The organism is Novosphingobium oxfordense (assembly GCF_044029435.1).
Taxonomy (GTDB): domain Bacteria; phylum Pseudomonadota; class Alphaproteobacteria; order Sphingomonadales; family Sphingomonadaceae; genus Novosphingobium.
Genome location: NZ_CP147008.1, coordinates 403,700 through 490,000 on the forward strand (window position 1 = coordinate 403,700; position 86,301 = coordinate 490,000).

Consider the following 86,301-nt stretch of genomic DNA (forward strand, 5'->3'; position numbering starts at 1 on the left):
CTCGCGCAGCAGCTGATCGCAGGAAAGCACGGAGAGCAACCGGGTTCCATCGTCCATTCGGCAAATCGCCTGGATCTGCGCTTCACCGCCGCGCTTTAGGGCTTGGGGAACAAGATCGATCCGCGATTCCGACACCCGCTCGATGGCCTTCATGCCTTCGACCACAAGGCCGACGCGGTGAGTGCCCACATGCACCACGACGACCCGTGCTGCCGAGGTCCTCTCTCCTTCGCGAAGGCCCAGCAGTGCGGTGAGCGACAGCAAGGGCAGCACTTCGCGTCGCAGAGCCATCGTTCCCACTACGGCAGCGTCCGCGTGCGGCATGACGGTAATGTCGACCGGCACGCGGACCACTTCCTCCACCGAGTCGAGAGGAAGAGCGAAGTCCTGTCCCCCCGCCAGGAACGCGACAAGCGCGTGCGTGCCCCCCTCCACCGCCCGATCCGCAACCTTATCCTCCCCCATCCGGGCAAGACCGTGCGCGGCCGCAGGCGCGCGGCGTTCGGGAACGGCGCGTTTCAACAACGCGGCGATATCCAATCTGGACAGGTCCTGCACAGCTTCATCCCCCGTCAGCCGCGCAACCGCGCTGACGGCAAGCCCGATCGGCCCGTCCAGATCTGCCACGATGATGCGGCCGGTCTCCACATCCGGCTCGCCCAGCAGGCGCGCTACCGAAAGAACCGGAACCACGATGCCGCGCAAATTGGCGAGCCCCAGCAGCGCGTCAGGCCCGTGCGGGACCCGCGAGAGGCGGGCCGGCGGCGCGATTTCCCGCACCAGAGTGGCCGGCAAGCCCAGTTGCCGTTCGCCAACGCTGAACGCCAGCATCCGTTCTGCCAAGGCAGAGGCCTTCGCCACCGCGCTCAGGCTGCCCCGGCGGCCAGTGCGCCGGCGATAGAGGCAATGTCTTCGATGGAGGCTGCCAGCGACTCCGCGCTTTGCGCCTGCTGGCGCGCGGCAGAGCTGGCTTCCCGCGCCGCAGTCGCAGCCAGATCCGCAGCCTGCGCGATCTGGTCCGTGCCGCCCTTGACCTCGCGCACGGATCGCAACATGTCTTCGGTCCCGGTCAGGATGGCGCCATTCACGGCCCGAACCGCGTCCAGATCCTGAATCACCAACCCGAAGCGATCGATCATCGCCCGGTTGCGCCGCACTTCCGTTTCGGCCGCACCCACCACTTGTTCGAGATCGCGGCGAACGGATGCAATCTGATCCTGGATCTCCCGCGCGGAATCCTTGGTGCGTTCCGCACTCTCTGCAGCCTCTCGCGAAAGCTTGCGGATATCGGCCGCCACGGTGGCGAACCCCCGCCCCGCTTCGCCGGCCCGCGTCGCTTCGACCGCGCCGCTGACGGCCAGCATGCTCGTCTGAACGGCGATCAGTGCCAGATTGTCCGCCATCCGCTCGATCCGGCGACTTGTCTCGCCCAGCACGGCATAGAGGCCCAGCACGCCGTTCACTTCGCCAAGCGCGGTGCCCACGCCCTCTGCCAACCGCTGAACCAGTTGCCGGCTTTCCTGCACCGAGCCGACGATGCCGTCGATGGCGCCGTCCGCCAATTGCGCGCGCGATTGCGCGATTTCCGCAGCCCGCTCGATCTGGGACATTGCCGCATTGGCCTGAATCGTCGCCGAAGCCTGGATATGCGTGCCGCGGCTGACCTGTTCCAGCGCGACCAGAATCTGCCCCGAGGCGCCAGACAGTTCCTGGATGGTCGCGGAAAGCTGCTCGGCCGCGGCCGCCACTCCGACCGCAGCCCTCTCGACATCGCCGTCCTGCAGCCGCTCGGCAAGTTCGCCCAGCGCCTCCGCCGTCTGCTGGCTCTCATCCAGCGAAATGGTCTGTTGCTCCACGGCCTGCTGCGCTTCGGCGGCGGCTGCAGACTGTTCCTCCGCCGTGCGGGCGATCTGTTCTGCGCCCCGCTCGGCTTCCCGCATCGCGCGTTCCGCCTCGATGGCGTTCTCCAGAATCTCCTGCGCCCCGCGTGCAAGCGACTGCAGATCCTCCGACGCCGATCGCAGGCGAATGACGACCTGGTGCCCGGACTGGGTTTCACTGGTCGCCGCGTTGGAGGCCGCCCGCACCCGCTCCGCAATCCGCACGACTTCCTCGCCGATCCCGGCCGCCAGTTCCCGCACCTCGTTTGCCCGCGCTTCGGAGTTTTCCGCCAGCAGGCGAACTTCGTCAGCCACGACCGAGAAGCCCGCGCCGCTATCTCCCGCGCGGGCGGCCTCGATCGCAGCGTTGAGCGCCAGCAGGCTGGTCTGATCGGAAACGTCAACCACGTTCGCGCCAATTCCGACGATCCGGGTAGCAGCCTCCTCCAACGTCATCATCAGCCCGGCCGCTGCCAACTGGCGCTGTGCGCTCAGCTCTATGGCGGAAACGGAGGCGACGATCTCCGCACTGATGTCGGTGAAACTGCCCTGCACCGCTTCCGCCTGACGCTTGGAGCTTTCTGCACGGACCCGGGCCTCGCGGAAACTGGTACCCAGCGCGGCGATAAGGCCCAGCGATTCCTGCACGGCACCGGCGGCTTCCTCCGCTCCGCTGGAAATCTGGTCCATCGCTCTTTGCAGCTGCGCTGCTGCCGCCGATGCTTCGCCCAGGCTGCTCGCCAGATCCTGCGTGGTCTCATTGACCCGGTCGACCGCCGAGATCGGCGCCTTGGCCCGGCTGCGACGGCGCGACTGCACCGGCGCCTTGGCAGAAGCATGCGCGGTTGACGCGGCCGAAGGCGTCTCCGGAGATTTGGCGCGGGATCCGAGGGTCGATTTCTTTACCAGCGCCATTGTTTCCCTCGATTCTGTGACAACGCCTGTTGGCTTACGCCATGGAAAGAGGCGCCGCTAGTGGCCCCTCAATTGCCGGGTTCCAAAATCAGACCTCGGCCTCAACCGATAGTAACCCGGTTGTCGAGCCAGGCAAACACCCGGGCGTCTGAGCCCCATCGCATCATCACCATCGCAAAGGCGCGGGAACCACTGATCGCACGGTCCGTTTTGCAGTCATACGTTATCGAACAGATGGAGAGGAATCATGGGAAAAGGCATCTTGCTTTGGCTGCTCGGCATTCCACTTCCGATCATCCTTATCCTTTTGCTCCTGTGGCACTGAGAATGGCGATGACCCCATACAGCAACGTCGATCCGGCGCTCTATCCCAACGGCGCACCAGCAGGTTCGGATGGCTCCGCCATGTCCTGGTCCGCGATTTTCGGAGGGACCGTGGGCGCCATCGCCATCACCCTGAGCTTGCTCGCGCTAGGTTCCGCCCTTGGGCTGGCGACAATCTCGCCATGGCCCGGGCTCGGAGCAAAAGCGTCCACCTTCGCGATCGGGACGGGAATATGGCTGATCGTAACCCAATGGCTTTCGGCCCTGACGGGTGGCTATCTCTCGGGCCGGTTGCGCACGCGCTGGACCGGGCTCCACACCGACGAAGTCTTCTTTCGGGATACGGCGCACGGCTTTCTTGCCTGGGCAACCGCAACCGTCATCCTGGCGCTTGTGGCAGTGATGGCCGGGGCCTTGATGAGCACCGCCGCCGCTCCTGACACCACCGTCGTCGTTACGCGGGAAGCAGCAGACGCCGCGCGCAAGGCGGGCGCCGCCTTCGCCGGGTTTACCGCGCTCTCGCTGCTGGTCGGCGCGTTCATTGCAAGCGCGGCCGGCGCAATAGGCGGGCGCCTGCGCGATCTGCACCCCTGATTTTGCCGAATAGCAGCAGAGTTGGGCAAGCGGTGTGGGCGCCGGTGGAACCCGGTTGCCCACGCCGCTTATAACGGAAGCCATCATGCGAAAAACCAGAATCGCCTTCGCCCTACTCGGTGCAACACTGATAGTCTGCGCCTGGATCGCGACCCCGAGACTGGGTCCCGTCAGCAACAAATCGGTTCCACAGCCGGATAAGTCAGTCGACATCGCGCGGTATATGGGACGCTGGTATGAGCAATACCGATACGAAGCCTCCTTCCAGAAGGACATGGACGGCGTCACGGCGGACTATTCGCTCAATAACGACGGCACCGTGCAGGTCGTCAACCGCGGCCGAAGAGGCAGCAATTGGAAGCAGTCGAACGGGAAAGCCAAAACCGTTGACACGGCCACGAACGCAAAGCTCAAGGTTTCGTTCTTCGGCCCGTTCTACGGCAACTACTGGGTGCTCGACCACGGCGACGATTACGAATGGTCGATCGTGGGCGAACCCTCCGGCCGTTATCTCTGGGTGCTCACGCGGGAAGCGCGACCCGGCGTCCAACTGCTTTCCGAACTGGAAGCGCGGGCCAAGGCGCTGGGTTACGACTGGTCGCTTGTGCGCAAGACCCAGCAATAAAGCACGCCGCACAAGGCCGAACGATGCGGCCGCTCCCGCCCGGCTGGAAAAGACTGCAAGACCTGTCGGAACCAATCCGCCTTGACGACATTATCCCTGTAATGCGCACACTTGATCATCGTGAGGGCTGACCATGGCCGAAAAATTGTTCAGCCTCCTTCGCGCCGAGCAGGAACGCCTGAAACGAGTGATTGCGGAACTGGAAGCCGGCGGCGCGGCCTCGCCGGCTGAAATCCAGCGACTGGAAGCCTTGCACGGCGCGATCACCGATCAGATTGGCAGCTGGATGCGCGACCTTGATGGCGATGGCGCTAAACCTTTGCGATGTGCCGCATAGGGGGAACTGAAGGACCTGCCCCCCACCCGCAGCGATGATGCGTGATCGATGCCGAACATGTCGACTTTCCGGTTTTGACCTTGGCGGAATACCCGGCATCGTTGTCTGGTCTGATGGTGCTTTAACGGCATTCCTCCTTGCGGTCCTGCCTCGCCTTCGACGATCGATCTGCCCACAAAAAGGATTTCTGCGGAATTCCAGCTTCGGAGGGTAAGATTGGACAGGATCGCGCGGCTTGAGGCAATCGCGGAAATCCGCAATCTCAAAGCGAAGTATTTCCGGTGCATGGACTGCAAGCTCTGGGATGAGCTTCCCTCGGTATTCACCGAAGGGATGCGGGTCATGACACCCGACGGGGCAATCTATTCCGAAGGCGGCGCCCATTATGCAGCAAGCCTGAGGCATAGCCTGGAAACGTCAATCTCGTGCCAACAAGGCCTGACCAGCGAGATCGAGATCATCGACGAGAACACCGCCTCGGCCATCTGGGCCATGCAGGACGTGATCACGTGGCAGGATCGGCACCCCAAGCAGGGATGGAAGAGCATTCTCGGCCGCGGGCACTACCATGAGACATATCGGCGCGAAGGCGGTTTCTGGCGCATCGATACGCTTACGCTGACCCGCCTCAGCATGGATATCGAGTGGCCGATCGACGATCCGCTGACCGGAGATGCCCATGACTGAGCTGCACCGGGCAGATCGTTTCGCCGCCGACCGCACCGACAATCCTTATTGGAACGAAAACGTCTGGTTTTCGCTATCGATTCCGGAGAAGCGGTTGCACGGGATCATTCAATATTGCTTCCGCCACAACATGGGCCTGCAGATCGGTGGCCCGATCCTCTGGGACCCTTCCGGGCGCTATCAATGGAATTGCCTCCATTACGGCTGGAGCCACCTCCAGGCGATACCCGCGGACGCAAGCAAATACGACGTAACCCTGCGCAATTCCCTGTCCGTGAAGGTGCTGGTGCCGATGCAGAGCTATCGGATCAGATACGACAAGGATGGGACGGAAATGGATTTGCTGTGGCAAGCCGTCTCCCCCGCTCACCTGATGGAAAGCGACGACCCTACCCAGCAAGCCGCTGCTGCATTTCACTTTGAGCAGCCCGGACGCATGACAGGAACCATTCGCTGCAATGATGAGACGTTCAACGTCGATTGCTGGTCGATGCGTGACGGTTCATCCGGCCCCTACGATACGGAAATCTGGCCTACGGGCGGGTATTTCTGGGGAATTGGCAAGGGAGCGAGCTTTCTGGCGCTTTGCATGGGCGATGCCCGCGAAACGGCTACGGTCGGCGGCTTCCTTATGTTCGACGACATTCCGAGTTCGATAGCTTCGGGAAAACGCACCGTGCTCGAATACGGCGAGCATGGTCCTTCACTGGTATCGTTCGAGGCGACAGACAGGGCTGGCCGCTCGATCGCGGCAACGGGGCGGATCGATCCCGGCCTGATCTTTACAGGCTACACCGATCACACCGTCATCTGGTCACTCCTCGAATGGGATGTCGCGGGCGAGCGGTTCTGGGGCGATAATCAGGAGTTCTATTCCGCGCAAAACTTTCGCCACATTGCACGCGGCGAAGTCAGGCTGGGCGCAGCTTGACGGGGCGATCCCACGGCACTCGCCGAATTCCGCTCAAGCCGGCAATCTAATCCGGCTCACGATTGAACGCGGCGTGGGCTATCCAGCTATGGCGTTTCCCTTCATTCTCGGCGATGTCGAAGGAAAGATAGTCCTTCCCCCCGCGAAAGCAGAATCGTGCCAGAAATCCGTCCGAAAGCGTTCCTCGATTTCGAAGCATCGTCGCTGGCCCAGCGAAGCCATCCGATCGAGGTCGCCTGGGTGTTCGAGGACGGCAGCTTTGAAACGTTTCTCATCCGCCCCGCCCCGAACTGGACGGATTGGGCTGCCGAGGCGGAAGCGATCCATGGCATTCCCCACGAAACCCTGATCAGCGACGGCACGGCGCTGGAAGAGGTCGCCGCCCGCATGATGGCACGCCTGGCAGGCCATGACCTGCTTGCCAGCGCGCCTAGCTGGGACGGCAAATGGCTCAGCACACTGCTGCGCGCTGCCGGGCAGCCTCGCCACGCGCTGAGGCTGCGCGACAGTGACGATGCCTTTCGCGAAGCGGCAGAGGCAATCCTGCAGGATGTCGTCACCGGCGCGGAACTCTCCGCATTGGTCGCCGATATCCTTGCCCGTACCGAAGTTCCGGCCGGCATGCCTCGTGCGCACCGCGCCTTGCCCGATGCCCAGGCGGAATGGCGGCGCTGGCTGGACGTAAAGGCAATGGCCACAAAAATGGCGGCCGAAGCCGGCAATTAGGTGCGTTCAGCACTCCGGGAGCCGGACGCAAGGCTGCGGAATGTGATCGACCATCTGGGGCCATCGAGTTCGGCGATGCTATGTTCCCAACAATGGCGAACTTCGCCGGAGAGGAGGTAGAGGCTGCGCGGCAAGGCTTCGTGGGTGAAGCGCGAAAACCCATGCTCCGTTCGGCGTCGGAAACGCAGCGGTGCCGATCTGCCGAGCGAAAGGCCCGCCACATCCCCGAACATCGGCCGGTCCTTGTGCCAGCCGATCGTGGCTCCGGGATCGTAGCGGATCAGCAAGGCCTGCTCCAGAACCTCAGGCACAAGGCCCAAACGGCCAGCCACCAGGTTCCGTGCCGGAACCAGCCAATCGGGAATGGGCTCCCCTCGCTCGGCCCGTCCTGAATCAAAGTCGTACGTCCACCCGAATGAGCACGTCAGGCGTTTGCCCAACCAGCCCTGGAAGCGGAATGGCTTCAGGGCACTGGCATCGATCCGCGCGATCAGTTCGCGTTCCTCTGCCGGGGAAACGACCTCCTCCCAGCTTTCGAGGCCGGTGGGTTTCCCTTCAGACGTGGCCGGAGGCGCCCCAAACAGATCGAGTTGCCTTGGCGATTGGCCTTGCACCATGTCCACGCCCGCGTTCGAACGGCTCACCGTAGCTGGCTGTCCTTGCTGCCCCGGCGGTTTATCGCCGAATAGACAGGCCGTTGCTCGCGCCTGGACTGGCAGGCCACGCAAGTGCGCACACCTGGCACGGCCTTGCGCCGCCCTTCAGGGATAGGCTCTCCGCAAACCTCGCATTCGTCCAGCCCCTCGCCCTTGGGCATGGACGCCCTCGCCGCCGCGACCGCATCGTTGAGACTGTCTTCGATCTGATCCTGAACGGCGCCATCGGGCGCCCAACCATTCGCCATGGGCTTGCTCCTCGATACAGGAGATAGGAAGCCCCGGCCGGATTTCATCCAGGGCCGCGTTCGCCGCAAAAGCGTCGCGGAGACGGGTTTGAGCATCCGGACATTATCCGCTCACCGAAGGCTCCGCCCTCTCCGGCGCCCTTCATGGAACGCGTTCGCCCGGTCCGGGCTTATATCGGCAAAGGAGAGGTCCCATGCCCGAATACGAACCCGAAGACGCGCGCGATATCACCGGCACCGCTTCCACCCCGGACGGTCGGTGGACCAACCGCGACGGCAAGCCACCCAAGGGCGTGCCCAATCACAATTCCGATCGCGCCCGGGAAGCCGAACTCCATCCGGACAAGGAGGATGAGCGGCTCAATCCGGGTCAGAACACGCAGACCACCGGCGGTGCCGGCTGATCCACCGGGCGCGGCGAAAGCCGCCGATGAAAGGTCCCCACGATGGAGAGAAACGACTTGATCGACGTGAACGGTGCGACTGCGGAGGAACTGGACACGGTCGCCTGCCTCAAGGGGCATGGCTTCGAAATCGTGCGCTATCGCGAGGAGCGCGGCCGCTTCACCGAACTGCGACAGCTTGAGGAAGTGCCCGGGCTGGCCGGCAAAGTCGATTACGACGATGCACTGACGGTCGGAGAGCACTGAGCCTGCGGCGATGATGCCGATGCCCGATGCTTCCCTTCCGTCAGGCGATCTCCGGCAACGCGTGGAGGTACTTGTCGAGCGTAATCGGATAGTCCCGCACCCGCACGCCGGTGGCATTGTAGACCGCATTGGCCACGGCCGCGCCCACACCGCAGAGGCCGAGTTCGCCCACGCCCTTCGCCTTCATCGGTGAAACCTTGTCGTCCGCCTCATCGATGAACACGACTTCCTGATGCGGAATGTCGGCGTGGACCGGCACTTCGTATCCGGCAAGGTCATGATTGACGAAGAAGCCGAAGCGCTTGTCGACGGCCAGTTCCTCCATCAGCGCGCCGCCGACGCCCATGGTCATCGCGCCGATCACCTGGCTGCGCGCGGTCTTGGGATTGAGAATGCGCCCGGCTGCGCAGACCGCCAGCATGCGCCGCACCCGTGCCTCGCCGGTATAGGAATCCACCGCCACTTCGGCAAAATGCGCACCGAAGGTCGATTGCTGAAACCTCTTGCCAAGATCGCCCCACTGCATCGTCTCTTCGGCCACGAGTTCGCCGTCCGTGACCGCTTCAGCCAGCGCCGCCGAGCGATTGCCCGCGCGAACCTCGCCATCGGCGAACTGCGCACTCTGCGGGTCCATGCCCAGCCGCTGCGCCGCCATTTCACGCAGCTTCGCACAGGCCGCATAGACGCCCGAGGTCGAACTGTTCGCGCCCCACTGGCCGCCGGAACCTGCCGAAGCCGGGAACGAGGAGTCCCCCAACTTCACGCGCACCCTCTCCACCGGCAGGCCCATCATTTCCGCCGCGGTCTGGGCGATGATCGTGTAGGAGCCGGTGCCGATATCGGTCATGTCGGTCTCGACAGTGACCATGCCGTCGCTCGCCAACCGCACCCGCGCGGCCGAGGTCATGTTGATGTTGTTGCGGAATGCCGCCGCGACCCCCATGCCGATCAGCCACCGCCCCTCGCGCACTTGCGCGGGCCTGGCATTGCGCCGGTTCCAGCCGAAACGCGCGGCGCCATCTTCCAGGCAGCGCACCAGATTGCGCTGGGAGAAGGGACGCTGCGGATGCTCGGGATCGACCTGGGTGTCGTTGAGTACGCGAAATTTCACCGGGTCCATGGCCAGTTTCTCGGCCATCTCGTCGATGGCGATCTCCAGCGCCATCAACCCCGGCGCCTCGCCCGGCGCGCGCATGGCATTGGCTTCGGGCAAGTCGAGTTCGGCCAGCCGCAGGGCGGTCAGGCGATTGGCACCGGCATAGAGCAACCTGGTCTGCTGGGTCGCCGATTCCGGGCCGCCGCCGGGCAAGTCGCCCGACCAGCTTTCGTGACCGATGGCCGTAAGCTTGCCGTCCTTCGTTGCGCCCAGGCGAATGCGCTGGATCGTCGCCGGGCGGTGCGTCGCATTATTGAGCATGAGAGGGCGCGGCATCGCGATCTTGACCGGCCTGCCGCAGGCCTTGGCCCCCAAAGCGGCCATCACCGCATCGGCGCGCAGGAACAGCTTGCCCCCGAAACCGCCGCCGATGAAGGGGGAACGGACATGGATTTTCTCCGGCGGCATCTGGAAGGTCGCGGCCAGTTCGCGCTTGTTCCATGCGATCATCTGGTTCGATGTCCATAGCGACAGCGCATCCCCCTCCCACCAGGCGATAGTGGCGAAAGGCTCCATCATCGCGTGGTTCTGGTCGGGCGTCGTATATGTCTGGTCCAGTTGCACCGGCGCCGCGGCGAAGGCCCCGGCAAAGTCGCCGACATGGGTATCGGCATCGTTACCGGTCAACGGCTGCGCGCCCGGCTTCTCCTTGACGAGGTCAAAGCGTCCCTGTCCACGGTCGTAAGTGATCCGCACGGCATTCGCGGCGCTGCGCGCCTGTTCGAAGCTCTCTGCAACCACCACGGCCAAGGCCTGATGATAGTGATCGACATCCGGGCCACCGAGCAACTTGGCAGTGTTCATGTTGCCCTTGCCAAGCGGCTGCGCATTCTCGGCCGAGACGATCGCCAGCACGCCCGGCATCCGCCGCGCCTCTTCGGCATTGAACGAGGCGATCCGCCCCTTGGCGATCCCGGCACCGATTACGTAGCCATAGGCGGGCCTGGCCGGAACGTCTCCGTGCTCGTAGGCGTAGGGCGCTTTCCCGGTGGTCTTGAGCTTGCCGTCCACGCGGTCGACCGCCTGGCCGATGACCTTCATGGCGTCGATCGGATTGGTGCCCGCAGGCGTGTCGAACTTCATGCCCGGTTCTCCGCGATAAGGGCCGCCAGCGTGCGTTCGGCCAGCGTGACCTTGAAGGCGTTTTCATGCGTGGGCCGCGCTTCGGCAAAGGCCGTTTTCACCACCGCCCCGGCACCGTTTCCGAGTTGCCCGTCGGCCGCCTCCACCCGCCATGGCTTCGGGGCCACGCCACCGAAAGCGACCCGGCCGCTGCCGTCCTCGTTCAGCACCGCCGCCACCGAAACGAGCGCGAAGGCATAGGAAGCCCGGTCCCGCACCTTGTGGTAGAAGTGCCGCCCGCCCAGCGGCTTGGGCAGCGTGACCGCGGTGATCAGTTCGCCGGGCTGGAGCCCATTTTCGACATGCGGGGTATCACCAGGCAGGCGGTGGAATTCGCCGATCGGCACGCTGCGGGCTTTGCCGGCCGCGTCGACCGTCTCGACCTGGGCATCCAACACACGCAGCGCGATCGCCATGTCGCTGGGGTGGGTGGCGATGCAGGCGTCGCTGGTGCCGATCACGCCCAACTGGCGGCTGAAACCGCCGATCGCCGCGCAGCCCGAACCCGGCTTGCGCTTGTTGCAGGCCTGGTTGGTGTCATAGAAATAGGGGCAGCGGGTGCGCTGGAGCAGATTGCCACCGGTCGTCGCCTTGTTGCGCAACTGGCCGGATGCGCCGGCGACGATGGCGCGGGTAAGCACGCCATAGTCCTTGCGCACCCGCCGGTCGGCCGCCAACGTAGTGTTGCTGACCAACGTGCCGATCCGCAGGCCGCCATCCTTCGTCTCCTCGATCCGATCGAGGCCGAGGTCCTGCACGTCGACAAGGTGCGTCGGCGTCTCGATCTCCAGCTTCATCAGGTCCAGCAGGTTGGTACCGCCAGCGATGAACTTGGCACCCTTGTGCGCGGCTACGGCAGCGGCGGCCGCCGCCGGCGTCTTCGCGCGCTCGTATGTGAAGGCCTTCATGCTTCGGCCTCCGCACCATGGGTTTCCGCAATCCGGACGCCGGCGACTTCCGCCATGGCCTCCGCAATGTTCGAATAGGCCCCGCAGCGGCAGATATTGCCGCTCATCCGCTCGCGCATTTCGAGCACGGTCATTTCGGGTGCACTGCCGACATCGCCCTGAACGTGGCTGGGAATACCCGCCCGGATCTCTTCCAGCACCGCCACGGCGGAGCAGATCTGCCCCGGCGTGCAATAGCCGCACTGGAATCCGTCATGCTTGATGAAAGCCGCTTGCATCGGATGCAGTTCCTCCGGCGTGCCCAGCCCCTCGATCGTCGTCACGGCATCGCCTTCGTGCATGACCGCAAGGCTGAGGCAGGAATTTATCCGCGTGCCGTTCACCAGCACCGTGCAGGCGCCGCACTGCCCATGGTCGCACCCCTTTTTGGTTCCCATCAGGCCGATATGGTCGCGCAGCGCGTCCAGCAGCGTGGTGCGCGTATCCACCTTGAGCGCCTGTGACTGACCGTTGACCTTGAAGGAAACCGCCATCGTCGGTGGTTGCTGTGCCATGGGTGTCGCTCCTTCCGCGACGGATGGGATGGCGGAAATCCCGACGCTTGCCGCGCCGCCCGCCAGAACCGCGCGCCTTGATACCTCGAAAAGCGCAGCTTCACCCGAAGTTTCGTTCATTGCCCGTCCTTATCCCACCAGGAAGTGTCGCACCGGGATGCCAAAGCCCGTCCATCATCACGATAACGCATCGCGCTGAATTTCGGCATCGCTTGAAATGGTATGCCGTCTTGAAATCCGTTCATCAATCCGATGAGCACCATCCGCGTTGGCCAATCGCGGCGGTAAGATCGACAACCCCATCCCAAGTCTTCTTCCAAGCCCATTTGGATCGCCTGCTGGAAGCCGCGGTAGGACGTACATTTGGGCCGCAACCGTCCATTGTCCGCCCGTCGCTCCGAATGACGGGTTGTAGAGCGGGGTGCGCTGCCCCCGCTCTACAAAAACCTTAAACTCACAACAACTTGCACAGTCGCCTCACCCCGAAGGGGCGAAGCAGGAGCGGCATTGGCGAGAAGTCCTAGAGGTTTACCGCCGTCATCTGCGGCGCCGCATAGCGCAGGCCAGCCGCCGCGCCCGGAGGCAGTACCTCGTCGATGCGCGCGAGGTCCGCCTCGCTCAACGATACCGCCAGCGCTCCAAGGTTGTCCTCCAGATAGGTCCGGCGCTTCGTGCCGGGGATCGGCACGATGTCCTCGCCCTGCGCCAGAACCCACGCCAGCGCGAGTTGCGCCGGCGTGCACCCCTTGGCCTTAGCCATCCGCTCAATCTCGGCAACGAGTTCTAGGTTCTTGCCGAAGGCATCACCCTGAAAGCGCGGGGCATTGCGGCGATAGTCGTCCTCGGGAAGGTCCGCCGGACTTTTGAACTGGCCGGTCAAGAACCCTCGGCCAAGCGGGCTGTAAGGCACGAAGCCGATCCCGAGTTCGCGCAGCGTCGGCAGAATTTCCTCTTCCGGCTCGCGGCTGAACAGCGAGTATTCGGTCTGCAACGCCGAAATCGGATGGACCGCGTGCGCGCGGCGGATCGTCGCCGGTGCCGCTTCGGACAGGCCGAGATACCGGACCTTGCCCGCCGCGACGAGTTCCGCCATCGCGCCCACCGTTTCCTCGATCGGAACGTTGGGGTCGACCCGGTGCTGATAGTAGAGATCTATCACATCGATCCCAAGCCGCTTCAGGCTATCGTCGCAGCATTGGCGGACGTATTCGGGCCGGCCGCTCACGCCCTGGAAGCTGCCATCCTGGCCCCGCACATTGCCGAACTTGGTGGCGACCACGATCCATTCGCGCCGTTCGCGCACGACCCGGCCGACCAGTTCCTCGTTCGCGCCGACACCGTACATGTCCGCGGTGTCGAGAAAGGTGACGCCCAGATCGAGCGCGCGGTTGATCGTGGCGATCGATTCAGCCTCGTCGCGCCCGGCGTAGAATTCCGACATGCCCATGCAGCCGAGGCCGAGAGCGGAGACTTCGAGGCCTTGCGAGCCAAGCTTGCGCATTTCCATTTTCGAATTCCCTTTGGTTCGTTGCATTCGGCCGTCCCCCAAGTGTGTATGCCTTTGCGGGTGTCACGTGGAAGGCGGTTCAAAAGGTGGTGGGATGGCCGCCAGCGGCGCCTATCCGAAGGCGGCGCTCAGAATCGCTCTCCGACCAGTTCCTCACTCTTCGTCCAAAGCGCCTTGGCACGCTCGGGATCGAGCGCGTAGGGCCGTACGCCCGGGCGCACGCCCTCGCCTTCGACGATCTCGGCCACGGCACAATCCTCGCCGTAGCGCCCGCCGATCGCGTCGGCGTCGGCCACGATCGCCGCCCAGACGGAAGTAGCCGCCCCTTGCGGGATCGTTTTCCAGGCGAATTCCGGAACACCCTCTTCCTGCGCATCCTTGATCGATGCGACCAGCGCGTCCATTTCCTCCTGCGTCATGTGGCGGCCCAGTTCGGTTTCCTCGATGCCGCCGGGATGAACCGCCGTCGCACGAATGCCGCGCGCCCGATGACGACGGTCGAACTCGACCGCGAAAAGGATGTTCACCGTCTTCGATCGGCCATAGCCCACCCAGGGATCATACGGTGTCTGCTCGAAATTCGGATCGTCGAGGTCTACATCCGCCAGCCGGTGGCCTGACGAAGAAAGGTTCACCACGCGCCCGCCATCGGCGATCAGCGGCGCCAGACGATTGATCAACACGAAGTGGCCGAGGTGATTGACGCCGAACTGCGTTTCGAAGCCATCGGCGGTATGGCCGAAAGGCGGCGCCATCACGCCGGCATTGGCGATGATGACATCGAAGGGCCTACCATCCGCCAGCAGCCGATCGGCGCAGGCGCGCACGCTCTCCAGCGAAGCGAGGTCCAGCTCGACCAGTTCAAGATCGCCGGCGATGGCCTGCGTCGCGGCCCTGGCCTTGCCAAGATCGCGCGCCGCGCCGACCACGGAAGCGCCATGTTCGGCCAACGCGCGGGCGGTCTCAACGCCGAGCCCGGCCGAAACGCCGGTCACCAGAATGCGGCGGCCAGTCAGATCGATGCCGTCCAGCACCTCGTCCGTGGTAGTTTGCGCACCGAATGTATTGGGCATGCTCATCTCCTGGAACTCATCTGCCTCTCCCAATGAACCGGAAGCGGTGAGCGCCATCTGGCGACGATCACATGGGGAGCCGCGCCCATTCCGCGCTGTTTCTTGCCTGATCCGATCAAATCGCCCTGCCCCGGTCTTGCAACCGACCCCGGCAACAACAAGATCGGGCTCATGCAGGACCGACTTACAACGCTGTGCGCCCTCGCCACCCGCCACGCGGATACTCCCGGTGCGGCCTCCATTCCCCGGATCGGATTCCATATCGCCAAGGAGGCCGCGGCCACAGCAAGCCCGGTGCTCTACCGCCCCATGATCGTCATGGTGCTCCAGGGTGCGAAGCGCGTCCTGATCGGAGAGCGCGAGCTTTGCTACGACACGGCCAGCTACTTCGTCGGCTCAGTCGACCTGCCGGCGTCGAGTTGCATCATCGAAGCATCGCCCGGAAAGCCCTATGTCGCGGTCAGCCTGGCCCTGGACCAGCAGTGCCTTGCCGATCTGATGACCGGCAACCCCGGGCCCGTCGCGGGTGAAACGGTGGGCTTTGCCGTCAGCGCGGTAACGCCGCAGCTGCTCGACGCGTGGTCGCGGCTGATCGGATTGCTCGATACGCCGGGCGACATCCCGGTACTGGCCCCGCTCGCCGAGCGCGAAATTCTCTACCGCGTACTGCAAGGGCCGCAGGGCGATCTCATACGCCAGGCCGCGCGCGTGGAGGGTCGCCTGGCGCAAGTCCGCCAGGCGATCGAGTGGATCAGGAAGAACTTCGATCGGACGCTACGCACCGAGGCCCTGGCGGAAGTGGCGGGCATGAGCGTTGCATCGCTGCATCGCCATTTCCGCAAGGCGACGGCCATGAGCCCGCTCCAGTATCAGAAGGCTCTGCGGCTTCAGGAGGCGCGCCGCCTGATGATCGCGGAGAGCGACGCGGCCCGCGCCGGCTATGCCGTCGGCTACGAAAGCGCTTCGCAATTCAGCCGGGAGTACACACGCATGTTCGGTGCGCCACCGGCCCGCGACGCGGTACGCTTGCGCCAGGCCGAGGCTCTTGCGACCGAGATCGCCTGACCGCAACTGGCGCATTGACTTTGCTCTTGGCCCACCGCGTGTTGCCTCATGCGCAAGATGGCGTATGGCCACCCCAGCAAATCACAAAGGCGGGTAAAATGGCAGCATCTTCAATCGACGAGCAACGTGAGCACTTCGCTTATTGCGTTCAACTTTTCGGCGGGACCACCGCATTCTCGCGGCGCCTCAACATAGACGAGCGGGCTATCCGGCGGTTTATCAATGGGGAGCGGCCGCTTAGCGCCGGTCTTCTGGGCGACACCGCGAAAGCATTGCGTCAGCTCGTGGTTGAAGCGACCGCAGCCGAAAAGGAGATCGCAGCGGCATTGAACTCTGGGCCGAACGTCGCAGAATAAGAGGCTCAGAATACAGTACCTTCCCAGGGGCAGGCGTTGCGCGCCGCCCTTTGGGCGGCTGATTTTAGCGACAGTCGGGCCCCAATTGGCTCCTCGCCTTGAAGCGGAGGCCTCTGAAAGTCGTCTCGCAAACCGTCGATCTTTCATCCGGTTGCTTGTGGCCAATTCCTGCATGTTAAAACACGGATCTGGCACTCGCTGCCAGGCCGCCGGTTCGCATCGTGAAACGCGTTTTCGATGGCCGCGCGCGCCTCTCCAGCCCCGGCCACCTCTACAACGGCGCTTCTCGTATTTCCGGGCAGCGACGCCAGCACATGGGAGGGGATCGACTAGGCGGAACACGACTGCCAGCGCGGGTCGAAAGGATCGTTCATCACAAGAAACTCGCGCATAATAGGATGTCGCCACAAGCACATCAGTCAGTCAATTTAACGAGTTGCTTAATGTTGCATATGCAAATCATTCGCATTAAGGGGCTCCCCACATAACAGCGCCGGTTCGCCCGGTGCGGCGAATCAGGGGCTCCAAATGAACTTCACAACCAGAAACCGCAGTCGCTATTGCGTCTCATCTGCACTGGCTATCGGCCTGCTGAGCGTCGGCAGCGCCCACGCCGAAACTGCGCCTGTGGATCCGGATGACGACTCGATCGTGGTGACAGGCGCGGCCGAGACCACCGGCCTCAGCCTCTCCTCGCGCGAAACTCCGCAGTCGGTCACCGTGGTCGACAGCGTCCGCATGCAGGAACAGGGCCTCTACGATATCTCGTCGGTGATGGAACAGATCGTCGGCATTCAATCGAACCGCTCCAGCGCGCTCGGCACTGACGGCACCAACTATACCGCGCGCGGTTTCGCCGTGCAGAACTACCTCGTCGACGGGGTGGCCCGTCCGACCAATCTCTACGGTTTCACCGAAGATACCGCCGACATGATCGCCTATGACCGGATCGAGGTGATCCGTGGCTCGGCCGGCCTGATGACGGGCACCGGCCAACCTTCGGCCGCGATCAACATGATCCGCAAGCGCCCCGGCACGGACTTCACGGCCACCGCAGCCGCAACCGTCGGTTCGTGGGACATGTACCGCATCGAAGGCGACGTGGGCGGGAAGGTGACCTCGGACGGCCGCCTTCGTGCACGCGTTGCCGGGGCCTGGCAGGACAATGACACCTTCATCGATCGCGAGCATGCCAAGCGCCAGGCGCTTTACGGCGTCATCGAGGCAGACCTCACGCCCACCACGCTGCTCACCGTCGGTGTCGAGTACCAGAATTTCACCAACACCGGCGCCTCGCGCGGCGGCGTACCGCTCTTCTACACAGACGGCACCAAGACCGACTTTGCCCGCTCGACCAACGGCGGTGCCGAGTGGTCGGACTTCAACCGCAAGAGCGTGAACATCTTCGCCTCGATCGCGCACGATTTCGACAAGAACTGGCATCTGCAGGTCGACGCCGAGCACAAGTCCGGCTCTTACGACGAGACGATCGGCTACTTCTTCGGCACTGCCATCGACAAGGACACCGGCCTTGGCGGCACGCTCTATTCCACCCGCTGGGCGTCCGACCTCACACTCAACGCCGTCTACGCCAACTTGCGCGGCAGCTTCGAAGCGCTGGGTCAGGAACAGCACATCGCACTCTCGCTGAGCCATGCCCAGTTCGATGACGACCAGACGCCTTATCCGGGCTGGTGGTCGGGCGGCGACTACATGAAGTCGGTCAATGCCTTCGAATTCTTCGCGACCGGCGAGACTACCAAGCCCGACCTTTCGCCAAGCGGAGGCTATGCCGGCAACCGCGTCCGCACCACGGCCGCATCCGGCGTGGCGCGGCTCAAGCCGATCTCGCCATTATCGGTGATCATCGGCGGACGGCTTACCTGGTGGAAGCAGGACAGCTACTCCCAGGACGTATCCGGCCCGCGCACCTGGACGCCGGGATCCAACGAAAAGGCAGTGCTGACGCCCTACGGCGGCCTCGTGCTGGATCTCACCAAGACCGTCTCGGCCTACGTCAGCTATGCAAGCGTCTTCGAACCGCAGACGCAGCGGACCATCGATGGCGACATGATCGCACCGCTCGAAGGCAATACTTACGAGGCGGGCCTGAAGGCCGACTTCCTCGACGGCAAGCTGAGCGCCAGCGCCGCCGTCTTCCGCATGCAACAGGACAACTACGCGCTGGCAGACGGCCCCGGCATCTTCGCGCCGGACGGCAGTTCGGCCTATCACGCGGTGTCGGGCATGAAGTCGTCGGGCTTCGAACTCGAAGTCAATGGTGAGATCCTGCCCGGCTGGCGCGTGGCCGGCGGCTTCGCCAATGCCCGTGCCGAGGACCGCGACGGGGTTCGCCAGCTTCCGCAGATCCCCAAGAACACCTTCAAGATGTTCACCGCCTACAGGCTGCCCGGCATGCTGGAGGCGCTGATGGTGGGCGGGAACCTCAAGTGGCAGAGCAAGACAACCGCCGACGGCACCGGCCCCAATGGCGAGATCTACACGCAGGGCAGCCTTGCAACGCTGGACCTGCTGGCGAACTACCGCGTCTCGGACCACTTCTCGCTTACCGCGCATCTCGATAACGTGTTCGACAAGAAGTACTATTCGGGCCTCTATATCGGCAGCGCGCGCTACGCGACGCCCCGCGCCTTTACGCTGACGCTTCGCGGCACTCTGTGAGAACCGGGCGGTAACACCCCTCTCCCTCCACCGCGCGTGATCCCGCCGCCCTTCCTATGCCGCTTGCGCCGTTCCAACCCAACGGGTGGAAACGGCGCATCGGTACGCGTGGCCGCCCTTGCCATTACGGCCGGGGTTCACGTGGCGGCGGCCGCCGTTGCCGCCATCACCTTCGGCTGGCTGCAAGCGGGTCCCCCGGATCACGCGGCGCCTCCCACTCTCGTGACGTTCGACGTGCATTCGCCCGCCCCGGCTCGCGCAAAGCCGAGTGCGAATGCAGTCCGCCCCCGGCCTGTCCCGGCAGCGGCCCGGACCAATATCGCCTTGCCCCTTCCCGTCCGCACCGTGGCGGTGCTTCAGACCAACGCCTTCGAAGAGCCCGCCGCTGCGGCCACCGGCGGCCTGTCGGACAATCTGCCCGACATCGCCCTGCCCTATCGCCGTGCACTGATCGCGCGGCTGGAAAGCCAGCGCCGCTATCCCGCTGGATCGCTTCGACAGCACGCGCAAGGGACAGGCTCCCTACTTTTCCGCATCGACCGCGAAGGGCATTTGATCGATGCCGAGATCGTGTCCGGCACAGGGCACGCCGCCCTTGACCAAGCCGCGCTGGCCATCGTCTCGCGCGCGGCGCCGTTCCCGCCGATCCCGACCGGGCTTCCGGACGAATTGGCCATAACCCTGCCGATCGCGTTCCTCATCGATGATACGCCAGCCTCGCCGGTCCTGCCGTGACCGGGGGCGATGCGGCCATCGTCGGCTGCCATCAGGCCGCGCTGTCCGCCTATGTTCGCTCACTCGTGGATTCGCCGCCGGTTGCCGCCGATATCGTGCAGGAAACCTGGGTGCGGGCCATTCCGTCGCTCCGCTCGGGCCGGGTGGAGAACCCCCGCGCCTTTCTCTACCGCGTGGCCCGCAATCTGGTGAACGACCGGGCGCGGGACAGCGGCAAGTGGCGTCCCTGGCTGGCGGACGAAGAGGCGGGCATAGCCGTCGCCGACGACAGCCCGGACGCCGAGCGTCACGTCCTTGCGGCGGACCGCCTGCGCATGGTGCGCGAACTGGTGGAAGACCTGCCCCCGCGATGCCGGGAAATCTTCACCATGCGCAAGTTCGACGGTTTCGATCAGGCCGATATTGCCGACCGTCTCGGCATCACGCGGGGCGCGGTAGAGAAGCAGTTGCGGATCGCCCTGCTGACGCTGGCCAGCCGCCTCGGCGAAATAGAGGGGGAGACGTGATGTCCAGCGCGCTCCGAAACAATTGCCCTTTCTCGTCCGGCCGCGTCGTGTTTGGCGGCACAATTCCGTCATGGTTGATGACGAAACCGACCGAAGGGACGGAACCGTGACCGAAAACGCACCGCGCGCGCCAATTCCGGCCGCCATTGCCGAAACCGCCGCCGACTGGATCGTCCGCCGGGACGGGGGAGAATTATCGGCCGAAAATCAGCGATCCTTCGAGGACTGGCTGTCCGAGCCGGCCCATCGCCGCGCCTTCGAACGACTGGAAGACCTTTGGGGGCTGATCGATAACGATCCGATGCCCGTAACGGCACCGCCCATATCTTTGCCGCCAATCCCGGCCAAACGCCGGATCTTGTCTCGCCGCAAACGCAGTTCCGCAACCGCTCCCGCGCGCCAGCGGCAACGCTGGACCGGTGGTGCTGTCGCCGCATCGATGGCGCTCGTGGCATTCGCCTCGTTCGGCGACTGGTCGATCCGGTTGCAGGCAGACTACGCCACCGGAGTGGGCGAACGCCGTGTGCTGACGCTGGAAGATGGATCACGCGTGACGCTGGGCAGCAGTTCGGCCATCGTTCACGACTTTTCCGGTGCCCGCCGCAAGGTCCGCCTGCTTGAAGGCCGCGCATTGTTCGAAGTGGCGCCGGACCGCAGCCGTCCCTTCACCGTCGAAGCAGCAGGCGGAAGTGCCACCGCTCTGGGCACGGCGTTCACCGTGCGCGAACGGGACGGGATCGCCGAACTCGTGGTGACCGAGCATCGGGTGCGGGTTGTCGGAGGCGGCCGCTCCAAAGTCGTCGATGAAGGCCAGCGCGTCGATTTCGATGCGCAGACGCTGGGCGCTGTCGAAGCGGCCGGCAATGGCGCCACCGCCTGGACCCAGGGCCAACTCGTCGTGGTGAACCGCCCCCTGCGGGAGGTAGTCGCCGAAATCGCACGCTATCGGCATGGCTACCTTTCCGTCGCGGGAACAGCGGCGGAGATGAAAGTCAGCGGCGTCTACGATCTCGACTACCCGCTCGCCGCCGTGGACAGCATCGAGCGCAGTCTGAAGCTCAGGTCCTTCCGGCTTTCGGATCGCCTGATCGTGCTCCATCGCTAAGCCGCGAAAAAACTTTGCAGCCCTTAGTCGTCTTTTCCCGCCCCACCCCGTCTCCATTATTGAGAATGCGTCGCAACATCGTGATTGCGCCGTCTCGCAACCATGTGGGGGTCAATTCGATGTACGAGAAAATGGGTCATGGCAGCGCGCGCCTGTTGGTAGCCGCCCTGCTGGCCGGCACCACCCTGACCGGGGGCATGACCGGGTTCGCTTCCAGCGCGATGGCGCAGGAGAACGGCGGCGTGAACGCCTATGCCATTCCCGCCGGATCGCTGAGCGACGCGCTGAACAGCTTTGCGCAGCAGAGCGGATTGCAGCTGAACTACGACGCATCGCTGACGCTGGGACGCCATTCCCAGGGCCTTAACGCGAAGCTGCCATGGCGCGACGCGCTGGTGCGGCTGCTGTCCGGTACCGGCCTTGTTGCCCGAGCCAACGGCCCGGCGGCCGTGACCATCGCCCGCGCCACCACCGGGGCAATGACGCTCGATACTCTGCTCGTCTCGGCCAGTGCAGAGGCCCCTGTGGCCGCCATGCCCAGCGAGGAAGACACCTTCGACGCAGCGGACGAAGCACGCCGGGGCGACGCCATCGTGGTGCTTGGCCATGATGACAAGATCGATACCCGATCCGCGTCCGGCCCCTGGGGCGATAAGCTCGTCATCGATACGCCCTATGCGATCAGCGTGCTCTCGCAGGATCTGATCGAAAGCGTCGTCGCCGGTGACATGGACCAGATGTTCAAGATGAACCCGGTCGTCCAGAACTCCGCGCCCTCGACCGTCTACGGCACGCCCTACGTCACCATTCGCGGCTTCGATTCCCAGAAGGGTGTCGTCGACGGCGTCCGGCTGTCCTCGACTTTGACCGGCATTTCCATGGAGGAACTTGCCAATGTCGAGATCATGAACGGCCTGTCGGGCTTCCTGTACGGCGTGGGCAATCCGGGCGGCGTGACCAATTACGTGCTCAAGCGGCCGACCTACACGCCCACGCGCGACATCACCGTGGGTGACTATGGCAACAAGCAGTTCTTCGTCCATGCAGATCTTGGCGGCAAGATCGACCGGGACGGAATGTTCGCCTACCGGCTGAATGTGTCCTATCAGGACGGCGAAACCGCGAAGAAGAACCAGAACATCGCGCGCAGCCTGTTCAGCGGCGCGGTGGACTGGAACGTGACGCCGGACCTGCTGCTGCAAGTGGAAGCGGCGCATACCTATTACCGTATCGACGGCATCGATTCCCGCTTCTACGCCTATGCCGATACCAGTTATGCGGCGATCGACCACTGGATCGAACCGCTTGACGCCAGCAAGACCTGGACGCCGGACTGGACCTATCTCCAGATCAAGACGGACCGCATCGGCACCAATGCCAAGTGGAAACTGAACGATACTTTCAGCCTTCGCGCCGCCTATCTCTACAAGCGCGATGCGCAGGAATCGATCAACGTCTATCCCGCCTATTTCGAGGATGTAGGCTGGAAAGTCGGCTGGGCCTCGCGCAGCGCGCCGTCCTACAACATTGCACAAGGCGCCTATGCCTATCTCGACAGCGAGTTCGAGACACTGGGCATCAAGCACCGCCTGACGTTGGGCGCTTCGGGCGACATCCTGCGTGTGAAGCGGCACGTCACCAACTCGGTCAGCGCCGGTTTCTCTCCGGCCTTTACCGACCCGAACGACATGAACACCTGGGCCATGCCCGATACGCTGAACACCTATTCCTGGGGCGCCCTCTACAAGTCCAGCCAGTCGCAGAATACAAACGTGATCCTGGGCGACGATATCCAGTTCACCGAACAGCTCAGCGCCATGGTGGGCGTGAACCGCAGCACCGTGCAGGCCCGCAACTTCGGGGCGACCGGCACGCGCACGTCCAGCTACAACGAAAGCGCCTATACGCCCACGATCTCGCTGGTGTTCAAGCCGGCGGCGCGCGTGACGACTTACGCGACCTACATGGAAGGTCTGGAACAGGGCTCGACAGTTCCGGACGATGCCACGCTCTACAACAATCCGGGCGAAATCATGAAGCCCTACGTCTCCAAGCAGTATGAAGTCGGCGCCAAGTACGCCCCGATCGATGCACTGCTGATCACCGGCGCGCTCTACCGGATCGAAAAGGCCAATTCCTTCGACGAGACGGTGAACGGCAAGATCACTCGCACGCAGGACGGTGTGGAAGTCCATCAGGGCGTGGAACTGACGGTCACCGGGCATGTCACCCCCCGGCTCAACGTGATGCTGGGCGGCACCGTAATGGACCTGAAAGTCACCAAGACCAGCACGGCCTCGCTCCTGGGCAAGAAGCCGACCGGCGTCAGCGACATGCTGGCGAAGATCTTCGCCGATTACGAGATTCCGGGGCTGGACGGCTTCTCCATCAGCGGCGGCGTCTATCACGCCGGCAAGATGTTCAAGGAGAGCGCCAATCTTCAGAAGATCGACGGCTACACGATCGTCGACCTCGGCATGCACTACAAGACCGAGATCGACGGCCATCCGATCCGCTTCGACCTTAATGTCGCGAACCTGGGCGGGCTCGATTACTGGGCGACCTCGTCTCAGCTCGGCAGCCCCCGCAACGTGGCCTTCGCGGTCAAGTACGGGTTCTGAGCGATGACGGACCGGGAGCGGCGCGTGAGGACCGCATCATGAAACAAAGCCTGCGCCAGTCGATGGCATGGCTCCACACCTGGGCCGGACTGGTACCGGGCTGGGTGCTCTACGTCATCTTCGTGTTCGGAACGGCGGCGTTCTTCCAGCACGAGATCGATGCCTGGATGCGGCCCGAGCTGCCTTCCGAAACGCGCGTGTCCCCACGCGCCTTCGCCTCTGCCGACGCGCTGCTGCGTACCCGCGCGGCGGGGGCGGAGAGCTGGTCCGTCTCGCTGCCCGCCGCGCGCGGCGGCAGCGGGCTGGACGTATCGTGGCAGATGCCCGGCCAGGGCCGGCGCGAGGGGACGCGGATCACCCTCGATCCCGCGACCGGCGCCGAAATCCCGGTGCGGGCAACGAAGGGCGGCTTCTTCCTCTACCGCTTCCACTTCGACCTGCATTTCATCTCGGTCATGTGGGCGCGCTATCTGGTCTGCGTGGCGGCGCTGGCGATGCTCGTCGCGATCCTGTCGGGCGTGGTGACGCACAAGAAGATCTTCACCGACTTCTTCATGATGCGCTTTCGCAAGGGCCAGCGCAGCTGGCTGGATGCGCACAACGCCACCGCCGTGCTCGCGCTGCCGTTCCACCTGATGATCACCTACACCGGCCTTGCGACGCTACTGTTCACGCTGATGCCCTGGGCGATCTCCGCGAACTTCCCGGACCGGCAGGCCTTCTACGCCACCACGTACCCGCAAGGACCCGAGCGCGAGGCCAGCGGAGAGCCTGCCCCGGTCGCCCGGATTGGCCAGATGATCGCCACCGCGCAAGGCCAATGGGGCGGCGCGATACCGACCTACCTTTCGGTCGAGAACCCCGGCGACAAGGCCGCCGTGGCCACGCTCTATACCGCCAAGTCCGAATGGGGGAACGGCCGCCCCGATACCGTCTACCTCGACGCGGCGACCGGAAAGGTCCTGCCTTCCACACCCGCAAATCCCGGCGGCGCCACCGCGACGCACCGGGTGATGGTGGACCTGCACACGGCATGGTTCGCAGGCTACGGACTGCGCTGGCTCTACTTCCTTTCCGGCCTTGGCGGCGTAGCCATGGCGGCAACCGGACTTTGCCTCTGGTGCGTGAAACGGCGCCTCAAGCTGCCCGATCCCAGTCGCCCGCATTTCGGCTTCCGTCTGGTCGAGCGGCTCAATATCGGCTTCATCAGCGGCGCGCCGATCGGGATCGCGACGTATTTCCTAGCCAACCGCCTGCTGCCCGTTGCCATGGCAGACCATGCGGACTGGGAGATCAACGCGCTGTTCATCGCCTGGGGCGGCACGCTGGTCTGGGCGTTCCTGCGCCCGGCCCGGCGCGCATGGCTTGAAACGCTGGCAGTGGCGACGGCACTCTTCACCGCGATCCCACTGGTCAACGCCCTGACCACCGGACGCGGCCTTGCCCCCAGCGTGATGGCGGGCGACTGGACATTCGTTGGGTTCGACCTGGTGATGATGGCGCTGGCTGCCGGTTTTGCCTTTACAGGCTGGACCCTTGCCCGGCACAAACCCCGCCAGATGCCCGCGCGCAAACAGCGCAAGGGCGAGGAGGCGACTGCATGATCCATACTCCCGTCGCTCTCCTGACGCTTGCCGGCTTTGCGCTGCTGCTCATGGCGATGGCGCGCCACCAGCAGGACTGGCTGCGCCGCAAGCTGGCCCCTCGCACCAGCCGCCTGCTGCGCATCGGCGGCTTCGGCCTGCTCGGCGCCGCGTTCATAGCCGCAGGCACCGGTTTAGGCTGGGCCTACGGCACGGTCGCCTGGTTCGGCTGGCTGTCGTTCGGCGCCGCCCTCACACTCACCGCCCAGACCAATCGCGAGCGTATTCTCGCCCGTCTCCGCCGATGAAAGCTCCCGGAAATCCGCGCATGATCAAGCCCCTCACTGCCCTTTTCGCCGCCCGCCACCGCTGGTCGGTCGCCTCGCGGACATTGGCCGGCACGCTTGGCGCTTATGGGGTGACTGCGCTTGGCACCGTGGCGCTGTCGCTCGTCCTCGCCGCGCTCGGCATGGCCCGCGCCGAAGCCGTTACCGCCGCGACTCTGGCCAGTTATGCCGTGTTCGCCCTGGTGGCGATGGCTGTGTTCCATGCCGCCAGTCCCGCCCGGGCCTGGGCCTGGCTGATCGGGGCGGCCGTGCCGCTTGCCCTGCTGACCTGGCTGCTGACGGCAACGCGATGAACCCGTTTTCCCTGCTCGTTGCCGGCGCTGCAGCCATGGCCTCCGGCGCCCCCGGCGAAGAGCCGCAGGCCGGCGATCCCGCGCCGACCAGCACCGCGCATGCAGCCACCCCCAGCGGCCCTGATCCGGTCTATCCTGCCGAGTTCTACAAGCCCTTCCAGCCGCAGACCGCGCTGGACATGCTGGAACGCACCCCGGGCTTCATCCTCAGCGAAGGCTCATCGGTACGCGGTTTCGGCGGCGCGGCGGGCAATGTCCTGATCGACGGACAGCGGCCCACCGTGAAAGGCGGCGGCATCACCGAAGTGCTGCGCCGGATCGGCGCCTCCCGCGTGGAGCGCGTGGTCCTGCTGCGCGGCAGCGACGCGGCCGAGGCGCAAGGCCAGACGCTTGTCGCCAACCTGATCCTGCGCGCCGATGCCGGTGGCTCCGGCAATGCCTCGCTGGCGTTGGCGCATACTTCCGACGGCCATATCTCGCCCGACGCGCGCGTCAGCTACGCGCGGCGGATCGCGGGCTGGCAGACGAATGTCGAGCTTTCCGCCCAGACCGTCCGTTACCCTACCCACGCCGTCTATCTGGAGCGCGACGCCGGCGGCACCCTCACCCGCACGCGCAACGAGCGGATATCGGCGAACGCACCGCAATATGGCGTTGCCCTTTCCACGTCGGGCGGCGTGGCAGGCGGCACGCTGACGGTGAACCTGCGGCTCGGCAAGGACGGCTATTCCTCGCGCACCGGCTACGACATCTTCCAAGGCGCGGATGATGGCCAGCCCGATTCCAACCGCACCATCGCCTACCGAGAGAACGGCCGCAACGGCGAACTGGGCGCGGACTGGACCCGCCGCCTCGGCAACGACTGGAGCACCAAACTGGTCGCGCTGGGCACCATCGAACACTACGTCACGTCGGACGATCTTGTCGAACCGGGCTATCGCAGCGTCTCCGAACAGCGCGAGAAACCGACCGAACTGGTCGGCCGCGTCACCGTCACGCGCGAGGGCGAGCATCGGATCCGCGCCGAATTCGGCGCGGAAGTGGCCTACAATCGCCTCACCAGCACGCTTTACTATGCCGAAGATACCGGCGCAGGCCTTGTTCCCATCCCGCTCAGCAACGCAGACACACGCGTATCCGAACAGCGCGCAGAGGCTTTCGCGAACGCCACCGTGCGGCTGGCCCGGCGTTTCTCGCTGGAAGCGGGCATGGCAATCGAACTGTCGAAGATCACCGTCCGCGGCGAAGCCGACAGCGAGCAGAGCCTGTCCTATCTCAAACCGTCGGCCGCCCTCGTCTGGTCCCCTTCGGCCGAAACGCAAGTGCGCCTCGCCATGCGGCGAACGGTCGATCAGCTGGACTTCAGCGACTTCGCCGCTTCGGTCAACCAGACCGATGGGCGGCCCCTCGGCGGCAATTCCGGGCTGCGTCCGGCCCGCATCACCCGCGCGCTCGCTCGGCTGGATCATCGCTGGGGCAAGGGCGGTGCGCTGGCCCTGGAAGCCTGGCACCAATGGCACACCGGCCTGCTCGGCTATGTCCTGCTGCCCAGCGGCGACGAGGCGCTGGGCACCATCGGCAATGCCCGCCAATGGGGCGTGACGGCGCAAGGCACGCTGCCGCTGGAAGCCGTGCTGCGCGGCGCGCGGCTGACCGTGGACGCCAGCCTGCGCGGCTCCCGCATGCGCGATCAGGTGACGGGCCAGGATCGCCGCATGGACGATGTGCTGCCCCGCAGCCTGACGGCCGAGTTCCGCCACGATCTTCCCGCACTCAAATCCTCCTGGGGCGTGACTTACACGGCCGCCGAATATGCCGACGTGTTCTACACCGCGGAAAAGCTGCACTGGCGCGATGGCCAGAGCTGGGGCGGCTATGTGGAGACGACTGCCCTTCCCGGTTTCAAGACTACACTGGCCGTCTCGGCACTCGGCGGGCAGGATTTCTATCGGATGCGTCGCTTCTATTCGCCGAGCCGCGCCGCCCAATTCACCGGCAGCGAGGAAAGACGGCGCCGGCAAGGCGCAACCGCAACGCTGACGCTGGCAAAGGCGCTCTGAGAGTCCGTCTGGTGAATCAGGGACAAGTGTTCCGACGCACGGGATTTCCGCCTGTCACGACAAGGATTATCGCCCGAGAACGTAGAGGATTCGAAGACCTCCCGGCGTGACGGTCAGAGCGGATCTCGGGCACCAGCTGAGTTCTTCACCCGCAGCGGGAGGGCCGTTGTCAAAGTCCCAAATCTTCCATCTCTGGATGCCCCTGCGGTCGCGGACCCAGCGGCCAGTGGAATAGCCGCTCGTCTTCCGCAATCGCCACATCGTTGATGCTCGCGATCCGGCGCGCCATCAGGCCATCGGCGGCGAACTCCCAATTCTCGTTTCCGTAGGAGCGGAACCAGTTCCCGCCATCATCATGCCATTCGTAAGCAAAGCGCACCGCGATCCGGTTGCCGTCATGCACCCAGAGGCCTTTTACGAGGCGATACTCGTGCTCACGCAGCCATTTGGCGGTGAGGAAAGCGACGATCGCGTCGCGCCCTTGCAGGAATTCCGAGCGGTTTCGCCATAGACTGTCCGGCGTGTAGGCTAGCGCCACCCGCGCCGGGTCGCGGGAATTCCAGCCGTCTTCGGCGGCGCGGACTTTCTGGAGGGCGGTTTCGCGGGTGAAGGGCGGCAGCTGCGGTCGAGACATCGGGCTTGTCCTTTCGGCTTCACGCAAAGGGTGTGGCCAATTCCAGGCGGACGCCACCGGGAATGAATATGAGGGAGTGACGTGTCGGCAACCCCGGGCCAATCGGACCGGGCGCGACATCGACGATGACTTCGGGGTGGGCGGTCATCTGATTGGAAGCGAGCCAGCGTGTCCGCAGCAGCGCAATAGAGCGCCAAAGACCACGGCTTTGGCTTTGGCGCCCAGTGCTTAACCGGTTGTCTTGGCGGCTTGCTGCGCCCGCACATAGCTTTCCACCACCGCGGCATAGTTCGGTGCGACGAGGCCATAGAGATGTACCAAGTCCGCCGCCTCCGGACGTGCCCAGGTGCGGTGAAGCTCCGAAAGCAGCGCGTTTGTCGATGTCGGCTTGACGCCGCCCTGGACGAACCGGGCGAGCGATGTTCGCGATGCCATTTCACTGGGATCGCCCGAAGCGTCCAGAACAGCATAAACGTCGTAGCCGGCGGCGACGGCGTCCAGCGCCGGGAACATCACGCAGACGCTGGTCCAGACCCCGGCCATGACGAGAGTTTTGCGGCCAGTGGACTTCACCTCTGCCACGAAATCGTCGTTATCCCAGGCGTTGACCTCGCCCTTGCGGGGCACATAGACCGCGTGCGGCGCGTGGTGGTGGATCTCCGGCATGAGCGGCCCGTTGCTACCCGCAGGTTCGGACGCCGTGGTGATCACCGGGATATGCAGCAGTGTTGCCAGCCTGGCGATCATCTCCACGTTGCGCCGCAGGTCGGCAACCGGAATGTCTTTGACGGTCTGGAACAGCCCGGACTGATGATCGAGCAGCAGGATCAGCGTATCGGACGGATCCATGAGCGCGGCGCCGCCGCCGGAGGGAAGAATGCTCGACTTGGCACGCATTGGGGTCTCCATGGTCATGCTCCTTCTTTGGCATCGGCAGATGTTGGCGCGCTGGCGACAAGCTGGCGGCCCAGAAAATCGCGGATCAGCGGCACCATTTCGTCCGCCTTGTCTTCAAGTGCGAAGTGCCCGGTGTCGAGCAGATGAACTTCGGCTTGCGGCAGGTCCCGTAGGAATGCCTCCGAGCCTTCAACGGAAAAGATCGGATCGTTCCGTCCCCACAAAATCAGGGTAGGAGGCTGGGAAGCGCGAAAGTAGGCATGGATCGCCGGATAGAGCGCAACATTGGTGCGATAGTCGTAGATGATTGCAAATTGGATCGCATGGTTTCCCGGGCGATCGAGAAAGAGCTGATCGTGCAACCATGCTGCCGGGTCGATCCGGGTTTCATCCCTTACCCCGGCCACGTACTGAAACCGCGTGCTCTCTTGCGTGAAAAAGGGGAGCATGGCGGCCCGGTTGGCTTCGCTGTTATCGGCCCAAAGCGCGCGTGTCGGCGCCCAGAAATCCTGCATGCCTTCTTCGTAGGCGTTGCCGTTCTGGACGATCAGAGCGGTGACCCGATCGGGGTGCTTGAGCGCCAGTCGAAAGCCCGTCGGCGCGCCATAGTCCATCACATAGAGGGCATATCGGTCGACGCCCAACGCCGCGAGCAGGCCGTCCACCACCTCGGCAAATGCAGCAAAGCTGTATTCATAGCTGCCGGGGGGCGGTGCGGCCGACAGTCCGAAGCCGGGAAGGTCCGGCGCGATGACGCGGTAGGTGTCCGCGAGCGCCGGAATGAGGTTGCGGTACATGTGCGAAGAGCTGGGAAAGCCGTGCAGCAGGACCAGAACCGGCGCGTCGGCTGGCCCGGCCTCGCGGTAGAAGATTTCAAGGCCGCCGATCGTGGCTGTGCGGTGATGGGTCCCAGGGCGAGGCGCCGATGCGGATACCATGTCAGGCAACTGTCTGCGCGGCTGCGGAAATGAAGGCGGCGACCTCATCCGGGTGGGAGAGCATCGCGGCATGGCTGCTGTCGATTTCGGACAATCGGGCGCCGGCTCTCTCCGCCATGTGGCGCTGGGCGCTGGGGGGGACCATGCGGTCTGCGCTGGCAAGGAGATAGAAAGTCGGGCGAACCTTCCACCCCACCCGAGTGACGGGTGCGGTGGCAGCGCCGAGCCACCAGGGCACCTGCGCCGCCGCCAGGAAACGGGTGATGTCGGGATCGACGTCGGCGGCGAACGCTTCGGCAAAGTGCGCGGGATCGACGACGAGGTAGCCATTCTCGGGCGGCAGAACCGGCGCTTTTGCCTCGCCTGCCTCTGCTGGAGCTTCGTTCAACGCCGCAACCGATTCCCCGGCATCGGGTACGAAAGCCGCGATGTAGGCGATGGCTTTGACCTTGGGGTTGTCACCCGCCTCGGTGACGACGGCGCCGCCATAGCTGTGGCCGACAAGGACCACCGGGTGGCGCGCCTCGGCAATCGCCCGCTCCGTCGCGGCCACGTCGCCCTCCAGTGTGATGGCGGGGTTCTGCACGACCAGCACTTCATACCCTTCCGCCGACAGCAGCGTGTACACCGCCTGCCAGCCGGAGCCATCGACGAACGCGCCGTGCACGAGCACGACCGATAGGTTCTTGGACATATCTGGTCCTTTCGGGAGAACGCGCGCGGTAGCGCCGCGCGCGCTCCGGTTGCTATTTGCAGATCTTGCGATCGAGGAAGTTCCGGATCAGCGGCGCCATGACGTCCAGCCGATCCTCAAGCGCGAAATGGCCGGAATCGAGGATATGGATTTCGGCATCGGGAAGATCGCGCAGATATGGGTGCGCGCCAGCTTCGGGGAAGATCTTGTCGTTCTTGCCCCAAACGATCAGCGTCGGCGGCTTGCGCTCGCGGAAGAACGCCTGGAATTGCGGATAGAGCGGCACGTTGGCGCCATAGTCTCCCAGCATATCGAGCTGGACGTCGCGGTTGCCCGGCCGGTCGAGAAGCGCCTGATCGTGGACCCAGTTATCCGGGCTGATGCGCTCTACGTCGCCCATGCCATCGGTATATTGAAACTTGGTGATGTCCAGCGTGACCAGGCCATTCAGCGCATCGCGATTTTTCTGCGAGCGGTCACGCCAATAGACTTTGATCGGATCCCAGAAAGGAGACTGAAGGCCCTCCACATAGGCATTGCCGTTCTGGACGATCAGACCGCTGACGCGTTCGGGATGCTTCAGCGCCAGACGATAGCCGATCGGGGCTCCGTAATCCATGACGTACATCGCGTAACGGCTGGCGCCGATCTGGGTCACCAGCTTGTCGACGATGTCTGCCTGATGCGCGAAAGTATAGGCGAACTGCGTGTGGTCTGGCGCGTCGCTCTGCCCGTATCCCGGATAGTCCGGCGCTATGACGTGGTAGCGATCGGCCAAAAGCGGAATGAGGTTGCGGTACATGTGAGACGAAGTCGGAAAACCGTGCAGCAACAGCAGCACCGGCGCCCCGACCGGCCCCGCTTCGCGATAGAAGACTTTCACCCCGTCGATCTGCTTGGACTTGTAGTGGATGACCGGGACGGGGCGCGCGGCGGATTGCTGCGCGGCCGCCGGGCAGCCCGTTTGCGCGGCAGCCGGTACGGCCAGCATCGCGCCGGCCAGTACTATGGGGATCAGTCGTTTCATGCGTCGTTCCTCCGTCGGGGCAGATTTGCCGGGACAGTGTCACCGCCTCGCCATGACATTGTGGCGCCGGAGTATCACCGCGCCGCCAGCCGATGGAGTAAAGCGCGGTAAGATGTTGTAGTCGTTCGCGCTTCGCGCACGGGGGAAGGGTTGCTAGTGCGCGCAGGCGCGGGCAAAGTTCTGGATGGGCGTAGGGGGCGCAATGTGCAGGACGACGGGTGCAGCGCCCCCGCGCCTGGTCCAAGTACGGTCGATTAGGGGGTAAGCATGCAAGCGGAGTTTGACCGTGTCCGCACATCTATCGCGATCCTGCGGCAGTGGCTCTGCGCCTTGCTACTGCCCGTGGCCATGCTGCTCGCCGGCACGGCATGTCTGGCGCGCGATGGGCAGTTCGGACTGGCCCAGTTCAAACATACGCGCTGGACAGTCGATGACGGCGCCCCGACCGGCGTCACCGCGATTGCACAAACCCCGGACGGTTGGCTTTGGCTCGCCGCGTCGGAGGGTTTGTTCCGCTTCGACGGCGTCACGTTCGAGCGTGTGCCGCTGCCCGCCGGGTCACGGATGGAGCGCTCCTCCCCGTCCGCGCTCCTGGTTTCGCGGGCCGGCGAATTGTGGGTAGGCTTCGCGCAGAACGGCGGTGTTGCGGTCTACCGCAGAGGCATGCTGCATGCGGTATCGATGGGTGAGCCGCCTTCCCGAATACTGGGCTTCTCCCAGACATCCGACAAGGCGATTTGGGCTGTGGCGGGCGTGTCCTATCGTGACAATCGCCTGTATCGTTTGGCCCACGACCGGTTGGAACCGGTGGATGAGCGTCTTGGTCTGCCGGCGGGTTTTCCGGGCCCGCCGTGCGTAACCGCCGACGGAACCTTGTGGATCAGCCTGGAGGCGGAGCACAAGAACCTACTGGTTTCCTTGCCTCCAGACGCGGCGCGCTTTCGGATCAGCCCCGTCCGTGCAGAGATGACTGCCGCCTGCTCGGTCGATCGGGCGGGCCGGCTGTGGATTTCCGATAAGGGCGGCACGAGAATGGCGGTCGGTTCCGACGGCCAGAGCATCGCCCAACCCATCGCCCGGCCCATCGCCTACCCCGCAGTTCCCAACTCCGAACGCACCGCCTTGGCATTCGACCCTGTCGGCGGGCTATGGGGAAGCACCAATTCGGTCGGGATCTTCTACGTTGCAGATGCGGGCACAGTGCATCGCACGGCCGCTTCGCCGCTTGAGCGATTTATGGCTGCCGACGGCCTTACGTCGGACGTGGTCCGCAAACCGTTCGTCGATCGGGAAGGCAATATCTGGTTCGGGAGCGAGCTGGGCCTCGACCGGTTTCGTGTGGCGAGCGCTGTGCGGGAATCGCGCATGAAAGGCGACCCTGGCTTGGGTTTCGCCATGAGCGCCTCGGAAGATGAGATCTTCGTGTCGACCGATCACGCGGTCTACCAGATCACGCCCGCAGGTCCTCGAAAAGTCCTTGATGGCGGGCTCCTGGGCATATGCCCGGCGAATGGCGGCGGGTTCTGGGGCGTGCTGGATTCCAGGATCACCCATTGGCGCAGCGGCGTGCGGTCGGTCTTGACTTCGCCGCCAGGGGAAGCGCTGATCGGAACCTGTGCTCAGGACCGTTCCGGCCGCCTCTGGGTCGGGATCATGCCCGGCGACGCGATGTGGCATGATGCCAGCGGGTGGCACCGCCTCAGCAAGTCCGGACCGGTAATGCAGGAGCCGGATCTCGTCGTCACCCCGGCCGGCGACGTCGCTTATGTGGCGTCCAAAGCCCTTGTCCGGCTGAACAGCGACGGTGCGACGACGACCGACCTGACCCGCTACGACCTTGGAACCATAAGCAAGATTGCCGTCGGCCGTAGCGACATCTTTATCAGCGGTAACAACGGCCTTTTGCGAATTCGGGGGAACCGCATCACGCGCATCGATGCACGGCGTTTTCCCTGGGTCGCCCGGCTGAGGGGACTTGTCCAGACATCGCGCGGCGAAACCTGGATGCGGAGCAATCATTCCATTTCCCAGGTTGCCACTGCCGCCCTGGATCGCGCATTCGAGGATCCGCGCGCGCCACTTCCCCGCAGATACTATGATTTGCGCGATGGGCTCAGCCCTTCCCAGAACGCGGCGTACCCCGGCCCGCAACTCGGCGTTGGCAGCGATGGAAGGCTCGTGCTGCTAGAGCGTCCCGGCGTGTCTTACATCGATGCTTCCAAGCTCGGGAATGACGTATCGCCCCCGCCAGTCGTGATCCGTTCGCTCTCAAGCGGGGGGAAGGTCTACCGCGATCCCGCAAGGCTGACCCTGCCCGCCGGCACCCACTCCCTGGACATCGGTTATGCGGGCCTGAGCCTGGCGGCGCCACATCGCATCCAGTTCCGCTACCGCCTCGAAGGCGTTGACGACGACTGGGTTCTGCCTGGCACGCGAAGACTGGCTTCCTATGCCAATCTTGGTCCCGGCGTGTATCGCTTCATCGTGAGCGCGGCGGGCAGCGACGGCCTGTGGAATGCCCATGGGGCGACGCTCGACATAGAAATTCCGCCAACTTTTGTGCAAAGCTGGCCTTTCAAAGTCATCTGCGGGCTGATCGTACTTGGCTTCCTCTGGCTGGCTTATGCGCTGCGGTTGCGCGCTGTCGCCAGGCGCATCCGCATGCGCATGGCCGAGCGGGTCGAGGAGCGCGAGAGGATTGCCCGCGATCTTCACGATACGCTGCTTCAATCGGTGCAGGCGTTGACGCTACGGTTTCAACTGGTGGTCGACGAACTTCCGATCGAGGAACGCGCTCGCCCCGCACTGGAAGCAGCGATCGATCGCGCGGATCAGGTCATTGCCGAGGGTCGCGATAGGGTCAAGGAACTGCGGCTAGCCAGGGACGGTAACGATATCGAGGAAATTATGACCGATCTGGTCCTGCAGCAGGGCTTCGATCCACAGACCGCCCCGTCGATCGAGACGGTAGGAACACCGCGCGCCCTGGATCCGTTGGCGCTTGACGAAATCGCGCGCATCGCCGGGGAGGCAATATTCAACATCCGGCGCCATGCCCAGGCTACGCGTATCGCCATAGAAGTCCGCCATCAATTCAACTTCGCCATCTCGTTTGCCGACAACGGCGTGGGGATCGACCCAGACGTCATCGAAGCAGGCGCTAGAGACGGCCATTTCGGCCTGCCCGGCATGCGTGAACGCGCGCGGAAGCTGGACGGCGATCTTGTCATTCGCCGCATCGCCGAGGGCGGCACCCAGGTGCTGCTCGCCATACCCGGCAGGATCGCGTATAAAACTCAGGGGCCCAACTGGTTTTCGCGCTGGTGGAAGTCATTGACGCGGCCGTCCGGGGACCTGGCGACATGATCCAAGTGCTGATCGTCGATGACCATCCGATCGTCCGGGAGGGCATTACGGCGCTGATCGAGCGCCAACCCGATATGATCGCCGTGGGCGAGGCAGCGAATGGCGAGGAGGCAGTCGAGCGCTTTACCGCGCTGCTGCCCAATGTAGTCCTGATGGACGTCCAGATGCCTGGCATGGACGGCATCGCCGCCGTGGAGGCCATTCGACGTGTATCGGCGGGGGCGGCAATCCTGATGCTCACCACCTACCCCGGCGACGCGCAAGCCGTCCGCGCGATACGGGCCGGAGCGGCGGGCTATCTGCTGAAGAACAGTATCCGAAAGGAATTGCTGGACGCGATCCGCTCTGTGCATGCGGGCCGCCGGACGATTAGCCCGGACATCGCTCATGCCCTTGCCGTCCATGCACTGGATGAACAACTGAGCGAGCGTGAGCTGGCGATCCTGCGGCGGTTGGCCGAAGGCCAATCCAACAAACAGATCGCCTGGCACCTTGGCGTCTCGACGGACACGATCAAAGCCAACCTGAAGCAACTCTTCGCCAAGCTAGGGGTAGACGATCGCACGCATGCCGTCACGGTAGCGGCACGGCGTGGTTTCATCGAGCGCTAGCTCCTCGGGGAGAGGCATTCTCAAGCTACCCGCCCACTCCTCTGGTGATGCAAGCCGCGATCCGGCCCTGATATGCTGCAACTCCAGCCGGATGGCTTCGACGGTATCAATCAAACCCGCTATTCGTTCTGCCATGACCGTGGCACCGTCGCCGCCTTCGGCCAGGCAAGTCGAGGGCCGTACCGGCGCGATGAAGCGGTAGCCCCGGCCCACAACTGTTGCGATGTATCGCGGCGTAGCATGACTTTCCCCAAGCGCGCGGCGCAGGCTCGCCATAGTGACTTTGAGGTTGGCGGCATCGACGAAGGTCGTTGGCCAGACGCAGGAAACGAGTGCATCCTTGTCGACCAGCTCGCCGGCTCGTTCCACCAACGCCGTGAGAAGGTCGAGCGCCCGACCGCCGATCCGCACGGGCTTCCCATGGCTGAGCAGCAATTGCCGCTCCGGCTCTAAGACGAAGTGCCCGAAAGCGAAGGAGCGGGAGGTGGAAAGGTCGCCCTCGCCCATGAGCGTGGCCGAAATCCGGACAGCGGCGATCGACATCGATTGACCTTCCTGCTGTGCCTCGCGAGGCATCCATCCCGCGCCCGCCTCCGCGCAGTGCAAGCGTGGGTGACGGCCGATACCCGGTTTTAGCGCGATGAATGCCGCGGCGCGCGCCCCGTCTGGGCCGTGCTTGATACCCAATCGGGTAATTGCTTCATTTTGCCGGGGCGGGAGGTTAAAACGTTAGCAACGGTCATATCAAACCATCACGTTGGAAAGCAGACCCTTGCTCCATTGGTTGCTGCGCAAATTGTGCTGCACTGCGCAGCGCGCACAGCGAAGGTTATCGTTCCACAAGTCCCCCGACATTTGCGAGTTCAAAGGGTTAGCTGAAGGGCAGATTCGTAAAATCTCCGGTGATTATCTGCCGTTTCGGAAACGCCAACAATGCAGCCGTCAGCGGAAGGCTTAGGAGAAACATCCGAGGGCCAAATCAGAACATGCCCGCGTAAACCGGATATGCCGATTTAACCTTAACTTGGTTGTCAGCACGAACCAAAAGGAACGCGAAATATAAATCCGTGGTAGAATTCAACCTATATAATGCAAATTGATTGCCGTGGCGACGATCCACTCCCACAAGAGAAAGATTGCCGGGATAAAAACGCTGGTCAGTCAATGCGGCGCACTTTTGGATTTGCGGGTCGAATAGCGCGCTATCGGATCTCGAAATTTTCGTCGGAGAAAAATCTGCAACGTTAAACTGTCGAGCTTCCAAAGCAGTTGGAAATCCATCGCAAGATATTTGAGTACATCCGGCTTGAAAAAGCACCAATGCCATCAGGAGAAATGTCGCACATAGATCGGGCGGACCTAATTCTCGTATTTTCGTAATCATTCCCAATTATTCCCTGCTACCAGCACCTCATGCCTTTCGCCTGCGAGTCTTCGCGCAATTCGACTGCCAAAGCCGCCAAGAAGCAGGATGCGCGTCACAGGATGCGGCGAGCCTGTTCCGGGGTCGGTATCCAGCAAGCAGATCTCCGTCCAAACAGCCTGTACCGATGCCGCGCAACCCAACGATAGACAGGATCACGTACCCAGCGCGGAATGAACCGCAATAGCGCCATCGCGTTCCAGGGGCGATCCAGTCCCGCCCATATGGCTAGAACGGCGTCGCTGTTCCGCAAGGCTCTGTCGCCCTCTACTACGATCAATGTTTCCGGATTGGCAGGGTCGATTCCGAACCGACGGTAGAGTGCGGCCCCGACGTCACCCTGCATGGACGCGAGCCGAAAGCGTCCGGCCCGGTCGTGCCCCATCACGAAAGCGGCATTCGCAGAACAGAGCACGCACATCGCGTCGAAAACGATGATCGGACAGTCACTGCTGCTCGCAATGGCGGTCACGCCGCTTCCACCAAAGGCGCTGCAACATGAAAGGCTTTATCCAGCCCTAGTGGCAGTAGCGGGTTTCCAACCAGCCCGCTCACCATTGATGCCTGTATCGCGGTGGCCGGCCAAAGCTTCGACAGGGGACCGACCAAACGGTCGCGGATCAACGGCACGAAGCGGCTGTCGGATTGATAGACCGGAGTGAATAGCGCAGTGAGCCATTGATAAGTCAGAACATGCCGGCGGCGTAGCCGGATGCCCTGCCGAACGCCCGCATCGACGCTGTCCTCCTGGCCCAGGCCTTGGGCGAGGGCCCAGGCGTCGAGCAATGCCATGTTGGCCCCTTGCCCAAGCTGAGGACTGGCGGAATGCCAAGCATCACCGATATGCGCCAGCGCCGGCTCCGCCGGCGCGGCCAAGGTCCGATGCGCATAGCGCGCGAAGGTCAATTGGTTCGGGTCATGGATCTGGTCGAGCAGTGTCTCGCAATCTGGCCAGAGCGCCGCCACTTCGGCCTTCCACGGCGCCAGTCCAGCCTCGCGCCACGCGTCCAATCGATCCGCCCGGAGCGACCAGAAGAAGGCCGCCTTCGGCGTCGTAGCTCCAGGCGGTATGCCGATAGGCAGGACACCCGCCATTTTGCTAGCCCAAGCATAGCGCTGCGCCAGGGTGTGGGGATCGAAGGTCGCGTCCGAAGGCCAGTCGAGGCTGGCCCATAGCGCTCCATAGGTCAGTTCCCGCCCGGTAGGCGGGGCGAGCGGCGTCCACGTGCCCAGCGCGTCGATAACGAGGTCATAGGGCGCGCTTGTTTGGCCATCGGAAAAGTGCAGCGCGCGTTTCTTTCCAAGGAGCGCGCTCCCAGCCAGGGTCCGCCCGGAATGAACGGGTATACCGGCTCGCAGGACGGCTTCATGAAGGATCGCGAACAGGCTGGCGCGATGAATGCCGATGCCAAAGGTGGCCGCACCGCGCATGGCCGCATAATGCACGTCAAGTACGACCCGCTTGCCCGCCATCCCGAACAGCCGATCGACGCGCGAGCCCCGTGCCAAAGCCGCATCAAGCAAGCCGAGTTTGGCGAGAACCGCCATTCCCGTTGGCTGCAGCATCAATCCGGAACCGATGGGTTGTGGTGCCTTAAACCGTTCGAACAAGCTAACTTGATGCCCGCCGCGGTGAAGCAATAAAGCTGCTGCCAATCCGCATGGCCCGCAGCCGGCGATCGCGATGTCCAGTCCCCGCATACTTGCTCTCTACCCGACGATATGGCGCCGTCCAATAGGTCGTCATCGCATGCCGGCATTTGCGACGCCGAAAATTCAGCCCAACTCCGCCCAGCTCGAATGGGGCCCACTCGCTCATAGACGCGACATGCCTGCCTATGTTGGCCTGCCTATGTTGGAACGTCGGTTCCGCCCCATAGCGGAGGTCTGGTCACGGCGTCGCAAACGACCGACTTGGGCCGCGGCCTGACGATGCCGCCCTGCCCCGCCAAGGGCTTCCGCCGACGTAACCGACTTTCGCCAATCCGAAGTCGTTACCCGGACGCTGCCATACGTTCAGCCGCTCGATCGCCGGAAAAATATGTCGTGAAACATTTTACGGCTTCAAGATTCAGGCGTGGAAGCAGGGCCGCTCATGGGGACGCTTTCCGCGCAGTTGTTCGAGCCAAACTGCGTTAAAGCCTTGGCATCCAAGCCCCGCCGGGCCCGCACATGCCTTAAACCATACAATAAAAAGAGTTTTCCGGATCAAGCGCCGATTGGGGCCGGGCGGCTCTCTCCAAGAGAGCCGCCCGGTCACTCAAAAGCGGAAGCTGACGCCTGCGCCGAGCACGCGCGGATCGTTCACGAAAGCAGTCAGGTTGTTGAAGTCAATCGCGCCGATGACGTTCGACTCGTTGGTGATGTTGCGGCCGAACACGAAGACGTCCACCGCGTCGGAGGGCGAACGCCAGCCGATGCGCGCGCCCCCTTCGAAGTTGGTGCCGACGTGGAATTCGGTCGCGTCGTAGAGGAACAGGTTGAAGTCCTTCTGCGCGACCCAGTCGGTCTGGGCATAGAGCTTGCTGCCGCTCGCCAGTTCATACGTGTACGATGCGTTGAAGTTGAACAGCCAGCGCGGCGCCTGCGGGAACGGATTGCCGTCAATCGAGGCGCGGCGCGTGGTGCCGACGTTCACGATCGGATCACGCACCGTGCAGGCCGCACCGCAGAAGGCGACCAGAAGATCTGGATCATCGATCTTGGTGAAGTTGTAGGAAATGCCGCCGTTGAACTGGAGGCCGCGCACCGGGATGGCAGTGGCTTCGAACTCAACGCCGCGTCCCTTGCCACGCTTTGCGTTGATCAGCTGGTTGAAGTTGCCCTGGCCGCCGATCGCGGTGAACTGGGGATCCTTGAGATCGTAGATGTAGCCGGTGAGATCGACGCGAAAGCGGTTGTCCGGTGTCGCGGCCTTGATGCCCGCTTCATAGGATGTGATCGTTTCGGAATCCGCCGTCGTCAGGATGTTGGAGGTCGCAATACGGCCCTGAATCGAGGGACCGCGATAGCCATGGGCGATACGGCCGAACAGGCTGACCTGCGGGCTGAAGCGATAGAGCGCGCTGACGTCCCAGCTCGGCTGCTTGTCACCGACATGGCGCGAATCCGCGAAAGGCGCGCCCAGCGTGCGGGCGGCCTCCAGGTCGCGCTGGTCGCGGGTCCAGCGGGCGCCGCCGGTCAGACGGAGACGGTCCGTGACGTCATAATGGACCTGACCGAAGACCGACCAACTGTCGCTCTTCTGGTTGAGCTGGGAGATCACCGTCGGATCCAAACCGCCGGTGCCGTTCCACGACGCCGAGATCAGCTCGAAATTCTCGTGCCAGTAGAACGCGCCGACCTGCCAGCCGAAACGGGTTTCGCCGTTGCTGGCAAGGCGGACTTCGTAAGTCTGCTGGTCGAGGTCGCTGGAAAGCGTGCCGGTTTCCGAATTGAAGGGGATGGTGCCGCTGCCTGCGGTGGTGCCGAGCACGCCGCCGTCGATGTCGCCACGGCCCGAACTGCTGCCCTGATAGGCAGAGACGATCGCGGTCAGCGTTGCGCCGCCGAAGTCGTAATCGACATGGAGCGCTTCGGAAGTGGTGTCCTGCGCCTGCGGGTTGTTGCGGCCGCCGTCGTAATAGACGGTATCGCGGTCATAGCGGTCGTTGAGCTTGTTCGAGCCGGTCGTCAGCACGTTGGCGCGGTTAAGCGTGCCGGTGCCGCGATAGGAACGGGCCTGAAGGGTCAACAGGACCGAAAGGCGGTCATCCGGCTTCCAAAGCGCATGGATACGGCCGGCCACGTCGTCGAACCCGCCAAGGTCCTTGCCCTGCTTGGTGAAGGAGGCGTCATAGGCGTTGTTCACCCAGTCCTCACGGTGGTTGGCAAGGCCCGCCACGCGAAGCGACAGCGTGCTGGAAACCGGGATGGTTGCGCCCACTTCGGCGCGGATCGTGCCGAGTTCACCCACGGTGAACTGCGCCTGGCCTTCCTGGTGGTCACCCGGGCGGCGGGTATCCATCTTGACGACACCGGCGGTAGTGTTGCGGCCGAACAGCGTGCCCTGCGGCCCCTTGAGCACTTCCACGCTGTCGAGGTCGAACAGCGGGAAGCCCTTCAGGTAGACGTTTTCGAGCACCACGTCGTCCAGCACGACGGACACCGGCTGCGAAGCGTTGAAGTCGAAGTCCACGTTGCCAAGGCCGCGGATGTAAAGGCGCGGCGCGTAGCGACCGTTCGAGCTTTCGACGTAAAGGCTGGGCGTGCGGCCCGCCAGCGAGAGAATGTCGGCGCCGCCTTCGGAGACGGCGCTGATCTTGTCGCCGCTGAGCACCGAGACGGCGATCGGCACGTCGCGAATGTTTTCCGGACGACGCTGGGCGGTGACGACGATGTCGGCGGCAACCTCGCCAGCTTCCGGCGTGGCATTCTGGGCCAGGGCCGGCGTCGCGCCGACCAGAAGCGCGGGCACACCGGCCAGCAGACATGTCTTCATCTTCATCATTGCAACCCTCGCATGCGACCGGTGCATGACGTGGCGCCCCGCCCACGTGCCGGGCAAGGTCAGCAGGATCAACCTCGCACCGGCTTCCTTCTGAAGCGGCGGCCCTTAAGGCTCGATTGTGACATTTCCGATAAATTTCTTCCGTCATTCCACAAGAAATCGTAACCGGGGCACGTGTTTACGAAAACTATGACATTTTTGCGACATTCCGCCGTCGCCGCCCTCGCCTGTGCCGCCCCCCTCTCGGCCGATGCCGCATCAAGGGCGTTCGACGTCGTCCCGCTCGGGGTTGAGGGAGGCGTTGTCGAAGGCTCTACCTCGGCCTGGTTCATCGCACGCCGCGGTCAGGAGCAGGGACTTGCCTGCGACGCCGGCACTCTCGTGCCCGGAATTCGCGCGGCGATTGCAAAGGGCGGCTTTCCAACCGGAACGCGGCCGAGCGATGTGCTGCATCGTCGGATCGGCGCCTACCTGATCACGCACCCCCACCTCGACCATGTGGCCGGGCTGGTGATGGTCTCGCCCGATGACAGCCCGAAGCCGATCTTCGCCCTGCCGGACGTCAACGCAGCGCTCGCAGCGGACTATTTCAACTGGAGTGCATGGCCCAACATGGGCGATCGCGGACGCCCCCCTCTGCTGGGACGCTATCACTACCAGGATCTGACGCCGGGTGCGCCCCCCGTTCCCGTCGAACAATCGGGCCTGACCGTCACTGCCTTTCCGCTCTCGCACAGTGGAGCGCTGTCGACTGCTTTCCTCATCCGTGCCGGGGAAGAGGCCCTGTTGTGCATGGGCGACACGGGGCCGGATGCCGTTGAACACTCGGCGCGACTGACCTCGCTTTGGCAAGCCGTCGCCCCGCTTGTTCGCGCCGGGCACTTGCGGGCCATCATCATCGAAACCTCTTACCCGGATCCCCGCAAGGACGCGGAATTGTTCGGGCACTTGACGCCGAGCTGGCTCAAACGGGAACTCGCGCGGCTCGGCGATCTGGTCGGTGAGCCAGCCAAGATGGCAGGCCTTCCAGTCGTAATCGGGCACATCAAGCCATCGGTCGATGGCGGACCGCAGAACGTCGAAGCGATCAAACGTCAACTTAGCGAAGGAGACGGCCCGCCGGTTCGCTACATCATCGCCGAACAGGGCCGGAGCTTAGCGTTCTGATTCAGCGGCAAAAATCCCGATATCCGAACGACCGTTTGGCAATCGGGCCCTTACGGAATGTCCGTGCAGTGACCGTCATCGAAAATCGACTCCAGAGGCAGACCGAACACTCTTCCGATGGCGAAGGCGAGCGACAGTGAGGGGTCATTCCTTGCGTTTTCGATCAGGTTGATGGTCTGGCGCGAAGTGCCAACCAGCATCGCAAGACCTGCCTGCGTGAGCCCGCGTTCATTGCGAAGTTCTCGCAGCCGGTTATGCAAAGTTCGCTCCCCGTTTTCGGAACAGGTCTCATTCAATGGCGGGCGTGTGGCTTGTCGGCGCCCGGTCGCCAGAACATCACGAAGCCAAACATGCTCAGCATGGCAAGACTGAACCACGTCGCGGCATAGCTCAGGTGATTGTTGGGAAATGCCACAACTGTCAAACCGCCACGGGGCCAGCTTTCGGCGATGGGCGAGGCATCGGCATCGATAAAGTAAGGGGCGGTAGGAGGCAGCCGCCGGGCGCTGGCGATGGCGGCGATATCGCGCGAATACCATCGGTTTTCACTCGGCTGGTTCGCGCGCAAAAGGCGGCCCTTCGGCTCCGACATGCGCAGCAGCCCGGTGATGCGAACAGGGCCTGAAGCGGGCGCTGCCAGACGCGATCGCTGCGCGACGAAGCGGTCGGGCACGAAGCCCCGGTTGACGAGGATGACGGTGCCGTCCGCTATCTCCAGCGGCGTCATCACCCAATAGCCTGTGCCCATTTCCGTCGCGGTCTGCACCAGCGTTTCGCGGTCATGGAGGAAGCGGCCGGTTACGACGACATGGCGGTACTGGTCCTTGGCCGCGGAAACGCCACCCCACTCGGGAAGCCCTGGTGGGGAAGCCGGCACGGCATGAACGCGGCTTTCCACCGCCTCGATCAATGCCAGCTTCCAGACGCGGCGCTCAAGCTGCCAGACCCCGAGCACCGCGAAGGCAGCGGCAGCGAACAGGGAAATGGCAAGCATCATGATTCGCTTGCGGTTCGAAGTTCGCTGCACGGTGCAATCCACTTGGCTCAGTGAACCGAGCCGTCCATCGGACCGCCCGGCATCGGCATCATGTTCGCGTTGAGGTGGTACATGACCCAGATCGATCCGGCGATCGTCAGCACGACGATGATCGTCGTGAACAGGAACGCCAGCAGCGTCCAGCCACCCTCCGACCGTGTATCGAGGTGGAGGAAACACAGCACGTGGACGACGATCTGAATGAACCCGAGCGCGAAGATGATCGGCGCGATGATGCCCCGGTCGGGCAGCACGTTGGTCATCACCAGCAGGAACGGGATCGCCGTCAGCACGATGGAGAGGATGGAGCCGGCGCGATAGGCGGCCCGGCTGCCATGAGAGCCGCCATGACCACCGGAGTGGCTATGGGTTACGGGGTGCGAGGAGGTGCTCAACGGATCACTCCATACAGATAGACGAAGGTGAAGACCCCGATCCAGATGATGTCGAGGAAGTGCCAGAACATCGAAAGGCACATCACGCGGCGCTTCATCGCCTCGCCCAGGCCCTGTGAGCCAAGCTGGATCAGCAGCGTGCAGATCCAGATCAGGCCGACGGTGACGTGCGCCCCGTGCGTGCCCACCAGTGCGAAGAAGGCAGAAAGGAACGCGCTGCGGTCCGGCCCGGCGCCTTCGGCGATCAAGTGCGAGAACTCATAGAGTTCCACGCCCACGAAAGCCGCGCCCAGCAGGCCGGTAATCGCCAGCCAGAAACGCGTCGGCCCCACCCGGCCCGCTTCCATATGCGGGATCGCCTGACCGAAGGTAATCGACGACGCCAGCAGGAACGCGGTGTTGAGCGCAACCAGAGGCAGATCGAAAATCTGCCGTGGCCCCGGTCCGCCTGCGAAGGCGGTGCTCACCACGCCGAACATGGCGAAGAGCGAGGCGAAAATGAGCGCATCGCTCATCAGGTAGATCCAGAAACCAAGCCCGGTGGGGCTGGCGGGGTGTTCCTCCTCCGCGAGGTGCCAGATTACCGGCTCCTCGCGGGCGATCATCACATGTTCGGTCATGGTCAGGCTCCCGCGCCGAGCGACAGGCGCCGCTTGGCTTCGGTTTGGGCGACTTCGTCCCTAGGGACGGTATAGTCGCGCTTGAAGTTGAAGGTGTGGCCAATGGCGGTGGCAAGCAGGCCCGCGAAGGCAATCGCGGCGAGCCACCAGATGTACCAGATCATCGCAAAGCCAAGCACGGTGGCAAGGCCTGCCAGGATCACGCCGGCCCCAGTGTTCTTCGGCATGTGGATCGGCTGGAAGCCCGAAGCCGGACGGCGGTAGCCGCGCGTCTTCATATCGTGCCAGGCGTCAAGGTCGTGGACCACCGGCGTCATCGCGAAGTTGTAGGCCGGCGGCGGCGAACTGGTCGACCATTCGAGCGTACGGCCACCCCAGGGATCGCCGGTGGTGTCGGCCAATTCCTTGCGCTTCACGAAGCCCATGACAATGCTCATCACGAAGCCGAGCACGCCGATCAGGATGACCACGGCACCGATCAGCGCCACCACGAAGTAGGGCTGGATGCTGGGATCGTCGAAGTGGCTCACGCGGCGCGTGTTGCCCATCAGGCCGACGATGTAGATCGGCGTCCAGGCCAGCCAGTAGCCGATCACCCAGCCCCAGAAGCCAACCTTGCCCCACCACGGGTCAAGCTTAAAGCCGAAGGCCTTGGGGAACCAGTAGACCATGCCGGCAAAGAGGCCGAAGACGACGCCGCCGATGATCGTGTTGTGGAAGTGGGCGACGAGGAACAGCGAGTTGTGGAGCACGAAGTCCGCCGGCGGAATGGCCAGTAGAACGCCGGTCATGCCACCGACCACGAAGGTGATCATGAAGGCGACCACCCACATCATCGGCACGTCGTAGCGGATGTCGCCCTTGTACATGGTGAACAGCCAGTTGAAGACCTTGGCGCCGGTGGGGATGGCGATCACCATCGTCGCGATGCCGAAGAAGCTGTTGACCGAAGGACCGGCACCCATCGTGAAGAAGTGGTGCAGCCAGACGAGGTAGGAGAGGATGGTGATAACGACGGTGGCGTAGACCATCGAGGTGTAGCCGAACAGGCGCTTGCCGGTGAAGGTGGAAGTGATCTCAGAATAGATGCCGAAAGCGGGCAGGACCAGGACGTAGACTTCCGGGTGCCCCCAGATCCATACCATGTTCCAGTACATCATCGGCGCGCCGCCGAGTTCGTTGGTGAAGAAGTGCGTGCCGGCATAACGGTCCAGCATGAGCAGGAAGAAGGCGGCAGTCAGGGCCGGGAAGATGGCGATGGCCAGGACGTTGGAACAGAGCGCAGTCCAGGTGAAGACGGGCATCTTCATCATGGTCATGCCCGGCGCGCGCATCTTGACGATGGTGGCAACCATGTTGATCGCCGAAAGCGTGGTGCCGACGCCTGCGATCTGGAGCGACCACAGGTAATAGTCGACCCCGGTGTCGGGACTATAGGCCAGTTCCGCCAAGGGGGCGTAGGACAGCCAGCCGGTGCGCGCGAATTCGCCGACGAACAGCGAGATCATCGTCAGCACCGCGCCCGAAACCGTCAGCCAGAAGCTGAGGTTGTTCAGGAACGGAAAGGCCACGTCGCGCGCACCGATCTGGAGCGGCATGACGAAGTTGATCAGGCCCACCACCAGCGGGATCGCCACGAAGAAGATCATGATCGTGCCGTGCGCGGTGAAGATCTGGTCGTAGTGCGATGGCGGCAGGTAGCCGGGGTTGGATCCGAAGGCGATCGCCTGTTGCAGGCGCATCATCAAGGCGTCGGCAAAGCCCCGCAGCAGCATGATGATGCCCAGGATGATGTACATGATGCCGATCTTCTTGTGATCGACGCTGGTGAACCACTCCTTCCAGAGATAGCCCCACAGCCCGAAGCGCGTCACCGCCCCGACCACGCCGAGCCCGAGCAACACGACGACGATGAAAGTGCCGAGCAATATCGGCTCGTGAAAGGGTAAGGACTCCCAACTCAGGCGTCCGAACACGGTTTTTGCTAGCGTGTCTGTCATGATGGTTCCGATAGGGCGAGGTCAGGCCCGCTCTGTGCGCAAGGCGCCAGGGAGCACTGGAGTATCGTTGGTTGAGATCTTGGGATCGCGTGATCCGGCCGGTTCGGCCTGCTTTTCAGGTTGGGCATCAGCGGCCTTGGGGACCAGCTTGCCGTCCTTGTCGTCACAAGTCGCGGCGCGTTCGCCCATGTGCATCTTGCCAGCCAGCATATCGCGCCGCATGACGTCGATCATGCAGGGCTTGCCGGGTTCGGCGCAGGCATTGACGATGCGGTCGAACAGGCCGGCCTGAACCGAGGAATAGCGCACCACCGGCGCCTTCTGGCTGGGCTTGGCAAGCGCGAGGTAGGTCTGCGTCGAAAGCGGCGTGCCCTTGGCCTTCGCCTCCGCAACCCAATTCTCGAACCCGGCCTTGGTGACGCCGCGCAGCTTGAAACGCATGTCCGAATAGCCGGCGCCGGTGTAGTTGCCCGAATAGCCCCAGCTGTCGCCGGTCTTGTTGAGCACGGCGTTCAGTTCCGAGCGCATCGTCGGCATCGCGTAGATCATGCCGGCCAGCGTCGGCGCGGAGAAGGTGTTGAACTGATCTGTAGAGGTGATCGAGAAGCGCACCGGCACGTCCACCGGCAGCGCCAGTTCGTTGACGGTGGCGATGCCAAGGTCGGGGTAGATGAACAGCCACTTCCAATCGAGCGCGACGACCTGAACGTTGAGCGGCTTGGTGCCCGCGGGGATTGGCTTGCCCGGGGCGATGCGTTCGAGCGGGCGAAAAGGATCCAGCTGGTGCGTGCTGGTCCAGGTAACGGCCCCCAGCACGGTGATGATGGCAAGCGGGCAGGCCCAGATAACCAGTTCCAGCGTGGTCGAATGGTGGAATTCGGGATCGTAGTCCTTGTTCGGATTGCCGCGACGGTATTTCCAAGCGAAAGCGACGGTGAGTGCGATTACCGGCACGATGATCAGTAGCATCAATCCCAGTGACAGCAGGATGAGGTTGCGCTGCTGCATGGCGATATCGCCGGTCGGGTTCATGACGACCATGTCGCAGCCACCCAACAGCATGGGCAGCATCGTGACCGGAAGGCACAGGGCCCGGCGAGGGTGTCTCGATTTTGGCGGTTGCATGCGCGAGGCGGTACGCCCGTTTCGGCACGAAGAGTTTGATATCGATCAATATTACAGGGTGGTTTCGATCATTTAGTTGGGTGAATGCATGGTTTGATCGGGGTCAATGCGGGGGCCGCATCCGACTATAAACCCGCCCGCCATGGAGCATTTCGCAATCGCCCGTCGGTCCTCGCCACGCCCTGCAAAGTCCGTTCTGATAGAAGTATGGGAAATAACGGAGCTGGTCGCCGATCACACCCGGATACATCGCATTTGCGCCATGCTCGATGCCTCCGCTCACCGCGCGAACCTTTCCGCGACTGACAGAGCCGAAATCGCCCAAGAAGTTGAAAACGCGTTCGATATGCGAATACGCGTCATCGATAGCGTTCTGAGCAGATTATTCGGACCGAGGCCCGAAGGCTTCGAGGATTCCATCCTCGCAAAGCTACTGCGAAGGCAGATCCACGATGCCCTGGATGCCAAGAACCTCAGCGAGGCCTTGATCCTTGCGGACGACCCGCCGAACACGGCAACGCTCGTCGAGATGCTGATCGAAATGGAAGCCTCCGTCCAGCATACGCTGCATCTGGAAGTGCTTGCACTGCTGATGCTGCTTGCGGATCGGCTAACACTGCCCGCACGTCATTCCCTTGAACAACTGCTGCTTTTCAAGAGATGAGCCGCTGGTAAGGGGCCTCCATGGAAGCGGTCGATCATGCACCGCGGCACCCGCTGGAAGCGCGCTGACTAGCCGACAACCGGGGCTGCGCCTTCCTGCCTGATCGGTTTCACGGACCGGCTACGGGCTGATGACGATTCCAAGGTCCGGGAACGTTGCGAATGGCCGCCGACACAGGGGCAATATTGCAGTGCAGCATGAGATTGCCCGGAAGGCAGGGCAAGTGTCTATAATTCCATAAGATACCGTTCGTCGACCCAGCACCGCCCCCCGGCCTGAGGAATTTATCTTGCTCGATTTCCTGAACAACTGGAGCCTGCCAAAGAAGCTTTGGGCAGCATTCTCGCTCATCAACCTGATGATCGCCGCGTTAGGCATTAACGGCTACCTTACGACCACCTCGCTAACCGCGATTTCCAAAGAGCACGTTGATCGCGGAATTGCCGGCGCCAACGCGCTATCCGACATCATCAGCGAGGCGAAAGAACAGCGCCTCCTGATTTTCAACTATTATGCCGCAGCCAATACACAGGAACTGGCGGGCTTCCGTGAGCGCTACAAGGCAAGCCAGCAACGGATGGACGCCGCCCTCACCGCCTATTCGCAAGTGGCGGACGATGATTTCGCTTCCGACCTCGCCCTGCTTCGCAAGAACTATGAAACGTTGAAGGCCGTCAACGACCGTACCATGCAACTGCGTGATGCCGGCAACTTCGACGCGATGATGGCAGCGGTGAAAGGCGAGGCAAAGGACGCGTCCGTCGCCGTGACCGATCAAACCGACGCCCTGATGGACAAAGCCCGCGAGCGTTCGGATGCATCCGCCAAGGCCGGGCAGGCAACCAGCGATGCTGCTCTCTACCTCACCATCACGCTCGCGGTCGTAACGATGGGCTTGATCGTGCTGATCTGGCTGCTGATCAATCGGTCCGTCGCCGCCCCGATGTCGCGCATCGCCCACATCACTACTTCGCTGGCCGAAGGGCGGCACGAGGATGTCCCCTACCGCGAACGCGGCGATGAAATCGGTGAGATCGCCGAAGCCGTCGAACAGTTCCGCGTCGCCGCCGAAGCCCGCGCCCAGATCGACGCGCAGCAGGCGAAGGAGCAGGAAGTGGTCACCTCCACGCTGCGCTCCAGCCTCCAGGCGATCAGCGAAGGCGATCTGACCCAGTCGATCACCGCCGATTTCCCGCCCGCCTATGCCGAACTGAAGAACAACTTCAACCTGGCCGTCGGCGCGCTGCGCGATCTGATCGGCGCGGTCACCGAAAGCGCCCATGCCATCCGCACCGGGTCGGGCGAAATCGCCCAGGCTTCGGAAGACCTGGCCCGCCGCACCGAAAGCAATGCGGCCAGCCTTGAGGAAACCTCGGCCGCCATCACCCAGATGGAAGCACGCCTGCGCGCCACCGCCTCAGCCGCCGGGCGCACTGTCGAACGCGCGGACGGCGCGATGGGCGTGGTCGAATCCGGCCGCTCGGTCGCCGACGAGGCCGTCCAGGCGATGGGCCGCGTCAGCGAAAGCGCCAAGGGCATCGACTCGGTGATCGAAGGGCTCGACAAGATCGCCTTCCAGACCCGCGTTCTCGCCATGAACGCCGCCGTCGAGGCAGGCCGTGCGGGCGATGCCGGTCGCGGTTTCGCGGTCGTCGCCGACCTTGTCTCCGCGCTCGCCATGCGCTCGGAAGAAGAAGCCAAGCGCGCCCGTGAGCAGCTGACCGCAACGCAGACCGACATCGGCACCGCCGTGCAGGCCGTGCAGCGCGTCGACGGCGCCCTGCAGAACATCTCGGGCGACGTGACCGAAGTACACACGCTGCTGAGCGACATCGCCACCGACAACCAGGCACAGTCCTCCACGATCACGCAGATCAGCGCGGCGATCGGCACGATGGACCAGGCCACGCAGCAGAACGCGGCGATGGTGGAAGAGACCTCGGCCGCCGCGCGCAACCTCAACAGCGAAGTGACCGTCCTGTCGGACCGCGCAGCGAAGTTCCGCGTGAGTGACGAGGCGCGTCCCTACTCCACGCGTGCGCTCGCAACCCCGTCACTGCGCAAGATGACTGGCACCATCGCCAACAGTCAGCCTGCACCGGTTCGCAAGCCTACCCTCGTAGCCGTCGCGACTGGGCAGGACGACGACTGGATGGATTTTTGATGGAACCAGACCGCCCGTGAAATCGGCTCCCTCATGGCGGAACGCCCGCCATGGGGGAGCACCGGTTGTCTGTCCGGTGACCTGACGGCGACTGACAAAGCCGAGATTTGCGGAACCCTCATTAAGGGAAACGGCCGATACCGGCGGAAACCATCATACAGGCGACTGGTGCGACCGGCGACAAGTTGGGCCGGCGCCGGCCCCACCGCAATAAGCGCGACCTCCCTCCCAGTACGCCTCAAAAGTAAATATCGACGTAGTCGGTCAACTCGTCACACCACTCGAATTCCCGCAAACGATAGTAGCGCCTGTTCTGAGTGATGGCGAAATGCCAGGTCTTTTCCGCCGAACAGATGCGGGCAGTGTCTGGCGTATCGGTGATGCTTATGCGCCCCTGGAAGGTGAAGTAGTCGGCGCCGATTTCCGTGATGTTGCCGTCAAGCGCCAGCAGTCCCGGACCATTAGCCTCCGCCTGGCGGCCATGCAGCTTCCACACGCCGGACTGCCGGGAAATAGTCGCTGTACCGCGATGATCCCAGTCGATCCACTGGAGCGTCAATCCCTTGTTCGACAAAAGGCGATTTGCCGCGCTTTCATCGAGAATGCGCGTAGCGGGCACAGCCGCTGAATCTACCGCCGCCCTGTCTTCTCCATGCAAAGCTGCGGGTAGTACGCCGATCGCAAGACAGGCCGACAGCAGAGACGCCAACGACCTCCTGAATTTGATCATGGCTGACTTTCCTACCTTTTTCGGTCCAACCTTGATCGATGTAAGGGAGCACTCTGTTGGTTTCCAGCGATTTGCATGAACGCTGGATTTTTGCACCTCATTCAAAACCGTCGCACGAGTACTGCGCAGTTGGGCAGTTTTCTACTGCTGGAAGCGGCGCTGACAGACTGCACCGTGCGCCGCAATCGGGTTCTTCCGATGCCGCAACCGGCGCGGCAACCTTTGCTTCCATGCATCAATGCTCGCGTCTTGCATCTCGGCCGCCGAAGGGCACAAGGGACATGAGTGTCCTTCAGCGGCCGAAATACCGTCCCCTTGCGGCAGCAGGCCCGGTGGTGCTTCCGTTCCTGCAGGTTCGCGATACGACTCCCCAAGGCGAAGCAGCGCGAACCGACGAAAATCTAGGCGGACCTGCACTCCGATGCCGGAATGCAGGTCCGCCTGCCAGATCAGAAATCCCGGCCGAGCGTGATGCCGAAGCTGCGCGGCATCAGGTAGAGCGCGGTCGGCACGCTGGTTCCGTTGCGATCGTCCGCAACGGTGATGGCCCGCGTGTCGAAGAAGTTGCGGATGTAGAGCGAGACGTTCCAGGTCTTGTCGTACTCGACGCCGGCCCGCAGATCGAACGTGGTATAGGCGGGAATGTCGAAGCGTCCGCGGTTGGCCAGATTGCTGGAGAACGCGCTGGGACGATCACCGACGTGGGTCAGCGTCGCGCCAAAGGTAGCATCCAGATGGTCGTTCACGACAAGCCGCTGATCGGCGGAAATGCTGGTGGTGAACTTTGCCGTGAAGGGCAGGTTATCCCCCTTCGCCCCGGTCAGGCTGCCGTCACCCAGATCGGGCAGAGCTTCACGTAGTTCGGCATCGGTCAGCGCGAAATTGCCAGTGACGGTCATCCCCTTCCACGGCGTGAGCGTGGCCGCGAATTCCCAGCCACGGCTGCGCGCCTTGCCGCCATTGGCGATGAAGGTCTGCTGCGAAGCGGCCGTGCCCTGAAGCTGGATGTCCTTCCAGTCGATCTGGAACAGCGCGGTGTCGATAGAGAGCAGACCGGGTACGATATTGCCCTTGAAGCCCACTTCGTAGTTGATCACGCGGTCCGGCCCGTAGCTGGCGACCACCGAGCTTTCGAGGTTGGGGCCGCCGGGCCGATAGCCCGATGCCGCGCGGGCATATACCATCATGTTCGGAGAGATGTGGTAGCTGGGCGAAACCAGCCAGGTGAACACGTCGTCCTTGGAATTGACGACTTGTATGGCGCTCTCGCCGAACAGCGGTGATGCCTGGTCGGTCGTCGTCAGGTCGATCGCCGATTGCTGCTTGTTCTTGGCGTAACGACCGCCAACCTGAACATCGAACTTGTCGGTGACGTGGAAAGTCAGGTCTCCGAACGCAGCGTATTCGCGGTAGGACGAAGGGCCTGCCGCAACGTAGGGCGTGTCGTAATAAGCGCCTGTGGAATCGTAGAGGTAAAGGCTCTGATCGACCCCTGCATGCTCGATCGTGTAGAACCCGCCGACGATCCAGTCGAACAGCTTGTTTTCACCGGAGAGGCGCAGTTCCTGCGAGAACTTGTGCGTGTAGTCGGCATTGCCGATCGTGACCGAGCCACCATCTGCCGCGGTGCCGTAGGAAAACGGCAGCTTGAAGAGGCGAAGAAAGACGCTCGAAACGTCGTTCGTCAGGATATTGTCGGCGCGGCTCCAGGCCGTGATCGAGGTCAGCGTCGCGCCGCCAAGATCGAGTTCGCCGCGCGCCGAATAGAGCTGGAACTTGGCGTTGTTGAACGAATCCAGCGCGTTGATCGACAAGTCCGGATTACGCTGGTCGAAGGTTACCGGAGCCGAAGAGTCCGCATAGCACGCCGCGCAGATCTGTACGCCGCCCGATGTCACGGCCAGGTCGCTGTTGATCGCCTTCTGCTTCTGATAAAGTCCGGAGAACACGAACTTCAGATTGTCCGTCGGCTGCACAAGCGCGGCGCCGCGCACGCCCCAGACCTTGCGGCTGTTCGTGTCCTTGGCCTTCAGCGCTGCCGGGTTGACGTTATCGAGCCAGGCCGCGTCATCGCGGTAGAAGCCGCTGGCGCTGACTGCCAGGAAATTGGAAATCGGCACGTTGACCGAACCGCGCGTCACCCAGCCTTCATCACCCTTGGTAAGATGCGTTCCGCCAACCTCAAGATGGCCGGAGAATTCCTGGGTGCTCGGTTCCTTCAGCACATACTTGATCAGGCCGCCAAGGCTGGAGGCGCCGTAGAGCGTGCCCTGCGGACCGCGCAGGACTTCGATCCGCGAGATCTGGCTGGCATCGAAATCGGGGATCGGCGTCGCGCCGCCGCCGGTGGAGGAACCGAACTGGACATCGTCGACCAGCATGGCCAGCGTCGGCCCCGTGGCGCCGCCCGTGGTGATGCCGCGCAGAGAGAGAGCGGAAATGCGTTGGCCGGAGAATTGCAGGCCGGGCACCCTGTCGAAGTAGTCCGACAGACGGTTGAGATTCTGGCTGGTGAGCGCTTCCGAACTGATGGCGGTGATCGCCACTGGCACATCGAGCAGGCGCTCCTGACGCTTCTGCGCCGTAACGACGATGTCCTCGCCGCCCGAACTCGCGGAACTGTCACCGCCCGGGGCAGCAGCTTCATCGGCGAAGGCCTGCTGGCTGAGGCCCATCGCGAGTGCGGCAATGGAAATCGATACCGAGCGCCCGAATCTCTTCATTCTGAATCCCTCCTTTGCTGAACAAGCGAATGCGCACGCCCCCACAAGCTTGCGCGCGCAATCGCTACCCGCGGGAAACGGCGCTCATCGCGAACGGCCGACTTCCCGGTTCTTCCCTGAACGAAACTGGGCCTCCGCGGCCTCTTAGATTACATTTTGGAGACTAAACCTTGGCGCTGGACAAATTTATGCGGACTTCGCCAGCCCGTACGCCGCGCGACATAATCATTCCCGCGAGAGAGCGGGAGCAGGAATGATTTTTCCCTCCGAAGCCTGGCTTGCAAAGATTCTGATACCCTCTTCAAGCGCGGCAAGGCCCTGGCGCAGCACGCCGGGCTTGTGGGCAAAGCCGATGCGGATGTTCTGCGGGGCCCCGAAATGGCCGCCCGGTGCCACCAGCACCCCGCTGCGTTCGAGCAGCCAGCGGGAGAACACTTCGGTATCGACAATCGCCGGGATCCGCGGGAATGCAATGCATCCGGCATCCGGAAGGTGACCTTCGATCAGCCCCTCATCCATCAGACGTTCGAACCACTCCTCGAAGATCGGTCGCGCCTCGCCTACGATCGCGTGCGAATACTCCTCGTAACGATCATATTCTTCAAAGACATAGGCCGCCATCGCATGGGAGAGCGACGACACGCCGAAGTCGATGCGCATCGAAACCTCACGCACCGCATCCACGATCGCGCGGTCGGCGATCAGCCATCCGCAGCGCAAGTTGCCAAGCCCGAAAATCTTGGTGAGGCTGGAGATCGAGACCACGGCCGGTGAGAGGCGAAAGGCCGGAACCGGGCGCTGTGCCTCGCTTGCATAATCGGCATAGACCTCATCGACGACCAGCACCACGCCGCGCCGATGGGCGATCTGCGCAAGGCGATCGAGCTTTTCGTGCTCGATAGCCATGCCGGAAGGGTTATGCAGGTTGGAAAGCACGATCAGCCGCGTATTCGGGCGGATCATCGCTTCGATTGCGTCGACATCGATCGAGAAGTCCGGCGCCTGGCGCTCCAACCCTTCCCACTCGATACCCAGATCGACCGCAAGGTCGGCAAAGAGGTCGAAGCCGGGCCGCTCGATCAACACGTGATCGCCGGGCGCGGCAAAGGTGTGATAGATCAGCGCCAGCGACGCGGTCGCGCCGGAAGTGCAGAGCACCTGCTCACGCGGCACCGTGTACTTTGCCGAAAGAGCGTCGAGCACGAACCGGTTTCCGCCGCCAAAGGCTGTGACGACTTTGTCGCCCAGTTCCGGCGCGATCGCGCGCACCATCGTTTCGCGCAGCAAAGCGCGCGGTTCGGGAACCGAACTGTCGAAAAGGCTGACGATCTTGCCTCCGTGCGCGGCACCCAACTTCAGTGCGTCGCTCACCCATTTCGAATAACTGCTGGGGCTCAACCACGGCTTATCGGACAAAATATTTCCCCAAACTCAAGACCTGCGCATTGTAAGGCGGGCCTGGCGAACGGTTTATGCTTTTATACGGCCATCGGATGCGGATCGGGCATAGAACTCGCGCGATCGCGTCCAATGCCGCCGCGAATTAGGCGGCCGGCACCACGTTCACATGGCGACGGCCGCGCACGAACCAGTAGGCAAGGCCGATCAGGAACCATCCCCCGACAAGAAGATAAGGACGGGCATCGGCCTCGATCCCGAATGTCGCAATCGACAGCGCCGCAAGCGCGCCCGCAAGCGAGATTGCCTGCACCAGCGCCGGACTGAAGCGCAGGGACGAGCGGGCATGAAGGTCGGGACGCTCCCGCGCGACCCGCGCCGCGCACAGCGAACAGGCCATGTACTTGATCATGGTCGGAACGTTCACGGCAAGCAGCAGGAAGATCAGGCTTTCCGGCAGCAGCAGGCCGCTCATCGCACAGATGTAGCCCAGAAGGATCGCCATGTGGGGCGTTGCGAAGCGCGGGTGGACGGCGGAAAATACGGTCGGCAGCGCACCGTCGCGGCCCATCGCGAAAAGGCTGCGCGAGAAGACCATGGCGGCGGCATTCATCGACTTGAGGATGGAAACGGTTGCCGCGCCGACGATCAACGGCACTGCGAAGGACCCGAGCGTCACGCGCGCCGCATCGAGCAGCGGTGCCTTGCTGGCCCCCAGCGCCGGCGCGCCGAGAAGGCCGAGCGCGGTAAAGGCGACCAACCCGTAGACCACCGCAGCCAGCAAGCAGGCCAGCGCGATGCCGAGTGGAATATTGCGGCCTGGATTGCGAACTTCCTCACCGATTTCGACTGCGGATTCGATACCGAGGAACAGGCTTATAAGCAGTGGGACCACGGCAAGCACCGGCAGGACGCCGCCGGCCAGAGGATTTCCGACGCGGGCCAGATTTACCGAACCGATGCCCGACACCACGAAGATCGCCAGCACCGCCAGCAGCACCAGCATCAGGATCGACTGCGCGCGCGCGGCGACGGAGACGCCGAAGAAATTGAGCCCGAAGACAAGCGTGATCGCCACCGCCATCGCCGGTTTGAGCGGGATGGGCACGATCATCCCGAGATAGCTCACCATAACTTGCGCCAGGATTGTGATGGCCCCGACATTGGAAATGATCCGCATCCACGCGATCAGGAACCCGACGGACGGGTGAATGTATCGGCTAGGCCACTCGTAGGATGCGCCCGACACGGGATCGACCGACGCCAGATAGGCATAGGAGATCGCAAAGAGGATCATCGGCACGACCGCGATAACGATCGCGGCAAGAAGGCCCGAGCCGGCGACTTCGGCCGTCGGCTGAAGAATCGAGAAGATGGAAACCCCGATCGCCGTGCCCGCGCCGAGCGTGATCACGCCCCACAGCCCTACGTCCCGCTGCAATTGACCGGTCTTGGATTTCACGCATTCCTCCGGGAATCTTTGCCTGCGGGCCAGGTAAGTCTATCAAAATTCATCGAAGATCGAAGCATCGGCAGCCCCTCCTGCCTTCGGCATTTTGAGCGGCGCGGCAATGGTCGGCGCGGATGCGAAGGGCTTGATGCCGATCTCCGCGTCGATCTCCGACGGGAAGTAGACCGTGCCGCCGCGTACGACCATACGCGGGCGATAGATCTCGGTAATATCCTTCGTAGGATCACCCGCAACCAGCACGAAATCGGCCAGCTTGCCCTGCTCGATGGTTCCCAGATGATCGCTGCGGCCGAAGTACTCCTCCGCCCCCAGCGTCGCCGTGCGCAGCGCTTCGGCAGGCGTCAGCCCGGCTTTCACATAGAGTTCGATCTCGCGAAGGAGCGTCAGGCCGGTCGTCTCGTCGGTGCCGGGCAGAAGGCGGATGCCTTCGGCATGCACCGTTTTCAGGACTTCGAGGATTTTTGCAAAGCCGTCATCATAAGCCTTCTTGGTGGCCGGGTTGCTCTTGTCGACATAGCTGCGCTTGCGATAACGCTGCCAGCCGATCGGCATGTGATCGAAGTAGTGCTCGGCAAAGCTCGGCGTTTCGCCGGCGTTGCTCTCCATCAGCATTTCCAGGATCACGGTGGTGGAATCGAGCGCGGTTCCGTGGCTTTTCATGAGATCGATGGTCTGGCGCACGCGCGGCGACGTAAGATCGAGTTGGCCACCCCGCGACATGGCGGTCAGGCGCAGCGGGGTGCGGGTATCCTCGCTCGGATCGAGAATCCAGCCGAGCATCAGCTGGTTGACATGGGCAATCGCATCGTAGCCGTCGCCGATCACGCGGTCCGGGCTGGAGAAAGCCGGAACGTGGCCGGAAACCCTGAGGCCCAGCCGGTGCGCTTCGGCGGCGACCGGCTTCACCCAGTCCGGATTGAACGAGTTGTAGATCTTGATCTCGGGATAGCCATGGTCGGCATACCAGCCGACGTCGGAAATCGCCGCGTCGAGCGTTTCGGGAATGAAACCCATCCGCGCCGAATAGGGGCTTCGGCCTTCCAGAAAACCCGACGGCGTAATGCGCGGCCAAGCCACCTCGCCCGACGCAATGCGGCCGAGAAGATCGGTCATGAACGAATTGACGTTGCCCATGTCGCGCGTCGAGGTCACGCCGGCAGCGAGATAGTAGAGCCCGGATTCCAGCGTCGCATGCGAATGCATGTCGTGCAGGCCGGGGTAGATGGTGCCGCCGCCGCCATCGATCCGCGCCTCATCCTCGGGAACGGCGTGCACATCGGCTTGCTTGCGGACCTGGACGATCGTGTCGCGCATCACGACAACCGAGGAAAGATCGGAAAGTGTGCCAGCGCGCGGATCGAAAACGCGAACGTTGTCGATCCGCAGAGGCCCCGCGAAATTGTGGGCGAGCTTCTTCTGAAGATCCTCTACCCGCTGCAGGTCGAGTTCTTTCGAAAGCTCGGCAAGCTTCGGCGCTTCGGCCTCATAGCCAGCGCGCACGGTGACGCCACCCGAGCCGGTCTCGCTGTTGTCCAGCACCGCGAACAGCCCGCCGGATCGATCGAAAGCGATGTAGGTCGGCGTCAACTGGATGCCGGTAAGCCGGTAGATCGAAACCGCCACGGCCTTGGCGCCATCGCCGATCGAGGCATCGCGCACTTTGGTAACCTTGAGCGTGCCGCCGGGCAAAACATCGAGCGTGCCGCCCGGCGCCACCATCGTCGCACGCGCGTAGAGCGCCTTGGCATAAGGGCTGTCATCGTTGAGCACATAGAGCGGCGTATGCGCCGCAGCATGGCTGCCCGCGTCGGCCTGGCTTTTCCATTCGGCTCTGCCTGCCGACCACGCGAAGCGCTCGTCTACGGGACCGCCCATCAGCGAGGTTCCCGCGACCGTCCAAAACGTGGGGATCTTGCCCGCCCCCATCGTGATCTCTTCACGGTGCTTGGGCCCTCGCCCGTTGTTATCGACACGATAGTCGACGGTGACGCGGCTGCCGTCGGTCACCGCAACGACATCGCCGATGCTCTCGCCGCCCGCCACGATCGAAAACTTCTCGGTTGTGGCGGCGTAAGCGGAAGGCACCAGAGCCGAACTCGCGAACAGCGCGGCAAGAGCGACAATACGAAACTTCACATCTGCTCTCCTGCTGCGCGTGCGCGGCGATGCACATAGGCCGTGGCCGCTAGGTCCTGGACCACGTGGCCAAGCGACTTGTAGATGGTCAGCTGCGCGTCGTGCTGGCGGCCCGGTACCCTCCCGAGGATCACCTCTCCGATCTCGCCGACGACGTGCTTGTCCGTCACGAGTCCGGCCTCACGCGCGATTGCCAGTTCCGACGCCTGGGCAAGCGCCGATGGCCGATAATCGGCGATGTAGCGCCCGGCAGCAACGAGCCCGGAATTAACCTCGACCGGGCCCAGGAAGCTGGATCCGACCAGATTCACATGCGCGCCCTCGCCCAGCCAATCGTCGAACAGAACGGGCGTGGCCGATCCGGTGACCGTGCAGATCACGTCAGCGCCCGCAACCGCTTCGCGCGGATCATCCATGGCGGAGATCGGCGCTGCGAGTTCGCTTGCCAGTTCTTCCGCCAGCGCACCGGCACTTGCCGCCGAACGCCCCCAAACGCGGATCTCGGAGAAGGGGCGGACACGGCCGACAGCTCGGAGATGGGATCGGGCCTGAGTGCCGGTGCCCATGATGGTAAGAACGCGGGCATCGGAACGCGCCAGCAAATCGGTCGCCATGGCGGTGGCACAGGCGGTGCGGATGGTGGTCACGGCCTCGGCGTCGGCAAGGCAGGCAATCTCGCCCGTTTCGCCGTCGTAGAGTGCGACCACACCGCGGTGCCGCGTGCGGCCGGGACGCGCCGGATCGCCAAAGACGCTCACGAGCTTGGCCCCGAAGCCCCCTTCCGCGCCAAGTTCACCCGGCATCACACCGAACAGACCGTCGCCCTCTAGCCTGACGATCTGACGAAGCGGCTGTGCCACGCCGCGCGACGACAGCGTCTTCATCGCCTCGTGCATCGCAACGATGCAGCCTTCAAGGTCGAGAAGTTCCTCGACCCGTGCCTCGTTGTAATAGGGGATATCCATCGATCGCTTTCCTTCTGGGCCGGCGGCCGCTCACCCTTCGCGAAAGCCGGCAGCTTTGCTGGCGACCATCGCGGCAGTCAGGAGGACGCTAAGGCTGCGGCAAGGAAAAGATTATTCCAATTGGCGGCCCACGCCGGGCCCCGTGCATAAATTTTCCACCGCAAGTCGAAACCGACGGAGCCACGAATTTTCTGGAAAACGCGGGATTTTTATGCAGAGTTTTGACATTGTTAGCAAAAACCGACCTGAGGAGCGCTACCTTGCCCGAACAACTCTCCGCATTGGACGTGCGCATCCTTGAACAGATTCAGAAGGATTCAAGCCTCTCGACAAGCGAACTAGCGGAAAAGGTCGGAATTTCGCAATCGCCCTGCTGGCGGCGGCTCCAGCGCCTGCGCGACGAAGGCTACATCACCCGCGAAGTCGCAATCCTCAATCGCAAGAAGTTCGAGGGCTCGCTGCTGATCTACTCGACCTTGAAGATGAAGGCCCTGTCCGACGAGAAACGTGCGGAATTCCTGAGGAAGGTGGAGGTCACGCCAGAAATCATGGAATGCCATACGATCTTCGGAGAGCGCGACGTCATGCTCAAGGTGATCGCCGAATCCCTAGAATGGTATCAGCAGTTCATCTTCCGGGTCATTCTCAAGATGCCCGGCGTCGAGGACGTGCAGTCAATCGTCACGATCACCACCCTCAAGGAAGATACCGCGATACCGGTGCGCAATTTCGGCGCTGTTTGAAATACTTGGCCGCCCGCGTGCGGGGCTCCCGACGCCCCGCACACGCGACATTTCACCAGCGCCGTTCGATCATTGCGCGCACATCGCGGGTAAAAGCTTCAAGGCTCGCTGGCACGGTGTAAGCCATGTGTCCGCCCCGATAGGCAAAGGTCTTGACGCGATCCTTGGGCCACTGGGCCTCGTTGACGAGCAGTTCCATCGCACCGACCGTCGTTTCGGTGTCCGTCCAGCCATTGGCGACCATCAGGCGGAACCTCGGGTTCTTGTCCATCAGATCCGAGATCGGTCGCTTGTAAGGCCAGTCCCCAAACGGCGACTTGTTCACGCCCCAGTCCCAGCCATTGAGGCCGCCTGGGAACATGTAGCCGGGAAGATAGCTACCGACGCTACCGGCCTTCAGATCGGCGGCGAGATATTGCGCGAAGTTGGCCTCGTAAGCCTTCGTCACAAGGTCGAACGGATCCTCACCGCCGGCAGGCTTGCGGTAGCGCGCATCGTAAGCGTTGAGCGTGTAGCCGGGCAGCAGCGTCTTGAGGTATTCCGCCTTGGTGATGCGCAGCTTATGCGCAAGATACCAGTCGGCTCCGAGCCCCGTGAATTCCGCAAGCTTGGCCGCGACTTCGCGCTGGCGTGCTTCGGGAGCCGATCCGCCAAGATAAAGCGCCGGCAGGTATTCTTCCATCGCGAACGCCTTCGCATCGGCCATGAAGCGTGCGAAATCGCGGCCCTTTGCATCCGCCTTGCCTTGTTCCCAGGCGATCGCGGCAAGAGTTTGCAATGAAACCGCATAGCTCGTGAGGTTGGCGGGGCGCTGCGCATATTCGATGATGTTGACCGCTTGCCCAAGCAGGACGATGCCATCGACTGCGACACCCGCCTGAAGGAGCTGCCCGGCCGCCTCGGGCGCGCGCATCGTGCCATAGCTCTCGCCGACGAGATAGATCGGCGCTCCCAGTCGATCATGCGTCTTGCACCATTGCAGGACCATCTGCGCCAGCTGGCGCGAATCCGCGACATTGGACGCTTGGGTCGCGGGAGACGTGCCTGGAGCAAAACGGCTGAAGCCCGTGCCTGCTGGATCGAAGAACACAAGGTCCGCCTCGTCCAACAGGGTATTGGGATTGTCCACCAGCTTGAAGCTCGTGGCCGGCGCATGGATATCCTCCGGGATAGAGACGCGCTTCGGCCCGAATGCCCCCATGTGCAGGGTCGAGGAGGAAACGATTGGACCGCCGTTGAACACGAACAGGACCGGACGCTGCTTGTCGGCCTTCTTCGCAATGTAGGAGATCGCCACAAGGCGGGCCGCCGGCGTACCGTCCGCAGCCGAAGTGTCGAAACGTTCGACGACAGCCGAATAGGCGATCTTGCGACCATTGAAGACGCCCGTATGCGCGGTGACGATCGGAGCGGACAGGTCAACCTGAGCCGGAACGGGCAGCGCAGCGCTTTCCGCAGCGCACACCGGGCCCACAAGCGGCAGGGCAGAAGCCATCAAGAGAACGGCGGCGAGTTTCTTCATGGCTGTCTACCCTTCGAAGCGGTTCGAATGAATTCCTTGAGATCGCTGGCCATCTGGATCCCCGCATCACCCACATAGGCCATGTGGCCGGACCAGTAGCTTTTCTGGACTACGCGATCGGTCGGCAGGTGGCGCTGGGCGATGCCGTACTTGGCGTTGCCGACGGCGCCGAACATGTCGAACCAGCCCTGGATCGACATCAGGCGCAGGTCGGGATTGCGCCGCATCGCCGCTGCTAGATCGGCACCGGAATCCTCGCCTGGCAGCGGATCGCCCTTCGGGGTCGTCCCCGGACGCTGGAACGGGAAGTTCACGTTGACGAAATCAATATTCACGTAGTCGTCGTCGATATCGATACCGAGATCGTCGCGAACATAGGAGTTGAATGCGCCGACGAACGCGGCGGTATACTGGCCCATGGCCCCATCGTCTGCGACCGGATCGCCAAGCGAGTTCTGCGCGGGCAGCACATAGCGTGAATCGTAGAAGCCGACGTTCTCACCCTTGTCCTTGAGCACTTCGGTCGCGTAATCGCTGGGCATCACCCGCAAGCCCTTGGCGAGCAGGTAGTCGGTCTTGAGACCGGTGAAGCTTGCGTCCGCCTTGGCAAGCCGGGCCCTCTCCGCCGCGTCCAGATGATCCCAGCGGTCGAGCGCAGGAACGAGGTCGTTCTGCGCGAAAGCATCGGCCTCGCCGATGAAGCTGTCGAAGTCCCGCCCCGTCTTGTCGACCAGTCCGTGATACCAGGCGGTTGCCGCCATCGTGGTGAAAGTGGTCAGGAACTTGGCATTGCCCTCGGGCCGCGACAGCCCACCGTCGCCGCCCACGAGAATGACGCCGTTGAGCGAAATGCCCTTGAGCGAACCGTCGAGCACACCGCCCATCAACCGGCGCGAGAGCAGCGCCGCACGGGTCGTGCCGTAGCTTTCGCCAAGCACGAAGCGCGGGCTGTTCCAGCGATGGTGCTTGCGCAGCCATATCTCGATGAACCGCACGACAGAAGCCGCATCCTGCTCGGTGCCGTAGAAATCGGCCGGACCACCCTCTCCCCAATAACGACTAAAACCGGTGCCGATGGGATCGATGAAAACAAGGTCGGCCTCGGCCAGCACGCTGTCCGGATTCTCGACCGTTCTGAAAGGCGGCACCTGCGCGGGATTGACGTCGTTGAACGCGGCCTTCCTCGGCCCGAGGACGCCCATATGAAGCCAGATCGAAGCCGAACCCGGGCCGCCGTTGAAGATGAACATGACCGGGCGCTGGCTTCCGGCAGGCATGTCCTTCATGTAGCTGAACGAGAAGATCGAACCTTTGGGCGTGCCGAGCGCGTCTGGGATCGCCGTGTCCTCGGCCACGACGGTATATTTCATCGACTGACCGGCGAAATTACCCGATCGCTTGGCCACAAACCGCCGCAAGGGCATTGCCGGGCGGCGCGCCTCGGGCGCGGCATGCCATTGGGCCGTGCTGGGGGGCAGTGGCGGAATGGTCTGGACCGGGCTGTCTTGTTTGCCCTCGTCCTGCTTTCCGTTGTCCTCGGCAGCAGCTGTCGCCAGCGGCACCAGCAGCGCGACGCACCCGGCCAGCGCCGACCCGAGTATCTGCTTGCTCTTCAATTTGGCCCCCACATCGCTGTTCGGATCGCGGATCCCCTGTGACAGAATGGAACCTAGTCACAATCGAGCGACCAACATCTTCCTAATTTCAGCGATCCGGCATGCGATTGTGCATAGGTTATGCGCTGAGCAGCAACGGCAGAAATGGAAACCGGGGACCGGATCAGACCTTGATCGGCAAAGCCGTTGTATATTTGACCGTCCGCAGCGCGAAGTTGGAAGAGGCGCCCGCCACCGAGGGATGCTTGAGCAAGCTGTTCATGAGGAAGGATTCGTAGGCTGCCACGTCTTCGGTGACGATCTGCATCAGATAGTCCCAGTCGCCCGACATGGAGTGGCATTCCATGACGCGTGGCTCGGCCCGCACCATGGACTCGAAAGCCTCGACGCTTTCGGTGGTGTGGCTCTTGAGGCGTGCGTGACACATCACCTGGACGGTCTGGCCAAGGCTTAATGGCTGGGCAAGCCGCACCGTCTCCCGCAGGACGCCCTGATCCTCAAGCTGTCTCACCCGCCGCCAGCATGACGGCGCAGTGCTCCCAACACGCTCGGCCAATTGCGAATTGCTGAGCGATCCGTCTTTCTGAAGCTCCGCGACGATTCTCCGATCAAGCGCATCCATCGCGAATAAACCTCTCGAAAACTGCCTTTGAGTGAAACGCTCATTACAGAATAAGCATCAAACACGGGCCATTTGAACAACATTCGCGTCGGTTATCTGAGACAATGCACCGATGGCAAGTCGCGCTTTCACAGCGCGGCAACCTGCCAGTGCCGAATTCGCTCTCCGCCATGTCGAAGGCCGGGCAATCGCTCCAAGAAAGCCTCGATGCGCACTCACCGGGAAGGAAATGCGTTGACCGCCATACTCGAAGCCACTCGGCCCCCCGTTTTTTCCGCGCTCGAACCGCAACCGGCCGATGCGCTGCTTGGCCTCATCAAAGCGTTTCGCGACGATCCGCGAGCCGGCAAGATCGACCTCGGGGTCGGAGTGTTCCGCGACGGGGTCGGCAATACCCCGGTAATGGCGTCGGTGAAGTTGGCAGAACAGCAATTGCTGCGCGATCAGGCGACGAAGAGCTACCTCGGCCCCGAGGGCGACCAAGGCTACGTCGATCTTCTCGCCCATCTGGTCTTCGGCCCGCAGCTCGCGCTCTCGTCCGCGTTGACGGGCGTGCAGACACCGGGGGGCACGGGCGCACTGTGCCTGGGCGCCGAGCTGATCGCCAGGGCGCGTCCCGGAGCCACGGTCTGGGTCGGCGCGCCGACCTGGCCAAACCATCTTCCGATCTTCCAGCGGGCGAGACTCAGGACGCGCCTTACCCGTTTCTACGACCAGGAGCGGTCTACCCCCGACATTGACGGCATGCTTGAGGACCTCGGCACCGCGCAACCGGGCGACGTGATCCTGCTCCACGGTTGCTGCCACAATCCCACCGGCGCGGCGCCCGACGCGAACGATTGGCACCGCATTCGGGATTTCTGCGCCGAGCGCGGCCTGCTACCTTTCATCGACCTGGCCTATCAAGGATTGGGCGATGGGCTGGAAGAAGATGCAGCCGCGACGCGCCAGATCGTCGCGCAATTTCCCGAAGCCATGATCGCCTACAGTTGCGACAAGAATTTCGGCCTCTATCGGGAGCGTGTCGGCGCATTCTGGATCAAAGGCGCCTCGGCGGAGGATGCGGCCCTCGCCCGCGCCAACGTTCTCGCCATCGCGCGCGAGATCTGGTCGATGCCGCCCGATCACGGCGCGGCAATCGTTCGGATCATCCTGGCCTCCGATGCTCTTCGCTCCGCATGGCAGTCCGAACTGAGCGAGATGCGCGGGCGCATCAATGAGCTGCGGACGGCCCTTGCCAGCGCACATCCGGGCCTCGCTTCGATCGGCCAGCAGCGTGGTATGTTCGCCCTCTTGCCGGTCGCCGCAGGTGTGCCGGCGCTGCTGCGCGAAAAGCACGGGATCTACATGGCGGGCAACGGCCGCATCAATATCGCCGGCCTCAACCGGGAAACCATTCCGGGCTTTGTCGCAGGTATCGCCCCTTACCTCAAATGACAGCCGGGCTGGCCCGAAAAGAGACGATCTCCGGCCGCACATCGCCCGCATCGGGACAATTTGTTGGGAGATTTTCAATGCCATTCTGGACCGTCGACGAAACCCATGCACCGGATCTTGAAAGCTGGGTCGAAACCGCGAACGGACACACGGACTTTCCGATCCAGAACCTGCCTTACGGCGTCGTTTCAATCGATGGCACCGCGCGGATCGGTGTTGCGATCGGCGACATGGTGCTCGACCTTGCGGGATGCGCGCGCAGCGGCCTGCTTCCCGATCGATGCGTCCCAGCCTGTCAGGATACGACGCTCAACCGCCTGCTCGGCCTTCCCGCCGCCGATCGCCGTATTTTGCGTTCGCGATTGAGTGAACTTCTGTCCGACCCTCGCCATCGTCCGGAAGTCGAGGCTCATCTTCGGCCGGCTGCCGAGGGCATGGTCCAGCTTCCGATGACGATCGGCGACTACACGGACTTCTATGTCGGCATCCATCATGCCAACAACGTCGGTCGCCAGTTCCGCCCGGACAATCCGCTGCTCCCGAATTACAAGTACGTGCCGATCGGATATCACGGCAGGGCCTCGACGATCAGGCCGACCGGCATCCCCGTGCGGCGCCCCTGCGGCCAACAGAAAGCCCCCGACGCCACCGCGCCCGTATTCGCACCCAGCAAGCGCCTCGACTACGAGCTTGAGCTTGGCGTCTGGATCGGCTCCGGAAATCGGCTGGGAGAGCCCATCGCCATCGGCACCGCGCATGAGCATATTGCTGGTTTCAGCCTGCTCAACGACTGGTCCGCGCGCGATTTGCAGGCTTGGGAGTATCAGCCGCTCGGCCCGTTCCTGGCCAAGAACTTTCACACGACAGTGTCTCCCTGGATCGTGACCAGCGAAGCGCTCGCGCCGTTTCGGATTCCCCAGCCTGCGCGGCCGGACGGAGACCCAGCGCCGCTCGACTACCTGGCGGACGAGCAGGACCAGACCCATGGCGCGCTGTCGATCCGCCTGGAAGTGCTGATCTCCAGCAGACGGATGCGGGAAATGGGTATGCCGGCCCACAAGCTGAGTTCGGGCCCAGCCAGCAACATGTACTGGACTGTCCAGCAGATCGTTGCCCACCATGCCTCGAACGGTTGCGCCCTCCAATCGGGTGACCTTCTTGGTACAGGCACGATCTCCGCGCCGACCCGCGACGGGTTCGGCAGCCTTCTGGAACTCACCGTCGGCGGCAAGGAGCCGATCACCTTGCCGACTGGCGAGAAGCGCTGCTTCCTGGAAGATGGGGACGAACTGGAACTGCGCGGAACGGCATATGCTCCCGGATATGTCCCAATCGGCTTTGGTGAATGCAGCGCCCGCATTCTGTCTGCCCCGGCCATCCCGTGAAGCGCGACGATATCGATATCGACGAGACTGTCCTCGCCGATGCGACCGACGGACTCGCGTCGGACATCGGCTCGCGCAAAATTTATGCGCAAATGGGCTCCGCACGCCGTCCATTAGGAATGTAATTCCCGATCTGCCGTGTTTCTATTCCGGTCCAGAAATCACGGTATAACGTGCCACTCACGGTATCCCCATGCGATCGGGCGCTTCACTCAAGAAAGCAGCCCGACGCATTCGGGTCGCACCGGAGCCGGGCGTCTGATCGACGCTGCCCTTCCGCTTCTACGGATCAGGGCAGCACATGATCAGGCGCCCGGACACTCCGATAAAGCGCATCGAAGTCACAGGCTCAAGACAGCCGACATGACCATAAACGGGCCCTTACCGCGTAGGCCGGTCGTCCAGTGGCGCGCGGAAGCCTCAGGATATTCCATGTCCGCAACGGGCCGTTTTGCAACCTTGAGGGCATTGATTTTGCGAGAACCCGATGAAATTGGAAAAGCAATTCGCACGGTTATCGGACAATCATGCGGCGGATCATGCATGCGGGCCGCATGATCGAGGCAAATCTGCCAATCGGCCCGGACAGCCAGGGGCCGCGCGAATGATGTTGGACTGCGAAACGAGCCGCGATGGAATGCGATATCTCGGCTCGCTGCTGCTTGCGGCTTGCATCCCCGGCCAAGCGCTGGCCGCTCCGCAAACGCCTTCCCCCAAGCTCGATATCGAACTTGCCCCCATCGCCGATGCCACAGGCGCGATCTCGAAGCTCGATGTCAAACTGCGCTTCGATACGCCCCCTAGCACCGGCGATCTTGCAGCGATGGCCGTTTCCGCCAACACCGTCGAGACGTCCGCAAATGCGATCGATGGATTGACGTTCAGCGACACATCTGGCCCGCTTGCGGTCAAGGCGCATGACGACGCGCGTGACGGAGACAACCTCGAACGCCGCTGGCAACCACTGCGTCCGGTCGTCGGCCAGGTCACGGTGGCCTATCGCGTCCGGATCGATCCGGGCCAAAGCGAACTCGCCAAGCCCCAGTATGAACTGCGCGCGGCGGACGGGGCCCTCTCTGGCGCCGGCAATTCGTTCCTCGTCCTTCCCGCCGATGAGGTTGCGCGAAACGTGTCCGTCAATTGGAACCTAGGCCAGGCCGGTGCTGGAGCCAAGGCTGCATCCAGTCTCGGGCCAGCAGCCAGCGGACGGGCGGTTTTGTCCTCCCATCCGCTTGTCCCGGCCGAGGTCGCAAGCAGCTACTTCATGGCGGGAACCATCGGCGCCTATGCCAAGGACAACTTTTTCGGAGCCTGGCAGGGACACTTTGCGTTCGACGGCACGGAATTGATGGATTGGGCCTCTCGCCTCCAGTCGTTCTATGGCGATTTCTTTGACCAGCGGCCCGCCAGCTTCGGCGTCTTTGCAAGAACCAACCGGCTCAACCCCGGCAGCGGCATCGGCCTGACCGATAGCTTCGCCTTCACATTCGGTGACAAAACCCCGATCGGCGACCTGGAAAGCCTATTGGCGCATGAAATGGTCCACGCCTTCATCAATTCTCTCGACAATTCGATGGATGCCGCGGGCGGCCTTTCCATGTCGTGGTTCGGTGAAGGGCTTGCGGTGTACTACCAGCGCACCCTTCCCTACCGTGCGGGCCTCATATCCCGGCAAGCCTTCCTGGACGACCTCAACGAGACCGCCGCCCGATACTACACCAACGCTCTAATCGGCACTCCGAACGACCGCATTGCCGAAGGATTCTGGAAAGATACGCGCGTTCGCGTGCTGCCCTACGATCGCGGATCGCTCTATTTCGCCACTGTCGATAGTGAAATCCGCCGAGCGTCGGGCGGCCAGCGCTCGCTCGACGATCTCGTGCGCCGGATGCTGGCGGAACGGCGAGCCGGCCATCCCATGAACCTCGCCCTGTGGAGAGACCTGCTACGCTCCGAACTCGGCGAGAAGGGGCTGACCGAGTTCGACGGCATGCTCGCAGGCAAGACCGTGTCGGTGCCATCGAACGCATTCGGCCCATGTTTCGAACGAGTCACGAAGCAGCTGAGGCGCTTCGATCTTGGCTTCGATCCACTGGTTCTGGTTTCTGCGGATCGCAGAGTGGCGGGCCTCAAGCCCGGATCCACGGCCGCTGCGGCAGGCCTGCAAAACGGCGACCGCATCCTCAACAGGTTCCCTCAAGACGCCTTGCAGGGCAACCAATCGGCCACTCTCACGCTTGAGATTGAAAGGAGTGGTCAGCAGATTGCCCTGACCTATCTACCGCGCGGCGAGGAAGTTCCGGCTTTCCAATGGCAGGATAAGAGCTGCCAATCCAATGTTAAATAGCGCGATTATTCCGTACAGCGGACCAACGAAAGATGCTGTGGCAACAAATCAGTGATCAAAACTTAATAGGTTTTTTGTCACGGGTTTGCAGTTTCGCACGAAATCATGAGGGATGATTACCTCGCCAATCCACGTAGGCAACGATCGCGTCGACGACGGTTGCACAATAGACGTCGAACTCAGCCTGGATGAAGTCCCCCTTCCCCACAGCATCCAGGTATCGCCCTGAGATGCCATAGACAAAGAGCTGGGCCAGCGAATGCCAGTCCACGCCAGACTGCCCCTGCATGCCGGCCGCACGCTCCATCTCGTCAGCAAGCGTTTTTACGTAGCCGGCAAGGGCCACCCGATCGCACCGGTTCTTCAGGTCCGGGTCGATCCGTGATGCCGTTGCCATCAACCGATCGAGATGGTGATAGTCGGTCCAGCCGAAGACTTCGACGAGCCTGCGCGCATATTCCTTGAGGCGTGGTTCAAGCTCGCTCGGCAGGAGATGGTTCGTGGCACTGGCACGCCTATCCATCTGTTCCAGCAAATCGTCTATGACGGCCGCGATCAAAGCATCCTTGCTGATGAAGCGAGCATAGAGCGTGCCTTTCGAAACCCCAGCCGCAGCAGCAACGACATCCATGCTGGCGACATCCGCCCCGGCTTCCAAAAACAGGTCCCGTGCCGCCTTCAGGATAACCTGATCGATTTCGGCGGCGCGGGCCGCAGTTGGGCGGCCCGCGCGTCCTTTTGCGGCCGCCTTCGCACGGCCCGAAGGCGAATTCCCGGTCCGATGGGTCAATGCGATGCCAAGCCCCTTGTCATCCGGCCGGGCAAGCCTTGCGATCTGCCACAGCCCAGCCAAGCGCGGTCTCCAGCAGAGTGACATATTCGGGCTGGCTATAGGTTTCCGGCCGATGACCGATCGCCGAATAGAAAATCCGCCCTTTCCCGATGCAGTTCGTCCAGGCCAGCGGATGATCCCCCATGCGCAGATCGACGTTCATCGGGCCGACCGGATTGTAGGTGCTTTCATCCAGGCTCAGGACGACTTTAGCGCCGGCTTTGCGCGGGTTCGTACTGAACGAGTACCATTCATCGGTCATCCGCCATTCCGCCGGAAGTCCGACCGCGAGCGTATTGGCCTTGTCGACCGAAATGCGCGCCTCCTGGAACTGGGGGGACATCGGATGTCCCTCAAACCGCGCGCCGATCAGCTTGTCGGCATACCAGTCCCAGAAATAGGATGGGTCGCCCGCGCTTCCATGCACGCCGACAAAACCGCCGCCGCTCTCCAGAAACTGGCGAAAGGCCGCCCGTTGCGACAGCGTAAGCACATCCCCGCTCACGTTGTTCCAGACGAGCGCATCGAATTGCTTCAGGGTCGTGGGATTGATGGCGCCGGCCTTATCCGTGGTGACGAGGTCCCAGCCCTTGCGCCGCGCCATATCGACAAATGCGACATGGGCGGCATTGACCGACGGCTCATCCTTGAAGCCGTTGATCTTCTCGAACAGGAGGATGTGCGGCTTCCCCGGCTGAAGCGTGAGGGCCGGCACGTCGTTGTCGTATCTTGCGCAGCGCGCCAGCCGATCTGCATCGGTTACGGGCAGCTTGCGCAACCGGGCGTCGATATCGGGCAGCGCTTCGGCTTTCAGCCCCGTAAACATCGATGCCGAACGCAGAGTGAGGATCGCTGCGAAAGTCGGCGGCGTTGTGCCCACGAAACGGGGCGGCCCCTTGTCGAAAGACTTTCCAGTCGCCGTCTCGACTATAGCTTTCGCCGAAGGGCTCAGGAGAATATCGATGAGCGGCGAATCTACTGAGAATGGAGCGTCTCGCAGCGGGCAATCCGTTACCGGCTTCGCAGCCGCCGGCATACTCACCAGCCCGCCGATCGTCAGCGAAAGCACCGCAATCAACGGCCAACGCGACTTGCGCATCAGATTACCCCCTCTTTGAGAAACTGCACTGCATGGTCTGCGGCGCGGGCGGAAAGTGCCATGTAGGTAAGCGATGGGTTCTGGCAGCCCGAAGACGACATCGCGGCGCCGTCCGTACAGAACAGGTTCGGCACTTCATGCGCCTGGTTGTACTGATTAAGCACGGAGGTCTTGGGATCCTTGCCCATTCGCGCCGTTCCCATCTCGTGGATGCCAAGGCCGGGAGTGCCGGGATCGGTGGTCTGCGAGACGACCATGCCGCCGGCAGCCTCGATCATTGCCTTGCCATCCGCCAGGATTTGCGCGGTCATGGCCCTCTCGTTGGCACCTTGCTCGCATTCGATATGCGGGATCGCCATGCCCCACTTATCCTTGCGAGTAGTATTCAACGTCACCCGGTTGTCGGGATTGGGCAGCATCTCGCCAAAGCCGGAAATGAACGCAAGCCAGGGACCGATCTTGCGGGCAGCAGCCTTCAGCTCGGTGCCGATCACGCCGGGCTGCATGCCGATGGTCCGTCCCCCCAGCCGCGATATCCCGCCCTGAAAACCATAGCCCCGAACGTAGCCGTCACCCTGTTCGCTGAAATTGCGGTAGCGGGGGATGTAGATGCCGGTGGGCCGTCTTCCCTTGTAGTAACTGTCCTTGGGTCCCGGGAAGAGGCCGATTGTCGACAGCGAATAGAGATGGTCCATCAGGTTGCGGCCGACCTGATCTGAACCGTTGGCAAGGCCGCGTGGATTGGCATCGTTTGCCGAATTGAGCAGAATGACGGCCGATGCGATCGTCGAGGCATTGAGGAAGATGACCTTCGCCTCGTAAGTCTTGCCCACCCTGGTGTTCTGGTCGATCACGCGGACCCCGGTGGCCTTGCCGGTCTTGGGGTCCTGCACGATCGAATGGACGATCGCATCGGTGATGAGGGTGAGGTTGCCCGTGCGCTGTGCCGCAGGAAGCGATGAGGTCAGCGTTGAGTGCATCGCCCCAAAGCTGCATCCGCGATCGCAGATCGAGCGATTTTGACAGGAGTTACGGCCGAGTTCTTCATGCCAGGGCTGCGCGACCGACAAGTTGGCATTGCGCCCGATGATCACCTTTCGCCCTTCGAACTTCGCCTCGACGGCCGCCTTGAACTGCTTCTCGGCGTCGTTCATTTCCCAACCGGGCAGGAATTCACCATCGGGAAGTTGGGGCAACCCTTCCTTCGTGCCCGCCACGCCGATGAACTTTTCGACGTGGTCGTACCAGGGCTTGAGATCGTCGTAGCGGATGGGCCAGTCGCAGCCGTGCCCGTCCTTCGCGTTCGCCTCGAAGTCGATGTCCGAAAGGCGATAGGCCTGCCGCCCCCACATGATGGATCGCCCGCCGACATGGTAGCCGCGGATCCAGCTGAAGGGCTTTCCTTCCGGGGTCGAATAGGGGTGATCGCTGTCCTTGACCCAGAACTTCTTCGTCGCCTCACTGAAGGCATAGCACTGGCTTTGGACGTAATAGTCGTTCAGGGCCTCGTCCTCGGGCACCATGTTGTTGTTGGGAAACTCCCACGGCATCAGGCTGTCGGTATAGTCCGTGCCCGGATCCACGTTATTGCCTCTTTCGAGCATGAGGACCTTGAGCCCACGCTCGCAAAGTTCCTTGGCGGCAATGCCACCGCTCATGCCGGAACCGATAACGATCGCATCAAACATCTATCGATCTCCGTTTAGAGCAGGCCCGGACTACCGTATGGGCGCGTGTCCGGTGTGATTTTGATCGATGGTTCCCACGGGCCCGGCACATGCTCGTAAACAAGCTCTTGCGTCAGCCCCACTTCGGACCCGTAGTAGAGCGAGACGATCAAGTCCTTCAGCCTGGCGTAAGAGGGATCGACGACGGAGGGCAGCGCCTTGAGAGCAGCCAGACCGGTCAGCTTTTGCTTGCTCGGCACCGGCTTGAGCGCGGCGATATCGTAAGTTTTCAGGAATGCCGTCCGTTCATCGGGGGACAGCGCGGCAAAGCCTTTGCCCCCGGCCTGTCTGGCGCCGCGATCGATGGCCTCTATCGCGCCGATCAGCGCCTCTCGGCTTTCTGCGGATGCCCAGTTCTGAAGCAAGCCATGGAAAAGTGCAGGGACGCCCGCACCGACGGCACCCGGCGTGTCGGTCGCGGGCACCAATGTGTCGCAGACAGCCTCCAGCACACTGGAATTCGCCGCAGACAAGGCCGTCCCGCCCTTGAGAGCCGCGCCAAACACTTCGGCCGGAACGATACTGGCGCCGACCAGCAGCGCTATCCTTCCGAGCAGGAGGCGACGATCCATCGGAAATGTATCAGTCAAACTGCGTTCTCCCAACTCAACTGGACGATCCCAAAGCCTGCGGAATGGCCCTTATTGCCCAGGCAGGCGGCTTCTTTTGCAACGTCGTCTCACGGCAGGGCCTTAGCATCCCCGCATTCGCTGCCGGTTTGGCGCGCCGTCCAGGACACCGCGTTCGTAAGCAGGCGGACATATTCGGCTTGACGGAACGCCTCGGGCTGATGGCCCAGCGCCGAGTAGAGCGCTCTGCCTTTCCCGACGCAATGCCACCAGACAACGGGATGATCCGTGCCCATGCGCAGATCCTTCCCGAACATGCCTTCGGGATTGTAGGTGCGCTCATCGACCGTCATCAGGACATGATATCCTTTCAGGCGAGGTGATGCGGCGAAGGAGTACCACTCCTCGTTATGCTTCCAACTTGGCGGCAAGCCGGCCAGCACCGGACTGGCGCGATCTTCGAGATTGACGGTCGCGGTCTGAAACTGGGGAGACATCGTGTGCATCGTGAACGTCGCACCGATCAGATTATCGGCGTACCAAGGCCAGGCCTCATGCGAATTGTCCCCTGCGGCATGGAGCCCGAGGAACCCGCCACCGTTTTTGACGAAAGCCTCGAACGCCAATCGCTGATCCGGGGTAAAGACATCGCCGCTTACATTGTTGAACACCACGGCGTCGAAGCGGGAGAGAATGTCCGGCCGAAACGCAGCGCCGTTCTCGGTCTGGAAATAGCCCCACCCCTTGTCGTGCGCAATCTGCTGGAACAAGGAATTGGCCGCCGCAATGGCATCTGCATGGCGGAAGGCATTCGTCTTCGAAAAGACCAGGATCGCTGGCCTTGGCAAATTGGCGGGCAGTTGCGGCGGCTGCGTTTCATAGACCTTCACACCGCCCAGAAACACGCGCTGGATCGTGTCACGGTAGCGGAATGCCTGGATTGCAAGAACCGCCAGGAGCAGTCCAACGACGATGAGAATGCCGCGTAGGATTTTGCGGGCCATATGCCGCTCCCTTGATTACGAGCTGATCAGGCATTCCTGGCGTCGCGAAGCCTATGGCGGCAGCCCCCAAAGCCCCGCGCCGTTCGAAGATGGTCTAACGACCTTCGTCGAAACACGACTGTCTCGCCTGCTGCGGACTTTCTCATGGCATCTCCCATCGGCGCTCTTGCGGCGCTCGTCGCTTCGCTCGAAATTTATTCGAACCAGCAAGTTCGATTAAGCCGATCCGCAGAGACGCGGTCAACGCTTTGTTGCGACGGCAAGACGACGATCGCCTTGATCGCGGCCAGCGACCCAAGATTTCCGCCAGTTTCGCTGTGAGATTGCAGAAGCAAAAACCGAAAAACATCGCTTGAGCGAAGTAAATCACACATTTGGACCACCGGCGACGTTAGGGAATGGCACTCCAGTGCTGCAAGTGGCTGGGCCGTTAAGGCAGGTTCATGTCAGCCGAAAGCGAGTCTTGTCAGAAGCCTAGGTTCGCGCCGCTGCCATGGAACGGTGTATGTGACACATGCCCCCTCTGCCGCCCTCCAGTTTCCCCGACTAACCAGCCATACCAAGGCCAATTTGGGCTATGCAAAGCAGCTGCCGTGCATTCATCGATCAATGAACGAGGCCGAACGCCTAGGCGCCGTACACTGCCGTCCAACAATAGACCTTCGTGGCCCTCCGAAGACCGCGGTCCGTTCTCAACATCACCATTGCGAGCCGATGGGCAATAAGTAGGCCGTTTCGAGGCCGCCATGACCAGCATTTTAGCGTAGCCCGTCGCTCTCCCCGAGCCGGAAACGACCGGGCGCATATATTTGCTCGGCGGACCAATTTGCGCGAAAAATCATTATTGACAAGTCTGTCAATAATCCTCATCTCAATGGCTATGGCAAGACCACGCGAATTTGATCGGGATACGGCACTCCAGAAGGCAATCGGCGTTTTCTGGCAAAAAGGGTTTGCTGCGACTTCAACAGACGATCTCAAAGACGCGATGGGTATTGGACGCCAGAGCCTCTACAACGCCTTCGGCGACAAACGTCAGCTCTACGTTGAAGCGCTGCGCACCTATCAGCGCTGGTCAACGAGCGAACATATACGCCGGCTCGATACACCAGCGTCACCTGTTGCCGGGATCGAGGATCTTCTAGTCGGCCTCATTGCCGAGGACGATGACCGCAGGGTACTTGGCTGCATGGGCGTTGGATCCGTCAATGAATTCGGAGCCTCCGACACGGAGCTTAACGCCCTTCGTGAAGTAGTCGCGCCGATATTGCAGGAGAAGGTGCGGGCACGCATCCTGGAAGGCCAGCGTGCCGGTGAGATAGATGACACGCTCGACGCGGATGAAGCCGCCAGTTTCGTCCAAATGACGATGACTGGCCTGCAGACGGCGGCCCGGGCCGGCGGGAGTCTTGAAGACCTGCACCGCCTGGCGCGTTTTTGCGTGGATAGGCTCAAAGCGAAATAGTGTTTCACCGTCCGTTTGCGTGAACTGACTTCGTATGCCGAAGCGCGCCGTTTTGCGGCGCATTATGGACTGTTTTGTCAATAATAGGAGAAGACGTTATGGATAATGATCTGAAGAAGATTGCGCTGGTGTTCGGCGGCTCTCGCGGCATTGGCGCCGCAACGGTCGTGCGCTTGGCGAAGGACGGTTACAAGGTGGCCTTCACATACGCCTCGCGCGAGGACAAGGCGAACGAGGTGGTAGCCAGCGTCGAAGCCGCCGGCGGTGAGGTGATTGCCATCAAAGCTGACAGCTCGAACGCCGGTCAAATCGAGGTTGCGGTTGAGCAGGCTGTCGCCAAATTCGGCAGCATCGACGCACTCGTCGTTAACGCGGGTATTTTCTCGATGGGCACTGTCGATACGGTCCCTGTCGAGCAACTCGACCAGATGATCGACGTCAATGTGCGCGGTGTGTTCCTCGCCATCCAGGCGACCGCCCCCCACATCAACGACGGAGGCCGGGTAATCACTGTCGGCAGCAACGTCGCAATTCGGACAGGTTTCGCGGGCACGAGCGTGTACCAGTTCACCAAGGGCGCTGTCGCAGCGATGGTAAAGGGGATCGCGCTCGACCTCGCCCCGCGTTCGATCACCGTGAACAACGTTCAGCCTGGCCCGACCGATACCGATATCAACACTGGCGCCCTCGAGTTTCTGGCCGACAAGACCCCACTGAAGCGCGTCGCAAAACCGTCGGAAATTGCCGGGCTGATCGCCTATATCGCCAGCGAAGAGGCCGGCTACATGACCGGTTCCAGCATCACGATCGATGGCGGTTTCACCCTCTGACCACCACAGATCCATAAAATTCGCTGCCGGGCTGAGGCTTGGCGCCATCGCGCTCCAACGTCTGGGCATCTTCGAAAATTGGGCAGTGCCGGCTTGCGTCGGTTCCGGCTATTCGGTCCTACTAGGTCGAATGGCCGGAACGGGTCGCCCCCGCTATTTCAAGGAGTTCTATTAGCGGCACGTCTTTGTGACGAACGTTCGTTGGGTGACTCCAGTCATCTTCGGTATCATGACTCGCCCATGTGGATGGCGAGCCAAACTGTCGGCTCTGCGGTATACGTCACCAAATGCGGAGTGCCGGCCGGAATCAGCAAATGATCACCGGCTGCCAGTGTCCATTTATCGGTTCCATTGAGAAGAAGCTCCGCTGCGCCTTCAAGAACCAGTACCCACTCGTCCCAATCCTGCAGATAAGGCTGATCTGGCGGCGTCACATGGCCGTGCGATACGATACGTTCGATGCGAATGCCCGGTCGACACAGCAAATCCTCAAACTGTTCATTCTCCGCGGATTCGGCTTCTACAACGAAGAGATTCTGAGGAGGCGCCGATTCTGGGGGTGATTGATGTGCCATAATCCAGAGTATGCCCACGAGCATTTAAGTTGAAAAGGCGAGGATTATCCCCCCTACTCCAAGAAATTCCGGGAGTCTGGGCAATCATCGCCCCCTCGAAACGAGGCCTTATCCATTCCCGGTCAAACCCTGAACTGATGGCCGCTACAAGCGCCGCGCTCGCGACCAGGGGGGCCGAGATGCGGGCGGACTGGGTTCAGTGTGAAAAAGCGCGCCAGCGCAGGAACGGGCCAAGCACCCGGAAGCACCGCGCGCATGCCAGAGAAATGCACGCGATGCTTCCGACCAGACGACACCGCCCGCGCATCTTGTCAGTCCGGGGGCAAAAGCGCTCCGAGCGTCTCTCCATCGGGGCCGTCGAACACGGACGCACGGCTGATGCTCAGCCACCGGGCATGGGCTTCGCGGCGTTCGGTCTCAGCGGCGTCGAATGATGCCAGCGCATCGGTGCCCAGGACCAGATGGGCGGGCACGTCATCGCGGCGAGCGAGGTCGCGAACGATCTGCGCGATGCGGGCCGGGTCGCCCACTTCGTTGCCGGCATAGGCCCTGATCCGCTCCAGCGTCGCACCAACCGTTTCGGCATAGTCCGGCAGCACGGCGCTGGAGGCGGCGTTACCCGCGATATCGGCCCAGTCCGTGCGCATTCCGCCCGGCTCCAGCGACACAATGCGAATGCCCAGATGGGCAACCTCGCCGCGCAGCACTTCGGTGAACCCGCCAACCGCCCATTTAGCAGCCTGATAGGCCGAAAGACCCGGTGTACCGACCCGCCCTCCCACGGACGAGATATTGAGGATGTGACCCGCACGGCGCTCGCGCATGTAAGGCAGCACCGCGCGCGTCATATTAACGACGCCGAACAGATTGGTTTCCACTTCGGCCCGGAAATCGGCTGAGGATTTCTGCTCGAAAGCCTCGAAATGGCCGTAGCCGGCATTGTTCACCAACACGTCGATCTGCCCGAAAGCCGCGATCGCGGCGGCGGCGGCGGTGCCCGCTCGTCCTTCATCGGTCACATCAAGCGCGAAAGGTTCGAGGCGATCGCCAAAGAGTGCCTTTAGGTCGGCAAGCTGCGCAAGATTGCGTGCGGTGGCGAGCACGTTGTCACCGCTTTCGAGCACGGCGGCAAGAATGGCGCGGCCAAGTCCACGCGCGCTTCCAGTAATGATCCAGGTCTTCTGCATGTCTGTTGCTTTCGATTGAGGAGAAGATCAGGCCGCAGGCTTGAGGATCGCGCGCGGTTCGAGAAAGGCGTCGAGACCGTAGGCCCCTATCTCGCGCCCGAGACCGGACTGGCGGAATCCCCCGAACGGCGCGCGGGGATCGTGCGGGGCGCCGTTGATCACGACACGCCCCGCAATCAGTTGCTGTGCCATGCGCAAGGCTCGGCCGTCGTCCGAGGAGAGGACATAGGCCTGAAGCCCGAAGTCGGAATCGTTGGCGATCGCAATGGCTTCGGCCTCGTCCTCATACGTGATGACGCTCAGGACCGGGCCGAAAATCTCCTCCCGGGCGATACGCATCGAGTTGGTGACTTCGGTGAAGATCGTAGGCCTTGCGAACCAGCCCCGGTCCAATCCCTCTGGCCGGCCTTCGCCGCCGGTCATCAGGCTCGCGCCTTCTTCCTGACCAAGCCGGATCCAGCTTTGCACACGCTCCCAGTGCGCGGCATTGGCGAGCGGTCCGATGCGCACGTCCGGATCGGTGGGGATGCCGACCTTGAAGCTTTCAGCGTCGCGCTTCAGGCGCGCCAGGATCTCGTCGCGGCGCGAGCGCGGCACCAGAATGCGCGATCCTGCTACGCAGGCCTGACCGCTGTTGGCAAAGCCGCTCATCAATGCCACGGGAATCGCCGCATCGAGATCGGCATCGTCGAGGATGATCGTCGGGCTCTTGCCGCCCAGTTCCAACACGAATCGCTTCATCGTCTCCAGCGCCGAACGCTGGATGATCTTCGCCGCCGGGGTCGAGCCTGTAAACGTGATCAGCGCCACATCGGGATGGGCTGTCAGCGCCGCGCCGACTTCGGGCCCGGTCCCGTTCACAACGTTGAAGACGCCCTTCGGCAGCCCCGCCTCATGCAGGCATTCGAGCAGGACCTGCGTCTGGATTGCGCTTTGTTCGGCGGGCTTGATGACAATTGTCGATCCAGAGCCGATGGCATGGGCCAGTTTGGTGGCGATGAAGCCGAAGTTGCTATTCCACGGGGTGATTGCCCCGATCACGCCGAGCGGCAGCATGGACACCGTACTGGAGCCGGCGATGCGTTCGAAGGCATAGTCCTCTACTGATGCCGCCATGACTTCAAAGATCGAGGCCGTGTTCTGCACCGAAAACCCAGTGAAATAAGTAGGCGCGCCGTATTCCTCGGTCATCGCGGCGATAAGATCGTCGGCACGAGCCTTTACGGCGTCCCGAATTCGGTAGAGCATGGCGATCCGCTCTGCCTTCGAGGTGCGGGCCATGGCCGGGAACGCCCGTTTGGCCGCCGTAATGGCGAGACGTACATCCTCGGCATCACCCAACCGGACGGAGCCGATCCTTTCTTCGGTCGCAGGGTTGTAAAGGTCGAAGCGCTGACCGCCGTGCGGCGTCACAAAGGCGCCGTCTATGTAGATCTTGTCGATATCCCGCATTGTCCATCTCCATTCGTCATCGAAGATATGGAACCTGCTGACTGTTCCGATTAGAAGGACAGTTAAGGACACGCTGATGAGGAATATCGCGCAATGGCAAAGGCTAGCCTTGCCGAACTGGAAGCATTTGCCACGGTCGCGCGTCGCGGCGGCTTTCGCGCTGCCGCGCGTGAACTGGGGGTGTCTTCCTCAGGGCTGAGCCATGCCATCGCGGCATTGGAAGAGCGCATGAACGTGCGGTTGTTCAACCGAACCACCCGCAGCGTCGCACTGACGGCGGCAGGCGCACAGTTCCTTGAGGAAATTCTCCCCGCACTCGCCGCGATCGACGGGGCGATCGAGAATGCGGGAGAACATGTGGGAGAGCCTTCGGGACTTCTGCGCCTCAACATGGCGGCGGGTGCGGCGCGGTTCGTCATGGCACCGCTGATCCGCGACTATCTGGCGCGCTATCCCCGAATGCAGGTGGAAATCGTTAGCGAAGCGGCACTCGTCGACGTGATCGGCAAGGGCTTCGACGCGGGAGTAAGATTGCGAGATAGCGTTCCGCCCGACATGATCGCCGTGCCCATCATCCCGGAGGTACGCATCGCAGTCGTCGGTTCGCCGGACTATCTGAGGGATCGGCCGGCCCCCGTCGTTCCGCGCGACCTCCTCGCCCATGAATGCATCCGTTACCGCATGGGTAGTGGGCGCATATATCACTGGGAGTTTGCGCGGGACGGCGAGCGCCAGGAACTGGACGTCCCCGGCCGCCTGATCCTCGACGACAGCGGGCTGATGCTCGATGCCGCGCTGGAGGGGATGGGACTGGGCTATCTGGCGGAGGAAACGATAGCACCGCATGTACGGGCGGGCCGTTTGACGGCGCTACTGAGGGAGTGGATGCCGGAGGAACCTCCTCTTTGTCTCTACTATCCCGGACGCCGCCACGTTCCGGCCAAGCTGCGACATTTCATCGATCTCGTCCGCAATCAAGTACGGAGCCGGACGTGAACTGCGGCTTGGTCCGCGGCAACAACAGATTAGCGTACCCACTTCACTTGGCCATCGAGAATTTGCGGCTGGGTGACCGACAAGCCGCGACGTCGTTCGAAAGGCCCGCCACGCACCCCGTGCCGGCCATTCCGGCCACCCTGTATCGTTTTCGAAAGCTGCTGGTCGCCAAAACGAAGCGCCGGCGATTGAAAGGAACGGGATTGGGACGTTTCTACAGGGAGTTCTAGAAAGCTGACTTTACAGTCCCACCATCAACCCGGATTGTTGCACCATTGATGTAGTCGGCGAACCCGCTCGAAAGATAGGTCACCGCGGCGGCAATTTCCTCAGGTCGGCCAAGCCTGCCAACGTCGTTTGGAACAATGTCGGCCACGCAGCCGCGTTCGATATCGTCCCAGGTCTGCCCCCAACCTTGCTGGGGTGCCATGCCTTCAAGAAACGTCTTTACCGCCGGAACAAGGATAGCCCCTGGCGCGACCACGTTCGATGTGACCCCCGTACCTTTCAGCCTGCGTGCCAGCGATACCGCCAGATTGTGGCGAGCGGCCAGCGACGCCTGGTAATGCGGGAGCATGGCTGTGGGCTGTTCGGCCAGTCCGCCGCCGATCTGGATGACCCGTCCCCACCCGCTCGAAACCATGGCGGGCACGATCCGCTGGATCATGCGGACGCCGGACAGGACATTCACTGCATATGCCTCGCTCCATTTGTCGGGCGTTGCTGTGTGCCAGTCATGATGATGATAGGAGCCGGCATTGTTGACGAGAATGTCTACATCGCCCTCGGCAAGCGTTTGGGCCAGAACCCGGTCGGCCCCGTCATCGGTGGCAAGGTCGCCGATTGCCACATCTGCGCGGCCGCCCGCCGCCCGAATCGCGTCCGCAACCGCGCGTGTTCGGGCCTCGTCCCGCCCATGGACGACAACGGCCGCCCCTTCCTCGGCGAGCATGTGCGCAATCGCTTCGCCAAGGCCGGATGATGCGCCGGTCACGAGGGCACGGCGGGAATTCAGATTCGTCTTCATGGAAATGTGTCCTGCCTCTTGCTGAGGACGAGGAAATGGAAGCAAAAGACTGTCTTGATTAGTCTGCTTAATCGGGATCCATCATGCGCAATAATGGGATAATCGGTCGGAACAGTCTGGGCGAGATTCATGCAGCGCTAGAGGTCGCCGGAAGAAGCAGCTTCAGAGCAGCAGCAAAGGCGCTGGGAACTTCGCCCACGGCGCTGAGCAGCACCATACGATCACTGGAGGATCGGCTTGGTGTCAGGCTGTTCAACCGCACGACGCGCAGTGTGGCACTGACGCCGGCGGGGAAAGCATTTCTGGCGCGGGTTGCTCCGGCTTTAGCGGAGATTGAGCGCGCTGCCGAAGAAGCGAACAATCAAGCTGCCGAACCATCGGGCGTGCTTCGGATCAACAGCTCCGTGACCGGGGCCTTTCAGATACTTTCATCAATCCTGGGAACGTTCCTGGAGCAATATCCGAAGATCGCCATCGAACTGACGACGGAAACGCGTCTCATCGATATCGTGAACGGGCAGTGCGATGCCGGGATAAGGATCGCGGATTCGGTGCCTGCCGACATGGTTTCGGTGCGCTTGCCCTTTGGCCTCGATTTCTGCGTAGTGGCGGCGCCAGATTACCTCGCAACCCACCCCGCCATCACTTGCCCGGCGGACCTGATGCACCATCATTGTCTCCGAGCCATGCTGCCCGGCGGGGGAATCTATCGCTGGGAGTTCGAGCGCGGAGGAGAAGCGTTCGCTCTCGATGTACCCGGGAAACTGGTGCTGGACGATCAACTGCTGCTTCTCGAAGCTGCTCGCAGGGGGCTGGGCATAGCCTATCTCGCCCGATCGGTCTGTTTAGAGGCGCTTGGGTCCGGCCGTCTGCGCAGCGTGCTGGAGGACTGGATGCCGGAGACACCGCCTCTCTCGCTCTACTACGCCCATAACCGTAACACCTCCCCGGCCTTGCGGGCTTTGGTCGACGCGGTCCGCAGCGCGACCCGAGCGGCGGACGCTGAAGCCGCCGCAGCATCTAACAGATCATAACGAGCGCTTTCGCCCATCCTTTGCCAAGTCGAAAAGACCCCGGCCGCCACAGCAGCAAAGGCAATTCATGCGCAGGCCTTGTCAAACCAATACCCGTAGAGCTTTCGGCTTCAACGCAACCCTCTCGATCATGGCGATCGTCGTGGCGACCGGCCTACCGTCAATCGCGCAGAGCCGAGCATCCGCCACCGATATTCCCGCGACCTTCATTCCGCCTGTGGTCGAGCGGGATTATCAGCGCCGGACTTACGAGATCCCAATGCGTGACGGCGTCCGGCTGCATACAGTTGCCGATTTCTATGAATATCCTGCGCGGACGCTACCGCAACGACCCCGCGCATTTCGCGAACGCCGGCATGACGATTGCGGCGCGTCGCATCGGGCCAACGCAAATGCTCGATTTTTCTGAGCTTCGATTTCGTCGGACAAAGAAAACCCCCCGGCGGCTGGTACCGAGGGGGGTGCTTGTATGTTTGAGTGTCTGGTTGCGGGGGTAGGATTTGAACCTACGACCTTCAGGTTATGAGCCTGACGAGCTACCGGGCTGCTCCACCCCGCGTCACCGTTGTGTTTGCGTTCTTGATGAACGCGAACAGGGCCCTTTTGGGGCCCTGCTTGAGGGCGTTAGCCCTTTGTCATTGTGATGGGTTTTTTTTAAGCACGCCGGCTTCAATGCCTGGCGACGTCCTACTCTTCCGGGGCTTGAGCCACAGTACCATTGGCGCTGACAGGTTTCACGGCCGAGTTCGAGATGGGATCGGGTGGGTCACTGACGCTATGGTCACCAAGCAATGGAGACGGCGTGCTGTTTTTTAATCGATGGTTCCCGTGCTGCTCCTTGTCGGAGCTGAATATCTGGCTGGATGATCGTCCGATCATCAAGACTGGCGCTGCTTTTCCCGGTTTGTGAGACTGTGTCTCACGGGTTGGCAGGGCTGTCATTGATGGTGGGATTCATCAAGCATGAACAGAGTTATTAGGACCGGTTAGCTCCATGCGTTACCGCACTTCCACACCCGGCCTATCAACGTGATGGTCTATCACGACTCGAAGATACCTAATCTTGAGGGAGGCTTCCCGCTTAGATGCTTTCAGCGGTTATCCCGTCCATGCATAGCTACCCTGCTGCGCGGCTGGCGCCACGACAGGTACACCAGAGGCATGTTCAACCCGGTCCTCTCGTACTAGGGTCAACTCCTCTCAAGTATCGACGCCCACGGCAGATAGGGACCAAACTGTCTCGCGACGTTCTGAACCCAGCTCACGTACCACTTTAATTGGCGAACAGCCAAACCCTTGGGACCTGCTCCAGCCCCAGGATGTGATGAGCCGACATCGAGGTGCCAAACGATTCCGTCGATATGAGCTCTTGGGAATCATCAGCCTGTTATCCCCGGCGTACCTTTTATCCGTTGAGCGATGGCCCTTCCACGAGGGACCACCGGATCACTATGACCGACTTTCGTCTCTGCTCAATTCGTCAATCTCGCAGTCAGGCAGGCTTATGCCATTGCACTCTTGCAGCCGGTTTCCAACCGGCCTGAGCCTACCATCGCGCGCCTCCGTTACTCTTTAGGAGGCGACCGCCCCAGTCAAACTACCCGCCACAGAGGGTCCCTGCACCGGATAACGGTGCGAGGTTAGACATCAGAACATAACAGGGTGGTATTTCACCTATGGCTCCACACCAGCTGGCGCCGGTGCTTCAAAGCCTCCCACCTATGCTACACAATTCTATCCTAATGCCACTCTGAAGCTGCAGTAAAGGTGCACGGGGTCTTTCCGTCTAACCGCGGGTACTCCGCATCTTCACGGAGAATTCAATTTCGCTGAGCATATCCTGGAGACAGTGGGGAAGTCGTTACGCCATTCGTGCAGGTCGGAACTTACCCGACAAGGAATTTCGCTACCTT

General features: G+C 62.7%; 79 protein-coding genes, 1 tRNA gene and 2 rRNA genes (2 of these 82 only partly in view). 34 read left to right on the forward strand and 48 right to left on the reverse strand.

The genetic code is table 11. The features are described from left to right. Positions 1 to 843: the 5' portion of a chemotaxis protein CheW gene (locus WBP07_RS24780; RefSeq protein ID WP_395397744.1), read on the reverse strand. It extends 546 nt beyond the left edge of the window; the window shows 843 of its 1,389 coding nt (coding positions 1-843); it begins with the start codon at positions 841 to 843; its stop codon lies off the left edge, out of view. A 23-nt stretch (positions 844 to 866) separates the two neighbouring features. Continuing rightward, positions 867 to 2,795, reverse strand: a complete 1,929-nt coding sequence (locus WBP07_RS24785; protein ID WP_395397746.1) for a methyl-accepting chemotaxis protein — start codon at positions 2,793 to 2,795, stop codon at positions 867 to 869. A 333-nt stretch (positions 2,796 to 3,128) separates the two neighbouring features. On the opposite strand from WBP07_RS24785, the gene WBP07_RS24790 reads away from it, so the two are divergent. From WBP07_RS24790 to WBP07_RS24815, 6 genes are all read left to right on the forward strand, one after another. Beyond that, positions 3,129 to 3,713 (forward strand): hypothetical protein, encoded by a 585-nt coding sequence (locus WBP07_RS24790; protein WP_395397747.1) that lies wholly within the window; start codon positions 3,129 to 3,131, stop codon positions 3,711 to 3,713. 211 nt (positions 3,714 to 3,924) lie between these two features. After that, complete coding sequence (locus tag WBP07_RS24795; protein WP_395398242.1) at positions 3,925 to 4,338, forward strand: lipocalin family protein; 414 nt, start codon at positions 3,925 to 3,927, stop codon at positions 4,336 to 4,338. A gap of 133 nt (positions 4,339 to 4,471) precedes the next feature. After that, on the forward strand, positions 4,472 to 4,675 hold the full coding sequence (locus tag WBP07_RS24800; protein WP_395397748.1) for a hypothetical protein: 204 nt from the start codon (positions 4,472 to 4,474) through the stop codon (positions 4,673 to 4,675). Positions 4,676 to 4,891: 216 nt separating this feature from the next. Continuing rightward, the gene (locus WBP07_RS24805; RefSeq protein ID WP_395397749.1) at positions 4,892 to 5,362 is read left to right on the forward strand and encodes a nuclear transport factor 2 family protein; all 471 of its coding nucleotides are present in this window, start codon (positions 4,892 to 4,894) and stop codon (positions 5,360 to 5,362) included. Then, positions 5,355 to 6,293 carry a hypothetical protein gene (locus WBP07_RS24810; protein WP_395397750.1) on the forward strand — a complete coding sequence of 313 codons (939 nt, stop codon included), beginning with the start codon at positions 5,355 to 5,357 and terminating at the stop codon, positions 6,291 to 6,293. Before WBP07_RS24805 ends, WBP07_RS24810 begins: the two co-directional genes overlap by 8 nt. 156 nt (positions 6,294 to 6,449) lie before the next feature. Beyond that, positions 6,450 to 7,019, forward strand: a complete 570-nt coding sequence (locus tag WBP07_RS24815) for a transcriptional regulator (protein ID WP_395397751.1) — start codon at positions 6,450 to 6,452, stop codon at positions 7,017 to 7,019. On the opposite strand, the gene WBP07_RS24820 is transcribed toward WBP07_RS24815, so the two are convergent. Both WBP07_RS24820 and WBP07_RS24825 read right to left on the reverse strand, forming a co-directional pair. After that, complete coding sequence (locus WBP07_RS24820) at positions 7,016 to 7,663, reverse strand: alpha-ketoglutarate-dependent dioxygenase AlkB (protein ID WP_395397752.1); 648 nt, start codon at positions 7,661 to 7,663, stop codon at positions 7,016 to 7,018. The two genes, WBP07_RS24815 and WBP07_RS24820, sit on opposite strands and share 4 nt — an antisense overlap. Beyond that, positions 7,660 to 7,923, reverse strand: a complete 264-nt coding sequence (locus WBP07_RS24825) for a DksA/TraR family C4-type zinc finger protein (protein ID WP_395397753.1) — start codon at positions 7,921 to 7,923, stop codon at positions 7,660 to 7,662. Before WBP07_RS24825 ends, WBP07_RS24820 begins: the two co-directional genes overlap by 4 nt. A gap of 194 nt (positions 7,924 to 8,117) precedes the next feature. Between WBP07_RS24825 and WBP07_RS24830 the strand changes: the two genes are divergently transcribed. Together WBP07_RS24830 and WBP07_RS24835 are read left to right on the forward strand one after the other, a co-directional pair. Beyond that, the gene (locus tag WBP07_RS24830; protein ID WP_395397754.1) at positions 8,118 to 8,327 is read left to right on the forward strand and encodes a hypothetical protein; all 210 of its coding nucleotides are present in this window, start codon (positions 8,118 to 8,120) and stop codon (positions 8,325 to 8,327) included. A 57-nt stretch (positions 8,328 to 8,384) separates the two neighbouring features. Next, positions 8,385 to 8,573 carry a ComEA family DNA-binding protein gene (locus WBP07_RS24835; RefSeq protein WP_395397755.1) on the forward strand — a complete coding sequence of 63 codons (189 nt, stop codon included), beginning with the start codon at positions 8,385 to 8,387 and terminating at the stop codon, positions 8,571 to 8,573. 40 nt (positions 8,574 to 8,613) lie between these two features. Here WBP07_RS24835 and paoC read toward each other — a convergent pair whose 3' ends face one another. The 5 genes from paoC to WBP07_RS24860 all read right to left on the reverse strand — a co-directional run bounded on the left by paoC (position 8,614) and on the right by WBP07_RS24860 (position 14,893). Continuing rightward, positions 8,614 to 10,812, reverse strand: a complete 2,199-nt coding sequence (gene paoC / locus WBP07_RS24840) for an aldehyde oxidoreductase molybdenum-binding subunit PaoC (protein WP_395397756.1) — start codon at positions 10,810 to 10,812, stop codon at positions 8,614 to 8,616. Then, positions 10,809 to 11,759, reverse strand: coding sequence for an FAD binding domain-containing protein (locus WBP07_RS24845; RefSeq protein WP_395397757.1), 951 nt, complete (start codon positions 11,757 to 11,759; stop codon positions 10,809 to 10,811). The genes paoC and WBP07_RS24845 overlap by 4 nt, the downstream gene beginning before the upstream one ends. Beyond that, on the reverse strand, positions 11,756 to 12,433 hold the full coding sequence (gene paoA / locus WBP07_RS24850; RefSeq protein ID WP_395397758.1) for an aldehyde dehydrogenase iron-sulfur subunit PaoA: 678 nt from the start codon (positions 12,431 to 12,433) through the stop codon (positions 11,756 to 11,758). Before paoA ends, WBP07_RS24845 begins: the two co-directional genes overlap by 4 nt. A 400-nt stretch (positions 12,434 to 12,833) precedes the next feature. Then, positions 12,834 to 13,820 (reverse strand): aldo/keto reductase, encoded by a 987-nt coding sequence (locus WBP07_RS24855; RefSeq protein WP_395397759.1) that lies wholly within the window; start codon positions 13,818 to 13,820, stop codon positions 12,834 to 12,836. Between the two features lie 128 nt (positions 13,821 to 13,948). Beyond that, positions 13,949 to 14,893 carry an SDR family NAD(P)-dependent oxidoreductase gene (locus WBP07_RS24860; RefSeq protein ID WP_395397760.1) on the reverse strand — a complete coding sequence of 315 codons (945 nt, stop codon included), beginning with the start codon at positions 14,891 to 14,893 and terminating at the stop codon, positions 13,949 to 13,951. Between the two features lie 171 nt (positions 14,894 to 15,064). On the opposite strand from WBP07_RS24860, the gene WBP07_RS24865 reads away from it, so the two are divergent. The 11 genes from WBP07_RS24865 to WBP07_RS24915 all read left to right on the forward strand — a co-directional run bounded on the left by WBP07_RS24865 (position 15,065) and on the right by WBP07_RS24915 (position 28,246). Beyond that, positions 15,065 to 15,958 (forward strand): AraC family transcriptional regulator N-terminal domain-containing protein, encoded by an 894-nt coding sequence (locus WBP07_RS24865; RefSeq protein ID WP_395397761.1) that lies wholly within the window; start codon positions 15,065 to 15,067, stop codon positions 15,956 to 15,958. A gap of 98 nt (positions 15,959 to 16,056) precedes the next feature. Continuing rightward, a complete protein-coding gene (locus WBP07_RS24870; RefSeq protein ID WP_395397762.1) occupies positions 16,057 to 16,314 on the forward strand; it encodes a hypothetical protein in 258 nt (85 codons plus the stop codon). A gap of 528 nt (positions 16,315 to 16,842) precedes the next feature. Continuing rightward, positions 16,843 to 18,996 (forward strand): TonB-dependent siderophore receptor, encoded by a 2,154-nt coding sequence (locus tag WBP07_RS24875; RefSeq protein ID WP_395397763.1) that lies wholly within the window; start codon positions 16,843 to 16,845, stop codon positions 18,994 to 18,996. A 63-nt stretch (positions 18,997 to 19,059) separates the two neighbouring features. Continuing rightward, entirely contained in the window at positions 19,060 to 19,731 is a 672-nt protein-coding gene (locus WBP07_RS24880; protein WP_395397764.1) for an energy transducer TonB, read from the forward strand. Further along, positions 19,728 to 20,237: an RNA polymerase sigma factor gene (locus WBP07_RS24885; protein ID WP_395397765.1), complete on the forward strand. Its 510-nt coding sequence runs from the start codon at positions 19,728 to 19,730 to the stop codon at positions 20,235 to 20,237. The genes WBP07_RS24880 and WBP07_RS24885 overlap by 4 nt, the downstream gene beginning before the upstream one ends. Before the next feature lie 106 nt (positions 20,238 to 20,343). Then, positions 20,344 to 21,342, forward strand: a complete 999-nt coding sequence (locus tag WBP07_RS24890) for a FecR family protein (RefSeq protein WP_395397766.1) — start codon at positions 20,344 to 20,346, stop codon at positions 21,340 to 21,342. A gap of 119 nt (positions 21,343 to 21,461) precedes the next feature. Continuing rightward, positions 21,462 to 23,963: a TonB-dependent siderophore receptor gene (locus WBP07_RS24895; protein ID WP_395397767.1), complete on the forward strand. Its 2,502-nt coding sequence runs from the start codon at positions 21,462 to 21,464 to the stop codon at positions 23,961 to 23,963. Positions 23,964 to 24,001: 38 nt separating this feature from the next. Then, positions 24,002 to 25,567, forward strand: a complete 1,566-nt coding sequence (locus WBP07_RS24900; protein WP_395397768.1) for a PepSY-associated TM helix domain-containing protein — start codon at positions 24,002 to 24,004, stop codon at positions 25,565 to 25,567. Then, a complete protein-coding gene (locus tag WBP07_RS24905; RefSeq protein ID WP_395397769.1) occupies positions 25,564 to 25,854 on the forward strand; it encodes a DUF3325 domain-containing protein in 291 nt (96 codons plus the stop codon). Before WBP07_RS24900 ends, WBP07_RS24905 begins: the two co-directional genes overlap by 4 nt. A 20-nt stretch (positions 25,855 to 25,874) precedes the next feature. Further along, positions 25,875 to 26,186 carry a hypothetical protein gene (locus WBP07_RS24910; protein WP_395397770.1) on the forward strand — a complete coding sequence of 104 codons (312 nt, stop codon included), beginning with the start codon at positions 25,875 to 25,877 and terminating at the stop codon, positions 26,184 to 26,186. Next, positions 26,183 to 28,246: a TonB-dependent receptor plug domain-containing protein gene (locus tag WBP07_RS24915; RefSeq protein WP_395397771.1), complete on the forward strand. Its 2,064-nt coding sequence runs from the start codon at positions 26,183 to 26,185 to the stop codon at positions 28,244 to 28,246. Before WBP07_RS24910 ends, WBP07_RS24915 begins: the two co-directional genes overlap by 4 nt. Before the next feature lie 169 nt (positions 28,247 to 28,415). On the opposite strand, the gene WBP07_RS24920 is transcribed toward WBP07_RS24915, so the two are convergent. The 5 genes from WBP07_RS24920 to WBP07_RS24940 form a co-directional block, all read right to left on the reverse strand. Continuing rightward, positions 28,416 to 28,880 carry a DUF1348 family protein gene (locus WBP07_RS24920; RefSeq protein ID WP_395397772.1) on the reverse strand — a complete coding sequence of 155 codons (465 nt, stop codon included), beginning with the start codon at positions 28,878 to 28,880 and terminating at the stop codon, positions 28,416 to 28,418. Between the two features lie 228 nt (positions 28,881 to 29,108). Further along, positions 29,109 to 29,789 (reverse strand): isochorismatase family protein, encoded by a 681-nt coding sequence (locus WBP07_RS24925; RefSeq protein ID WP_395397773.1) that lies wholly within the window; start codon positions 29,787 to 29,789, stop codon positions 29,109 to 29,111. 2 nt (positions 29,790 to 29,791) lie between these two features. Then, the gene (locus WBP07_RS24930; protein WP_395397774.1) at positions 29,792 to 30,715 is read right to left on the reverse strand and encodes an alpha/beta fold hydrolase; all 924 of its coding nucleotides are present in this window, start codon (positions 30,713 to 30,715) and stop codon (positions 29,792 to 29,794) included. Between the two features lies 1 nt (position 30,716). Beyond that, complete coding sequence (locus WBP07_RS24935; RefSeq protein ID WP_395397775.1) at positions 30,717 to 31,409, reverse strand: alpha/beta fold hydrolase; 693 nt, start codon at positions 31,407 to 31,409, stop codon at positions 30,717 to 30,719. A gap of 52 nt (positions 31,410 to 31,461) precedes the next feature. After that, positions 31,462 to 32,436 (reverse strand): alpha/beta fold hydrolase, encoded by a 975-nt coding sequence (locus tag WBP07_RS24940; RefSeq protein ID WP_395397776.1) that lies wholly within the window; start codon positions 32,434 to 32,436, stop codon positions 31,462 to 31,464. Between the two features lie 267 nt (positions 32,437 to 32,703). On the opposite strand from WBP07_RS24940, the gene WBP07_RS24945 reads away from it, so the two are divergent. Both WBP07_RS24945 and WBP07_RS24950 read left to right on the forward strand, forming a co-directional pair. After that, entirely contained in the window at positions 32,704 to 35,802 is a 3,099-nt protein-coding gene (locus tag WBP07_RS24945) for a triple tyrosine motif-containing protein (RefSeq protein ID WP_395397777.1), read from the forward strand. Continuing rightward, a complete protein-coding gene (locus WBP07_RS24950) occupies positions 35,799 to 36,413 on the forward strand; it encodes a response regulator (protein WP_395397778.1) in 615 nt (204 codons plus the stop codon). The genes WBP07_RS24945 and WBP07_RS24950 overlap by 4 nt, the downstream gene beginning before the upstream one ends. Here WBP07_RS24950 and WBP07_RS24955 read toward each other — a convergent pair. The 6 genes from WBP07_RS24955 to WBP07_RS24980 all read right to left on the reverse strand — a co-directional run bounded on the left by WBP07_RS24955 (position 36,348) and on the right by WBP07_RS24980 (position 42,325). Then, the gene (locus tag WBP07_RS24955) at positions 36,348 to 36,956 is read right to left on the reverse strand and encodes a transcriptional regulator (RefSeq protein WP_395397779.1); all 609 of its coding nucleotides are present in this window, start codon (positions 36,954 to 36,956) and stop codon (positions 36,348 to 36,350) included. The genes WBP07_RS24950 and WBP07_RS24955 overlap by 66 nt on opposite strands. 436 nt (positions 36,957 to 37,392) lie before the next feature. Beyond that, complete coding sequence (locus WBP07_RS24960) at positions 37,393 to 37,740, reverse strand: hypothetical protein (protein WP_395397780.1); 348 nt, start codon at positions 37,738 to 37,740, stop codon at positions 37,393 to 37,395. A gap of 53 nt (positions 37,741 to 37,793) precedes the next feature. After that, entirely contained in the window at positions 37,794 to 37,934 is a 141-nt protein-coding gene (locus WBP07_RS24965; RefSeq protein WP_395398299.1) for a hypothetical protein, read from the reverse strand. Further along, on the reverse strand, positions 37,892 to 38,308 hold the full coding sequence (locus WBP07_RS24970; RefSeq protein ID WP_395397781.1) for a thiol-disulfide oxidoreductase DCC family protein: 417 nt from the start codon (positions 38,306 to 38,308) through the stop codon (positions 37,892 to 37,894). The genes WBP07_RS24965 and WBP07_RS24970 overlap by 43 nt, the downstream gene beginning before the upstream one ends. Beyond that, the gene (locus WBP07_RS24975) at positions 38,305 to 39,537 is read right to left on the reverse strand and encodes an FAD-dependent oxidoreductase (protein ID WP_395397782.1); all 1,233 of its coding nucleotides are present in this window, start codon (positions 39,535 to 39,537) and stop codon (positions 38,305 to 38,307) included. The genes WBP07_RS24970 and WBP07_RS24975 overlap by 4 nt, the downstream gene beginning before the upstream one ends. Positions 39,538 to 40,096: 559 nt before the next feature. Then, positions 40,097 to 42,325 carry a TonB-dependent receptor gene (locus WBP07_RS24980; protein ID WP_395397783.1) on the reverse strand — a complete coding sequence of 743 codons (2,229 nt, stop codon included), beginning with the start codon at positions 42,323 to 42,325 and terminating at the stop codon, positions 40,097 to 40,099. A 198-nt stretch (positions 42,326 to 42,523) separates the two neighbouring features. On the opposite strand from WBP07_RS24980, the gene WBP07_RS24985 reads away from it, so the two are divergent. Continuing rightward, entirely contained in the window at positions 42,524 to 43,492 is a 969-nt protein-coding gene (locus tag WBP07_RS24985) for an MBL fold metallo-hydrolase (protein ID WP_395397784.1), read from the forward strand. Positions 43,493 to 43,542: 50 nt separating this feature from the next. Here the strand turns inward: WBP07_RS24985 and WBP07_RS24990 are convergent, their stop codons facing one another. Genes WBP07_RS24990 through cyoA form a run of 6 tightly spaced genes read right to left on the reverse strand, consistent with a single transcriptional unit; the run spans position 43,543 to position 48,614 of the window. Continuing rightward, positions 43,543 to 43,752, reverse strand: a complete 210-nt coding sequence (locus WBP07_RS24990) for a helix-turn-helix transcriptional regulator (protein WP_395397785.1) — start codon at positions 43,750 to 43,752, stop codon at positions 43,543 to 43,545. 32 nt (positions 43,753 to 43,784) lie between these two features. Further along, positions 43,785 to 44,489, reverse strand: a complete 705-nt coding sequence (locus WBP07_RS24995; protein WP_395397786.1) for an SURF1 family protein — start codon at positions 44,487 to 44,489, stop codon at positions 43,785 to 43,787. Positions 44,490 to 44,536: 47 nt separating this feature from the next. Next, positions 44,537 to 44,923: a cytochrome o ubiquinol oxidase subunit IV gene (gene cyoD, locus WBP07_RS25000; RefSeq protein ID WP_395397787.1), complete on the reverse strand. Its 387-nt coding sequence runs from the start codon at positions 44,921 to 44,923 to the stop codon at positions 44,537 to 44,539. Beyond that, positions 44,920 to 45,543: a cytochrome o ubiquinol oxidase subunit III gene (gene cyoC / locus WBP07_RS25005; protein ID WP_395397788.1), complete on the reverse strand. Its 624-nt coding sequence runs from the start codon at positions 45,541 to 45,543 to the stop codon at positions 44,920 to 44,922. Before cyoC ends, cyoD begins: the two co-directional genes overlap by 4 nt. A 2-nt stretch (positions 45,544 to 45,545) precedes the next feature. Beyond that, the gene (gene cyoB, locus WBP07_RS25010; RefSeq protein WP_395397789.1) at positions 45,546 to 47,543 is read right to left on the reverse strand and encodes a cytochrome o ubiquinol oxidase subunit I; all 1,998 of its coding nucleotides are present in this window, start codon (positions 47,541 to 47,543) and stop codon (positions 45,546 to 45,548) included. Positions 47,544 to 47,564: 21 nt separating this feature from the next. Then, a complete protein-coding gene (gene cyoA / locus WBP07_RS25015) occupies positions 47,565 to 48,614 on the reverse strand; it encodes a ubiquinol oxidase subunit II (protein WP_395397790.1) in 1,050 nt (349 codons plus the stop codon). A 196-nt stretch (positions 48,615 to 48,810) separates the two neighbouring features. Here cyoA and WBP07_RS25020 point away from each other — a divergent pair, with 196 nt between their 5' ends. Beyond that, positions 48,811 to 49,332, forward strand: coding sequence for a hypothetical protein (locus WBP07_RS25020; RefSeq protein ID WP_395397791.1), 522 nt, complete (start codon positions 48,811 to 48,813; stop codon positions 49,330 to 49,332). Positions 49,333 to 49,621: 289 nt separating this feature from the next. Then, positions 49,622 to 51,496, forward strand: coding sequence for a methyl-accepting chemotaxis protein (locus tag WBP07_RS25025; protein WP_395397792.1), 1,875 nt, complete (start codon positions 49,622 to 49,624; stop codon positions 51,494 to 51,496). 238 nt (positions 51,497 to 51,734) lie between these two features. On the opposite strand, the gene WBP07_RS25030 is transcribed toward WBP07_RS25025, so the two are convergent. The 6 genes from WBP07_RS25030 to WBP07_RS25055 all read right to left on the reverse strand — a co-directional run bounded on the left by WBP07_RS25030 (position 51,735) and on the right by WBP07_RS25055 (position 60,919). Then, positions 51,735 to 52,226, reverse strand: coding sequence for a hypothetical protein (locus WBP07_RS25030; protein WP_395397793.1), 492 nt, complete (start codon positions 52,224 to 52,226; stop codon positions 51,735 to 51,737). Between the two features lie 449 nt (positions 52,227 to 52,675). Then, complete coding sequence (locus WBP07_RS25035; protein WP_395397794.1) at positions 52,676 to 54,949, reverse strand: TonB-dependent receptor; 2,274 nt, start codon at positions 54,947 to 54,949, stop codon at positions 52,676 to 52,678. Positions 54,950 to 55,174: 225 nt separating this feature from the next. Then, positions 55,175 to 56,320, reverse strand: coding sequence for a pyridoxal phosphate-dependent aminotransferase (locus WBP07_RS25040; RefSeq protein WP_395397795.1), 1,146 nt, complete (start codon positions 56,318 to 56,320; stop codon positions 55,175 to 55,177). Positions 56,321 to 56,492: 172 nt separating this feature from the next. Further along, a complete protein-coding gene (locus WBP07_RS25045; protein ID WP_395397796.1) occupies positions 56,493 to 57,809 on the reverse strand; it encodes an APC family permease in 1,317 nt (438 codons plus the stop codon). A 42-nt stretch (positions 57,810 to 57,851) separates the two neighbouring features. Further along, positions 57,852 to 59,954: an amidohydrolase family protein gene (locus WBP07_RS25050; RefSeq protein ID WP_395397797.1), complete on the reverse strand. Its 2,103-nt coding sequence runs from the start codon at positions 59,952 to 59,954 to the stop codon at positions 57,852 to 57,854. Next, entirely contained in the window at positions 59,951 to 60,919 is a 969-nt protein-coding gene (locus WBP07_RS25055; RefSeq protein ID WP_395397798.1) for an ornithine cyclodeaminase family protein, read from the reverse strand. Before WBP07_RS25055 ends, WBP07_RS25050 begins: the two co-directional genes overlap by 4 nt. A gap of 287 nt (positions 60,920 to 61,206) precedes the next feature. Here WBP07_RS25055 and WBP07_RS25060 point away from each other — a divergent pair, with 287 nt between their 5' ends. Further along, positions 61,207 to 61,662 (forward strand): Lrp/AsnC family transcriptional regulator, encoded by a 456-nt coding sequence (locus WBP07_RS25060; RefSeq protein ID WP_395398243.1) that lies wholly within the window; start codon positions 61,207 to 61,209, stop codon positions 61,660 to 61,662. A 52-nt stretch (positions 61,663 to 61,714) separates the two neighbouring features. Here WBP07_RS25060 and WBP07_RS25065 read toward each other — a convergent pair whose 3' ends face one another. The 3 genes from WBP07_RS25065 to WBP07_RS25075 all read right to left on the reverse strand — a co-directional run bounded on the left by WBP07_RS25065 (position 61,715) and on the right by WBP07_RS25075 (position 65,422). After that, positions 61,715 to 63,184, reverse strand: a complete 1,470-nt coding sequence (locus tag WBP07_RS25065; RefSeq protein WP_395397799.1) for a S10 family peptidase — start codon at positions 63,182 to 63,184, stop codon at positions 61,715 to 61,717. Next, on the reverse strand, positions 63,181 to 64,800 hold the full coding sequence (locus tag WBP07_RS25070) for a S10 family peptidase (RefSeq protein WP_395397800.1): 1,620 nt from the start codon (positions 64,798 to 64,800) through the stop codon (positions 63,181 to 63,183). The genes WBP07_RS25065 and WBP07_RS25070 overlap by 4 nt, the downstream gene beginning before the upstream one ends. Before the next feature lie 163 nt (positions 64,801 to 64,963). Next, positions 64,964 to 65,422, reverse strand: a complete 459-nt coding sequence (locus WBP07_RS25075; RefSeq protein WP_395397801.1) for an Lrp/AsnC family transcriptional regulator — start codon at positions 65,420 to 65,422, stop codon at positions 64,964 to 64,966. Positions 65,423 to 65,656: 234 nt separating this feature from the next. Between WBP07_RS25075 and WBP07_RS25080 the strand changes: the two genes are divergently transcribed. From WBP07_RS25080 to WBP07_RS25090, 3 genes are all read left to right on the forward strand, one after another. Continuing rightward, on the forward strand, positions 65,657 to 66,859 hold the full coding sequence (locus WBP07_RS25080) for an amino acid aminotransferase (RefSeq protein ID WP_395397802.1): 1,203 nt from the start codon (positions 65,657 to 65,659) through the stop codon (positions 66,857 to 66,859). Positions 66,860 to 66,936: 77 nt separating this feature from the next. Then, positions 66,937 to 68,244: a fumarylacetoacetase gene (fahA, locus tag WBP07_RS25085; protein ID WP_395397803.1), complete on the forward strand. Its 1,308-nt coding sequence runs from the start codon at positions 66,937 to 66,939 to the stop codon at positions 68,242 to 68,244. After that, positions 68,241 to 68,369: a hypothetical protein gene (locus WBP07_RS25090; protein WP_395397804.1), complete on the forward strand. Its 129-nt coding sequence runs from the start codon at positions 68,241 to 68,243 to the stop codon at positions 68,367 to 68,369. The genes fahA and WBP07_RS25090 overlap by 4 nt, the downstream gene beginning before the upstream one ends. Before the next feature lie 389 nt (positions 68,370 to 68,758). Here WBP07_RS25090 and WBP07_RS25095 read toward each other — a convergent pair whose 3' ends face one another. Further along, positions 68,759 to 69,268 carry a hypothetical protein gene (locus WBP07_RS25095; RefSeq protein WP_395397805.1) on the reverse strand — a complete coding sequence of 170 codons (510 nt, stop codon included), beginning with the start codon at positions 69,266 to 69,268 and terminating at the stop codon, positions 68,759 to 68,761. A gap of 240 nt (positions 69,269 to 69,508) precedes the next feature. Between WBP07_RS25095 and WBP07_RS25100 the strand changes: the two genes are divergently transcribed. Beyond that, entirely contained in the window at positions 69,509 to 70,591 is a 1,083-nt protein-coding gene (locus tag WBP07_RS25100) for a hypothetical protein (RefSeq protein ID WP_395397806.1), read from the forward strand. Positions 70,592 to 70,694: 103 nt separating this feature from the next. On the opposite strand, the gene WBP07_RS25105 is transcribed toward WBP07_RS25100, so the two are convergent. The 5 genes from WBP07_RS25105 to WBP07_RS25125 form a co-directional block, all read right to left on the reverse strand. Further along, positions 70,695 to 71,444 carry a TetR/AcrR family transcriptional regulator gene (locus WBP07_RS25105; protein WP_395397807.1) on the reverse strand — a complete coding sequence of 250 codons (750 nt, stop codon included), beginning with the start codon at positions 71,442 to 71,444 and terminating at the stop codon, positions 70,695 to 70,697. Beyond that, positions 71,401 to 72,522, reverse strand: coding sequence for a ThuA domain-containing protein (locus WBP07_RS25110; protein WP_395397808.1), 1,122 nt, complete (start codon positions 72,520 to 72,522; stop codon positions 71,401 to 71,403). The genes WBP07_RS25105 and WBP07_RS25110 overlap by 44 nt, the downstream gene beginning before the upstream one ends. After that, on the reverse strand, positions 72,522 to 74,210 hold the full coding sequence (locus WBP07_RS25115; RefSeq protein ID WP_395397809.1) for a GMC oxidoreductase: 1,689 nt from the start codon (positions 74,208 to 74,210) through the stop codon (positions 72,522 to 72,524). Before WBP07_RS25115 ends, WBP07_RS25110 begins: the two co-directional genes overlap by 1 nt. Before the next feature lie 14 nt (positions 74,211 to 74,224). Further along, on the reverse strand, positions 74,225 to 74,839 hold the full coding sequence (locus WBP07_RS25120) for a gluconate 2-dehydrogenase subunit 3 family protein (protein ID WP_395397810.1): 615 nt from the start codon (positions 74,837 to 74,839) through the stop codon (positions 74,225 to 74,227). 89 nt (positions 74,840 to 74,928) lie between these two features. Beyond that, positions 74,929 to 75,822 carry a ThuA domain-containing protein gene (locus WBP07_RS25125; RefSeq protein ID WP_395397811.1) on the reverse strand — a complete coding sequence of 298 codons (894 nt, stop codon included), beginning with the start codon at positions 75,820 to 75,822 and terminating at the stop codon, positions 74,929 to 74,931. 880 nt (positions 75,823 to 76,702) lie between these two features. Here WBP07_RS25125 and WBP07_RS25130 point away from each other — a divergent pair. Further along, positions 76,703 to 77,287, forward strand: a complete 585-nt coding sequence (locus tag WBP07_RS25130; protein WP_395397812.1) for a TetR/AcrR family transcriptional regulator — start codon at positions 76,703 to 76,705, stop codon at positions 77,285 to 77,287. A 98-nt stretch (positions 77,288 to 77,385) separates the two neighbouring features. Next, positions 77,386 to 78,117, forward strand: a complete 732-nt coding sequence (locus WBP07_RS25135) for an SDR family NAD(P)-dependent oxidoreductase (RefSeq protein ID WP_395397813.1) — start codon at positions 77,386 to 77,388, stop codon at positions 78,115 to 78,117. A gap of 227 nt (positions 78,118 to 78,344) precedes the next feature. Here the strand turns inward: WBP07_RS25135 and WBP07_RS25140 are convergent, their stop codons facing one another. The 3 genes from WBP07_RS25140 to WBP07_RS25150 form a co-directional block, all read right to left on the reverse strand. Then, positions 78,345 to 78,716, reverse strand: coding sequence for a cupin domain-containing protein (locus WBP07_RS25140; protein ID WP_395397814.1), 372 nt, complete (start codon positions 78,714 to 78,716; stop codon positions 78,345 to 78,347). 287 nt (positions 78,717 to 79,003) lie between these two features. Next, a complete protein-coding gene (locus WBP07_RS25145; RefSeq protein ID WP_395397815.1) occupies positions 79,004 to 79,879 on the reverse strand; it encodes an SDR family NAD(P)-dependent oxidoreductase in 876 nt (291 codons plus the stop codon). A 27-nt stretch (positions 79,880 to 79,906) separates the two neighbouring features. Beyond that, positions 79,907 to 81,331, reverse strand: a complete 1,425-nt coding sequence (locus WBP07_RS25150; RefSeq protein ID WP_395397816.1) for an aldehyde dehydrogenase family protein — start codon at positions 81,329 to 81,331, stop codon at positions 79,907 to 79,909. Positions 81,332 to 81,424: 93 nt separating this feature from the next. Between WBP07_RS25150 and WBP07_RS25155 the strand changes: the two genes are divergently transcribed. Beyond that, on the forward strand, positions 81,425 to 82,327 hold the full coding sequence (locus WBP07_RS25155) for a LysR family transcriptional regulator (RefSeq protein ID WP_395397817.1): 903 nt from the start codon (positions 81,425 to 81,427) through the stop codon (positions 82,325 to 82,327). 226 nt (positions 82,328 to 82,553) lie between these two features. On the opposite strand, the gene WBP07_RS25160 is transcribed toward WBP07_RS25155, so the two are convergent. Next, a complete protein-coding gene (locus WBP07_RS25160; protein WP_395397818.1) occupies positions 82,554 to 83,354 on the reverse strand; it encodes an SDR family NAD(P)-dependent oxidoreductase in 801 nt (266 codons plus the stop codon). A gap of 83 nt (positions 83,355 to 83,437) precedes the next feature. On the opposite strand from WBP07_RS25160, the gene WBP07_RS25165 reads away from it, so the two are divergent. Both WBP07_RS25165 and WBP07_RS25170 read left to right on the forward strand, forming a co-directional pair. Next, the gene (locus tag WBP07_RS25165; RefSeq protein ID WP_395397819.1) at positions 83,438 to 84,388 is read left to right on the forward strand and encodes a LysR family transcriptional regulator; all 951 of its coding nucleotides are present in this window, start codon (positions 83,438 to 83,440) and stop codon (positions 84,386 to 84,388) included. Between the two features lie 130 nt (positions 84,389 to 84,518). Further along, on the forward strand, positions 84,519 to 84,797 hold the full coding sequence (locus WBP07_RS25170) for a hypothetical protein (protein ID WP_395397820.1): 279 nt from the start codon (positions 84,519 to 84,521) through the stop codon (positions 84,795 to 84,797). Positions 84,798 to 84,870: 73 nt separating this feature from the next. On the opposite strand, the gene WBP07_RS25175 is transcribed toward WBP07_RS25170, so the two are convergent. From WBP07_RS25175 to WBP07_RS25185, 3 genes are all read right to left on the reverse strand, one after another. After that, positions 84,871 to 84,947, reverse strand: a tRNA-Met gene (locus WBP07_RS25175). 115 nt (positions 84,948 to 85,062) lie between these two features. Next, a 5S ribosomal RNA gene (rrf, locus tag WBP07_RS25180) occupies positions 85,063 to 85,177 on the reverse strand. A gap of 167 nt (positions 85,178 to 85,344) precedes the next feature. Beyond that, positions 85,345 to 86,301: ribosomal RNA gene (locus tag WBP07_RS25185) — 23S ribosomal RNA — on the reverse strand; it runs 1,836 nt beyond the window's last position.

What these genes read in the sequence shown, in the direction of transcription:
- WBP07_RS24785 (WP_395397746.1), bottom strand. Translation starts at nt 2,795, where the DNA reads ATGGCGCTGGTAAAGAAATCGACCCTCGGATCCCGCGCCAAATCTCCG.
- WBP07_RS24790 (WP_395397747.1), top strand. Translation starts at nt 3,129, where the DNA reads ATGACCCCATACAGCAACGTCGATCCGGCGCTCTATCCCAACGGCGCA.
- WBP07_RS24800 (WP_395397748.1), top strand. Translation starts at nt 4,472, where the DNA reads ATGGCCGAAAAATTGTTCAGCCTCCTTCGCGCCGAGCAGGAACGCCTG.
- WBP07_RS24810 (WP_395397750.1), top strand. Translation starts at nt 5,355, where the DNA reads ATGACTGAGCTGCACCGGGCAGATCGTTTCGCCGCCGACCGCACCGAC.
- WBP07_RS24825 (WP_395397753.1), bottom strand. Translation starts at nt 7,923, where the DNA reads ATGGCGAATGGTTGGGCGCCCGATGGCGCCGTTCAGGATCAGATCGAA.
- WBP07_RS24830 (WP_395397754.1), top strand. Translation starts at nt 8,118, where the DNA reads ATGCCCGAATACGAACCCGAAGACGCGCGCGATATCACCGGCACCGCT.
- paoC (WP_395397756.1), bottom strand. Translation starts at nt 10,812, where the DNA reads ATGAAGTTCGACACGCCTGCGGGCACCAATCCGATCGACGCCATGAAG.
- WBP07_RS24845 (WP_395397757.1), bottom strand. Translation starts at nt 11,759, where the DNA reads ATGAAGGCCTTCACATACGAGCGCGCGAAGACGCCGGCGGCGGCCGCC.
- paoA (WP_395397758.1), bottom strand. Translation starts at nt 12,433, where the DNA reads ATGAACGAAACTTCGGGTGAAGCTGCGCTTTTCGAGGTATCAAGGCGC.
- WBP07_RS24855 (WP_395397759.1), bottom strand. Translation starts at nt 13,820, where the DNA reads ATGGAAATGCGCAAGCTTGGCTCGCAAGGCCTCGAAGTCTCCGCTCTC.
- WBP07_RS24860 (WP_395397760.1), bottom strand. Translation starts at nt 14,893, where the DNA reads ATGCCCAATACATTCGGTGCGCAAACTACCACGGACGAGGTGCTGGAC.
- WBP07_RS24865 (WP_395397761.1), top strand. Translation starts at nt 15,065, where the DNA reads ATGCAGGACCGACTTACAACGCTGTGCGCCCTCGCCACCCGCCACGCG.
- WBP07_RS24870 (WP_395397762.1), top strand. Translation starts at nt 16,057, where the DNA reads ATGGCAGCATCTTCAATCGACGAGCAACGTGAGCACTTCGCTTATTGC.
- WBP07_RS24875 (WP_395397763.1), top strand. Translation starts at nt 16,843, where the DNA reads ATGAACTTCACAACCAGAAACCGCAGTCGCTATTGCGTCTCATCTGCA.
- WBP07_RS24895 (WP_395397767.1), top strand. Translation starts at nt 21,462, where the DNA reads ATGTACGAGAAAATGGGTCATGGCAGCGCGCGCCTGTTGGTAGCCGCC.
- WBP07_RS24900 (WP_395397768.1), top strand. Translation starts at nt 24,002, where the DNA reads ATGAAACAAAGCCTGCGCCAGTCGATGGCATGGCTCCACACCTGGGCC.
- WBP07_RS24905 (WP_395397769.1), top strand. Translation starts at nt 25,564, where the DNA reads ATGATCCATACTCCCGTCGCTCTCCTGACGCTTGCCGGCTTTGCGCTG.
- WBP07_RS24910 (WP_395397770.1), top strand. Translation starts at nt 25,875, where the DNA reads ATGATCAAGCCCCTCACTGCCCTTTTCGCCGCCCGCCACCGCTGGTCG.
- WBP07_RS24915 (WP_395397771.1), top strand. Translation starts at nt 26,183, where the DNA reads ATGAACCCGTTTTCCCTGCTCGTTGCCGGCGCTGCAGCCATGGCCTCC.
- WBP07_RS24920 (WP_395397772.1), bottom strand. Translation starts at nt 28,880, where the DNA reads ATGTCTCGACCGCAGCTGCCGCCCTTCACCCGCGAAACCGCCCTCCAG.
- WBP07_RS24925 (WP_395397773.1), bottom strand. Translation starts at nt 29,789, where the DNA reads ATGGAGACCCCAATGCGTGCCAAGTCGAGCATTCTTCCCTCCGGCGGC.
- WBP07_RS24930 (WP_395397774.1), bottom strand. Translation starts at nt 30,715, where the DNA reads ATGGTATCCGCATCGGCGCCTCGCCCTGGGACCCATCACCGCACAGCC.
- WBP07_RS24935 (WP_395397775.1), bottom strand. Translation starts at nt 31,409, where the DNA reads ATGTCCAAGAACCTATCGGTCGTGCTCGTGCACGGCGCGTTCGTCGAT.
- WBP07_RS24940 (WP_395397776.1), bottom strand. Translation starts at nt 32,436, where the DNA reads ATGAAACGACTGATCCCCATAGTACTGGCCGGCGCGATGCTGGCCGTA.
- WBP07_RS24945 (WP_395397777.1), top strand. Translation starts at nt 32,704, where the DNA reads ATGCAAGCGGAGTTTGACCGTGTCCGCACATCTATCGCGATCCTGCGG.
- WBP07_RS24950 (WP_395397778.1), top strand. Translation starts at nt 35,799, where the DNA reads ATGATCCAAGTGCTGATCGTCGATGACCATCCGATCGTCCGGGAGGGC.
- WBP07_RS24955 (WP_395397779.1), bottom strand. Translation starts at nt 36,956, where the DNA reads ATGTCGATCGCCGCTGTCCGGATTTCGGCCACGCTCATGGGCGAGGGC.
- WBP07_RS24960 (WP_395397780.1), bottom strand. Translation starts at nt 37,740, where the DNA reads ATGGCATTGGTGCTTTTTCAAGCCGGATGTACTCAAATATCTTGCGAT.
- WBP07_RS24975 (WP_395397782.1), bottom strand. Translation starts at nt 39,537, where the DNA reads ATGCGGGGACTGGACATCGCGATCGCCGGCTGCGGGCCATGCGGATTG.
- WBP07_RS24980 (WP_395397783.1), bottom strand. Translation starts at nt 42,325, where the DNA reads ATGATGAAGATGAAGACATGTCTGCTGGCCGGTGTGCCCGCGCTTCTG.
- WBP07_RS24995 (WP_395397786.1), bottom strand. Translation starts at nt 44,489, where the DNA reads ATGATGCTTGCCATTTCCCTGTTCGCTGCCGCTGCCTTCGCGGTGCTC.
- cyoC (WP_395397788.1), bottom strand. Translation starts at nt 45,543, where the DNA reads ATGACCGAACATGTGATGATCGCCCGCGAGGAGCCGGTAATCTGGCAC.
- cyoB (WP_395397789.1), bottom strand. Translation starts at nt 47,543, where the DNA reads ATGACAGACACGCTAGCAAAAACCGTGTTCGGACGCCTGAGTTGGGAG.
- cyoA (WP_395397790.1), bottom strand. Translation starts at nt 48,614, where the DNA reads ATGCTGCCCATGCTGTTGGGTGGCTGCGACATGGTCGTCATGAACCCG.
- WBP07_RS25020 (WP_395397791.1), top strand. Translation starts at nt 48,811, where the DNA reads ATGGAGCATTTCGCAATCGCCCGTCGGTCCTCGCCACGCCCTGCAAAG.
- WBP07_RS25030 (WP_395397793.1), bottom strand. Translation starts at nt 52,226, where the DNA reads ATGATCAAATTCAGGAGGTCGTTGGCGTCTCTGCTGTCGGCCTGTCTT.
- WBP07_RS25035 (WP_395397794.1), bottom strand. Translation starts at nt 54,949, where the DNA reads ATGAAGAGATTCGGGCGCTCGGTATCGATTTCCATTGCCGCACTCGCG.
- WBP07_RS25055 (WP_395397798.1), bottom strand. Translation starts at nt 60,919, where the DNA reads ATGGATATCCCCTATTACAACGAGGCACGGGTCGAGGAACTTCTCGAC.
- WBP07_RS25065 (WP_395397799.1), bottom strand. Translation starts at nt 63,184, where the DNA reads ATGAAGAAACTCGCCGCCGTTCTCTTGATGGCTTCTGCCCTGCCGCTT.
- WBP07_RS25075 (WP_395397801.1), bottom strand. Translation starts at nt 65,422, where the DNA reads ATGGATGCGCTTGATCGGAGAATCGTCGCGGAGCTTCAGAAAGACGGA.
- fahA (WP_395397803.1), top strand. Translation starts at nt 66,937, where the DNA reads ATGCCATTCTGGACCGTCGACGAAACCCATGCACCGGATCTTGAAAGC.
- WBP07_RS25100 (WP_395397806.1), top strand. Translation starts at nt 69,509, where the DNA reads ATGGCGGGAACCATCGGCGCCTATGCCAAGGACAACTTTTTCGGAGCC.
- WBP07_RS25110 (WP_395397808.1), bottom strand. Translation starts at nt 72,522, where the DNA reads ATGCGCAAGTCGCGTTGGCCGTTGATTGCGGTGCTTTCGCTGACGATC.
- WBP07_RS25115 (WP_395397809.1), bottom strand. Translation starts at nt 74,210, where the DNA reads ATGTTTGATGCGATCGTTATCGGTTCCGGCATGAGCGGTGGCATTGCC.
- WBP07_RS25125 (WP_395397811.1), bottom strand. Translation starts at nt 75,822, where the DNA reads ATGGCCCGCAAAATCCTACGCGGCATTCTCATCGTCGTTGGACTGCTC.
- WBP07_RS25130 (WP_395397812.1), top strand. Translation starts at nt 76,703, where the DNA reads ATGGCAAGACCACGCGAATTTGATCGGGATACGGCACTCCAGAAGGCA.
- WBP07_RS25135 (WP_395397813.1), top strand. Translation starts at nt 77,386, where the DNA reads ATGGATAATGATCTGAAGAAGATTGCGCTGGTGTTCGGCGGCTCTCGC.
- WBP07_RS25140 (WP_395397814.1), bottom strand. Translation starts at nt 78,716, where the DNA reads ATGCTCGTGGGCATACTCTGGATTATGGCACATCAATCACCCCCAGAA.
- WBP07_RS25145 (WP_395397815.1), bottom strand. Translation starts at nt 79,879, where the DNA reads ATGCAGAAGACCTGGATCATTACTGGAAGCGCGCGTGGACTTGGCCGC.
- WBP07_RS25150 (WP_395397816.1), bottom strand. Translation starts at nt 81,331, where the DNA reads ATGCGGGATATCGACAAGATCTACATAGACGGCGCCTTTGTGACGCCG.
- WBP07_RS25155 (WP_395397817.1), top strand. Translation starts at nt 81,425, where the DNA reads ATGGCAAAGGCTAGCCTTGCCGAACTGGAAGCATTTGCCACGGTCGCG.
- WBP07_RS25160 (WP_395397818.1), bottom strand. Translation starts at nt 83,354, where the DNA reads ATGAAGACGAATCTGAATTCCCGCCGTGCCCTCGTGACCGGCGCATCA.
- WBP07_RS25165 (WP_395397819.1), top strand. Translation starts at nt 83,438, where the DNA reads ATGCGCAATAATGGGATAATCGGTCGGAACAGTCTGGGCGAGATTCAT.
- WBP07_RS25170 (WP_395397820.1), top strand. Translation starts at nt 84,519, where the DNA reads ATGGCGATCGTCGTGGCGACCGGCCTACCGTCAATCGCGCAGAGCCGA.